We start from the raw sequence: 115343 nt of genomic DNA, 5'->3' as shown, positions 1-115343 counted from the left end.
AAATGATTAAAATGATCGCACTCGATCTCGACAAAACGTTGCTTACCAGTGATAAGAAGATCAGTAAAGTAAATGAAGCCGAACTAAAAAAACTACATCAACAGGGTATTAAAGTGGTTCTTTGTACCGGACGACCGATCAATGCCATTTGGAAGTACATTAAACAACTGGGCCTTGATGATCCTGATGACTACACCATTACCTTTAATGGTGGTTTAGTGGTTCGTAATACCGATAAGCATGAGTTGTTTAAACGTGGAATGAACCGGGATGCGTTCAAACCGTTGTATGAATATGCTAAAAAGAATGGTTTTCCGTTGGATATTCTGGATTTCACTCAGGTTTATCCCATTTCTGATCTCAAACCATCCATTTACCAACAAATGTTGAATGCTGATATGCAATTTGTACCAACGAAGTTTTCTGAAATGCCCGATGAAAGTTATTCGAAGGCGGTCATTGCGGCCGAACCAGACGTGTTGGATCGAGCCATCAAGGATATGCCAGCAACCGTTCGGGACCATTATCATATCGTGCGTTCACAGCCCAAAATCTTAGAGTTTTTGGCTCCTAACGTTGATAAGGCTTATGGACTGGGAGCCCTTCTGAGTCATTATGGTGATGACTTTTCTAACTTGATGGCGTTTGGGGATGCCGAAAATGATGCTGGCATGATCAAGAAGGCGCAAGTTGGAGTTGCCATGGCCAACGCCCAGGAACCAATCAAGAAGATCGCAACGGACGTAACCACGTCGAATGATGACGATGGGGTAGCCGCTTTCTTGCAGAAGTATTTTAAAGTGAAATAGGCATCATATGCAATAAAAATGAGCTAAACGATTGTTTAGCTCATTTTTTAGTCCATTTTACATTGTCGCAAACGCGTTATTCATATTCTTCATAAATTCTTTTAAGTACCGTTTGGAATCAACCGCCACGGCCACTTTAACGTTGGTATTGGGATCGTCTAAGCGATTCTTGTCACCAATTGTGCGGGCGTAGTATGCGTCAGGCTTGGTGGTGACCACCATGTTCATATCAATGAACTTGACGAAACTAGGATCAACTGCCACACCAACGGCTAGTGGATCATGTAAGGAGCACCCACCAAGTTCTGGATACATATCAGCGTAGATATTGATGTAGAAATCAACGATATCAGCCATTTTTTTACCAGCTGTCGTTCCAGAATCACGCCACTGTTGGGTTTCTTTCTTAGTCAAAAGGGTCCGAAGGGTTACATCAAGACCCACCATGTTGATGTTTAAGTTACTAGTAAAGACTTCGTTAGCCGAAATGGCATCCTGATTTATGTTGGCTTCGGCAACCGGAGTGACGTTCCCAGGGACGGTTAAAGCGCCACCCATTAAGGTAACGTTGCCAACTTTTGCCATTGCCTTAGGAGCTTGTTTGATCGCTTTGGCTAGGTTAGTAAGAGGACCAGTGGGGACAATGGTTAAATCGTTGCCATATTTTTGGGCGGATTCGATCATGAAGTCGACTCCGTTTTGGTCTTGAACGGCGCCACTTGGATCGGGAAGGGTAACGTCCCCAATCCCATTTTCACCGTGAATATCAGCACTGACCTGCATGCGCACGTAATCTTCACTTAAGGGATGAGTTTCTCCAATGAAGACTGGAACGCTTGAAGCACCAAGTAAGTCTAAAATCTTTAAAGTATTAACCGCAGCTCGTTCCGCTTCGATATTACCGTATGAAGCAACAACCCCAATTAAATCGATCGCTGGATCGCCAACCGCATAGGTTAAAGCCATTGAGTCATCAATTCCAGTGTCGAGGTCTAGAATCATTTTTCTGGTACTCATTTAAAGTCCTCCTGTCTAACTTCAGTTCCAGTACAACTTTATAATACTTTAAACTTGAGTAAAATGCGACAGAAAATGGATTGATTTTCATTATTTCTATTTAGCATGGTAAACTTTGATTGAAGTTAAATTTAGATAAAGAGTGATAAAAATGGAAAAGATGTACGACATTACAATTATCGGCGGGGGCCCCGTCGGCATGTTTGCGGGCTTTTACGCGGGGTTACGGGATGCCCAAACCCAGATTATTGAAAGTCTTCCTGAACTTGGAGGACAGGTGAAAGCTCTGTACCCCGAAAAGACCATTTTAGATGTTGCGGGTTTTGTTGGGGTCACGGGTGATGAACTCATTACCCGACTTCAGAAACAACTAGATACGATGGATGTTGATCAGAAAGTTGATACCAAGGTTACTGACGTGGTCAAAAAAGATGATTATTTTGAGATTGAGACGAATCATGGGGTCACCAAAAGTAAGGCCGTGATAATTGCGACCGGGAATGGGGCCTTTAAACCACGTGAGTTACGGGCTGATAATGCCAAGGAATTGACCGGGAAACGCCTCTTTTATAGTATCAATGATTTAAATCAGTTTAAGGATCAAGACGTCATGGTTGCTGGGGGCGGTGATTCGGCCGTTGACATGGCACTTATGCTGGAGAAGGTTGCTAGTAAGGTGTACTTACTTCATCGTCGTGACGAATTTCGTGGTCTTGAATACATGGTGGATCGCTTAAAAGAGTCATCAGTTAAGGTCGTTACGCCATATTTAATTAAACGATTGGATGAAGTTGACAATCGACTGAAAGTCACCAGCAAGAAAGTCAAGACGGAAGACGACGAGATGGCGATGATGGTTGATGACCTGGTAGTGAACTACGGCTTCATTTCTAATAATCGACAACTCAAAGAGTGGCAGATTCAACCAGCGTTGGATCATCGTTTAATCGAGGTTAACCAGACGTTTGAGACGAGTGTGCCGCGAGTATTTGCCATCGGGGATCAGATTACTTATCCTGGTAAGCAAGACTTGATCGCAACGGGCTTTGGTGAGGCGCCAACGGCTATTAATGTTTTGATGAAGGAAATTTATCCTGATCGAAGGGGTCCTGTTCACAGTACTTCATTACATCGAAAATAAATTAAGGAACTTGTTGAAATTAACCTTGGTAATGTTGTGAAAACGTTAACATGATGCTATGATGGTGTTGATTGTAATTTCTTAACTGAAGGAGTGAAATCATGACAACCAAGGTAATTCCGTTATTTTTAAAACCTGTCTTACAGGATAAAATGTGGGGTGGCACCGAACTGAGGCGCTATCATTATCAGCTAAATAGTGATCATGTTGGGGAAGCATGGATTGCGTCCACTTATGGTAATGATCTGTCGGTAGTCGAAAACGAACCGTACGACGGACAGACTCTGAAAGAAATTTGGAAGAAACATCCTGAACTATTTGGTGGTCATCCGGCTCACGTCGCTTTTCCGTTACTTGTCAAAATTCTGGATGCCAAGGAAAACTTGTCCATCCAAGTTCATCCGAGTGATCAGAACGCTCAAAAGTATTTTAATGAAAGAAACGGAAAGACCGAGTGTTGGTACATTTTGGATGCCAAACTGGATTCGCAGGTTTACTATGGTCATTCGGCAACAAGTAAGGATGAGATTCGGAATGCGATTAAACATCATGAACTTGATCGGATTTTAGAGACGCAGACCGTCCAACCCGGTGAAATGATTTACGTTCCGGCTGGTACCCTTCATTCGCTTGGAGCGGGGATTGTGGCACTTGAAGTCGAACAGAATTCTGACAATACGTTGCGCTTCTATGATTTTGATCGGGTTAATCAGAAGACTGGCAAAAAACGGCCCCTCCAGATTGACGATGCGATTAAGGTTACCAATACTCCCAACGTTTTACCCGCAAAGGATCAAACCAAACGGGTTCCAGATCCTGACAATCCCGATCGACTACGGTTACTAAAGTCAAAATACTTTAACGTCTATCAGATTGCTGTGGAAAATGACACTAAAATTAAGGACGTAACCACCTATTCCGTTAATGTGGTGGTTGATGGCGATGGAACCCTAGTTGTTAATGGGACAGCATATCCAGTTAAGAAGGGTGATACTTATATTTTACCCGTACAAGTTAAAGATTATGAATTGAAGGGTCACGTGGTAATTGTTCAGGCCATTGCAAATCAGAATTAACAAAAAAGCTTCTATCCATTTAGATAGAAGCTTTTTTAGTATCCAATGACATCTTTGGTTACCGTTGCTATGGTTGATTTGGAAATGTCAGAAACGTTAATCCAGTACAGCAGATTTTGGCGGGGATAAAATAACCCCAGCTGTTTAACCGTTTCAAAATATGATTGATTTTCGGAGTGCATCCCCATGATGTAGTACATCAAGATCTGAAGGGTAAACTTGTTGGTGGGTTTAGCCTTGGAAACTTTGAAGTCCCAGAGACCATTTTTGGTGAGGTAGTCACCGTCACCATTAACCACCGTCTCGGTATAAGCACCCGGAAAATCAAAATCCACCATTATGGGGCCACCCTTGGCAGCGGCGTGTAAAAATTGCGCTCCACGTTTAACCATTTTTTGGATGTGCTCCAAGGTCACTTGGTTTGCTTGGTACTTGGGGCGGGGAACGTAGTAGGCAGGATCCATTCGATAGGCAATGTCGTAGTTAACCAGCTGAATGGCACATTGAATGCTCTGATCATCCAAGCCCTTAATTTGACTTGTTAGTTCCTTAAAACGTTTCATATTACCATTGTAAGGATGGCCGGTCTTTTGGGCTGCCAGGAGATCAACGTTATGTGCACCAATCTCAGGAATGCCGAAGGAACCCACGACGTCTCCAGTAACTTCGAATCGGGTCAGGTAATCGACTACTAGACCCATGAAGCTCGGGGTGATGTTTTCGGAAGCAATCGGTAGAAATTCATCGTCTTTAAATTGCTTAGTGTTCAGGCTTGCGACGGGAATAAATCCTCCCCGTGGTTGTTTATATTGTTTAGCTCTTTGGGTAACTGTATATTGGGTCATTGTAAAGCCTCCATTTCCAGTATTGACCGCATTATAGCACACGTTTAAAGCGTTGATGATCATTAAAAAAACCACATCAGATGATGTGGTTTTGGATTATTCTTTGTTTGAATCAGGATTAGTGATCTGAATCCGATTAGAATCAGTTGAGCCATGATAAATTTCTGGTGCATCAGTATGGTACAACTTCGTGGTGCTTTTATCATGATTCTTAGAGTAAAGACTAGTTGAAGCCTTACCCAGCTTCTTCTCGATATTTTCCTCATGATCTAAACTATTAGCGTAGTTGTACTTCTGAGGATTGACTGGTTTGAAGCCCTTGGGATGGTAAAAACGAAGAAGATTTTGTTCGTTTAAAGTGTCTGACAATGAGAGTTCCTCGTTCACTTTATTTTGGGTTTTCTCAAACTTCTGTTTCAATTTCTTATCAGGGCGGATCACTTTCTGAGTCTTGTTGTCATAGACGGTCCCGTTAACGGAAGTATATTCAGGAGAAACCCAGTCGCGATTTCTGAAGGCCACTACCTGATCATGATGTTTGGAGAAGAGATCAGTTCCAAACTGAATGTACTTTTTGGAACTGATCCCAAGCAAGTGCATGAGGGTAGGGAGAACGTCAATTTCGCCTCCGTAAGTGTGGTCAACGTGGCCATTCTTAATTCCCTGCATGTTAATCATAAATGGCACTCGTTGGAGTTGAGCGTTGTCAAAATCGTTCCAGTTATTTGGATCCTTGCCAAGCAGCGGAGCTAAACTCGTGTTTTCAGAATTGGATAACCCGTAGTGATCTCCATACAGAACGATGACGGAATTCTTAAGGAGGCCGGCCTTATTAAGGTAGGCGTATAATTCCTGAACTGATTGGTCCAGATAGTGAGCCGTTACAAAGTAGTTGTTGACGGCTTGATCATTGGTGTCTGGAGCCTTAAAGTCAGAATCCTTTTGATCCTCATCGTCAAGCTGATAAGGGAAGTGATTAGTAACCGTAATGTACTTAGCGTAGAACGGTTGTTGTAAGTGTTGGAGGTACTTCGTTGAATCTCTAAAGAGTAACTTATCCTTTAATCCATATCCGGTGGACTTATCACCGGAAGTGTCATAGTAGCTCGCATCAAAGAAGTAGTCGTAACCCAAGTTCTTATACGTGTTATTCCGGTTCCAGAAGCTAGCAACGTTTCCATGGAAGACGGCAGACGTGTATCCTTTTTGACCCAGAATGGCAGGAGCACCCTGGAAGGTGTTGTCACTTCCAAGTTGGGCGAAAAGGGATCCCTGTGGCAATCCATAGGTACTGGTTTCGAGCATATTTTCGGCATCTGAAGTCTTTCCTTGTCCTACTTGATGGAAGAAGTTATCAAATGAATAGGTTGACTTACTGTGATACAGCTTGTTAAGGAAAGGAGTTACTTCCTGTCCGTTAATTTTTTTATCAATTGTGAACTGTTGAAAACTTTCTAGATGAATGATGATGACGTTTTTACCCTTAGCCATCCCATACATTTTCTTATTGGGAGCTGCATAATGTTCTTTATTAAACTTGAGAATTCCCGTTAGGTCAGACTTGTTGGCGTTGGCTCGCATGTTGTTAGTCTGTTGGGACTTAATACCGTCATAGACGGTAAATGAATCCAAACCTAGGTACTTAACAATGTAAGTTCGGTCAAACGTTCTGGTAAGCAACTGGGGTCGATCCATGTCGGCCAGGGTGATGTTTCCAACCAGCATCAATGATCCTAAGGAGAAAACCGCGAAACCAACGCTGGCTTTCAGTGGCCGCTTATCGATTTTGATTACCCGGAATAACAAAAGTAAGATGACAGCTATAATGTCAACCCAGTAAAAAACATCATGGGGTGAGGTAAGCGCTAATGAGCTCCCGCTTAATCCCTGGTTGACCTTGGAGTAACCAGTCATGGTGGAAACCGTCATGAAGTCGGTAAATTCTCGGAAATAAATGACGTTGAGGTATAAGAGTACCGTATTTAGGAAATCCAGAAATAAAATGGCTGGATAAAAAAGTTTGGCTGGCTTTAAGTAGAGAGCCAGACCCAACATGAGTACAGCGGTTGCAATGGGATTAATTAGGAGGAGAAACAGTTGAAAACCGCTGTCGACTCCTAGATTAAAATCAGTAAAGTATGCGTATATAGTTTTAGCCCAAAAAAGCACTACTAATAAGATAAAAAATCCAATTCTAGTATTGCATTTGGACAGAATTTTCTTAATCGTTTTCAAGGTATAAAGTCCCCTTTTTAAGTCCAACCTCTATCTTATCAGATTTCTTAAATTTGGGTAGGATCGATAGGAATCTTAGAGAAAAGTTAAAGCTCACAAGTGATATACTTAAGGGGTGAATGAAGGAGGAGACACTATGGCAAAATTTACTTTGTATGTTGTCCGACACGGACAGACATATTTTAATATTTTCAATAAGTTGCAGGGATGGAGTAACTCACCATTGACCACTAAGGGTATTTCTGGCGCAAAAGATACCGCTAAGCGTTTATCTAACATTAAATTTGTGCAAGCCTACTGCAGTGACACCACTCGGGCAGAAGACACCGCTAAAATTATCTTAAATGGTAATTCAGCATCGGATATCAATGAGCCGGTTGTATCTCCTGATTTTCGTGAACAATTTTATGGTTACTTTGAAGGACTGAATATGGATGAGGCTTGGTACGAAGCTGGTGCACCTCACGGGGTTCCCACTTTTAAGGACATCGTTACCAAGTATAATATCAATACCGCCAAGGACTATATGAAAGAGGCTGATCCATTTCATATGGCTGAAAATGCGGAAGACTATTGGAAACGTCTCGACCAAGGTCTTTCAATGATTACTCATGATAAAAAGATTAAAGATGGTGACAATGCTTTGCTGATAAGTCACGGCAACACCCTTCTTAGTCTGGTAGAACGTTTTTCTGACGGTCAATATGACATGACCAAGCGTCCTGCAAACGGAAGTATTACTAAGATGAGCGTTGATGGCGATCAAATCAAGGTCACTGATTACAACAAGTAGTGGAGGCGAGGCGACAAATGCACGATACCGACGACAAGCTAATAAGTTCTTTTAACATGCAAGACTTTATCTTTCGAATTGGTGAAGTTAGTAAGATGACTGGCGTATCACCGCGGCAACTCCGATATTGGGAGAAAAAGGGATACGTTAAGAGTACGCGGGTGGAGAAACTCGCATCGCGAGTGTTTGATTTTTCAAATTTTGTGCTTATTAAATTAATGAAATACTATCTAGATGACGGTTACACCTTAACTACGGCCTACCAAAAGGCAACCCAATTTAAGTCACGGATTGCTTTTTTGTATTCATTTTTTAAACGGGTTGACCATGGATGTCATGAAGTTGACGGAAAACGGATGGCTGACATGGGATATTTCGACGACGCCCATACTAAACGTTTATATGGTTATATTGGCGATAATGGAGACGTTAAATACCGCGTTAAAACAATCGAAGATTAATTAAAAATCACTGGGAGGAATCATGATTCTCAGTGATTTTTTGACGGAATCGCTCATGTACGGTAGCATATTGATTGTCAGTAAAAAAGTAGAGTGCTAGGAAGGGTCATTCAATAATGGCGTTGCTTGAAAAAGTCATTTTGACAATGCTGGGGTTGGTATCAATTTTGATACTCGTCTCCGTTTTGTTTATATTTTAAAATTTAACAACTTAAAGAAAGGAGTTCGCAGATGTGCGGACTCTTTTTTTGGTGATTGTTTTTAAAATTTAAAAGAGATATACTTCAGGACAACCATTATTCATAGGAGATGTCATAAAATGAATAAGAAGTTATTAGAAATTGACATTAAATTTTTACAGATGCACCAAACGGTATTTATTCAGAGGAACACATTTGCCCAAATAGTCGCAAAGTGAAGTTGAGTTCTTATTTCATTTGATTATTTGGGTGAATCATTTCTCCTGAATTAGTGATTGAATTCCCTCAACTTCATTCGGAATGGTTAAGTTGAAATGAGGGAAATTATGAAAAATATCAGGAAAATGTATACGTATGCATTCTTCTCTAATTTGACTTTTGAATTAGTGATTTGGATGCTTTATTTGAAACACATGGGATGGTCTGTTGGTCAGATTGCAATGCTCCAACTAGTAATTAATATCGTACAGGTTGTCTGTGAATTACCATCAGGTATCATTGCCGATTGGTTGGGTTATAAGACGACCTTAATATTAGGTCAGATCATGTGCGTGTTGTATGGTGCGACTTTCTTTGTAGCTCATAATCACTTTTTAGTGTTTGGCGGCTTCACGCTGTTTGGGTTAGGTCTCTCATTGATTTCTGGGACCGATGAGGCGGTTATTTATGAAGCGGATGATGAGCAAAATTACCAGAAATTCTGGGGACGCTACAACGCTATCATGATTTGTACAATTGCTTTTAGTAATTTAGTTGGTGGATATTTAGCGGATATTTCGTGGCCCCTGGTTTTCATGGCTTCAATCATAGCGCATCTTCTTTCAATCATGACGGTGGTATTAATCAAACCAAAGCAGGTTACAGCCGATCCAAATGCGCCTGGTGTCTTGAAACAATTAAAGTCATTCTTATTTAGTAATAGAAATTATCAGAAGCTGATTTTAGTAGTAGCTATTTCGCAAGCTACGGCATCAATCATGTATCAGTATGGTTCCTTGTATCTTTCTCAGATTACAAGTTTTAAAACTAGTGGAATTGCGCTGGTACTAACAATCGTTGAAATAATTGGAGCAGTTTTTTCAGTCAACGTGTTTAAAGTGGTAGCAAAATTTGGTCGACTTAAAGTGATTTTCTCAAGTATGATCATTGGTTTATTGATGTCATTATTTTTAGGAGTTTCGAATTTTATCATTGCGTTAATTGCATTTGTGACCTTTAGTTCTGTTTTTGAAACTTTGGGATACGTCTCTGAATGCGGAGTTACAGGATATCGTAGTGCCCCAATTGAGAGTCACACTGATGTCATTTTGTAATTTGATTACGGCCCTTTTGATGGCACTTGAATCGTTATTCATTAGTGCATTCTCAAAAATTCTTAACATTCAAGTAACCTTTGTGTTATTCGGTTTGACGTCAATGGTATTATCGTTGATTATATTGGGATTTTATTTTAAATCTATTCATGAAGATAACCCTGAAGCATAATAAAAAAAGCCATCAGTTTCAACTGATGGCTTTTACTCTATTCTCATTTTTTAGCTTTATGTTCTGGTAAGTGATGCAACTGAGCAAGTGGCAATGTAACGGATAATTTACCGAGTCCACCCATGACAAGTGGCAAGATCACGTTGAAAATAATAATGGTGATGATGATCGCTAATCCGATGAAGTCAAGTGAATGTAAGAGACTGAAGAAGAGCGACGCCATAATAATGATGGTGGAAAACATCACGTAACTAACGGTTTTCCCAAACGAATGAATGCCATTATGCAGCCATCCCAACATATCAGGATTTTGTTTTCGATATGAAACGGCTAAGAGGGTGAGTTCAAACGTTCCGATGATTCCGAGGGGAACTATCATGGCAATGAAGGCCTCCCAGTTTAATCGACCATCATTGGTAGTGTAGTGCATGATGAGTTGAGTGGCTTGTAAACCAGCTAGTGCACTCATTACATAGGTAATGAGCCACCACAATGGATGAAGGATCGAACGACTAACGATGATTAAACCAACAAAGACGATGGCTAAGATCATGAGGGTTCCCACCATAAAGTCACGGTCGAAGTTAGTTTGCACGTTGGCGTTTTCAATTGGTTGTCCAGTGTAGGCCACCGTTGCGTTTCTTAAGTTGGTATTCTGCAACTGGGTCTTAACCGTGTTTTGCATGTTATGAATGTTGTTTAGATTAGTGTTACCAGTTGGTTCATCATTGAACTCAACTTCTAGTTTCGTAATCTTTTGATTCTCACTGGCAAAGTTATACTTGGTTTGATAAAAGTCAGTGTCATTAATCTGTTGTGGTGAAATGTAGAAGGTGTTACCAGCACTCGACTTTTTCACTCCGGTTATGTAACCAGTTATGGGGGTTAATTTACGCTTACTTTCTTTTAAAGTTCGGTTGACCGAAGCAATTTCACTTCGAACTCGGGCCGCCTGGTTACTATACTGGCGAACCGATTCTTGGGCATCAATTCCTGAGTTTTGGGCATCCGAAATTTGATTACTCAACTTGTTTAGACTCTGACTGGTATTACTCAATTGATCAGAAAGTTGAGAAAGGTTCTTTCGAAGAGCCTTAGACTTCTCAGCCTGCTTGGACGATTGAGCTGTCTCAAGGGGAGAGAAAGTATGGAAATTATTGGTTTCTGCCTGTTGACTAGTGTTATTAATACGGTCAAGTTGTTTAATGAGAGCATTAACCGACTTGGTTTGATTCTTAATGTTTTTCTGTTTCAGAGTTCGATTAGCACCTTTCAGGGTTCGCTGTGATCCTGATAAGGAGTTACTAATGCCCTTCAAAGTTGAAGCGGTCTTACTTAGTTGATCCCTTAGGTAGTACTTGTTAATTTCGGTTCCACCAGGTTGGGTAACGGAGTAAACTCGGGAAACGTTCTTTTGGGACTGAAGCTTCGTGGTTACTTCGTCAATTGGACTGATGGTGTTGTCATTATTAAAGGGTTGATTATTTTTAATGTAAATCGTGACCGGAGTCGGCTTACCCTGATTGAAATGGGCCTGAAGAACCCGACTTCCAGTTTCCGCTTGACTCTTGGCAGTTAAGTTATTGTTTGGAAGATAAGTTACGTTAGAACGGTAAAACGCTACTAGCGGAACCGTTATTGCCGCCGCAATTACTAGACCAACAATTGGTTGCCATAGTGAAATGTGGGTTAAGTTACTCCAGAAGCCCTCATTAACTAATTTTAGGGTCTTTTTCTTGGGCCAGAAGAAGGTTGGTCCCAGTAACTGCATAAACATGGGTGTGATGGTCATTACAGCCAGTAAGGTGATTATGACAACCACCGCCATACTCCCCATGGCTCTCACGGAACTAAAGCCAAGAAGGTAGAGTGACCCAAACGCCAGGGCGGTAATGACCGCTACTGCGGTAAAGGGATAAACAAGACTCCTTGTGGCAACCTTACTCGGGTCGATGTCCTCATCATTTGAGTTTCTAAGGACCAATTCAAATCGGCGGTACAAGAAGAAACTAGCAACGGTTCCAAAGAGAATGACTACTAAAGTGGTTAGTAGTGGAATGTATGGTGAATATGGCAATGCTAGTCTGGTTGCCATCAATGCCGTTGCGCTCAGTGATACCAGGTAGGCAATCATCATCGTGATAAACGACAGAATGGGAGCCAAAATGGATCGAAATGCAATGGCAATAAAGAGTAATGCAAGTGCGAAAGCAGCAATCGTAACAATGTTGGTTACGTTGAGGATGTTTTCGTTGTTGTTCTGATTGATTAGTTGCGGACCAGTGACGTAAGTCTTAAGGCCATCATTAACGTTAAACTGACTGCGAATGGAGTTCGCAAAACTCGAGCTTTTGGCGTTGCTTTCTGGGACTTGAATGTTGACGATCTCAGTGGATTGGTCATCAGAAATGAACTTAGAGGCGCCATTGGGACTGGTGTGAGCCGTTGTAATTCGGCTAATCCCATTATTACCGTTACTTTTCTGAATCTTACCAACCTTTGCGTAGATTTGTTTCTGCTGGGAATTGGTAATCCGACCCTTATCGGCGTGGTAGACAACGTTCATACTTTTCGTACCGTCGAGTCCTCCGCCCCACTGATTTTCCAGTCTTTGTGCTTTGGACATCTGTGTCTTGGAACTCATCTGGGGATTACCAGCCTCCATTACAACCTGATTTAGGTTGGGGAGACTGACAATCGCCGCAAAAATGATCACCAGCCAGATAATTAGAGAAAAAATCCTATTTTCGTGTAACGTCTTTATAAAATGTTTCATTCAACATGTTCCTTTCGCCTTATTTCACTACTCCCTAACTTTATCTTATATTAAATTAGTTCTTAAAGAAATGGTTTGCGCGTAAAAAGAGCAATACGATGATAATAAATATAATCGTAATGATAATTGTGATGATCCACGCTGACGGTTTATCCATAAAGGGCAACTTCACGTTTTCACCATAAAAACCGAAGACGATGTTCGGAACACTTAAAATTAACGAAAAAACGGTTAAAAACTTAATGGTGTTATTTAGATCACTATCAAGGAGGTTGGAATAGGCACTCGCAACCTGTTGAGTGGCCGCGTTGGCCATCTCAGCCATTGAGAGTCCCTGTTGAAGCTCGATGCTGATGTCTTCAACGGCGGCTTTTTGATCTTCGGTTAGATCCATGGTGAAACGACGTTTGAAGTCATTAATCATGTCGTTGTTGGATCCAAGGGACGTCAGAAAGTAGACCAGGTCAGTTTGAAGATTCAAAAGATGGTTGATGGCACTTTTGTTGGCTTTGCCACGCAGGTTACGCTGAATGTTGGTCCTGACACTATTGATTTGATTGATGTAATCGAAGTATTGGACGGATAGTTGGTACAGTGTTTTGTTGATCACGTCAATGGGCTGCATCGCTTCAAACTCTTCTTTGCTGGCTTTTTTTACGATTGATGAGATCAGTTCATTTACAAAATTAGTTTTATCCGCGGTAAACGTGAACAACATGTTGCCGTGAGTAATGATTCCAATCGGTTCGGCGGAAACGTCACCGTTAAAACGAGTTGGTTCGGCGACATCAAAAATGAAGAGAAGGACTCCTTCATCGTCGTAATATTCCACTCGCGGTCTTTCGTGACGGTCAAGGGCGTAATAAAGCATTTCGTTATTTAAATGATATTCTGTTTTTAAGATTTCTTTATCAGCTGGACGACAATCAATGGTTTTAATCCAGTTAATATTGTCGTTGATTTTTTCAATTTTGATCAATGGCAAACCACTCCCAGTATTATGTTTTCAGATAACTTCATACTACACTAAATGGTTAAATTAGTCGATTTTCTAAACAGTTTCTTCTATTATAGTGCGTAATTATAAATAGATTAGAAACTTTTTAAGTAATTATAAATACTTACCCAAAAAATAATTTGCTAAGGTATAATAACCACATAGGGAGATGTTGTCCGTGAAACACAATAAAAAGAAAAATATTTGGATTGCAATCGTCATTGGGATTGTTGTAGTTCTGTTGTTAGTGTTTGCTGCCTTTAAGGTTCGGCACATGCTAATTAATCATTCTTATCAGGTTCGTCAGGAACAGATGAATAATGATACTAAGAAACGGGAAAAAGAGATTGAGACCCAACATAAGGAGTTCATTCAAAAGATTGGTGATCCAGCCGTTAAAATTTACGAGAAAAAACAGCAAGTATTGCCAAGTGTTGTAATTGGACAAGCTATTTTGGAATCCAACTGGGGACAATCGGAGCTTTATAAGAAAGCTAATAATCCCTTCGGAATAAAGGGAACTTATAATGGACAGTCGATTTTTTATGATACGACGGAATACGTCAACAACAAGAAGACCACCGAAGTTGGACAATTTCGAAAATATCCATCAGTTGCCGATGCAATTGAAGATCACAACGAAACTTTGAACACCAAGTTTTTAAAGAAAACCGGAATTACAAGTTTCAGACAAGAGGCTAACTTACTGCAGAAAAATGGTTATGCTACTGACCCAGATTACGCCAATAAGCTAATTGGGGTCATTGTTAATCACAAATTAATGAAATATGATGTTAAGGCAATTAATAATTATTAAATGGAGGAATCTTTGATTGTTTGACCTAATCGCTAAATTATATGGTCCTTTTTTTGATCTACACAACTGGGAGACGGTCATCTCGTCTGGCAACGACTGGCTGATTATTTTCTCATTAGTAGTCATTGAATGTCTTTTATCCGTTGATAATGCGGTCGTCTTAGCGGCTCAAACCCAGGTTCTTCCTACCAAAAAATGGCAGGAAGAATCTTTATTTTACGGAATGTGGGGAGCCTACATCTTTCGATTCTTAATCATTGGGGTCGGAGTGTACCTGATTAAATTTTGGATTATTAAAGTCCTAGGGGCCGCTTATCTATTTTATCTTGCTTTTAGTTTCTTCTATAATATGCATCAAAATCGACATAAGAAGAGTCACACGCATCAGGTAAAACCCAACAAAAAGAACCACACCCGGAGATACTTTTGGTGGGTAGTGGCTCAAATTGAATTTATGGACATTATTTTCTCAATTGACTCGGTCTTGGCATCCTTGGCCATCTCACCCAATCCCGTTATCGTACTGATTGGTGGGATGATTGGAATTTTAGCAATGCGAGGAGTGGCTGAAGTTATTATGATGCTGATGAAAAAGATTCCAGAATTGCAGCCCATGGCCTATTTCCTAATCATTATCATCGCTTTAAAGCTCTTTTTATCAATCCCAATGATTGATATTGAGATCCCAGCAGGGTGGTTTGGAATTTTGGTGATTGTTACAATCGGAGTGACCTTAATAATTCATTTGATTAACGTAAGGAGGGGAAAATACGATGACAGTGGATCTAAATCAGAATAATTTTACCTCGGAAACGGCGGGTCCAATGACCATAGTCGACTTCTGGGCCCCGTGGTGTGGACCGTGCAAGATGGTGGCACCCATCATGAAAGAACTTAAAAAAGAGTATGATGGTAAAATCAAGTTTACGAAGTTAAATGTTGATAATAATCAAGACATCGCAAAAAAATATCGGGTAATGAGTATTCCAACGCTAGTTCTGTTTCGCAACGGAAAGGGAGTTGAAAAGGTTACCGGAGTGTATCCGAAGAGCAAATTGGAGCACTATTTGGACCGTAAATTAGCCGAAAAATGATTGAAATGGACTATTAGTTAACCATTAATTTTAATGAATTTAAGGAAAGTCTTATGCTTTGAATAACTTTTTTTATGGCAGAAGGCTTTTTCTTTTGCTAAAAATGAGTTTGTGAATGAGATATCAATCCTAAAAAACGGGCATTCTTTTGATTTTTGTTACATAAAGATTACAACGTGACAAAATATTCTTTTTTTTTAACATTGCTGTTTTTGGTGTGTAAATATCAATATTTAGAATATGAAATTGTTGTTTGAGTATATTTCAGTTTTAAGAAAACGGAAGTAACAAAAATTTATAGGAGTGATTTATCATTTTATTAAAATCTAGAAACGCAAAGATGCTTTTCGCATCTATTTTCACAGTAGCCGGAGTATTAATGACCGCTAGCTTCAACGCTAACGCTGCCACTAACACTAAACAAGTTACCGTTAAGAGCGGCGACACAGTCTCAAAAATCGCAAAGCAACACAACACTAGCGTCAACAGCATTGTTAAAGTTAACCACCTTAACAACGTTAACATGATTCATGTCGGAGAGAAGTTAACATTACCTACTAACGCAAACAACATGACTTACCAAAGTAACAATACTCAAACACAACAACCAACAGTTCAGGTAAGTAGTAATGCTTCATACACTGCTGCACCAAAGCAAACCGCACAAGCAGCACAACCTGCTCAAACACAACAACAAGCAACTACTACAACCACTACTGCACAGCCTGCTGCTACACCAGCTGCAAGCAACAATAGTGCAAGTAACACTGGCGATGATTCTGGTTTAGCATCAATCGCACAAGTGGAATCTGGTAACTCATACAGTGCCAGAAATGGTCAGTACATTGGTAAATACCAATTATCTTCATCATACTTAAATGGTGACTACTCTCCAGCTAACCAAGAACGGGTAGCTCGTCAATACGCTGTTTCCCGTTACGGTTCAGTTGCTGCAGCTGCTCAATTTAGAGCATCACACAATTACTGGTAAGATTTAGCTTTTAGGTAACAATTACTCAAACGAAAAACAAGATGCAAAAGGACGAAGAATTTTCTTCGTCCTTTTTTGATACAAAATCCCAGTACCGTGTTTAACACGACACTGGGATTAATTTACTTAACTTTGGCGAGGAAATAACGTTTCTTTCCACGACGAATAATTACAAACTGACCATCAAAGTGGTCTTGGGGTTGAATGGTGGTGTCAACGTCGGTCACCTTACTGCCGTTGATGGTAATTGCACCATTATTAACGTCCTCTCGTGCTTGGCGTTTGGACTTATCGGCCCCAACGGCAATGATCAAGTCAATGACGTTAATGGGATCAGAACTAATTTCGGTGGTTGGCACACTGTTGAAGGCTTGACTAACTTCCTCAGTGGATAAATCCTGAACGTTGCCCTGAAATAAAATACGAGAAATGTTTTCAGCCTGTTTAACGGCGTCTTCGCCGTGAACAAATTTCGTAACTTCCCGGGCGAGGGTCTTTTGGGCCTCACGCTTCCATGGTTCATCCTTAACTTTCTGGGCCAATTCATCGATTTGAGCTTGGGGTAAAAAGGTGAAGTACTTCAGGTACTTAATCACGTCAGCATCATTTTGGTTGAGCCAGAACTGGTAGAATTCGTATGGTGAGGTTTTTTTAGGATCAAGCCAAACAGCACCACCGGCGGTTTTTCCAAACTTAGTGCCATCAGATTTGAGCATCAACGGGATGGTTAAACCATAGACCTCGGCGTCCTGTCCCTCAATCCGATGAATCAGGTCAATTCCGGCCGTAATGTTTCCCCATTGGTCACCACCACCGATTTGAAGTTGAACGTCGTGGTCACGGTAGAGGGTTAGAAAGTCTAAGGCCTGCAAGATCTGGTAGGTAAATTCAGTAAATGAAATGCCTTTCTCGAGTCGACTAGCAACGACTTCTTTAGATAGCATGGTGTTAACGTTAAAGAGTTTTCCGTAATCCCGCAAGAAATCTAAGAGTGACATGTTAGACGTCCAATCGTAGTTGTTGACGATGTGAATGTTACTGTCACTTCCAAAAAGATGTTTCATTTGATTCGTCAGTGCTTCAACGTTGTGTTTCACCATTTTTTTGGTCTGAAGGGGACGTTCGGTGTTTCGACCACTGGGATCCCCGATGGAACCAGTTGCACCACCGATCAGGATGTAGGGGTGAAAGCCAGCCCGTGAGAAGCGTTCCATGATCATAAAGGGAATCAGATGGCCAATGTGCATACTGTCACCGGTTGGATCCACTCCACAGTACAAAGCAATTTTCTTCTTGTTAGTTAGTTTTTCGAGTCCGGCTTCGTCAGTGGTTTGGTTAATGGCACCCCGCCACTTTAAGTCTTCGATAATGTTCATAATTTCCTCCTTGTAATTGGACAAATAAAAAGCGTCCGGTAGTGATTTCACTACTGGGACGCTTGTGCGCGGTACCACCCACGTTCAGATACGAGTGTACCTGCACTTATTTGTTGTTATGTTTTAGGTAGTTCATTTTATATCCTGCATGGCTCGCAGCAACCGCCAATTTTCTTTACACCCAGATATAAAACTAATTGAATAAATTTATCGTATCATTAGTTTACTTAATTAACAATGTTGAATTATTCAAGATAAATTTCACGCAACTTTTTGATGTCATTATCAGTTAAACCGATTCCCTGATGAAGGAATTGTTTCATTCCGCCATATAACTTGTTAATTTCATCCATAGCGGCGTTGAAAAAGTCCGGGGAAACACTATAAAGGAAGCGTAAACTCTTTAAGGCTGGTTCAGTGTAGCCCTCTTCCTTGGCTTTTTCTAGCCGGGCATCAATCACTGGTTTGGATACCTGATTGGTCAACAGGTAATCCTCTTCGATCGTTTTTTGATCAACCCCTAAGGCTGAAAGAATGAAAGTGGCTGACATTCCGGTGCGATCTTTTCCAGCCGTACAATGGAAGATGACGGACTGGCCATCTTGGTGATTTTTAAGTAGGATTTGAAATAACTTATAAAAAGATCGACGACAGTGCTCAGTGTTAATCATACTTCGGTAGACGTTTTCCATGTGGTCGCGTCCGTAAGTCGGATGGGATTCAAGGAGGTCTTTCATTTCGGCTGGGGTTTTAGAGTTATCAGTGGCGTCTTCTTTAAAGACGGGGTCGAAGATATATTCAATGTTTTGAGTTTCAACTTGATCAGCTAACATATCAACTTCAGGTTTACTTCGTAAGTCAACATCATAACGAACTCCGTAATTCTCCAGGGTTTTTAAATCACTTTTGCTAAGCAAACCGAGATGGCCCGCCCGAAGTAACTTGTGCCATTTGACACTTTGACCGTTGGCAGCCGGGTATCCACCTAGTTCACGGAAATTTTCACCCGTTGGAATTGTTAAAACTCTTTGATTTTTCATGGAATCCACCTTTCAATTGCAGTGTAATACAATGATTATATCATGAAGACTTTATTTCGTATGATTTTTGCGGTATGATTTTACAAATATTAGAAAATAGCATAAGCTTAGGATATGAAGTTTATTAAGGAGAGAATGAATTATGGCAATGACTGAAAGACAAATGATTCAAGAAATTTTGAATACGGTTGACGTTGGATACGATTTTGAAAACGTTGATGAAGACAACAAACAGTACACTTTACTTATCAAACGGCAGGATAATGACGTTCGGGACTTAAACGAAATCAACGCTGAAATCAAGGAATACTTTAAGGACGCTGACTTCTCTTATGACGAACAAGTTGAACCCAAAGATATTGATGCTGATATCAGAGTTGAAGTAAAGCGTTAATTTGAATAACGAGATCAAGAAAGCAGGTTTTCCTGCTTTCTTTTTTTATAATTTAGAAGTGGTTGGAATGATTGAATCGTGCTAGTATAAATATCAAAATATGATGAAATGAGGATGAAAATGGTGTCCACTAATAAAAATTATGTATTAGCGATTGATCAAGGCTCGACCAGTACCCGGGCAATCATTTATGATCACAGCGGGCGAAAGGTGATCGAAAGTTATAAAGAGGTCCCTCAAATTGTTAATAGTGATGGATGGGTAGAACAAGATCCTAATGAGATCTGGAATTCCGTTCTATCTGCGATTGCCAGTGCCTTAATTGATGCTTCCATTCATCCGGAAAACATTGCATCTGTTGGTATTACTAATCAGCGTGAGACCACGGTAGTGTGGGATAAGGTTACAGGCAAGCCCATTTATAACGCCATTGGGTGGTTATCAAAACAGACCAATGCCATTGCCCAGGGGCTTAAAAATGACGGTTATGAGGACTTAGTCCATCAGAAGACCGGACTAGTGATTGATTCGTACTTTTCGGCCACCAAGTTAAGGTGGATCTTGGATCACGTAGCGGGGTCACAAAAGCGTGCCGAAAACGGGGAGTTGTTATTCGGGACCATTGATACTTGGCTGGTTTGGAAGCTTTCAGGAGGAAAGTACCACATCACTGATTACACCAATGCGAGTCGAACCATGATGTTTAACATCAATGATCTAAAATGGGATGACGAAATTCTGAGTATTTTAAACATCCCAAAGAAGATGCTCCCGACGGTCCACGCTTCTGATGAGGTCTACGGTACTACGGAGAACTATCAGTTTTACGGTGTCAGTGTTCCGATTGCGGGAATTGCAGGTGATCAACAAGCCGCTTTAATTGGTCAGATGGGCTTTTCAAAGGGCATGGTTGAGAACACTTATGGTGACGGAGCTTTTATTATGATGAATACTGGTCATCATCCCCAGTATTCTGACGAAAACCTGCTGACCACCATCGCATATGGTATCAACGGGAAAATCACGTATGCACTTGAAGGATCAATCTTTGTGGCTGGAAGTGCTTTAACGTGGTTACGGGATCAAATGAAAATCATTACCAGTGTCCCCGAATCACGACAGGCGGCTAAGCGTTCAACGGATCACAACGAGGTTTACGTCGTACCAGCCTTTAACGGGCTTGGTGCTCCATACTGGGACCAAAATGTGAGGGGAGCGGTCTTTGGCATTACCCGAGGAACCAATAGTAATGACTTCGTTAAGGCCACCCTTCAATCGATTGCGTACGGAACCAAGGACATCATCAACACGATGGAATCGGACACGAAACTGACAATTCCACAGATTCGGGCTGACGGAGGTGCCAGTCGGAATAGTTATCTCATGCAATTTCAGGCTGACATCTTGAACATTCCGGTTCAACGAGCTAGTGACGAGGAAACCACTGGATTTGGAGCTGCCATCTTAAGTGGATTAGCAACCGGATTTTGGAAAGATTTAGATGAAGTTCAATCCATTTATGAAGAAGGGAAGAGTTTTACCCCTGATATGAAGGAAGCTGAACGGGCTAAATTGTACCAAGGATGGCAAAGGGCGGTCCGTGCCACCCAAGCTTTTAAACCAATTAACTAAGACTTGCTTCGGCAAGTTTTTAAGTTTTTCTTAATGAAAACGTTTTCTTTTTGATTTTACCGTGTTATAATTAATTTCGTAAATAAAGGTTACAAAAAGAATTTTGAAAAGAAGGTATGGGATATGAGTTTTGAAGCAATATTAATTGGATTAATTCCAGTGATCGGTTGGGGTCTATTTCCAACCATTTCATCAAAAATTGGTGGTAAACCAACTAACCAAATCTTTGGTGCCACAGTTGGTACATTGATCTTTGCGATTGTTGTCTTATTATTCACCAAAGCTGGATTCCCAATGGGCTGGAACTTGGTCTACGGAATCTTGTCTGGTATGGGTTGGGGCTTCGGTCAAATCATGGCCTTTAAAGGTTATTCTTTGATCGGATCCTCAAGAGTTATGCCAATTACCACCGCATTCCAGTTGATCGTAACTGCTTTGTGGGGTGCATTTGCTTTAAGTAGTTGGCCTGGGATTGGTCACAAGATCATTGGAATTCTTGCTTTGATCGTGATCATCATTGGTGCTACGCTTACAACTTGGAGCCAAAACAAAGAAAACGTTGATAAGGGTGCTTTGAAGAAAGCCATTATCTTACAGTTAATTGGTGTAATTGGTTACTGGTTGTACTCAGCCGCTCCACAAGTTGATAACTTAACTTGGGCCAAGGGTTTCTTACCACAAACTGCTCCAATGAGCGGGATGCAAGCATTCTTGCCACAAGCTGTCGGAATGGTTTTGATGGCCGTTATCTACGGTTTGATGAACATGAAGAAGGAAAATGTTTTTGCTGAAGCTGTTTCATACAAACAGATTATCGCTGGTTTCTTCTTTGCAGTTGCCGCATTCTCATATTTGATTGCTGCACAACCAACTATGTTAGGTCTTTCCACTGGATTCGTTCTATCACAGGTATCAGTAGTTGTTGCTACCTTGACCGGTGTTTACTTCTTACACCAGAAGAAGACTCCAAAGGAAATGGTTGCTACTTTGATCGGTTTAGCTTTGATCATCGCAGCTGCTGCCGTAACCGTTATGCTATAAATCATTAATCTCAAAATAAAAACACTTCACATAATGTGAAGTGTTTTTTTATTCGTTTATTTAAAGTAATGACTTCGTTTTAAAAGTTCAGCCGATCTTTTATCGATCGGGACAAAGCCCTTATTTTGGAGGTGTCTAAAGAACATCATGTTGTAGACGAAACTCCATGCAAGGGGCATGATTAGAAAAACTTCGTAGGCAGAAGCAGCGATGTTAAGTCCGGTTAAGAAGGTTAACACCATTGCCAAGATGAAGTCAACGCCAATCATACATAGGGTGTTATAGAAATCACCACGAAAAACAGAAGGCCAGATTCCAAAAACTAACGTGGTAAATGAGAAGCCTACTTTTTGGACCTTAACCTCCTGGGTTTCTTTATTCTGAACGACAGCGTAATTAGGTGGAAGGAACATGTTGTTCATCCCGTTATTCCCATTATTATTGTCGTTATCAAATGGATTCATTGACAATTAGACCTTTCTAAGACTTTAAAGTGAATTTGACGACGACCTCGACATGGGGAGTCTGGGGCATCATATCAATTGGTTGTAAGTAGTCGACGTTGTAAGACTTGGTAAGTTGTACCAGATTTTGTGCTAACGTCGATGGATTACATGAAACGTAGACGAATTTAGCCGGTTTACAGGTTAAAATGGCGTCGATTAAGTGTTGATCAAGACCAACTCGTGGAGGATCAACCACGAGAGCTGTTGGTCGCCAGCCCTCCGCCATCCATTGGGGCATGAGATCTTCTGCACTTCCAAAGTAGTACTGGGCGTTATCGATGTGGTTGATTTCCGCATTGTGGTTGGCGTCAGTAATGGCTTCTTGGACGGTATCCATTCCTCTCACTTCGGCTACTTGGTTGGCTAGCGTCAAACCGATGGTACCCACTCCCGAGTAAGCATCAATTAAACGATCGTCTGAATCAAGGTTAAGTGCTTCACCAGCTAAATTGTAGAGCTTAGGTGTCATAATACTGTTGAGTTGGAGGAAGGCCCGTGGTGACAATTCAAATGAGAGACCATTGATTTTCTCGGTGATACTGTCATTTCCCGCCAAATGAACCGTTTTTTCACCCCAGATCAGTGGTGAATCACCCGGATTAATGTTTTGCATGACCGACGTAACCTCAGGAAGCCGATCAGCAATCATCTCCAGTAATTGATGCTTTTTAATTAATTTGGGTGTGTTGGTGATAAAGACCACTTGCACATCGTTGGTGTTGAGGGCCGCTCTAACCACCAGTGTTTTTAAGATGCCTGAGTGGTTCGATTCAACAAACGTTGGAATGTTTAATTCTTGGACCATTTTAACGAGAGCACGCATGACCTTCATGGTTAGCGGGTACTGAACGGAACAGGTTTCCATGTCAACTACTTCATGGGTTCCCTCTTTGTATAACCCGGCGATGACTTTGCCATCTGCCTGAGTTCTGACCTGAAACTGGGCTTTGTTTCGATATTCGTATGGATTATCCATGCCGATGGTATCCCTTACGTCGTAGTGATCGTAAGCACGGGGATGATATCTTCTTAATGATTGTTTAACTAAATCGCGTTTAAATTCCAATTGTTTAGGGTAGGCAAGATCTTCTAATTCAAAGCCACCGACCTCACCAGCGTATGAATCGCGTGGTTGAACTCGAAATGGACTGGTTTTATCGATTTGAATCAGGGTACCCCTTAAATATTTTGGCTTGATTTCGGTCACATCAGCCTGAACTAATTCACCCACTAACGCACCAGGAATAAAGATTAATTTACGATGAAAATAACCAATTCCTTCGCCATTAATTCCGAGACGTTTAATGGTGACTGTAACTCGTTGGTGGAGTTCTACTGAAACATTTGACGATCTCTTTGAACTGTTTCTAACTCTTTTATAACTCATTAGAACTCCTTTTTTTCTTCATAATAACGTCTACGCCATTATAGCAGACTCATATATGATACAAAAGTGTTGTATAATCATACTGTTAATTTATTAAGAGGAAAAGAGAGGTGTCAAAATGGCAATATTAGAAACTAAGAACCTTTGCTACAGTGCTGATGGTCGCGAAATCATCAAGGATATTAACTGGAGCGTTGATGCCGGAGAAATCGTTACAATCACTGGACCCTCAGGAAGTGGAAAGACGACCTTTGTTAGATTATTGGCGGATCTTCTCACCCCAACTTCCGGTGAGGTAATTTTTGAAGGAAAGAACGTCGCGGATCTAGATCCCATTGAATATCGCAGAAAAGTATCGTACGCAGTTCAACAACCAACTTTATTTGGCAACACGGTTAAGGATAATCTGGAGTTCCCGTATCAAATTCGGAATAAACCATTTAACAAGGATCATGCTCTAAGAGCCCTTCAAACCGTGGATTTAGGTGATGGTGATTTGGATCGAACCGTTGACAACTTGTCTGGTGGGGAACGTCAACGAGTGGCACTGATTAGAAACATCATGTTTGTTCCAGAAGTGCTCATTTTAGACGAAGTAACGACTGGACTTGACGAGAAGACCAAAGCAAGTGTGCATAAGATGATTAACTACATCAATCAGAGAGATCACACAACGATTATCATGATCACTCATGACCAGGATGAAATTGATCATGCAACTGAGTTAGTCACAATTGTTGACGGTCGACTGGTGAAGGGAGATAAAGATGCCTAATTTAATTGTTTCAAACCAAGCGCTTGCGTTGACTGGGCTGCTGGTTTTAATTGCATTGTTTGTCGGATGGAAGGAAAAACTAGGCATTGATAAGTCTATTATCATTGCCACCATCCGTTGTGTAGTTCAATTATTCGTGGTTGGATATGTATTGCGATTTGTCTTTCGCATTAACAACCTTTTTCTGACCATCGCTTTGATTTTAATTATTTTGTTCAATGCCGCTTACAATGCTAAGGGACGAAGTAACGGAATGGAGCACGCGCTGCCCATTTCCATCATTGCCCTTGGTAGCAGTACCCTGGTGGTAATTGCCGTACTGGTTTTTGCTGGTGCCATCAAATTCATTCCATCGCAGGTCGTTCCGATTACGGGAATGGTTGCCAGTAATTCAATGGTTGCCCTGGGACTCTGCTATCGCAGCATGAACTCCATGTTTAAAGATCGCAGACAACAAATCATTGAGAAGTTAGCCTTAGGGGCGGACGTTAAGACTTCCTGCTCCGACATTGTCCGAGACAGTATCAAGACTGGGATGCAACCAACCATTGATACGGCGATGACCGTTGGATTAGTTAGTTTACCAGGAATGATGGCTGGTTTAATCTTTGCTGGAGTTGATCCGGTTAAGGCCATTAAGTATCAGATCATGGTAACCTTTATGCTATTAGGAATCACGGCGGTTAGCTCCATCATTGCTTGCTACATGGGTTATCACAGCTTTTATAACAAAAACGATCAGTTGAAAGATATGAATTAACCAAGAAATGAGACTCCCGAGTGGAGTCTTTTTTTATTGTTAATAATAGGATAAATGAACTGAGTGGTTTATAATTCAGTTAGGTTAAAGGTTAAGTTTGAAAAATGAAAAGAGGGATTCTATGAGTAAAATGACAGCAAGTCGAGCACTGGTAAAGGTGCTTGAGAGTTGGGATGTCGATCACTTATATGGCATCACGGCTGGTTCTTTGAATAACTTATTGAATGCACTAGATGAAGAAAAAGACAACATTAAATATGTTCAGGTAAGACATGAAGAAGTGGGAGCCATGGCAGCATCAGCTGACCACAAATACACTGGAAAGATCGGGGTATCGTTTGGTTCAGCTGGACCTGGTGCCACCCATATGTTTAACGGTTTATACGATGCTAAGGAAGATAATACTCCGATGTTGGCACTCGTTGGACAAGTTCCACAACCCATGATGAACACGCGTTTCTTCCAGGAAATGGACGAGCTTCCGATGTTTGCGGACGTTTCCGTTTACAATCGACAGGCTTCCACTGCCAAACAGATTCCCAAGATCATTGATGAAGCCATCAGAACGGCTTATCAAAAGAAGGGTCCAGCGGTAGTGATCTTACCCAACGATCTCCTTGGAACTGAAATTGACTATGAACCAATTAAAACGGCAAACGTTTCAAGCAGCATTAAGACGGTTAATCCAAAGCAGGCTGACGTTGATGAAGCCGTCAAGATGATTAAGAAAGCCAAGCATCCGGTTCTTTGGTACGGAAAAGGTGCTAAGGGAGCTCGAGATGAAATCGTGAAGGCTTCTGATCAGTTCAGCATGCCAGTCTTATCAACCGCTCCAGCAACTGGGATCATGCCCAACGACAATCTTAGCTACATGGGAGCTCGTGGACGGCTTGGATCAAAACCTGGATTTGAAGTCTCACAGGCTGCCGACCTGATTATCATGCTAGGAAACGACTTTCCGTTTGCTCGTTTCATGCCTCAAGACAAACAGATCATTCAGGTTAACAATAACCTGGCGGATTTAGGGCGCCAATATCAGGCTAACCTGACCATTCACGGTGACGCCAAAGAATTTTTGGAGATGCTAATTGATTCAGGGGTAAAGCTTCCTAAGAGTGATTTCTTGAAGGCGGCTCGATTGGATCGCGAAAACTGGTTGAAATGGCTCGATAGCATTGCGACTGATTACGACGAGGGCTTACGAGCTGAGACCGTTTTGAAGGCCGTGGCTGATCATTCCAAGTCAGATGCGGTTTACGGACTTGACGTTGGAAACAACACGATGCATTCTATTCGTCAATTACCACTTAATCAGGAGCAAAAGTTTGCCATGTCACCATGGTTTGGAACCATGGGCTTTGGACTTCCAGCGTCTATCTCCGCCAAATTGTCCTATCCGGATCGTCAGGTTTGGTCGATTTCAGGTGATGGTGGTTTCGCCATGGTCATGCAAGATCTCTTGACCCAGGCCAAGTACAATCTACCAGTTATCAATGTGGTTCTGTCTAATGATCGCTTTGGTTACATTGAACACGAAGACGCCCAATCAGATATTAGTGACTATGGAACGAAACTGTATGAAGCTGATTTTGCTCAAGTAGCTGATGGTCTAGGGGGCCATGGCTTTAAAGTATCAGGCCAAGATGAACTGGACGCTGCCATGGAAGAAGTCGACAGAATGCAGGCGGAAGGGAACACGAAACCAATCGTGATTGATGCCAAGATTAAGGCTTTTGATCCGATTGATACGAGTTTTGTTCCACTTGATCCAGAACAGTTTGACCAGAAGACGATTGATGATTATAAGAAACGTTATAACGTATATGGTCAACCGGCTCTCAGTGAAATTATGAAAAGTTTGAAGTAGAATATGTAATAAAAATAACCGACCTCATTGAGGTCGGTTATTTATTTTGCTTATTTTTTAACATCAGTTTCGTCAATATCTTCGGCAACTGTTGATTCATCATCACCGACATCTAGAGCTTGATGCTTTAGGTGTGGGAAGACGTATTTATCTGCGAGTCCAGTGATTCCACCTTGGAAGAGAAACGCGAAGATCGTTCCAAGTCCCAAGTTAGTAAATTGACGTGTCATTGCAAAAGCAACCACGGCCATTACTGTAGGCGGAATGTATGAAGCCCACATTGCTTTTCCGGCAGCACCATTAAAGTACTTAAACCTTAAGATCTGCATTAAGTCATCGGCTGGATGCAATACCAAGTTAACCCGTTGGTAAATTGAGATGGCAGTTGCGATCAATGCCACTCCAAAGAAGTTCAAGAGGACATAGAAGACAACCATCATCCAACCCTTTGCTTCTGGGAATCCGGCAAAGAATGATACTTTTCCAATGACTGGAAGAGAACCATCCATGAAGAAATCATCGAAGACTTGGATCAGTGCTGAGAACGGAACCATGAAGATTACGTTTCCAATGGCACGTCCCCAGTCCCAGTGGCCAACTAAGAAAGCATTCAAAATGGTAATGGCAACTCCTAAGATTAGAAAGGCCCAGAATAAGTTCCAATGAAAGGCATTTCCAAGGTTAGTTTCAGCTGCCGTCCAATATGCTGAACCTAGAAAAGATGGATGAATTTTAGCAGTTGTTACTAGAGTTAAAACATTTCCAGCAGAATTAATTATTAATGAAAGGATAAAGAACATAATTGAAGCTGTCATGGAAATGGTACGTTTTGCTTTTCTATTAGCGGTTTTTTTCGCCATAGTTTTCCTCCACGATCAGATTTTGGTTCAATTATTTAAGATCACCATTAACTTTAACAATTGACTTGCCTTGAACCTTGTCGGTACCGGCTAATACGCCAGGGACTTGTTCTAAAGTAAGGATGTTGTTTTGGAAAGGCTTAACCTTAACAGAACCATCTGAAAGGAGGGCGATTGAATCTTCGAAACTGTGTGGGTTAATCATGGAACCCTTGATAGTTAATTGCTTCTTGAAGATTTCGTAAGTGTTCATGTTGAAGGTTTGGCCAGGTGCACCAACACCGAACATCATAACTTGAGCACCAGGGTTGGTAGCTTCAACAGCTTGTTCTTGGGTTTCAGGCTTACCAACACATTCGATTACCATGTCGTACTTGTCAGTAATCTTTTCTTTAGTAGTGTTGATAACTTTGTTTAGGTTCAATTCTTTCTTTTCCCAAGCAAGGTTGTCATCATGACGACCAGTCATGTCAATGTTTTGGATACCATAAATTCTAAGAAGTTGAGCGAATAACTTAGCCATGTAACCATCACCAATGATTAAAGCGTGTTGGTAAGGGGTAATGTTTTCGGTGATCTTCATAGTGTGAACGGCACATGAAAGTGGTTCCATTGAGCATGCTGTTTGAAGTGATAATTCATCAGGAATGTGGTAAACAACCTTTTCTGGAGCAGTGAAGTAGTCTTCAAGGCCACCATCTCTAGTTACACCAACGGCTGATAAGTTTTCACATAATTCGTAACGACCAGTGTGACAGTAGAAACATTTGTCACAGTAGATGTTAGGGTCAACAACAACTCGGTCACCCTTCTTGAAGTCTTTAACGTTCTTTCCGACGGCAGAAACAACTCCAGAATTTTCGTGACCTAAAACAATTGGAGGAGTTGCATCAGCTGAACCGGGAAGACCATTGTATAAAGCGTGGTCAGTACCACAAATACCAGCATAGGCAGTTTCAACTAAGACTTCGTCGTCTTTAGGAGTTGGGACATCTCTGTCTTCAATCTCCATGTGTTGCTTAGCTGTCATAACTAAAGCTTTCATTTTTGACATAAGATAACTTCCTTTCAAAAAAGTTGATGGATTAATATCGTTACAATCTGAACATAATGGGTAGAAAAGCAAAATTTTATGAATTCTACTGTCTATGAGGAGATATGTTTACAATTATTAATGTAAACCGTTTCAATGCCGTTTGCAAGGTCATATGCCCTTGCATTTTTATACAATTAGAAATTGAACAAGGTCATAATTCGATAAGTGAAATAAATAACGGCATGATAACGGGAATTAAGCAATTAATTTTATAATGATGAAAAAGATGACAAGGAAAATATTTCACAAAATTATTTTTTTAATTTTATCTTAAGGAAGCTGGCTGTTTCTAATTAAAATGTACTTTTTGATAAAAAAGTTTACAATGGATAATACCAAAAAAGAAGGAGAGAGTGACATATGGCATACTTAGAACTAAAAGACATTCGAAAGTCCTATCATATTGATAACCAAGATTTTCATGTTTTAAACGGAATCAGTCTCAACTTCGATCGCGGAGAGTTTGTTTCAATTCTGGGTGAATCTGGTGGTGGGAAAACCACTTTGATGAACATCATTGCAGGATTAGACAGTGACTATTCGGGCGATGTTTTAATTAACGGCCAATCGTTAAAGAAGGATACCAGTAAACAACTTGACGAGTATCGGCGGAGTACGATTGGATTCATTTTTCAAAATTTCAATTTAGTAAATCACCTTACCATCCAAGAGAACGTCATGGTATCACTTGAAATGACGACTCTGACCCATAAGCAACAGGAAGAGCGGGCGATCGAGCTTTTAAAGAGAGTGGGATTGTACGATCACCGGAACAAGTATCCCAACCAACTATCTGGTGGTCAGATGCAGCGAGTTTCGATTGCTCGAGCACTGGCATCCGATCCGGACATCATCATTGCTGATGAACCAACCGGGGCATTAGATGCTAAGAACACGGATGACATTCTTGAATTAATGAACGAAATTGCTGAGGATGGGAAACTGGTCATTGCGGTTACCCATTCTCAGACCGTGGCCAACTATGGAACCCGGATCGTTCATCTGGCGGACGGAAAGATCGACGAAGATAAGATCTTAAAGCCAGCCTATCCAGTTGAGAAAAGCAAACCAGCCTTTAAATCACGTCCGGCTAAATTGGGTTCGATTTTTCAAATGGCGTTTGAACACTTTAAGTACAATTTTAAGCGGAACCTTTTAATTATCTTTGGAGCTGCCATTGGGATTTTCTCGGTGATCTTCATGCTGGGACTTGGAAATGGTGTGAGGGGATACATTAACCATGAGATTTATTCGGAGGTTAACCCCACTACCATTCAAGTCAGTCGAAAACAGAAGCAGGGTGAGAATCCAAGTCCGCAGAATTCCTTAATGACGAATCAGGACAACCGCCAGTTAAATGACTTAAAGAACGTCAAGAGTTCAACCTTAGGGAAGTTTTTATCCGGTGGGCAGTTTAAAGCGGCTGACAAGACGGCCTCTGTTCAGTACGTCCAAACCTATTATCAGGGAGCCATTTTAAAGAAAAACATTAAAAGCGGAACGATTCCTACTAAAGATAATCAGGTCTTAATTAATAAGAAAACGGCTCAAAGTTTTAATAAAAACAAGCCTTACGACATGACTGGGAAGAAGATCCAGTTGTTTGCGAACGCTCCAGATGACAACGGACAACCTCACGTCTTATCCAAGGAAGTTACTGTGAGCGGGGTTACCAGTGACATTAATCCAATGGCGCTGGTCAGCTCTAATACGATGAAATCCATGTTTAGTAGTGCTTCGATGAAGTATGAGCCAAACTTTGCGGCCGTTAACATCGCCGGTGGGGTTCCAAACGTGCAACCAGTTCAAGATAAGATTAAGTCGTTGAAGGGCCCCAACAAGCAGGCTAAGTACCAGATTACGGGTGCAGGAGCCATCGTTTCAACACTGAATACCTACATTAATGTGGCTGTTTGGGTTCTGGCTGGAATTGCCGCGATCTCGCTTCTTGTATCAGCAATCATGATCATCGTGGTTCTTTACATCAGTGTTGCCGAACGGACTAAGGAGATTGGAATATTGCGAGCTCTTGGTTTTACCAAGGGGAACATCAGAAACCTCTTCTTCTCAGAAGCCCTTATCTTGGGAGTCTTTTCTTCCATCTTGGCGGTCATCATTGCCTATCTGGCTGAATGGGGAGCGGACGCGGTTTCTAGCGGAGCCATTAAGTACGCAATTGTTCAGATCTCACCGATGAATGCCATTGCGGGCGCCGTAGTCTTCATCCTTATTTGTCTCTTGGCTGCTCTGGCACCAGCTGCTAAGGCTGCTAAGCTTGATCCAATTGTTAGCTTGAGTTCCGAATAGGAGCGAACGGTTGAAATTGGAACAAGTTTGAGGCAAACTAAAATTTAAATTAACTAAGAGCTATTCTAGACTAATGTCAGAATAGCTCTTATTAATTAGGTCTAATGCAATGGTTAGGAGGGTGAATTATGAAAATTGGAATTGCTGCAAACGTTAATCGGATGCCCACGCCAAACTATAACCTGGATTACGCTAATTATACGGCGCGGGTTTTCATCGATTTGTTACAAAAACATGGAATTCTTCCTATTATTATCCCGATGGCTAGTTTTGATATGATTCCTGATTATGTGGGATTAATCGATGGGCTGATCATTCCCGGTGGTCAGGATGTTCATCCTAAATTATTTCATGAAGAGACTAACCAAAAAGCGGAAGCCCACTATCTTCCCCATGATCAATGGGAAATGGGGCTAGTGAGAGAAATGATGCGAAAGCAAAAGCCGTTGTTGGGAATTTGCCGAGGACTGCAGTTGATCAACGTGACCCTTGGTGGCACGCTCTACCAGGACATTGCAACTGATTTTCCAGAGTCCGAAATTCAACACGTTTATCACGAGCATCCTAAGGATAATTTTCATGAGATTCGGGTCAGAAGTGATAGTGCATTGGCACATTCGGTTGGAAGTCATCTTGTCGTGAACTCCATTCATCATCAGGCGCTAAAAAAGGTCGCTTCTGATGTTCACGTGACGGCTCGTTCATCCGACGGAGTGGTCGAAGCCGTGGAAAATGATGCGGCTACCATCATGGGAGTGCAGTGGCACCCGGAGTTGTTATGGCAAAAAGACCGGAAGCAGGAACAGCTGTTTCTTGATTTCTTTGACCGGGCGAAGGATTAGTATGTAAGATACTTAAGTAAAAGAGTTCCTCTTGATTTTCTTCAGGAGGAACTCTTTTTTATTGGCCATTTTCGAAATATTCTTCTTCATGATTGGTACTATGACTAAGTTCGACCATCTTACCAGTCTGGTTGTAGACCAACCATTCGGCAAGGTTGACGACGTGATCGCCAATTCGTTCTAAGAGTCGAATCACCATGAGGTAACTCAAGGCCGCTTGAGCAGTCTGGCTGTTCTTTTTTAGTGACTCTGTTACCAGTTTCCTGGTGGAATGGTAGTACTTATCAATCGATTCGTCCTGGTCCGCAATCTTTTTAGCCTCGGCAGCATTGCCCTCAAAGAAAGCTTCAAGAACCTGTTCTAGCATTGTACGGACCTGTTCGGTCATCTCACTGATGACTTTTTCGACCGCCGGGATGCGTTCGTGGCCCTTGGCGTTGATGGTTTCTCTGGCAATCGTGTTGGCATGGTCACCGATGCGTTCAATGTCAGTACTGGCTTTTAAGATACTGATGATCTGGCGGAAATCACTTGCAACTGGTTGCTGTAACGCGATGAGTTGCAGGGATTGTTTTTCTAAGTCCATTTCTTCGTTGTTAATTTTAGGGTCTTCAGCCACAATCTTGCGTGCTAGATCCTTGTCATGGTCAATGAAAGATTTGGTGGCCTGATAGATTTGCTCACTGCTGTCAAATCCCATTTCCATAAAGTGTCCTTTGAGTTTCTTTAGTTCGTCATCAAATAATGCTCCCATGATTGTTCTCCTTATCCAAATTTTCCGTTGAGGTAGTCACTGGTTTCCTGCTTGTCGGGGGTTAGAAACATTTTCTTGGTGTCCCCAACTTCCATCAAATGGCCGTTCAGCATAAAGGCCGTTTTATCAGAGATCCGGGAGGCCTGTGACATGTTATGGGTCACGATGATGATGGTGTACCTATCCTTAATGTTAAGGAGGGTATCTTCGATCATTTGACTAGAGATAGGATCTAGCGCACTCGTTGGCTCATCCAATAAAATGACGTCTGGTTGAATTGCTAGCAGTCGGGCGATACAGATTCGTTGTTGTTGACCACCAGAAAACGAGAGGGCACTTTTATGCAGTTTATCCTTCACTTCATCCCAGATTGCTGCCTGTTTAAGAGATTCCTCAACTCGTTCATCTAGAGTCTTCTTATCCTTAATTCCAGCTAATTTTAGGCCAAAGGTGACGTTGTCGTACACGGAGAACGGGAAGGGATTAGGTTGTTGAAAAACCATGCCGACTTCCTTTCTAAGCTGGACCGTATCTTCCTTTGGACCATAAATGTTGTGACCATTGAGGGTGAAACTACCGGTGATGGTGATGTTAGGGATGAGGTCGTTCATCCGATTAAGGCACCGGAGGTACGTTGATTTTCCACAGCCAGATGGTCCAATCAAGGCGGTAATCTCATTTTCCCTGAAGTTGAGGTTGATTCCGTGAAGTGCTTTTCGTTCCCCGTAGTATAGATTAACGTTTTCAGTTTTAATGATCTCTTTTGCTTCTGTTTTAGTTGTCATTTACTTCTCCTTAACCGAAGTTGCCGGAAATGTAGTCCTCGGTAGCTTTTACCTGCGGTCTGGTAAAGATGTCAGCGGTCTTTTTGTATTCCATCACGTGCCCCAGATGAAAGAAGGCGGTGTAGTCGCTCACACGAGCCGCTTGTTGCATGTTGTGGGTCACAATAATGATCGTGTACTTTTGTTTAAGTTCTAGGAGTGTTTCCTCAATTTTGGCGGTTGAGATGGGATCCAGAGCACTGGCCGGCTCGTCCAAGAGAAGGATGTCTGGTTGCATGGCAATTGAACGTGCAATGCACAGTCGTTGCGCCTGTCCCCCTGATAATTCGAGGGCACTTGTATCCAACTTGTCCTTGACCTCATCCCATAGAGCCGCTGCTCTTAGGCTTTGTTCGACACGTTGATCTAGAACCGTTTGATCCTTTACTCCGTGTTTTTTTAGTGCGAATTGAATGTTTTCCCGGATGGTCTTGGCAAATGGATTAGGGTGCTGAAACACCATCCCAATGTTTTTTCTTAACACGTAGACGTTTAATTTTTTCTGATTGATGTTGACGTCACGATACATAATGGCACCAGTCACGGTAGCCACACCGTCATTCATCCGATTGAGGCACCGGAGAAAGGTGGATTTACCCGATCCAGAGGCCCCGATCAAGGCGGAAATCTTAAAACGCGGAAAAGCTAGTGAGGTGTCAAAGGTGGCTTGCTTTTTACCATAGAAAACGTTGACGTCTTTGGTTTCAAGGGCGATTTCACCTGGTGGCACGATAATTTGATGTTGATCTAAGTTGTAGTCTGGTTGTGTCATGAGTTAGCCTCGTTTCTTTCTAGTTGTTCCGGTCATCTTGCGGTATGCCCAGTTACCGAAAAATCGAGATGACAGGTTAAAGATCAGGATGACGATGATAAGGACCGCTGATGCCCCACTTGAAACGATGTGAGCATCGGGAACAATTCCCTCCGTGTTCAGTTTCCAGATGTGAACCGCTAGTGTTTCGGCAGGACGCATGGGATTTAGAAAGCTGCTGGGGCTGAACGGGTTCCAATCAGTGTAACTTACGATTGGGGCACTTTGCCCTGCAGTGTAGATTAAAGCGGCGGCCTCACCGAAGATTCGCCCAGAACTAAGGATGACACCGGTAATAATTCCGGGGATGGCAAGTGGCAAGACCACGCCGACGATGGTTTTGGACTTTGAGAGTCCCAGAGACAGTCCGGCTTCACGTTGCAGCTTAGGGACTTCTTCAATGGAATCTTCCACACTCCTTGTGAGTAATGGGAGATTAAAGATTGTAAGTGCAATGGCACCCGACAGGATGGAGTAGTCCAATTGAAACTTGATTACTAGGATCAGGTATCCGAAGAGACCAACAACAATCGATGGAAGGGAGCTTAACACTTCGATGGCTGTTTTAATTAAGGTGGTCATCCAATTATCCTTGGCATACTCGGCAAGATAGATGCCAGCTCCCAGACTAATGGGGAGAGAGATGATAATCGTTAGGACCAGGAGGTAGACGGAATTAAAGAGTTGGTCACGAATTCCACCTCCCGCGCTGATTGAACTCGAGGTTGAGGTTAGAAATTTCCACGAAATATCAGGAAGTCCAGTGACCAAAATGTAGCCCAGCAGGAAGATTAAGATTAAAACCACGACGCTAACGAGTGCCCAGATGGTCCCGATGGCCAATTTATTGATTTTTTTGGCATTTATTTTCATTTTTTAAATGCACTCCTCTTTCCAATTAATTTCACGATAACGTTGAAAACCAGTGACATTACCAGTAAAACCAGTGCCAGCGTCCAAAGGGCATTGTTAGGGAGAGTCCCCATGATGGTGTTTCCCATTTGGGTGGTTAACTGACTAGTTAAAGTGGCCGTTGGACTAGTTAGACTAGTTGGCATCAGGACCGCATTTCCGATGACCATCTGAACGGCTAGGGCTTCACCGAAAGCCCGTGCCATTCCGAAAATCATGGCGGTTAAGATCCCAGGGGTAGCAGCCCTTAAAACGACTTTATACATCATTTGCCACCTCGTGGCCCCCAGTGAAAGAGCTGCACTTCGGTAGTCCCGGGGGACGGCCTTGAGTGCGCCAACTGACATTGACGTAATGGTGGGAAGAACCATGACGAACAAAACGATCGTAGCCGGTAGGATTCCCGATCCAGTTCCACCGAACACGGTTCGAACCATTGGGATCAAGACCATGAGGCCAATGAAACCGTAGACAACGGATGGAATTCCCACGAGTAATTCGATGACCGGTTGGAGGATTTTTTGGCCCCGTTTAGGAGCAATTTCCGTCATAAAGAGGGCCATCGCAATCGCAAAGGGAGTGGCCAAGATGGCTGACAGAAGGGTAACCGCAAATGAAGTAACAATCATCGCTAGTGCGCCAACTTCTGGTTTCCCGTTTGGCCCCTTTTGACTTGGGCTCCAGTCGCTCTTGGTGAAGAAGTCTATTACGTTGACGTGGTCGGTGGTAAAGGTGGCCAGTCCCTTAGTGGTAATAAAGAAGAGGATGGCAACCACTAAGATGCCAATAAAGCCAATACATACTAAACTAATTAAATGTCCAATTTGATCCTGATGGGTTTCCTTGGATGGTTTCAGTAATTTTTCTTTAATTTCATTCATATAAAAACCACTTTCTTAATTATTTAATCTTTTGGACGTGACCGTCGGCGTTCTTTTCAAACTTCATGTTTTGCACCTGAATGTATCCGATCTGTTTGACGAGTCGTTTCTGCACCTTATCCGAAAGCATGTAATTGATAAAATCCTTGGTGGTGCCAACTGGTTTGCCCTTGGTATACATGTGTTCGTATGACCAAATCTTCCAGTCATTATTTTCCACGTGTTGATCTGTAGGAGTGACGTGATCAATTGAGATTTTCTGGGTTTTCTGGTTGAGATAGGGGAACGATAGGTAACTAATCGCTCCGGGAGTGGATGAAACAATCTGTTGTACTGTTCCGTTTGAATCCTGCTGTTGAGCGTTAACGGCCTTTTGCCCCTTTAAGACAGACTGTTCGAAGGTTGTTCGCGTTCCGCTTCCTTCGACACGATTGATGACCACAATCTTGACGTTGTTTCCACCAACCTGTTTCCAGTTGGTAACTTTCCCAGTAAAGATTTGTTCTAGTTGCTTCATCGACAAGTCTTTAACGCCCACCTTTTTGTTAGCGACCGGGGCAATTCCGACCACCGTAATCTTATGATCAACTAGTTCCTTGGCGTTCACGCCTGGTTGTTCGGAGGCAAAGACGTCAGAATTTCCAATGTTGACGGCTCCCTGCTGAATTTGACTCAGGCCAGTTCCGGACCCGCCTCCCTGAACGTTAACGTTGACGTGGGGGTGATCGACCTGATATTCGCGACTCGCTTGCTCTACTAAGGGCTGTAAAGCCGTGGATCCCACGGCGGTAATCTTATTACCGTTTTGTGCCTTTGTGGCAGAAGATGAGCCGCAAGCGGTTAGTGCAAGTGCGAGGAACCCGCAGCTTAAGATGAGTGCGGTAATTCCCTTTTTGCCAAATGACATGTCCAAAATCTCCTTTTGAGTGGTCGTATTTTCATTACGAACTAAGTATATAAAGTGAATGTAAATGTTAAGTAAATTTTAGGATTTTTTGTGTAAATGTTTGGTAAAAATAAAAAGTGCCCCAATCATTTTGATTGAGGCACTGCGATTGATATTTAATTTTTAAGATCCACTTCAAAGTTATAACCAAAGCCACGGATCGTTTTGATGAACGTCGGATCCTTAGGATTGGGTTCGATTTTGTCCCTTAAGTGACTAATGTGCATTTCGAGCATTCGCGAAGATTGATCGATGTAGAGGTCGTTCCAGACGCCATTTAGAATTTGTTCCCGGCTTAGAATGTGTTTGGGATGGTTTAAAAAGTACTCAAGTAGTTTGAATTCTTTGGGTGTCAGTCGAAGGGGTGTCCCATTCTTTTTGACCGTCTTATGATCTAGGTCAACTTCAATGTTACCAAAGTAATAGGGTGGACGTTGGGAGTCCTGACGCTCTACAGGCTGATTTAACGTCTGATCCTGGTAGAACCGGGTCCGACACTTCATTCTAAGGAGCACTTCATTAGCATCGTATGGTTGGATGATGTAGTCATCGATGCCAGCCTTAAATAGTTGGGTGACGACTCTGGGATCCTTTTTTTCATCTAAAACAAAAATGGGAAGGGAAGCGGTGACTCGGATTTTTGGAACCAGCTTCATTAACTCGTCAATTGAAACCGTTGCTAGATCCCAGATGATCGCCTGTTCGTGATATTTACGAATTGAGGATAACAAGTTAGAAACGTCGTAAAGGTCATCGACGAAGTATCCATTGTCATTAAAGGTTTGATTAAAACTAAGTGCTAACGATAGTTTCTCGGTCACTAAAATAATGTGATTCATGGCATCCATCCTGGTTCAAAATCACGTGCTGTTCTACTTACTCATTATACAATTTTATTGATGTCAGTCGTACTTTTAGCCTTTGATTTCCTACTTTACGTCTTGATGATGGTTTTCTTTTTCCTGACGTTTTTTGGCCCGGTGAAGACTGATCATAACCGTAATGATTGTAACTAAGATAAAGACCACTACCATCATTATGACTAGCCCAATAAATGTCTTTAAACTCATGATGTCAAATCCCTTCATTAAATAATGATTTTATTTTAACACGACAGAAAAGATTAAGTTTTAAGGAAATCGCAAATTTTTAGTTCAATCTATTGTGATAAAATAACTAAGAAGGAGTTTGATGTATATAATGAATGATACAAATGACGCTAATACCACTAATTACTTAGATATCGTAAAAAGATTAGTCTTTGATGAAAAAATTGAATACTTATTTTGGGGAGCAATGACAACGCTGGTCTACTTTGTGAGTCGGTTTGTTTCGATGAAGATCTTTACCAGCAACTTCATTCCCGTTTTGATTGCGCAGGTTTTGTCAATTGCGTTTGCCTTTGTTGTCAACAAATACTTTGTTTTTAACAGTGGCACCCAGTCCAAAACCATTCAGGCTCAGATTGTGAACTTTGTGGCTGGCCGGTTGTTCGTTTTAGTCCTAGACTTCTTAATGACGTACGTTATGATCGATAAGTTTCCCCAATTTTTTGTTAAAATTCTGTTCCTTGATCATTTCAATTATTCAGCGTGGCTCTTTCAGCTGCCCATCGTGCACGGTTTGATTGGTAGTCCCATTCTTTTAAACAGTTTCATCTGTGTCGTTGGGACTCAGGTCATGGCAATTGTGATCAACTACTTTGTTTCAAAGTATTTTGCCTTTAAATAAAAGAAAAATAGCATCTCACGAAAAGTGGGATGCTATTTCTTTGCAATGTAGTCTAAGAGTTTAAATAAATTAGTATGATTTTGTTTGGAAATTTGATGATGTAAAATATCGGCTTGCGATTGATGGAAAACGGAGTTTGCGAGGTACGGATAATCGTTGATGATCATCTCATGGACGTTACTAGCTTTTGGTTCTAAATGAAATTGAAGTCCGATCAAATTATTCTTAATGAATCCCTGATTAATGAGGTGCTCACTAGAGTACAACAAAGTGGCTCCCTTCGGTATCTCGAACGATTCTTGGTGCCAGTGAAAGACCACTAGTTCACTGGCGAGCTCCTCAATTTGATTCGTTTTTAAATAAACGGGAGCCCAACCAACTTCCTTTACGTGTGAATCAGAAACGGTGGCGCCCAAGACTTTTGCCATTTGTTGAGCCCCAAAACAAATCCCAAGGATTGGTTTATTTTGATCAATCATTTGTGAAATGAGTCGGCGTTCCGCTTTAATCCAGCTTGAGTTGTCATTGGCGCTCATCGGTCCACCTAGGATGATGAGCATGTCAGAGTCGTTTACATCGGGAAGTACACCAAACTGAGCTGGGTAGTAAATGGACATTTGATGTTGATTTTGATGAATCCAATCAGCAATGGCGCCAGGACCTTCATCAGGGGTATGTTGTAAGATATTAACTTTCATAATTCACACTCTTCTTAAATTAGAATAAAAAAAATAATGCCATTGGCATTATTTTAGTAGTTTACATCATTCCGCCTTGCATACCAATCATGGCAGCAATGGCAGCAACGATCATCTTGAATAAGCCCATGACGATGAACGCGATGATAATTCCAAAGGCAATGGTAAATGCCATTTGCATTGATGATTTCCAAGCTGCCTTGTCTCTGCCACCAAGGAACTTGTAGAATAACCAAGCTAAGGCGATTAGAATGATTAGAACAATCACTAATGCAACAATAGAAATAATTAAACTTTCTGTACCCATAATTTTCACCTCTCAAACATAAAAATATATACATTTAGCATGAACTTTTACGCGGTAATGTGCAAATATCTGACTTAATTTTGAAGGAATCACTAAGATTCTTAAAATAAACTTATATTGAAACGTTTTAATACCTATTTGACGGGAACGGTGCTATCTTAAAAGTTGAAACATCATAAAATATCAAAGGAGCTCTTCAAAATGAAAATGAAGAAAACGTTATTTACATTAGCCGCCGTGGCTAGTGTTGGACTAGTACTTACTGGTTGTGGTGAAAGTAAGAGTAATTCAAAGTCATCCTCATCATCTAAGATGTCTAGTAGCAGTAGTGAAAAGACTATGAGCAAAAAAGACATGAAAGAGACCAAAGGTGATAAGTCCATGGACATGAACATGCAAATGAAGCACAAGATGGCACTACCAACTGATCTTACAGCTGCTAAAAATCCGAAGTACAAAGTTGGTTCTGAGGTTAAATTAAATGCCGATCACATGAAAGGAATGAAAGGCGCCAAGGCCAAAGTTACCGGCGCTTATGATTCACCACTTTATGTAATTGACTACAAGCCAACCGATGGTAAGGCAGAAGTTAAGAACCATGAATTCGTTACCAAGAATCAACTCAAGGCTGACAAACCAGGAGCTGCTTTGAAGAAAGGTGAAAAAGTCACCGTTGAAGCCGATCACATGAAAGGTATGAAAGGTGCCAAAGGTAAGATCGTGAAAGTTTGTGACGGTCCTGCTTATGCTGTTACCTTCACTCCAACTAATGGTGGTAAAGAATACGTGAACCATCAATGGGTCAGCCAAACTGAAATGGAAAAAGAATAATTTAATTGAACGTAAAAATACTAGAACACATGTGTCCTAGTATTTTTTTGCCAATTTTTAGATGAAGTTGTAACCAACGGCACCAATCAGCCCCATGATGGCGGCTGCTAAATACCATTTGGTTTTGGTGGTTCTGCCGAACATGCCCCAGCATATTTCATCAATGAAGACGACTAGGACGGTGATCAGTAGAATGTTGAAATGGGCAAACATGATGGCGATCACTAAGGCCAGACCACAAACGATGTCATTAACATTTCGGATTATTTTACGTTGGTTTTTCATTTTTTCTCCATTTAAATAAGTGAAATTTTAATTGTTACTTTAATCATAGTATGAGAGAAACGTTTCGGCAACGTTTGGAGAAAATGAACCATCCTTAACCTTTAAAAAGTAAGGATGATTCTATAAATATTGAGATTTATCCATTGCTTCTTGTAGGGCTTTTGGACAAACATTAATATTTTCCGATACTTTTAGATTATTATTACTAGCGGCTTCAATGATTTGGGCGATCTCCTTGATGGACAGTTTTCCCTTTAAGGCATAAGAAATGTGAACGGCGAATTCGTAAAAGTTATTGGAGTTTTGCATCTCCATTTGAACGGTATTATAAAGTCTTTGATTATCGATGAAAACATCATTTCCAGTACTGTAAATCATGATGATTCCTCCTTAATTATCTTATAATAATAATTATAAATAAATAATGTGAATAATCAACAATTAAATGATGTAAAAGTTAATTGTAGTAGAAGAGACTCTACCTTGATGACGACAAAATCCTATTATGCCATGGATAACTAAGGTTAATTAATTGATTTTTTTATTTATGTAACTGACCAACCTTTTCTTGAATTGATTAGTATGTGATAATGTAAACGTAAGAAAATCTTAATAATTTATTTAATGGAGGAATGAACATGAATGAATGTCCAAATTGTCACTTTCATAATCAGCCGGGGGCTAAGTTCTGTGTTAAGTGTGGAACTAAGCTCTCTGGTAACAGTAGTAACGTACATAATGAATCAAAGAAAAAGCAACAACCACGTAGTCCTCAGTCGGACGCTACTAATGGCTTGAACAACGTTTTTACCTACTTTGTAGCATCGGTCAAACATCCTGTTAAGTATGAAGTTCCAGGTGAAAAGTATCTTGGTTACATCTCCCTAGGTGTTTTTACCGTTTTAACTTGGCTGGTTTCGTTCGTTTTAGCCATGAGAATCAATGGAGGTTTGGCGAATGAATCCATCCCATATTCGGTTCTCCATAAAATGAACGGGGTATTTAATACCAGCTTGATGGGACTGGGATTAATCATCGCACTTCTTGGGTTACTATCTTGGATCTTGGGCTACGTTGGCATTCATTTTGTCATGAACAACGCCATGAGTTTGAGTGAGTACACGAATGAGTACGGTCGTTTTTTGAACGTTGGCATTATTTTATTGCTGGTAGGGATTATCTTTGCCGCTGTGATGCCAGCTGGAATTTTAATGTGGATTGGACTCTACTTGGTGAGCTTGGCCATTACCATTTCAGGATGGGCGTTAACCTATGAGGTGCTGGTCTCAAAGGATTTCGGTCCGATCGATCGTTTTTACGTTTTATTAGTGATTACCGTTGTCGTGGCCATCGTTGCGGTTGTTTGTGTCAGTCTTTTGTGGGGTAGTCTATCTTCTCAACTGTCTAATCTAGGCCAAGAATTAATTGGTAGATTTATGGACTCGTTGAATCAAGACTACTAGGAGGAAAGAAAATGAGTGAAGAAGCTTCTTTTTGTCCCAATTGTGGACATCGGATTAATGCCAATGATGAGTTTTGCCCGAACTGTGGATATAAATTAACTCCCAGTGGATCACAAGCTCATCGCGGAGGTCAGCAGCAAGCTGTCGCTGATAACGTTCCACCGCGTTGGACCAGTAATGGGAATCATCCCCGTGGAAATAAGAAAATGAAACCACTAACAAAAGTGGTGTGGATTGTCGTAGTGGTGCTAGTAGTGGCACTGATCGGTGGTTACTTCTTTGGTAGAAGTTACTATTCCAAGACTAACCAAGTTGATCGGGTCATTTCAGCGATGAAAAATGATCAGGAAAAGCGTTTGGCAGGCATGGCAGAAACAAATGATCCCAACTTCAAAATTAGTGGGGCGGCAATGAAACCTACCACTAACTACTACGCTAGTAACAAGGACCAATTGTCGAAGTTAAGAAGTCAATTTATGCGGGATAATGACAGCCCAGTAACTGATAACTTACAGTTCAAGCAGGATGGGAACGCATGGCTAATTTTTCCTCGCTATAAACTGATGGTAAAACCCGTTTATTCTAACGTTTCTACTAATCTTAACGGGGTCTCGTTAAGTGTGAACGGTAAACAGGTTACTAGCAACATGGGAGCCCAAAAGTCTAAGAAAATTGGACCACTTGCTCCCGGCCTTTATAACATTACGACGTCTGGTAAAGTGAACGGACGTGAACTGCACAACAACGGTCAGTTTGATTGGATTGATGGGGCTAGTTCAGTATCTCTCCCACTTCGTATCATCACCTTCACCGTGAAGGGGCAACCGGGATCAGACGTATTAATTCAAAATAAAAAGGTAGGTACCATCGGTGATAATGGCAACCTGAAACTTTCTAATTATCCTTTCAGTACTAACATGAACGTCCAGGTTCAGATGAAGGGGAAGTCCGGAAAGCTTATTGCTAGTAAGCCATATAGTCTAAAGGAGACCGACGATAACAATACGATCGAACCAAAATTTGATGGAATTGCCACGAAGGACCAGGCAGATCAGGTCTTACATGGCCTGTGGACTGACGCTAGTGGTGCTGATAATGGAGTCGATCTTTCCAAATATTTTGATGGTGGAAATGATAATCCAGCCTGTCAGGATATGTTGAAGATGGTAAAGAGTTATAACGATAACGATAAGATTGATACCTTTGATACGGAAGAGACAACTGACTCCGTGGCTCCCTATGATAGTGGTGAGACTCAGGTCACTTATCACGTTGATTACACCTTCTATAATGATGATAATGGGGTTTCGGTTCATCACCAAACCTTTGAGTACAATGCGATTCTGGTCAAGAAACCGGGAAGTGATAATTCAGATGCTTTACCGTTTGTTATTAAGAGTAATCAATCAACTAAAAAAGTGTCAGACAGTACCGATAATAGTTAATCAAACCTAAAAGAAACGGAGCATTCGCTCCGTTTCTTTTTATTTGGCGTATGTTATGATTTCCCTATATTGATATAAAGGGTGGAAGTACACGTGGATACAAAGCATAAATCACATAAGTTTCTGGCGTTCCTGATAGTTCTTGAAATTATAATTGTTGTTACGATTGGGATCGTTGGAACCAACTATTACTCCAAGAAAGCTAGTGGAGAGCGTTTAATTAGCGCATTACAGGGGCATCAGCAAAAAAGCGTCATGGCAAACATCAAAATTGTGGGTCAAAAGGGAACTCCTGACGAGGAAACCGTTCAACCCGTGATGACTTACTTCGATCAGCATCCTAGTGCCATTAGTAATCTTAAAATGCAGATGAGTGGCGGGGATGGAATCAGTCAAGCCTTTTCTTACGAACAAACGGGGAAAAACTTCTTGGTCTTTCCCCGTTACCAGTTAGTGGTCAAACCAGTTGCACCAAGCGTTAAAACTAATTTGCCACACGCTCAGGTAACGGTCGACGGGAAAAAGGCTGGTCAGACTGACGATCATGGTAAATTAAAGGTTAAAAAATTAATTCCAGGCGTCCACCAGGTTGCTGCTACGGCGGAAGCAAACGGGAAAAAACTTGAAACGAACGGACAGTTTAGTCTACTGGAATCAGATGACACGGCTCACTTGAACTTTAAGGTGGTTTCATTTCGGGTTAAAAGTGTGCCCAGTGCCGTGGTGTACGTTGACAATCATCCCATTGTTAACCTTGATAAAAGTGGGAAAGCCGAGATTAAGAACCTGCCAATTAATGCCAATTCATCAATTTGGGCCACCTTGAGTGTGAATGGCAAGCCCATACAAAGTGAGGTACAGTACCTTACGATGAAAAATGACAACTCCCAAATTACCATTAAGTTTGACAAGTTAGTGGATAAGAAAGCGGCTAGCAACCTGATCAACGCCATCTGGGATCCCATTAACGGGGATGTTTCTGACGATGCCTCGGCTGATAAGGCTCAGTATGACCAAAACTTTATTGATGGGAAAAAGAATCCTGCTTATGGCAAAATGATTGCGATTGCCAAGCAGGATCACACTGATAAGATTAAGGATCGTAAAATTACGGCCAACGTTAAAAAAGTGCAAAGTACCGGTGAGGGTAAAGCGAACGTTGAGTTTGAGGTCCAGACCCAAACGACCGATGATAAGGGGCAACAGACCACTAAAGCCACCAATTATCGGGCTGACGTTAAACAATCTGTTGATGGTCAGCTTCAACTGCAAAATCTGGATGAAGTAAAATAATTAAAAAAGAGCCGACTAGGGCTCTTTTTGATTAACGTTTTTTTGAATAAATTCTGCGATGATCTTGGCCATCATTTTGTAGGTTGATGAGTTGGGATGGAGCCGATGATCATTTAGGCGAGTTTGATAGTTGCTGTTATCAACCAAAGTAGGGGCAACTTTCCGCCAGTTCAAGACGTTAATGTTATTTTGGTGATAGATTTTGATGAGACGATCTAGTAATTGACCAAACGTGTAGTGAGCAAGTCCTTCCACATTATAATTATCGGACCCACCATCGAAGCGATTTAATGGCAGGATCCCTAAAATCATAATGGAGGGATTTTCGGCCTTAATTTGTTTGATGTTCTGGTCGAGCATCCTTCCCACCACTTCCAGAGTTTCATAACGATGGGCAAAGTCATTGGTACCGTAAAAAATCGTGGCCAGCTCGTAGTTCTTGAAGTTGTGGTGATCAACCTGATAAGTTAAGTCTAGCTCGCAGTTACCGGTGATCGTACCAGCGTTCTGACCGGCGTTAGTGATTGATTTAAATGGTAAAAATTGGCCTAAGTAGTATGGCCAGTTATAGACGAGATCCTTTTCCCCATCGAAACCACGGGTTAAAGAATCTCCTAGTAAGATGATGTTGTCTTCGTTAATTGGTTTCATTTTTAATCCTCGATTTTAAATTTTGATACTTTTATTCTACCCCTTAAGTCAATTGACATGGGCGGCTTATTATTGCATGATAGTATACAATTAAATTTTATTGAGTACGGGAGATGAAAACGTGAGTTATAAAAGAGTAATTGTTGTGGATTTGGCATCACTTGGTTTACGCTCGGACAACGAGGCAGAACAACTCAACGCCTCAAGCGACAACATCCTTTCACACGTTTTGAATCAGTCCTCAAAGTCAGATTTACCGACCCTTAGACGTTTAGGACTTTTCAACATTTTTTTCAACGGTGACCATTCTTCAGATGAAGTTAATCCGGTTGGCGCATATGGTTTGGTTCGGACTAATTCGGTAGTAAATAAGCCAGCGTCTGGTTTGCGTGAAATGTTTGATTGTGCCGTTAATTCGCGCGTTTCAAGCGTATTTGAAGAGGTTTACAAAGCCCAAAAGAGTTCGGTCATCATTTCACGGTTTGTGGAATACCTTCAGGTCCAGGACTTCTCTAAGCGAATCCAGGTCCCAAATAATACGGCAACGTTTGTGGAACTGAACCAGCAACTGGAAAAGATGCGAAGTGGTTTCATTTACGCTCAAGTTCCAGAATTGCAGGCGGCTGCCATGGAGGGCGACCTTGACCAATTTTCTTCTGAATTAAAAAAGGTCGACGTCATGTTAGGTGAACTGATGGATTCTCTTGAAGATGATGATTTATTAATTGTGACATCCAGTCGGGTGGGCGATTCGCAGACCCAGGATGGACTATCAACTTACAAGATTTTACCAGTAATGCTATACGATAATCAATCGAATGGAAAACACATTGAGGATATTGATCGTGTCAGTGTGATTGGTGGAACGGTATTAGACGGACTGGGGATTTTAGCTAAGGTTAAACGTCCCTCTAAAAGTTTAATTCCGTATTTAAGGAAAGAGCCGGTTTAGCGGGCTCTTTTTTGTTGGTTTCAAAAGTAAGAATAAGGTTAAGCGTGTGGTAAAATTAAATGATAATCACATAATCGTAACGGAGGGATATTATGCAAAAAATCATTATGGATATGGATCCAGGCATCGATGATGCAGCTGCTCTGTCAGTCGCATTAAATGATCCAGAACTAGACGTTGACCTGGTAACGACCGTTTCTGGAAACGTGACGGTTGATAAAACCACGATCAATGCGCTCAAGATCATTAACTTTTTTCATGATGGTGATGCTGTTCCAGTAGCTGCCGGAGCACAAGACCCACTGGTGAAACCATTTGAAGACGCGGCTCGCATTCACGGAGAGTCGGGAATGCGTGGCTATGAGTTTTCTGATGATTTACCATCACCGTTAAAGAAAACGGCGGTCGCAGCTTTACACGAACACATCATGAATTGTGAGGAGCCGGTGACGCTAGTTGCGACTGGTTCTTACACTAACATAGCCCTACTTCTTTCAGAATATCCCGAAGTTAAATCTAAATTAAGCCGAATTGTGGCAATGGGAGGCGCTCTGGGACGTGGTAATATGACCAGTGCGGCAGAATTTAACGTCTTTACCGATCCCGATGCTGCTAAAATCATGTATCAAAGTGGCGTTCCCATTGTGATGATTGGCTTGGATGTTACGAAAAAGGCTCTCCTAACCAATGAAACCCTAGAAGAGATTCAGAATATGAATCGAGCGGGAAAGATGTTGCATGATATTATTACCAGCGATAGTGATCAAAGCGAGAACGGCGTCGCCATGCATGACGTTAATACCATCTTCTACCTGCTTCATCCCGAAGATCTCACCACTGAACCAATGTGGATTGATATTCAAACTACGGGACCCGCTAATGGGGCGACGGTTGGTGACATTCGGGGCGCTTATCATAATGGTGAAACCAACGCTGATGTGGCCGTTGATATTGATGCTGCCGCTTTTAACCGCTGGTTTAAAACAGAAGTTCAAAATATGAAAAAGTAGTAAAGAGTCGAGAAGGATTGAAGTGCTCTATAAAAGTTAGACACTTGATAATCTCTCGACTTTTTTATTTTTTTGGTAACGAAAACTTTAAAATTTCGTTATAATGAAATAAGAATCTAATTTGTTGAATTAGATGAAACAGAACGTGGAAGCGTTTTGTTCATCGTGGGAGAGTCTAATGAATCCAGAACAATTTAAAGCCGCATTGGAAAAGCATGATCTGCAATTGTCGAGTCAGCAGGAGCAACAGTTTGCCACTTATTACAAGCTACTGGTTGCTTACAACCAAAAGGTAAACTTAACGACCATTGTGGAACAAGATGATGTGTATCTCAAACATTTTTATGATTCACTTACCCCAGCCTTCTACATTCCTGAATTACTTCAGAATAAATCAATCGTGGATGTTGGGGCAGGAGCTGGCTTCCCCTCCATGCCACTTAAGATTATTAATCCTGATTTACAGGTTACCATCGTGGATTCACTCAACAAACGAATTATCTTTTTACAACAATTAATCGACCAACTGGGATTAAAGGACGTGCGGTTGGTTCACGCCCGCGCCGAAGAGTTCGGTGGGAAACGATCGAAGGATCATGAGAAGTTTGATTTCGCAACGGCCCGAGCTCTTGCTCGTCTAAGCGTTCTTTCAGAATTGTGTTTGCCATTGGTTAAGATCGGTGGCAAATTGATTGCGTTAAAAGCGGCTCGAGCTCCCGAAGAATTAAAGGCGGCTCAGCACGCCATTACAACCTTAGGTGGAAAAGTTGAAGACGATTTCGAATTCAAGTTACCGGAAAACAACGAAGTTCGTAACATCATTGTGATTGATAAAGTGAAGGAAACACCAAAGAAATATCCAAGAAAAGCTGGAACCCCTAATAAGGATCCACTTAAGTAATCACGTAACAAGGAGGGAACAACATGGGAACCGTTATATCGCTTGCAAACCAAAAGGGTGGGGTCGGAAAGACTACCACGGCTGTTAACTTGGGTGCTGATCTTGCTACTCAAGGTAAAAAAGTTCTACTGGTTGACGCTGATGCACAGGGAAACGCCACCAGCGGAGTTGGTCTGAGCAAGCAAAAAATTAATAAGGATGTTTATGACGTTTTAGTTAACGAAGAGCCAATTGAAAACGTCATTTTACACTCCTCACATCAAAATCTTGATATCGTTCCTGCCACCATCCAACTATCTGGGGCTGAAATTGAATTAACACCCATGATGGCACGAGAAACCCGACTGAAGTCGGCACTTGATAGTATTTCTGATCAATATGATTATATTCTGATTGACTGTCCACCATCTCTGGGACTAATTACAATTAATGCTTTTACCGCAAGTAATTCAATCCTTATTCCGGTTCAATCGGAATACTATGCTCTGGAGGGATTGAGTCAATTGCTCAATACCATTGGACTAGTCCAAAAACACTTTAACCCCAATCTTAAAATTGAGGGAGTGTTATTGACGATGTTTGATTCCCGTACTAATCTTGGAGCACAAGTTAATAGTGAAGTTCGTAAGTTTTTTAAGGATAAGGTATATACGACCGTTATTCCAAGAAACGTTCGCTTATCGGAAGCACCCAGTCACGGATTACCAATCATTGACTACGATGCTAAATCAAAAGGTGCCAAAGTATACATGGAATTGACAAAGGAAGTGTTAGCTGCCCATGACCAACAAAAATAGCAAGGGCTTAGGACGTGGAATTGAGGCATTGTTTAAGGACAATGACGTTAACAATGATGACGAAGCGGTCGTTGATCTTGACCTAACTAAGATTTCACCTAATCCCTATCAACCACGAAAGAAGTTTGACCAAAAAGCCCTGGATGATTTAACGAAATCGATTGAAGAATCAGGGGTATTTCAGCCAATCATTGTCAGACATGACACTGATAAAAATCGTTACCAGATTATTGCTGGTGAACGTCGTTTTCGGGCTTCAAAAGCTGCCGCTAAGACCAAGATTCCAGCCATTGTTCGTGATGCTACTGAAGAACAAATGATGGAAATTGCTGTCATGGAAAACTTACAGCGAGAAGATCTTAATCCGTTAGAAGAAGCTCAGGCCTATGATACTTTAATGACCAAACTGAATCTAACGCAGGCTCAGGTATCAGAACGATTAGGTAAGAGTCGACCATACATCGCTAACTACTTACGGTTATTGGGACTTCCTCAACCAGTGAAAGAAATGCTTCAACGAAAGCAGTTGTCAATGGGACAGGCGCGAGCTTTGCTTTCGGTAAAAGAGAAGTCTCAGCTGTTGAGTCTAGCTGCAAAGGCTAAGGACGAAACCCTGACGGTTAGACAGTTAGAAAAACTAATTGCCAGGGCTAATAAGTCCAATTCAACGAAAAACAAGCGACCGACAACCAAGCGAACCAAATCACCCTACATTAAAGAGAGTGAGGATCAGCTTCAGGATAAGTTTGGTACGAAAGTATTGATCAACGAAACGAATACTAAAGCTGGTAAGGGTCAGATCCAAATTGATTATATGTCAACTGATGATTTAAACCGGATTTTAGATTTATTGGATATTCATCTCGACTAGGGAGGATATTTTTATGTATGGAATGCATGATATCGTTGAAATGAAGAAGCCTCATCCATGTGGAACCAATCGATGGGAAATCATTCGAATGGGTGCTGACATTAAGGTGCAGTGCACGGGATGTGGCCATATCGTTATGATTAGTCGACGACAATTTGAGAAACGTTTAAAAAAAGTATTAGAGAAGCACGCAGAAAATTAATTAAAAAGAGGTAAACAGGATGTCTTTAACAGCGGGAATCGTTGGGTTGCCGAACGTTGGTAAGTCAACACTTTTTAATGCCATTACAAAGGCTGGAGCCGAAATGGCTAACTATCCTTTTGCAACGATTGATCCAAATGTTGGAATGGTGGAAGTTCCAGACAAACGACTGGATCGGATTCAAGAACTAATTCCAGCCAAGAAAGTGGTACCAACCACCTTTGAATTTACCGACATTGCGGGAATCGTAAAGGGTGCAAGTAAAGGTGAAGGACTTGGAAACAAGTTCCTGGAAAATATTCGTCAGGTTGACGCCATCGTGCACGTGGTACGTGCTTTTGACGATGACAATATTACCTCAGTAACTGGGAAAGTGGATCCAGTTGGTGACATTGAAACTATCAACGTCGAATTGGGAATTGCCGACTTGGATGCCGTTGATAAACGAATTGGCAAGGTTCAACGGGCTGCCAAGGGATCTGATGAAGCCAAAGAAGAACTGGATGTTTTAAATAAAATTAAACCGGTTCTAGAAGATGGCGGCGCAGTTCGTGACATTGATTTTGATGAAGATGAGCAGAAAATCGTGAAGGGATTGTTCCTGTTAACATCGAAACCGGTCTTGTATGTTGCTAACATTAGTGAAGCTTCAATGGCTGATCCTGCCAGCGATAAGTACTTTAAACTGGTTAATGACTATGCTAAAAAACATGGAGCTCAGGCCATTGGTATTGCGGCTGAAACCGAACAAGAAATTGCGGAACTAGGCGACGATGATAAGGCTGATTTTCTTGAAGCGGAAGGCGTAACTGAGCCAGGATTAAACAAATTGATTCGGGTTTCTTACAAATTACTCGGTCTTGAAACGTTCTTTACCGCCGGTGGTAAGGAAACGAAGGCTTGGACCTTTAAGAAGGGAACCAAAGCTCCTCAAGCAGCTGGTATTATCCATTCTGACTTTGAACGTGGATTTATTCGAGCAGAAATCATGTCATTTGATGACCTTGATAAATATGGTAGTGAAAATGCCGTTAAGGATGCTGGAAAACTACGGGTTGAAGGTAAGGACTACGTCATGCAAGACGGTGACATTGCCGAATTTAGATTCAACGTTTAGGAGGAAACTATGAGCGAGGAAGACAATCGAAAACGAAATGCGAAAGCTAAGCAACATCAACATCACTCAAATACTAAGATTGCTGAACGGGAGCAATTTGATCACGTTGGTCTAACCAAGCGAAACGCTGAGTATATGTACAAATTCAAGCAGGAACTGTCTGAGACCAAACTGGAACCAGAAAAACAGGCTACCAAGATTAGTGAAATGGTTGATGAATTAAAGAAAGCCCAGAAGCGCGGGGTGACCGCTAAGAACTTGTACGGCACGGTAACGCAAAAAGTCGAGCTTACGGTTCATCCACCCAAGAAACCACAAAAGTTGACACCCATGACCTATGTCATTGATGCGACGTACAATTTCTTATGGTTCTTGGTTTTGTTCTGTTTCTTATATGCTGCGATGTTCTTCATCAACTCCTCACAGGCATCAAAGGGTGGTGTCATGGGAATTACCGGAATCATTGTTTCATCAATTGTTGCTGGAGCAGGGATGCCACTGATGACCAACCTCTTTGCACCTGGAGTTAAACACAAGTACAACGGGATTATTCGAGCTTTGATGATGGTCCTATTGTTTGCCATTTGGATGCTAGTATTCTTTGGTGGGACTTATATTCCAAGAATAATTAATCCAATTACTGGTCCGATCGTTGATGCAGTGATCGGTGTCATTGGAATTGCGGGAATTCTGTACATGCGTCATCGTTTCCCAATTACCAATGGACTCTTTACTGGAAACCGAAACTAATTAATTAATCGTGGATCAACCGGTCTACGATTTTTTTGATGTAAAAGTTTAAATGTTTATAATGTTAAAACAATTTGGGTTAATCTCTATTTTCAATCTGATAAACTAAAGAAAAATAGTGAATTAGAGGTAATTAAAATGAAAATTTTAGTTGTTGATGATGACAAAGAAATCGCACAATTATTAGAAATTTATATTAAAAATGAAGGTTATGAACCAGTTTCAGCTTATAACGGGAATGATGCCCTTTCACTGCTACGAACCGAACCTGACATTGGACTTGTCATTTTGGATATTATGATGCCCGGAATGAGTGGAATTGATGTGATTAAGGAGATTCGAAAAGATTCTCAGATTCCAATTATCGTTTTATCTGCCAAAACGGCTGACATGGATAAGATTCAAGGACTGGTATCGGGAGCTGATGATTACGTTACCAAACCATTTAACCCCCTTGAAATCATGGCCCGAGTTCGTTCGTTACTTCGTCGGAGTCAGAACGATGTTACTAAAGCCAAGCCCGACATTTTGAACGTGGGACCACTTACCATTAACAAGGATTCTCATGAGGTGAAGACAGATGATGGCAAGGAAATTCAGCTAACCGCATTAGAATTTGGAATCCTGTATCTTCTTGCTAGTCATCCTAATCGAGTCTTTTCGGCTGATGAAATTTTTGAACGGGTTTGGAAACAGGAAAGTATTATTTCCGCTAAAACCGTTATGGTTCACGTAAGTCACTTACGCGATAAGATTGAAGAGGCAACTGGTGGTGAAAAAGTCATCCAGACCGTGTGGGGCGTTGGCTATAAAGTAGAAGCATAAAGAGGAACCTGTGGTTTGAAATTAACAACAAAGGAAAAAACTGAATTATTTGGTGAGGGAGTAGTTACTTTAATCTTATTACTCCTTTTAAACCTGGCCATTACCGTTATCATTACCCAATCAATTGAAAGTAACCCGGGACTTCGAGATGGGATCTTTATCATCAAACAATCGGTTACGTTTGGTCCGATGCACTTCCATTTGTTAAGTTGGGAGAACCTCTTCATCGTGGCGATGGGCGTCATCGATGTCATCATTATTTACTGGCGGCTGATCCGTCGTTATCATCAGATGCAACTACGTCATATCATTTCGGAGCTGCACTACATCGCTAACGGACATTTTGATCATCGAATTCCGTTTGAGTTGAAGGGTGATACTGAACGGGTTATCCAAAGCATTAATGCCTTGGTTGATAGTGTAATTGAATCCATGAATGACGAACGAAAGGTGGAGGTCTCAAAGGACAAGTTAGTGACCAGTGTCAGCCACGATCTTCGAACTCCTTTAACATCGATTTTGGGATACCTTGGCCTTATCGAAGATGGTCAGTGTAAAAACCAGGATGAAATCTTAAAATACTCTCACATTGCATATTTGAAGGCGCAACAAATGAAGCAGTTGGTTGATCGCTTGTTTGAGTATGCTAAAGCAGGGGATAAATCGAAACCATCACAAGAAATTGATAATATCGACGTAAACGCTCTGTTAGAACAATTGCAGGCATCGTTTAAGCTGGACGCTTCTAAACATGGGATGTCAATTGAGATGAAACCCTTAAAAAAGAACGTTTGGATTAAAGCCAACGCGGAATTCCTGGGTCGTGTCTTTAATAATCTGATCTCTAATGCGTTTAAGTACGGAAAGGGTGGTAAGAACATTTATTTATCCGCTAAACCTGAGGGTAAAAATGGCGTTGAAATTGTGGTCGCAAATGATGGGGAACAGATTCCCAAACGGTCTCTAGAACACATCTTTGACCGCTTCTATCGGGTTGAAGAATCACGAAATACCAAGACTGGTGGAACCGGGTTAGGTCTTGCCATCGTCCGTGAAATCGTGACGAACCAGGGCGGATACATTAACGTTTCGTCAACCAAAAAACTTACCGCATTTAAGATTTATCTTCCGTTAGATGTTAATCATCCGTTACAGAAAAATAAACGTATGACAGGAGAGGCAAATGAAAAACAAGAAAAGTAATGCGAATACCCACCAGCTGATTGTTTCATTTTTAATTATGGTCGTTGCGCTTATTGCGATGGTGCCAGAAACCCTTGCTCAAGCTAATTCAGATGGGATCGACAGTAAGTCAGCAATTGCGGTCGATGCCAAGTCGGGTCAAATTATTTATCAAAAAAATGCCACCAAGAATTTGCCGGCGGCATCGATGAGTAAGTTACTCACCGCGTACATAGTCCAGAAGCGAGTTCACGATCATCAACTAAAATGGAATGATCAAGTCACCATCTCACCAGAAGTAGCTAAGTTAAGTACCAAGAAGGGATTTACCAACGTTAAACTAGATGCTCATAAGAAGTATACGGTGAAGTCCCTCTATTCATCCGCTTTAATTGGATCAGCTAATGCCAGTGCCATGGCTCTTGGTGATAAAGTTGCTGGCAACAGTCAGAATTTTGCAAAAACGATGCGTTCTACCGCTAAGGAACTGGGAATTAGAGACGCTCAATTTTATAATGCGTGTGGTCTGACGAATGAGCAAGTGGCTCCCATGAATTTACCAAAGGTTCAAGGAGACGCCGAAAACGAAATGTTGGCACGAGACACTGCCATTATTTCCCAGAAAATTATTGCCAAAGATCCTGCAATTTTGAAAACGACGAGGCAAGCAAGTTACACGTTCAGTGATGTCTCTGGGAAGCAAAAAGAAGTGGTTAAGACTTCTGACGAAATGTTAAAGGGCCAGCGGTACTATGATCCGGCTTTAAATGTGGATGGTCTCAAGACGGGAACGTCCCAAAAAGCGGGCGAGAACTTTGCGGGAACCCTAGATAATCATCATGGTCATCGGATCATCACCGTCATCATGGGCGCAAAGCCCAACCAACGGTTTGTGGTTACCAAAGAGCTGATGGAGCATGTCATAAAGAATTACCGTCCCATGAAATACGATAATGATCAGTTTAAATTAAGGGTAAGGAACGGAAAACAAAAAGAAGTTAAGGTTAAAATGACAAAATCCATCACACTTTGGGGTAAAATTGCTCAACCAGCTCAGTTTACCAATAAGATTAAGCTTGATCCCAAGGTTTCAAAAAATAATGAAATTACGGCTCCGGTGCTGAAAAATCAAAAAATCGGAACGAATCAAGTTGGATTAAAAAATCAGAAAGTTGAGTTCTTAAATCAGAGTGGTGGTAAGGCACCAATCGTTACCGGACAAAGCGTTGATAAGGTTAATTTCTTTGTGAGATTGTATCGTGATGTAGTTAGCTTTTTCTAATAATTACCGTTAGAATCAAATTATGGTTTGTTATTTCACCATTTTTTCTTATAATAAACATTGTACGCAAAAAGTTGATTAATTTTTTTAAATATTTTATTCGAGAAATCAAGTGGAGGATTTCAATTGACAAAATTAGTACCGAATCCTAACGAACCTGCTTGGAAAGAGAATTTAAAGGTTTCATTTCCTTTAGATTTGAGCTATATTCCCATTGGATTAGCTTGTGGGATTCTATTGCATGCGGCTGGGTTTAACACTTTTAACACGATCTTGGTTTCACTACTGGTATTTTCTGGTGGAGCTCAATTTTTGATCGCATCTATGTTAACCATTAATTCGCCACTTTTAACGATCGTTTTGATGCTATTTTTCCTTGAACTACGATACGCTTTGCTAGGCTCGAGTCTTTCAAAGTATCTTCATGGACAGAATACGCTTTTTACGTTCTTCTTTGCCTGTTCGCTAAATGATGAGAATTACGCCGTGAACTATCTGAAGTTTTCAACGGATAAGAAGTGGACACCCAAGGACGCTCTTCAAGTTGAACATTTTACGCTGTTTTTCTGGACCATTAGTAATCTGGTAGGGAGTTTGATTGGTTCAGCTTTAACCATCGATTTAACCGTGGTGCATTTTGCATTAACCGCACTTTTCTTATACATGATTGTGATGCAACTAAAGGATTTGCTAAAAGTGTTCATCGCATTTCTTGCTGCTGGCCTTGCGATCTTCTTCCTGGTGTTAACCAAATCAACGCTAGGATTGGTAGCGGCGACCTTAGTAGCTTCATTTGTCGGTTTCATACTTGATAAGTACTTTCGGAGTCGAAGACATAAGACACACAAAAAGAGTATTTTTCTTAAGACGTTTAAAAACCCTGCGGGAACACCAAAGGAATAAGTTGGGAGAATTGTTATGAAATGGGATGCGATGCAGCACTTTCTGTTAATATTGTTGTGTTTCGGAGTTGCTTTAGCTCCAAGGTTTATACCACTAGCATTTTTTAGGAAACGTAAAATTCCAAAATGGTTTACCGAATGGATGGAGTTTGTCCCGATCTGTTTGTTCACTTCATTGGTCGTAAAGGATATTTTCATTAATCAATCCTATGCCTTTTCAATCAGTGGTCAGGGACCAGAGCTAATTGCTGCCGTGTTAGTGATTGGAATTGCTTACTGGACACGATCCATGTTAGTTTCGGTGATGGCTGGATTAGCAGCCGTGTTTCTACTAACTTTTGTCCTTTAACTTAATCAATAAAAAAGACGTAACTTCAAAAATTGAAGTTACGTCTTTTAATATCTGTAAAGTTATTTATACATATAATCTCGAGTCATTGGTAGTGAAGCACCAGCAGGTCCCTTGGAAATTAAGTATTGCATAACGTCGATGTTTCCAACCTTAAATGATGCGGCACATGCTTGTAAGTAAAGGTCCCACATCCGACAGAAACGTTCGTCAAACATGTTTTCAATTTCTTTTCTGTGAGCATTGAAATTCTTGTCCCATGTTTCCGTAGTTTTTTGATAGTGTCGTCTTAGTGATTCAAGATCGTAAATTTGCATCCCGTTATCAATAATGTGATCCAAGTTTTCGGTCAAACCGGGAATGTAGCCACCTGGGAAGATCCATTTGTTCAACCAACCGTTGATGGCACCACCCTGTTGTCTAGTGATTCCGTGGATCAAAGCGTTTCCGTTTTGGGCGAGGTGATCAGAAACCACCTTGAAGTATTCGTCGAGGTTTTCCTTTCCAACGTGTTCAAACATTCCAACTGAGGTAATGTAGTCCCATTTCTCAGATTTTGGAAGTTCACGGTAATCTTGTAATCGAACTTCAGCGACATCTTCTAAGCCATACTTCTTGATTTGTTCGTTGACGTAGTCACATTGTTCCTGACTAAGGGTAACACCAGTTACCTTTAGGTCGTATTCTTTGGCAGCGATCAGCATGAGGGTTCCCCAACCACAACCAATGTCTAGTAGGGTACCACCAGGCTGTGGATTCAACTTTTTGATGATGTGATGAACCTTATTCATTTGGGCGTCGTAAAGACTGTCTTCGGGACTTTCCCAGTAACCACAAGAGTAAGTCATGGTTTTATCAAGCCAAATCTTGTAGAATTCGTTTCCGATGTCATAATGCTTTTGGACATCTTTTTTACTTGCAGCTTCGGAATGAGATGATTTTGGCAACCATTTGATAAACTTCTTGTTATGAAGAAAACTGCTGGTATCAAGGTAAGCAGCCGCAACCAAGTCTTCCAATGAGATTCCTTCAATGGTGATGACACCGTCCATGTAAGCTTCACCTAAAGCAATCGAAGCATTGTTAGTAATGTCCTTGATTGGAATAGCTTTGTGGATGGTAATGTGAGCTTTGGGTTCACCCTTACCATAAGTCTTAGTTGAACCGTCCCAGTAAGTTACCTTTAGTGGAATATTAAAACTGTGTTTGATAAATTCACTATAAAACGTCTTTTCAAGCATATAAAAACCTCTCTTTAATTCAATAGTTATAAGGACATTATAACCTTTTTTTGTGAAACTCGTAAAATAGACTGACACAAATTTCACCAAATTACAATCGATGGTATAATAAAAACATTCCATCTTATGGTTGAAATGGAGGAATAATCGTGAAAAAGAAGTGGCTTTGGATCATCGTGATAGTGATCATCGTCATGTTAGGTGGCTCCATTTTCTTATTTCATGAATATACAAGTGTAAGTAACATTAACGATCAAATTCCTCATCACATAACAGGAAGGCACAGGTTAATCATGTGGTGCCTTCATCTAATAATCGTTCGAAAAATAATGGTAAAACATCTAATCTAGGGACTCCAGACGTACCAAAGAAGGCTACTGGGTTAAGAGTTACCATTTCATCTTGAGGTAAAATCATAACTTTGGAAAAGAGGATCAATTAAATTAAAAATGGATAATATTACAAACTGGTGGCAGAAATTTTTAAATAACACGAAACTAAGACGAGCAACGGTCTTATTGCTGATTATCTTGGTACTGTACCTATGTCGTTCAATGATGACGACCATTCTTTTGACCTTTATTTTTACCTTACTAATCACTAAGCTGGTGCTCTGGATTCGCGCTCGAATTAAGATCCCAATTCCTATTTTGGTGATTGTAATCTACTTGTTGATCATTGGTGCCATTATCCTGGTGAGTGTCCTTTACCTACCTAAAGTTGCCGAGCAGGGGGTGGAAACGACCAAGACCCTGATAACGTTCTATGAAAGCCCCCATTCGATCAAGAATCCACAGGTGAGGGCCTCGGTGCTCTGGTTATTAAAGAATTTTAACGTTCCTAATCAGATTAAGGGCAGTATGAACTTGATCTTTAGTTACATTACTAGTATTGGAACAACTGGAATTGCCATGTTCATGTCACTTCTTCTCAGTTTCTTCTTTACCCTCGAACTGAAGCAGGTCAAACGGTTTTCGAAAAAATTTCTAACCAGCACCTTTGGTTGGTTCTTCTCAGACATTTTGTATTTCGCTAAAACGTTCGTGAAGACGTTCGGGGTGGTAATTGAAGCGCAGTTCTTTATCGCGATCTGTAATACCACCATTACGACGATCTGCCTGTGGATTATGCAGATTCCACAACTTTTGATTCTGGCGGTCATGATCTTCTTTCTTAGTTTGATTCCTGTTGCTGGAGTGATCATTTCGCTAATTCCGCTGACGCTGGTTGGTTACACGGTCGGTGGCTTTAGATACGTAATCTATATTTTCATCATCATCATGTTGGTTCACCTACTTGAAGCCTATGTCCTAAACCCTAAGTTTATGTCGGCTAAGACTGAATTACCGATTTTCTTCACCTTTGTGGTCTTACTGGTTGGTGAACACATCTTTGGAACATGGGGCCTGATTGTTTCGGTTCCTATCTTTACCTTCCTGTTGGATGTTCTGGGAGTTCAGAACGTTGATGATGTTGGTAAGAACAAAAAGCCGGGATGGATCAGTAAGTTAATGAAAAAATGCTTCAAATGATGTAAAATAAACTTGGATTAAAACAAAAGAGGGGTATTACAATGGCTAAATTAGTATTTGTTAGACACGGTCAAAGCGAATGGAACTTATCAAATCAATTCACTGGTTGGGTTGACGTTGACTTAAGTGAAGAGGGAGTTAAGCAAGCTAAGAATGCTGGTAAGTTGATTGCCGAAGCAGGAATTCAGTTTGATCAGGCTTACACTTCAGTTTTAAAGCGTGCAATTAAGACTTTGGATTACGTATTGGACGAAAGTGACCAATTATGGATCCCAGTTACAAAATCTTGGCGTTTAAACGAACGTCATTATGGTGCACTTCAAGGTCAAAACAAGGCCGAAGCCGCTGAAAAGTTTGGTAAAGAACAAGTTCACATCTGGCGTCGTTCATACGATGTTTTGCCTCCACTTTTGGACGCAAATGATGCGGGCTCAGCTGCTAAAGACCGTCGTTATGCTGACTTGGATCCTAAAGCAATTCCTGGTGGTGAAAACCTCAAGGTTACTTTGGAACGGGTTATTCCATTCTGGCAAGACCACATTGCTCCAAAACTCTTAGACAATAAGAACGTTATTGTTGCTGCTCACGGTAATTCTCTTCGTGCTTTAACGAAGTACATCGAAGGAATTTCTGATGAAGACATCATGAATGTTGAAATTGCTACTGGTCAACCAATTGTTTACGACATTGACTCAGATTTAAATGTTTTAGACAAGGTTAAGTTAGGCGAAGACAAATAATTTAACGTTAATTAGTAAGCAAAAACACTTCCCGTTAGTTAGGAAGTGTTTTTTTTGTGTCCATTAATTTAATTTTAGTGTCACCATCAATAATTTGGATCACCACTGATTTACTTGGGTCATCTGATAGTGCTCCCATATTGATGCAATAATTACCATCTCGAGTTTTAACGTATTTAACTCGATCAAGAATGAGTTTCTTAAAAACTTGACTGATTTTCTCATGACGTTCGGCTTTTTTAACTGCGGTTACTAAGGTAAAACCTGATTCTAGATATGATTTAATTAGTAGCACGGTAATAAGAGTATGAATACTATACCGTTTATTTTGATTTTTCTGGACGGGAAGCGACGAGATGTAACCCCGTTGTTCCCAATAGCGAATCTTACTCTGTGGAATGCCCGAACACTTCGAAATATCACCAATTCCAACCGAAATGTTATTCTTTTCGATGATTTTGCCAAGCCGACCATTAAGATCGGCTACGTCATGATCATTCTCATTTTCCAAATGCGCACCTACTTTCTTTATTTTGTCAAACTCGATGCATCCGTTAAATGATACACTATTCATTATATGTAAAATAATGTATGTGTCAATTAAGTTGACACATACATTAGATAGTTGTATAGTTAACAGTATCGCAATTTACGCGAGTTAAACTAATTAAGTTTTGAAAGGGGTACATTTATAATGCATAATTTTCCAGCTGTTGATGCAAATGGAAAAAAGTATAATCGGACGATGTTTGTCATTATTCTTTTAGTTGGAACCTTCTGTACGGTTCTGAATCAGACCATTTTATCAACGGCTTTTCCAACGTTGATGCATGCGTTTAATGTTAATACCTCAACCGTTCAGTGGTTAACGACTGGATTCATGATGGTTAACGGAATTTTGATTCCAGTTAGTGCCTGGTTGAGTGGACGTTTTAACACTAAATGGTTATATTTATCGGCAATGATCATTTTTGAAATCGGAACGGTCACGGCGTGGGTGGCACCTACGTTTAGCGTTCTGTTTATTGCACGTTTGGTCCAAGCGGTCGGAGTGGGAATTGCTATGCCACTGCTTCAGACCATCATGCTTTCGATTTTCCCACCTGAAAAACGTGGATTCGCCTTAGGACTAGCCGGCATTGTTGTTGGTTTAGCACCTGCCATTGGCCCTACGTTATCTGGATGGGTCATCGACATTTCATCTTGGCGGTCTTTATTCGGAATTATTGCACCAATTGTGGCAGTAGTAATCGTTTTGGGTCTCTTCTTCGTTAAGCCAGTCCTACCAACCAAGAAGAGTAAACTAGACTACTTTTCATTAGTCCTTTCTACCATTGGTTTTGGTAGTTTGCTCTATGGATTCTCATCAGTCGGAAACGACGGTTGGGGTAGTCCAGTTGTAATCTGGTCGCTGATTATTGGTGTCATCTTCATTATTCTATTTGGTTGGCGTCAACTAGTTATGAAGCATCCCTTCCTTAATCTCGATGTCTTTAAAGCCCGTGAATTTCGACTAGGAACCTTAATCAGTTCCGTTGTCTTCATGGCCATGGTCGGAGTTGAAATGGTTTTGCCACTTTATCTTCAGATTGTAAGGGGAATGAGTGCTTTCCATTCTGGTCTAACCCTGTTGCCTGGAGCGATTTTAACTGGATTAATGAGTCCAGTTACAGGACAACTCTTTGACCGGTTTGGTGCCAGAAGACTTGCCATGGGTGGTCTATTCCTTTTGACGGTTGGAACTTTCCCATTCATCTTTCTAACTAAAGATACGCCAACATTGTACGTAACGATTCTTTACGCTACAAGAATGTTTGGGGTTTCAATGTCAATGATGCCAGTGACGACGTCTGGAATGAACGCTTTACCAATCAAACGGATGGGTGATGGAACTGCCGCTAATAACACGGTTCGACAGGTTTCTGGTTCAATCGCTACGGCGGTCATGATTTCAATCTTATCCAACGTTACTAGCAATCATATGCCAGCTAAGCATTTGCTTAAGATTAATCCGTTGGCTTACCAATCCGGTGCAATTAACGCTACTTTGAAGGGATACATGGCAGCCTTTGGAATTGCTTTCGTAATTTCTGCTATTGCCTTTTTGAGCACCTTCCTTTTAAAGAAGGGTAAATACGTGGTTCCTGCTGACAAGAATGATGATGAAGGAGGCAATGACTAATGATATTTATTTTATTTATTATCTTTTTAGTTGGCTTCTTCTTAAGTTGGAATTTGATTACTAATAAAAAGTGGTCCAATATCATCGGCATCTCATTTGGGTTACTGATTATCATTAGTATTGGACTAATGATCGGTAACTATCACAATCACTTGGGGATGAAGAAGAAAACCACCACGCAAACGACTTCATTTACCTCGGTTAATGACCAAGCTAACATGTTGTTATACAAAAAGATTGGTCAGACAAATAATAAAGTCGTTATTTATAAGAAGAACAAGCAACAAAAGAAGCCAACCGTAACCCCGGCGGTTGACACTACTAATGAAATTAAACAGGGTGGCACTTCTAATCAACTAGTCACTAAGAAGCAAGACTGGGTTTATAAGAATTCGTTTTATAAGGTCTTCTTTATGTTTGCACAAAAGGAATCCTTCATTAAACGAATCAATACTTTCCACGTAAAGTCTGGATACATGGTCTTCACACCTGAACAGGCGAAAGCATTTGGGCAAGCTATGAAACAGCAGGCGGCTCAGATGAAGAAGTCACAACAAAATCCACAGGCTCAGCAACAGACAGCTGCTTCTGGAAAACAGTTCGTGACTGCTAAAATGCAGCAAGCCATGGCAGAAAATCCAAAGATGTCACAGGCTGATCAAGCTAAGTTGCAGAAGAAAGCAATGAGTGACTTTAAGGCTCAGATGCAGGCTAAAGTTCAAAAACAAATGGAACAAAAAGCCATGGATCAAGCTTTAAGAGTTAAATAAAACAAAAACGATGCTCAAATTTTTGAGCATCGTTTTTTTATTGTTGATCTTGAATTTTTTCTAGTTCTCGATACTGATTCGTCATCCACTGCATATAATTTTGGCCTCTTGGTGCGGTTTCAGAGACGTTTAGAATTGGGACGTTGTACTTTTTAGCATATTTAACCATCTGAGTAACCACAGGACTGTCAGACTGAGTGTTGTTAACGAAGAAGGCGATCTTATGATTGCGCATATCGCTTTGAAGCTCGGCAATATCATTGACAGAGGGATCGACACCCTTTTCAATTGCATTAGAAAAGCCGTAATCCTTGAGCTTGTACCCAAGGGCATCAAGCGAGTAGTCAAAGACTGGTTCACTCGTAGCAACTGATTGACCGTGTGAATTTTTGGCGAGTTTTTTGATTAACTGCTGAGTCTTTCCCCACTCATTCTTGTATTCCTGAGCATTCTTTTTAAAGTAGTCACGGTGGTCAGGATCAATCTTACTATAGATGGTGACTAAACGATCAACGAGGTGATCCATGGTTTCAGGATCATACCAGATGTGTTCGTTATCACCATCTTTTTTGTGCATTAATGCCCCAACGTTAATGTCCTGTTGATGATCGTTACCAGCGTTGTGGATCAGTTCTTTCATCCAATCATCATATCCAATTCCGTTGGCAATGACCACGTTTGCTCTAGCAACTTCTTTCGCGTTATTAGTTGTTGGTTCAAAATCGTGGGGGTCAACGTCAGAGTTAATGATTGAAGTATTATGACCATACTTGCCAACCACCTTTTGAGCGGCATCACCGTAGAAATTAACGGAACTAACGACCTGAATTTTTTTCGAGCCATTGGACGTGGATTGATGACATCCCACTAGTGGAATCATGAATAGTGCAAGGCAGGCTACTAATAGGGCAATCTTAAAGTGTCTTTTCATTTTATCTTCCTTTTCTAATCTTTGTCGAATTCTATCCTAGTGTAACATTTTTGGTGTGGTAAAATGAAAATGCCATTCTAGCTCAGTAGGTAGAGCATTTCCATGGTAAGGAAAAGGTGCCGGGTTCGACTCCCGGGAATGGCTTTCCGGTTCGTTTGATCAAGTTAATTAATTGAAAAATCTCACTACTGTGTAGTGAGATTTTTTTATTCAGCCGTTGAATTTTTACTAACTTTAATTAAATTATTACTGATGGCCCGCTTAGGAATTAACGGGGAAACCTCACCATTACACAGCAGGGTCAACGAGTGCATGGCCCGTGTCAGGATTGTGTAAAGGACTCCAAGTGAATGTTCATTAGGATAGTTTCGTTTGGATGTATCCCATGCAACGACAGAGTCAAACTCGAGTCCCTTTGCAAGATAGACCGGGAGAACCACGACTGGAGAAGTCATGTCACGATCACTATCTTTTAAGAGGGTGGCATCGAACCTGGCGTTCACTTTCTGGTAGACCCGCTTGGCAGACGCAGCATCCTTGGTGATGACAGCCACGGTTTCGTGCTTTTGAAGTTGTTGCTTGATGACGCTGAGGAGGGTTTGTTCCAATTCCTCTGAACCATCTTTGACGATCAATTCCGGCTTATCACCGTTACGATTAAAAGCTTCAATGTCATTGCCATCGGGCAGCAGGGATTTAGCGAACGAGGTAATTGGGTAAGTAGAACGATACGATCGATTTAATTGAATCAAACGGGAACGTTTACTTGGAATCGCATCATTCAATTTATCTAGTAATGTTTGAGCAGATTCCACATCCTTAAAAATGGCCTGTTCACTATCGCCAATTAGATTGAACTTAGCGCGCGGAAAGATGAGTTTGAGATACATAATTTGGGCAATGGAATAGTCTTGGATCTCATCGACAAAGAGGTACTTAATGTTGACGTTTTTATTTTCACCACTGAAACGATCCCGGAGGTACAGTAACGGAGCGGTGTCATCTAAACCAATCTGGTGAAATTCAATGTGACTTAAAAAGTCATTCTTACTTTGCTTCCACTGGTCCGAATCAACCTGGTTCGGTAGCTTAACATGGTCAAGAAAATCAGCGTATTGAACGTAGGGATCTAAAAATTCGTCGTTATAGATGGCATCGTAGACCGTGCTTAGACGATTTTTAACTAATTGGGTAGCAATATAATCCCGTTCGTCATCGAGTTCCTCAAAGTCGTTTAGGTGCTTTGCGCCGAGTAGATTGTGATACTGTTCATCACTCATGGTGTCGATGATGTCTGCAACCCATTTCTTTTTGGTCTCGTTGTGAATCCGACTCTTGAGGCGCTTAATCAGCTTATTTTTGGTTTGAAGCAGTTTTTCACTGCTGGTCATCCCCTGTGGAAGGGCAGCGTAAACTTCTCGAATCTCATCCTTTGAAAAGTAGACCTCGCCATTAAAGTGAATGTCATCAAACTTAATGCGATCAGGAGTTAACCGTTTAACGTAGTCCTCAATTTGATCAATGTAATTCTGACTGTTTTTGAATTCGCGGAGAGCGGGATCAAAATCTTGATCGTTATCTTCATACCGCTGAAATAAGGTTTGAACCTTCATGCCCTCCAGGCGGTGAGCAAAGAATTCGGCCAGCGTAACCTGACGCATGTTCCGTTCTCCTAGACTTGGCAACACATCTTTAATGTAGTTACTAAATAAAAGATTGGGCGAAAACAGTAGAATCTGGTCGGCATTGAGTGAATCCCGACTGTGATACAGCAGAAAAGCAATGCGCTGCAAGAGAGCCGATGTCTTTCCTGAACCGGCGACTCCTTGAACCACTAATAGGTTACTGTTGGTATCTCTGATGATGTCATTTTGTTCGTGTTGAATGGTAGCCACGATGTTCTGCATCTTTTCGTTGTTTTCATCACTTAAGGCACTCTGAAGCAGTTCATCGCCGACCGTTTCGTTAGTATCAAACATGTTGATAATCTTGCCGTTCTTAATCTGAAACTGACGTTTCTTTAGCAGATCGGTATTTTGCTTGCCATTGGGAGTATCGTAAGCGACTTTGCCAAGGGTCCCATTATAGTAGACACTCGAAATGGGAGCTCGCCAATCATAGATTAAGAACTCGCCATCTTTGTCAATGAAAGAAGCTTTCCCAATGTAGAGGTGGTCCACGTCAGAAAAGCCTTCATCTTGAATGTCGATGCGCCCAAAGTAGGGTGACTGTCGTAGGTCGCGATAAGTTGCTAATTGGCTTTCAACGATGGCTTGATCCTCGACCACTTTATTGGTAAGACTACGTTGCTGTTGAAGATCCGCACTGGTTTCAATCCGATCGTCTGCTTCTAAGTAGTTGGCAGAGGTGTTGGTCCCATAGTCCTTTTGAACTCGTTGAGTTTCTGCCTTGGCTTTTTGGTATTCAGTTTGGGTGTCCTGGATTTTTTCGTCTAGTTGTTGCGAAACCCAGGTAACACGCTCTTGCTCTTTGTTTCTTTCATCCTTATTCAAGTGCATACTCCTCCCTTTAATTCGTGAATAATTCTAATTTGAAAAGCCGGGACTGTCAATTTTTTCGTGCTTTGACAACCCTCCTTAAATCGCATAAAATAATGTTGATATAGATTTGAATTAATAAGTAGTAGAGTCAAATGACAGAGAGGCTATTTTTATTGAGATTAGCCAGACGATACGAAATGGTTTAATGGTTAACTACCTTATAGTTTGAGTGGCAGAAAATTTCTGCAATTTAGGTGGTACCACGTGCAGGCGTCCTATTGATTATTCAATAGGGCGTTTTTTCTTAAAGAAGGGGAAATTATAATGGCAGAAAAAGAAATTGTTTTGACCGGTGATCGTCCGACCGGCAAGCTTCACATTGGACACTACGTTGGTTCATTAATGAGTCGACTTGAGCTCCAAAATTCAGGCAATTATGATCCATTTATCATGATCGCCGATATGCAGGCGTTGACTGATAATGCTCGTGATCCAGAGAAGATTCAAAATAGTCTGTTACAAGTAGCCTTAGATTACCTGGCAGTTGGGCTTGATCCAGCTAAATCAACCATCTTCGTGCAGTCTCAGATTCCAGCTTTAAACGAATTAACCATGATTTACTTGAACCTGGTCACGATTTCACGTTTAAAACGTAATCCGACCGTTAAGACCGAGATTAAACAGAAAAACTTCGGTGAAAGTGTTCCAGCTGGCTTCTTCATCTATCCGGTCAGTCAAGCGGCTGACATTACCGCCTTTAAAGCAACCGTGGTGCCAGTTGGAGAGGACCAGGAACCAATGATCGAACAGACGCGCGAGATCGTGAGAAGTTTCAATAACGCTTACCACAAGGATGTGTTGGTTGAGCCAGAAGGCTTTTTCCCACCAAAGGGTCGGGGTCGAATTCCAGGATTAGATGGAAATGCTAAGATGAGCAAATCGTTGAACAATGCGATCTATCTGGCTGATGATGCCGACACCATTAAAAAGAAAGTAATGTCCATGTACACGGATCCAGATCATATTCACGTCCAGGATCCCGGTAAAGTGGAGGGTAACACCGTCTTCACCTACCTTGATATTTTCGCTAAAGATCAACAAAAAGTTAACGAACTGAAAGAGCAATATCAACATGGTGGTCTTGGAGATGTTAAAATTAAGTTGTATTTAAACGAAGTTTTACAAGATGAACTCAAACCAATCAGAGAGCGCCGAGAAAAATTGGCAAAAGATCCCCAATATGTCTATCAGGTCTTAAAGGATGGCAGCGACGCAGCTAACATTGTTGCAGAAAACACTCTTGAAGAAGTTCGTGATGCGATGGGAATTAACTACTTTAAGTAGCATAAATTTTCAAAGCATAAAATACGAATAAATACTTGAGGAGGAGAATCGAATGGAGAACTTTGTCATCATTGATATCGGTTCGAACTCAGTTAGAATGGCAATTTATTGCATTGATCCAGATGGAAGTTACCATGAGATAAAACGCGTGAAGAACGATACCAGATTATCTGAGGGAATCGGACAAAATAATATTTTACAGATAACGGCAATGAATCGTACTATTTCAGCGCTTCGATCCTTTAAGTCAGAGTATTCAAAGTATAAAAATGTGGTGGTGCGAGCCATCGCTACGGCGGCGGTGCGGCAAGCTCAAAACCAAAAAGATTTTTTAAAAAATGTCTATAAGCAGCTCCACATTAAAGTGCGCGTGTTAACCGGGAAAGAAGAGGCCTACTACGATTACCTCGGAATTTCAGATCGATTAGCGGTAAAGGATTATCTTTTGATGGATGTGGGTGGAGCCAGTGTGGAGATCATCCACGTACGAAATCAAAAGTGTATTCATTGTGTGAGTGTTCCCATCGGAGCCGTTAAGATTTCGGAACAATTTCATCTCATTGATCATATAACCGCCGCTAATTTATTTGAAGCGGAGTCATACATTGCGGAAGTCTACAGTCGGATTCCGTGGATTAAAAAGCCCCTTCATTATCCCATCGTGTTGATCGGTGGAGCAGCTCGCGCCATTGCGCGCATCAACCGGCGTTATCAACATCTTAGTCATGTTGACCACATTCAGAATTTTCAGTTAACCAGAAAGCAGGTCAATGTCACGGTTGAGACGTTTTTGAACCGTAATTTGGCAGAACGACAGAAAATCAATGGTCTTGAAAACGACCGAGCCGATGTGATCATCGGTGGTTCGTTGTGTCTGACGGTGATGATGAACTTTATTGACTCCAAGCGGGTTATTTTTTCCAATGGCGGAGTTCGTGAGGGACTCATTAACGAATACATTGAGAATAATCCTCATTTTAGGAAATAGGTGTCATTTTGAACGATTTTAAGGGTTTTTACAAAAAATCATATCATGAACGGTTAAAGCAGGTTGCCCAGTTTGCTGACCTAGATGGATCTCAGCTTGAAGTGATTCGTCATCATTTTGACGATACCAGTAGTCACCTTATTGAGAATTATTTGGCCGACTACGGATTGCCAGAGGGAATTGCCACTAATTTTGTGATCAATGGAGTGGAACACCTGATTCCCATGGTAATTGAAGAACCATCAGTTATTGCCGCTGCAAGCAACGGTGCTAACATGTTACGGGCTGGTGGTGGCATTCACGCCAAGGCCCAGAGTCGCGTTTTAACTGGTGAAGTGGTTTTAAGGGTGGATCGTCCCGCTCAGTTTGAGCGGTGGGTTCAAGAAAATCGGTTGAAACTTATGGAAGTTGCTAGAAAGGCTCATCCCACAGTTGAGAAATATGGAGGGGTTCGTGATCTTAGTGTGACTGAGATTGACGAGCATTACCTAGCCATTGAACTATTTGTTGACGTGGGGGATGCAATGGGGGCCAACATCATTAATTCGATGTTGGAGGCCCTCTCGACCTATCTTGAACTTAATACGGATCAGTCTTCCTTAATGAGTATTCTTTCAAACTATGGTGATCGGAACCTGGTTCAAGCCAGCGGAACCGTACCATTTTCCGCGTTGAGACGTGGTGAATTAGATGGTCAAACGGTGGCTAAAAAGATTGCAGAGGCAGCGATGATTGCCCAAAAGTATCCGAAGCGAGCCGCTACTCATAATAAAGGAATTATGAATGGAATTGATGCTGTGTTGCTTGCAACCGGAAATGACTGGCGAGCCGTTGAAAGTGCAGTACACGCTTATGCAGCTCGTAAGGGTCAGTACCAAGGCCTTAGTCAGTGGGAAGTTACAGATAAGGGTCTCACTGGGACGATTACCATCCCAGTTCCATCAGGGATCATTGGCGGAGCGACCCATCTCTTTGCCATGAGTCGAATTAATTATCAGATTTTAAACGTTAATTCAGCACTTCAGTTTATGGAAGTGATCGCGGCGGTCGGACTGGCACAAAATCTGGCAGCCTTAAAGGCGCTTGTGACCGACGGGATTCAGCGTGGTCACATGAACCTTCAGATGAAGTCCCTTGCTATGTCTGCGGGGGCAACCAGTTACCAGCTTGATACCGTGGTTAACGAATTAAAAAAATTACCGAAAAATCAAAGAAATTTAGAAAATACGCAACGAATTTTAGAAGGGAAGTTTGGATCAAATGGCCGAAAATAACAATAATGTCCAACTAAGTAAAACGACCCAGGGCTTAATTAACGATGTTAGTCACTTTTTCCCGGGCGACGTTGAGGTCCAGTTCATTGGCAACTTAAAGTCTGGTTACGTGCGTCATGATCAAGCTCAGGTGGTTCAAGATGGTGATCGACTTTACGTCCAGATTAACGACCTGACCGAGCCTGATTTCACTGCCACTCATGAGTTGCTTCATCTCTTGATGACACTGCGTGGCTTTCCTCAGATTTACTTTCCCCTTACTAGTGGGGATAAGCAACTTGATGAACAGTTAATGTACATGGGAACCGAGTTGTACGATGACGTTTGTCATTTTGTGGTTTATTCTGAGCAACGAAAACACGGTTTAGTTGATGAGAGAATCGAAAAGGAATATGTTAAGGGTGTCAGACAGACGATCACCCCTGAGTCAGGGAAGGTTGACGATGAAATGCCACTGCGTCTCGTCACGATTTTAGATGCAATGATTTTTCTTGGTGACCATTTCGATCAGTTTGCTGACGTGTTTCAAAGGAGCTTTCCGATTTCTTTGAAGGCGGCTAAGGAATTATACGCCATGTTAACCGGAAAGCCAGTTGACTCTCCGTTTGCCCTTCGACGTGATGTTGTAAAATTATATCGTGATTTTGATAAGCAGATGAAGGAGTGGGGACTTCCACCCCTTCAACTAAATGACTTTGTAATGATGACAGCCGTCTTTTCAAAACGGCAACTAGGCCTTCAAGTAAAACAGGTCTTTAACCTTTATCATTCAGAACTAAAAGAAACTAAGACTGGGAAAAGAGCCTACGTTGGTTTCACCAAGTCAGATGATCAAAATTCATTCGTGACAAGTGGACCAGCGGGTAAACAGGCTAGTGAAGATTATTTTAAAGAACTGTATTCTAAGACAGTGAAAGAATTGTATCAAGATTTAAGAATTCCATATTTATTGAGATAGGGTGACAATATGAATCAAGATAATATTCAAGAAAAGTTTAATAATGCTAAGAACATCGTATTTTTAACGGGTGCTGGGATTTCAACTCCATCTGGCATTCCTGATTATCGTTCAAAGGGCGGCTTGTATACGAATGACAAGAGCAATAAACCAGCCGAATATTACTTGAGTCATGACTGCTTGGTAAATGAACCAGAAGTATTCTACGAATATGTAAAAAAGAATATGTACTATCCAGATGCTAAACCAAACGTCATTCACGAAAAGCAGGCTGAATTAACCCGGCAAAATCGTGCTAGTATCATCACGCAAAACGTTGATAATTTGTACGAAAAAGCGGACGCTAAGAATTTGAATGAATTTCACGGTAACTTGTACGACATCTACTGTCAAAAGTGTGGCAAACACGTTGATTATCATGAATACATGAAGAGTATGTATCACAAGAATTGTGGTGGAATCCTGAGACCCAACATCGTTTTGTATGGTGAAGGAATCAACACCCAGACGGTTGAAAACAGCGTGCGACTGATGAGTCAGAGTGATCTGATTGTGATCGTAGGAACATCGATGCGAGTTTATCCGTTTGCGGGACTATTGGATTATCGAAATCCCAATGCTGATGTCATTGCGATTAATCAGGAAGCTCTTCACTTTGATTTTCCATTTACCATGGTTCAAGAAGATGCCGTTGACTTCTTTGATAAACTGAAAGTATAGGTGGTAACGTGATTTTAATTGGACTGACAACCTGGTCCGATCATCCATCGTTAATTCATGGGAAGAATCGTAAGGTTACTTTATCTGAATATGCCCAACATTTTCCCGTTGTGGAAGTTGATAATCCGTTTTACGGAATTCCCAAAATTAAGACGGTGGAGAATTGGCAAAAACAGGTTCCAAATAATTTTCAATTTATACTGAAAGCAAACTATTTAATGACAAAACATCATTTGCCTCAATTCGGTGAGGACAATGAACAGGTTCGAAGAGAGACCTTTATGCGATATGGCGAAATGGTGGATCCACTGGTTAACAGCAAGCAGTTGGCGTCCGTTTTATTTCAATTTCCGCCATATTTTCGCTTAAATAACGATAACATTCGCTACCTGAGATTAATTCGCGAGTGGATGGGAAGTTTACCCATCTCGATTGAATTTCGGAATCCGAGTTGGTATGGCGATGAAATCTCGCACGATGTTCATGACTATTTAAAGAGCCTGAAAATGAGTGAAGTGGTAGTTGACGAACCACACAATCTGTCAGATGGAGTGCCATTTGAGCCCTTTGTGACGGATAAAAACTTCGTTATGATGAGACTGCATGGACAGAACCAGAAGGGCTGGTTTGAAAAGAGCTCTCAGTGGCGCAAAAAACGAACTCTGTACCGTTATAACGAAGATGAACTGAAGCACTTTGCGGAAGTCGCAAATGATCTGCAGAAGCAAGCTAAAGTGGTCTGCGTTATTTTTAACAATAATTCTGGCCATGATGCGGCTGATAATGCCTTACAATTAAAAAAGATTTTAGGATTGAATTTTGGTGGATTGGCTCCCATGCAACTCGATCTGTTTTAAAAAGTAAAAGTAGTATAATATTAATACGATTGAATTTGTACGATATGAAGTAAAGGAGAGAATTGGGATGGCTGAAAAACCAACATATTACATTACAACACCAATTTATTATCCATCAGGAAGATTACACATTGGAAACGCGTACACGACGGTTGCCTGTGATGCATTGGCTCGTTTTAAGCGTGAATCTGGTTATGATGTTTTTTACCTGACTGGAACCGATGAACATGGTCTTAAGATTGAACAAAAGGCGGAAAAATTGGGGGTTGATCCCAAGAGTTACGTTGATAAAATGGCCACCCAAATTTCTGACCTCTGGGCTAACCTCGATATTTCAAATGACGCTTTTATTAGAACGACCGATGACAAGCACGTGAAAGCCGTTCAGAAGATTTTTCAAACGTTATTAGACCAAGGAGATATTTACCTCGGTCAGTATTCTGGCTGGTATTCTGTTTCCGATGAGGAGTACTTTACTGAGTCCCAATTAGCGGAAGTTTACCACGATGCTGACGGGAAGGTAATCGGCGGAAAGGCTCCTTCTGGCCATGAAGTTCAGCTGGTTAACGAAGAGTGTTATTTCTTCAAAATGAGTAAATATTCAGACTGGCTGATGAACTACTACAAGGAACATCCTGATTTTATTGAACCTCATTCACGAATGAATGAAATGGTGAATAATTTCTTAAAGCCAGGTCTAGATGATTTGGCGGTTTCTCGGACCACCTTTAATTGGGGAGTTCCGGTGAAATCTGACCCTAAACACGTGGTTTACGTCTGGATTGATGCTTTATCAAACTATATCACTGCCCTTGGATACGACAGCGATGATGATAAGTTGTTCAAGAAGTTCTGGCCTGCTGACCTTCAAATGGTCGGAAAAGAAATCGTGCGTTTTCACACCATTTACTGGCCGATTATTTTGCATGCCCTTGGCCTACCACTTCCAAAGAAAATTTACGGACACGGTTGGTTAACCATGAAGGACGGTAAGATGTCCAAATCAAAGGGGAACGTCATTTATCCAGAGACGTTAATTGATCGTTATGGACTAGATGCCACAAGATACTACCTCATTCGAGCAATTCCCTTCGCAAGTGATGGAATTTTTACTCCAGAGGATTTTGTTGATCGGATCAACTACGATTTAGCTAATGACCTTGGAAACTTGTTGAACCGGACGATTGCCATGGTTAACAAGTATGAGGGTGGCATCACTCCTGCTTACCATGAGTCAGACGATCAACCAAGTGTTGATTTACAAAAGGTGGCCCAAACGACCGTTACCGAATTTAAGCGGTTAATGAATGACACCCATTTATCAGATGCATTGGCTGAAATCTGGAAGCTTGTTTCCCAGACTAATAAGTATATTGATCAAACTGAACCATGGACACTGGCTAAAAATACGGATAACCCGGATGATCAGGCTAAACTAGCAAACGTGATGAGCCACTTGGTAGCAAGTCTACGTTTGATTGCTATCTTGGTCAGTCCAATCATGCCGAACGCAGCTAATGAGATGGATCGTCAGCTTGGCCTTGATCAAATGGCCGATTTCGACATCAAGAATGCTGATTTGGCTGGTTTACCCGCAAAACAAAAGGTCATCGAAAATGGTGAACCCATTTTTCCTCGATTAGATCGGGACGTTGAAGTGCAATTCATCAAGGACCAAATGACAAAATCCGATAAAACAAAGGGACGTTCAGCAATGAAGCGTGCCGACGAAAAGAAAGCCGCCTTTGATCCCCAAAAGACCATTTTAAAGTCAGCAAAGAAAACGTTAGATTTCAATGACTTTGAAAAGGTTGAGTTGAAGGTAGCTGAGGTTAAAAACGTTGCTAAGGTTGAAAATGCGGACAAGTTGCTTAAATTTCAACTCGATGCTGGTGACGATGGTGATCGTCAGATTGTTTCTGGAATTGCCAAATGGTATCCAGATTTCAAGCAACTAATCGGCAAAAAAGTGATCATTGTGGCTAACCTTAAGCCTAAAAAGCTCCGTGGACAATTGAGCCAGGGAATGATTTTGTCAGTTGAACAAAATGACGGTTCAATTAAGGTCGCAACTGTTGATCAAACCTTAGATAATGGCAGTACTTTAGAGTAGATAGAAGAGTTTCACTAGTCGATGATTAGTGAAACTTTTTCGCTTATGAAAGGATATCCAATGAAAATATTTGATTCTCACACCCATTTAAACGATCGACCATTTGAAAATGATATTGATGGATACGTCAATCACGCCCAAAAACTTGGAGTAGTGAGGATGGCTAACGTAGGTTCGAACGCCGAATTAAATGAACGGTCACTTCAACTCGCTCAAAGATACGATAATCTTTATTCGATCGTGGGTTGGCATCCGGAAGATGCGCTGAATTACGATCAAGACCAGGAGCAACTGTTGGAAAAGCAACTCGAAAATCCGAAGGTGGTTGCTGTTGGTGAGATTGGGATGGATTATTTTCAGGATACGACCCCCAAAGACGTGCAGGAGCGAGTCTTTCGTAGACAGATTGAGATTGCTAAAAACATGCATCTACCGATCTCGGTTCATAATCGGGATGCTTTTGAGGATGTCTACCGCATTTTAAAGGATGAACACATCTCAGAGGTTGGTGGCATCATCCACAGTTTTAACGGCGATAGTGAGTGGATGAAGAAGTTCATTGATCTGGGGATGGTCGTTTCTTACAGTGGAGTTGTAAGTTTTAAAAAGACCAAGGAAGTCCATGAAGCAGCTCGGTTAACGCCCATGGATAAGATCTTGGTTGAAACGGATGCTCCGTACCTTACCCCAGAACCATTTCGAGGACGTCAAAATGAGCCGGCCTATTCTTTGTATACGTTAGAGGCAGTAGCGCGGTTTAAAGACGTTGACCCGGATGTGGTTGCTAGGGCAACGTATGCGAACACAAATCGAATATTTGGATTGGAAAATTAATATGAAAAGAATTAAAGAAGTAATTGTGGTTGAGGGAAAAGATGATACCAAACAGATTCAACGAGCGGTGGATGCTGACACCATTGAGACGCGTGGTTCAGCAATTTCCGATGAGACCCTCGACTTAATTGATCGTTTGGCTCAAACCCGTGGGGTGATTGTTTTTACTGATCCCGACTTTTCTGGTGAAAAAATTCGTAAGATCATTTCTGATGAGATCCCAGAAGCTAAGCATGCTTTCTTAAAGAAGGCTGATGCGGTTCCTGATACGTCTCAGGGTTCACTTGGCGTAGAACACGCTAGTTCTCAGGCCATTCAGGATGCCCTTTCATCCGTTTACACTGAGAGTGACGAAAATCCCGAAGTAATTAGTAAACAGGATTTAATTGCAGCTGGCCTGGTAGGAACTAAGGAAGCCAAGGAACGTCGCCTTGAAATGGGAGAAATTCTCCATCTTGGTTACGTGAATGCCAAACAAATGCAGCGAAGGCTTCGCATGTTTGGCATCACTAAAAAGCAGTTCAATGATGCGTTAAAACAAATTGATGATGAGGAGGGCTATAAATGAGTAAAATTCCCGCAATTGGAAGTCCAGCACGAACCCAAGCCATTTTAAATCGCTACCGATTAAACGCTAAAAAAAGCCTTGGTCAGAATTTCTTAAATGATTTAGGGGTTTTAAAAGAGATTGTGCAAGTTGCCGATATTTCGACGGATGATGATGTGATTGAGATTGGTCCTGGAATTGGGGCCTTAACGGAACAAATCGCCCAGTCGGCTCATGAAGTAATGGCATTTGAAATTGACGAGAATTTACTGCCAATTCTGGATGAGACTCTTAGTCCGTACGATAATATTAAGGTGATTAACCAAGACTTTTTGCAGGCTAATTTGCCTAAGTTGATCAAAGAAAATTTTGACGGACAGCACCGTCTAAAGGTGGTGGCAAACCTACCTTACTACGTTACTAAACCCATTCTTATGGATATTTTGAAGGGAAACGTGAACTTCGATGCGACGGTTTTGATGATGCAAAAAGAGGTAGCGGAACGGATTAGTGCCAAGCCTGGGAATCGTGACTACGGTGCCCTGACGGTCATCACTCAGTACCTTGAGAACGTGGAAATTGCGATTAACGTGTCGGCGCAATCGTTTATTCCGTCCCCAAAAGTGGATTCTTCAGTAGTCAAACTTACTCCAAAGCAAAAACGAAATGTGGTTGCCTACGATGAAAAAGCCTTCTTTGGATTTGCGCACGGTTGTTTTATGCACCGTCGCAAGACTTTATGGAATAATCTTCAGGGGATTTTTGGAAAACAACCAGCAGTTAAAGCGCAAATTAAAGCTGATTTGAAGAAGTTGAACATCAATCAATCGGACCGACCTGAGCAGTTATCAGTGGATCAATTTGTTGAAATGGCAAATCAGTTTCATGCCAGTGGATTACTGTCATAGTGGTATTTACGTCCATTAGCTTTACATTATATTGATTTTAATGTATAATAGTAGTACGTGAGGTGATTGATGATGCCAACTAGTCTATCTAAGATTAAATTATTTCTAGATAATCACATTGGACAGGAAATCCATGTAACTGCACAAGCTGGAAGAAAACGAACAAATGAGTACGATGGTGTCTTGTCTGAGACATTTCCCGCTGTATTTTTAATTACGCTTGATTCCGACGAGAAGTTAGGACAAGTATCATACAGTTATACCGATATTTTAACCAAGAACATCGAGATTAACTTTGTTTAAATTGACCGAGAGGTCTTTTTTTTTACTTTATATTTCCATCATTAATGAGTAAGATGGTACAAGTAAAGGACTCAGAATAATAGGAGTTTAATAATGGATGACTTAATTTTAAAAGTAGAGAATTTAACCGTTGATTTTGCTGAAAAGCACGTTTTAAATGACCTAAGTTTTGACGTGCAACGGGGCGATTTCTTAAGTATTGTGGGACAAAATGGGGTTGGTAAAACAACCCTTGTTCGGGTAATTTTAGGTCAATTGAAGCCAACCAGTGGGAAGGTTCAATTTCTTCCGAATCGTTCCCAGGTTAAGATCGGTTACGTTCCCCAGTTTCGAAACATTGATACTGAGTATCCACTTTCGGTTAAAGATTTTGTGGCACTCGCTTTTAGCGGCTTTAAATTACCGTGGCTTTCAAAAAAAGAACACCAAAGATTAAATGAGGTGTTAAAAGAAACTAATTTGAATGCCATTTCAAAGGAACCACTGGGACGAACTTCTGGAGGAGAAAAGCAGCGGGCTTACCTGGCACAGGCATTAGTGGTTCAGCCGGATTTGTTAATCTTAGATGAATCAACTGCTAGTCTTGATCCAGAGGCGAAGGAAAGTCTGTTAAACGTCGTTTCCCACCTCAACTCTAAACATGGATTAACCGTAATTTTTGTTACCCATGACATTCCGCTGGCCAAGAAATTTGCTAACAAATACTTATTCTTGCGACCAAGTAATTATGAATTTGGACCAATTAGTAACCTAAATGTTGAGGAATTCTGGAAGGGGCAAGCTGATGTTTAGTTTTGAATTTATGCGGAACGCCTTTTTGGCAAGTACCATCATTGCCGTTGTATGTGGAGTCATTGGGGTCTTTGTGGTTTCTCGAAACATGCCATTTTTAACTCACACTTTGTCCGAAATTGGATTTGCGGGAGCTTCATTTGGAATGTTTATTGGAATCAGTCCTCTAAATGGAATGCTACTTTTTACCACCATTAGTTCCGTTTTGGTTGGAAAAATGAGTTCTGGATCGGTTGCAGAAAGGCGAGAAGATACCATTAGTGCGGTTTCAGCACTGTTTATTGGACTTGGGGTCCTCTTTCTGGCGCTGTCGAATAGTAGTGCCAGTTATGCGACAAATATTCTGTTCGGAAGTATCGTCGGTATTAGTGCCTCCGAAGTTCATCAGATGATTTGGTTATCAGTCATCGTCCTGATTGTGACTTTATTTATTTATCGTGATTTAAAGTTTGACTCGTTTGACGCCGTTGGGGCACGGGCTCAGAAGATTCCAAGTGGAATTTTGTCATTAATTTTCTTGGTGATGTTGGCTTTGAGTGTTTCGGTAGCTGCTCAAATCGTGGGAGCACTGTTAATCTTTATTCTCTTGACTCTTCCCGCCGCTAGTGCCAAATACTTCGTTCATTCGGTTAGTAAAATGATTGGGCTAGCGATCGTCTTTGGTTTGGTTGGAGTCTGGGTTGGATTGACCCTGGGATATTACACCAACTGGCCGGTTAGTTTCTTCATCGCCGTTATTGAAGTCGTTATTTACTTTAGTTCATTAATCTATAATCACTTTGTAGAGGGTTAACTGGTCAAGTTAACCTCTCTTTTTTTGGCTTTTTTTCGATAAAGTGAAGTAAAACACGAACATTTATGCTAAAATTTCCTTGTGTGCCAATTTATGACGAGGTGAAAGCATGAAATTTAAAAGAAGTGAACGATTAGTAGACATGACGAACTATCTATTAAACCGTCCTCATACATTAGTACCATTAACTTTTTTCGCTAAGCGATATAATTCCGCTAAGTCTTCCATCAGTGAAGATCTCGGAATCGTGAAGCAAGCATTTCAACAACGTGGAATTGGTTTGGTTGAAACTGTTCCTGGCGCTTCCGGTGGTGCTAAATTTACACCGTACATTTTAAAAGAAGCCGCTGATCAGTTTATTGGTGAAGTTTCTGACACCTTAAATGACAACGATCGCTACCTTCCAGGTGGCTATGTTTACATGTCAGACATTTTAGGACAACCAGAGAAGTTGAAGACGATTGGGAGAATCATTGCTACCCAATACCTGTTTCAAAAAGTTGACGCGGTACTAACGGTTGCTACGAGAGGAATTCCCGTCGCCGAAGCTTCTGCCACGTATTTAAATGTGCCACTAGTAATTGCCAGACATGATTCTCAAATTACGGAGGGATCAACCGTCAGTGTTAACTATGTTTCAGCATCCAGTCAAGAAGTCAAAAGAATGACCATCTCAAAACGGAGCCTTCAACCGGGTTCAAACGTTTTGATCGTTGATGACTTTTTGCGTGGAGGTGGCACTATTTCTGGGTTGACCTCCTTGATTGATGAATTTGACTGTCATCTCGTGGGTAGTACGGTCTTCGTTGAAACCGACGATCCTGGTCACAGAAGGGTCACTGACTTTACCTCTTTATTGAAGATGGATATTAAAGATGACCAGATTGAGATTAAACCCGGCAATTATGCCCAAAAGATTTTTGGGAGTACCAATTAAAATTAATTACAAGGGGAACAAAAATGAGCTCAAAAAATACAATTATTCTAGCCGCGGGTAAGGGTACCCGCATGAAATCCAAATTATACAAGGTTCTCCACCGAATCTGTGGAAAGTCCATGGTTGACCATGTGTTAACGCAGGTTTCTCAACTCGATATGGATAACATCATTACGATTGTTGGCTATGGTGCTGAGGACGTTGAAAATGAACTTGGTAATCGTTGTGAGTACGTTGTTCAGGATCAACAGCTGGGAACGGGAGACGCTGTTGCTCGTGCCGAGGGACTTTTAAAGGACTCGGATGGCGAGACCCTCGTTATTAGTGGTGATACTCCGCTATTTACGGCTGCTACTTTGAAACAATTGTTTGAATATCACGAACAAAAGAAAGCCACAGCGACGATTTTGACGTCTCAAGCTCCGGATCCCACTGGTTATGGAAGAATTGTGCGCAACAACTTGGGAATTGTTGAAAAGATCGTGGAACAAAAAGATGCCACTTCTGAAGAACAGGGCATTCATGAGATTAACACGGGCGTTTACGTCTTTGATAATCAAGCCTTGTTTGAGGCACTCCACAAGATTAACAACGATAACGCCCAGGGTGAGTACTACTTAACCGATGCCATTGAAGTTTTAAAGAATGAAGGACGGACGATTGCGGCTTACAAAATGGCTAACTTCAATGAATCAATGGGAGTTAACGACCGGGTAGCTCAAGCTCGAGCAACCCACATTATGCAGGATCGTATCAACCGCTACCACATGAAAAACGGGGTTACCATTGTTAACCCCGATGCTACTTACATTGATAGTGACATCAAGATCGGTCAAGACACCATTATTGAACCAGGCGTTCAGCTGCAGAATGGAACCGAGATTGGCAGTAATTGTGTCATTGGTGCCCATTCCAAGATTTCAGGAAGTAAGATTCATGACAATGTTCATGTCTTTTCTTCGGTAATTGAGGACGCTGAGATGATGCCGGGTTCAGACATTGGACCGAACAGTCATCTTCGCCCAGGTGCTGAGATTGGTAAAAATGTCCATATTGGGAATTTCTGTGAAGTTAAGAGTGCCACCATTGGTGAGGGAACCAAGATGGGCCATTTGACCTACGTTGGCAATGCTAAGCTTGGCAAGCACATTAACATTGGATGTGGGGTAATCTTTGCCAACTACGATGGTGCTCATAAACACACTTCCACGGTAGGTGACGATTCGTTCATTGGAAGCAATTCAAACCTCATTGCGCCCGTCCACATTGCTGACCATACCTTTATTGCCGCTGGTTCTACCATTACTGATGATATGAACCAATACGACATGGGAATTGCTAGAGAACGCCAGACTAACAAGCCGGGCTACTATAAAAAACTTCCCTTTAAAGGTGCCAATTAATTTGAGCTAAATAGTGAAATTATTTTATTAAAATAATATAATGGAAACTGATTAGGTAGGTAAGAAAATGTGGGGGTTATAATGGCTGAAAAGTATGCTGATCCAAAATTGAAAATTTTCTCTTTAAATTCAAATCGTCCGCTTGCGGAAAAGATTGCTAAACGAGTAGGAGTTCCACTAGGGAAAGCTTCCGTTAGTCGTTTTAGTGATGGTGAAATCCAAATTAACATTGAGGAAAGCATTCGTGGCGATAACGTTTATATTATCCAATCAACTTCTGATCCCGTTAACGATAACTTAATGGAATTATTAATTATGATCGATGCTCTAAGACGAGCAAGTGCTAAGACCATTAACGTTGTTATTCCGTACTATGGTTATGCTAGACAAGATCGTAAGGCACGAAGTCGTGAGCCAATTACCGCTAAGTTAGTGGCTGACATGCTTGAAAAAGACGGTATTACCCGCCTGGTTGCACTTGACTTGCACGCGGCTCAGATTCAAGGGTTCTTCGATGTTCCCGTTGATCACTTGATGGGTGCTCCTTTACTTGCGGACTACTTCATTAAGAATGGTCTTGCAAAAGATGCAGTTGTGGTATCACCTGATCATGGTGGTGTGAGTCGAGCTCGTGCCATGGCTGAGTTCTTGAAGGCACCCATTGCAATTATCGATAAGCGTCGTCCTAAAGCTAATGTTGCTCAGATTATGAACATCATTGGTGACGTAAAGGGTAAACGTTGTATCATGATTGACGATATGATTGATACCGCTGGAACCATTACAAAGGGGGCACAAGCACTCATGGATGCCGGTGCTTCTGAAGTATACGCATGTTGTACTCATCCCGTCCTCTCAGGGCCTGCGACCGAAAGAATTGAGGCTTCACCAATCAAGAAGCTAGTTGTTACTGATTCAATTCAGTTACCAGACTACAAGAAAATTGATAAGATTAAGCAGATTTCGGTGGCACCGCTGATCGGGGATGCAATTACCAGAATTAATGAAAACCGTCCCGTTAGTCCATTGTTTAGTCATCGATTTGACTATGGTAAGGATGACGAGAAAAAATAGCAATAAAAAAAATAATCTTAGCTTTTGAAGTTTCTCATAAGCTAAGATTATTTTTTATGCTCTAACTATTGGTTAACGTACTTATTAATGGCATACGCTACTCCGTCTTCTGAATTAGGCTTGGTAACAAATTGGGCGTTCTTTTTAATCTCCTCAATTCCGTTTCCCATTGAGACCCCGAGGCCAGCAAACTTAATCATGGAAAGGTCGTTTCCTTGATCACCGATTGCCATGACATTATCAGGCTTTAAACCGAGTTGTTCTGAGAGGGCCTTCAGTGCGTTTCCCTTACTTGAATTAGAATTCATAAATTCAAGGAAGACGGGAGAACTTTGGACAACACTCATGCGCTCATAGATAGACTTAGGAAGATTTCCTTTCGCTTTAGTAATTTTATCAGGATAATCCACGTACATTAGCTTGTAGATGTTAACGTCACGAGTGATTTCGCCCGGTGTTCGATACTTAATTGGCATTGACACTAAATGACTTTCTTCAACGGAAAAGGGACTGATATCACGGTTGGTGGTCGTGATAGAATCAACCGTTTCAATTTGGAAATGAACACCCATTTCTCTGGACATCATTTCAATTTCCAAGAAATCATCGTATTTAACCGTTTCTTTACTTAAAACTTTTCCGTCAACCGTTTCAACGAGGGCTCCATTGTAGGTAATGGCATATTCGTCGTTTCCATCGATTCCTAACTTGTTCAGGTAGGGTTTCACACCTGTAATGGGACGACCAGTACACAGGGCCACTTTAATGCCCTTCTGACGGGCTTCAGTAATTGCTTTAATCGTAGCTGGGGCTAACTGATTTTTTTCGTTTAAGAGGGTGCCATCAATGTCGATAGCAATTAATTTAATGTCCATGTTAGTTCTCCTTTGGAATTATAAGGTTATCATTATCAATGTATTTTTGAAATTCATCGTACAGAGGTTGAAAAAGTTCAACATTCTTGGTTGGTTTAAGCATTTCTCTGGGAAAGAAAAAGCGCTTATCCCCAATGAGTTTTCCTGTAATGGCTTTTACTAAGTCACTAGCCTGGGACAGCTCCACGAGGTTGCCGTCATTTTCCATCAGTTCAATCTGAGCGTTCTGATGTTTACTTTTCGGATCGTAGACGTCGTATGGTTGATCAAAACTGTTGTCAGTTGCTGTGTAATACTTAGGATTAAAGCCAGCTTTTTCGATGATTTCCTGTAGTTTAGGAATTAAGAACTCCGTTTGATCGTCATACTTCGCCGATTTGAAGGGGTGACGATTCAAAAAGCGTTTAGCTAGATCGGATAAGATAGGATCTTCTGAACGGCGCCACATGATGAAATAAGTGTTCAAGACCCCGTCGTCAATCTGGAGGTAATCATCAAGCGAATAATGATTTTCAAAGATTGGCATGAGGAGGCTAGGCTTAAAATTACTGTTAGGTTTTAGAGCTAATTCTTTGGCACGCATCAATAGATGACTTAAAATGACTTCCATCGAACGGGATACGGGATGAAAGTAGACCTGTTGATACATTTGAAAACGACAAACAATGTAGTATTCAATGGCATGCAGACCACTCGCTCTAAAGCAGATTCCACCCGAATAGGGTCGCATGACCTGAAGGATACGATCCAGATCAAACTTACCGTACTGCGCTCCGGTGTAGTACGAATCACTCAGTAAGTAATCCATGCGATCTGCGTCAACCTGACTTGAAATCATTTGAACCACTTGGGGATTGTCGTACGTTTTATTAATGACACTAGCAACCCGTTCCGGAAAATCGGGACCAACCTGACTTAGAACGTGGTTAATTTCAGTTTCTTTAGACGTGATGATCTGCTGGGTGATTTGTTCATGATTAGTGTGAAAGATGTGTTCAAACGTGTGTGAGTAAGCTCCGTGGCCTACATCATGCAGCAAGGCGGCACATAAGGCCACGATTCGTTCTGAATCATCCCACAGTCCGTCGCCAGCTTCTTTAGTCGGATAATTTCTTTGAAAATTATCGCAAATTCGGCGGGTAATCTCATAGACTCCTAAAGAATGACTAAAGCGGGTGTGCTCTGCCCCATGAAAGGTCAATGAAGTTGTTCCTAATTGTTTGATTCGTCTTAAACGTTGAAACTCAGGTGTATTGATTAGATCTAAGATGACCTGATGCTCAACGTAAATGTGACCCAGAACTGGATCACGAAAGACTTTGTCATATTTTAATGGCTGACTGTAATACCTCAATAAAAGACCTCCATTCATTACTAGTTTTTCTCCATTATAGCGGAAATAAAAATAAACGTCATGACAAACTCAAAGTTAGTGCATTTACATCGTTAACGGCGTAACATTGAACTGGTGAGGTGGTATTTTGACAGAAAACGAAAAAACCAAAAAAGTGCAAGTTGAGATTTCAACCGAGATCAATCAGGATGGCAACGTCGAACGTCATCACTTTGAAGAAAATGGTCAGCTAGTTACGATTAATGGCAACCGTTATTTGCGTTACGTGGAACACGTAAATGGTCAGCCCGACGTTCCAGTGACATACCGGATCGGCAAAGATTCGATTCGGTTGACTCGTGCTGGTGAGAATCACCTTGAACTTCATTTTAAACCCAATGAAACCATTGAAGACTTGTATCGGACCCCATATGGAAATCTCAAAATTGGAGCCCACACCACGAGCATTAAACAATCTAAAGACGCGCAAACGGGGCTTGAAATAATCGAGATTAATTATGAATTGTATACCAATGGACAAAAGGTTGGTGACTACCGAGTCAAATTGCAATTTAAATGTTAAACTAGTATTATTAGTCTGTTAGGAATCTAGAAAGGCGTGGTCGAATTGGAACTTAAAGAATTAGACAAGCAAGACAAAAGCGAATTATCAATGGTTGAAGTGGCTCATGCAATTTTAGCTGACGCCGGTAAAACCATGTCATTCGTTGATTTAACCAACGAAGTACAAAAATACTTGGGAGATAGTAACCAAGTAATTCGTGATCGTTTACCTCAATTCTATACAGATCTTAATGTCGATGGGAGCTTTATTTCCCTTGGCAATAACGTCTGGGGTCTTCGAACTTGGTACCCATATGAATCAATTAATGAAGCAACCATCAACGAGGGCGAAGAAGATAATAACAATACTCCAAAGAAGCATCGTAAAGTTAACGCCTTTATGGCTGATGCTGCTGACGACGATGATGTAATTGATTATGACAACGATGATCCAGAAGATCAGGATGATTTTGAAGACAGTTCTGATGATGACAAAGACAAATATCACAAGGATCTGGATGAAGGAAATCCTGATACTGACGATGACGCCATCGATGATGATGACGGTGTTGAAGGCGATCTTTCGGAAGTGGATCCAGACGATCATGATGATAAAGATAACGATGATGACGACAAGAATTAGACTTGACTAATTTTGTAAAATCCCTTAGTATTCTATTTGGGCACTTTACAGACATGTGAAGTATTTCGAATAAGTAATGGCTCCCTATTCAGTGAATGGGGAGCTTTTTTTATGTTATAACCAAAATTTTATGGAGGAGTTTGAGCATGACTAAGTATATTTTTGTAACCGGTGGAGTAGTTTCTTCCTTAGGAAAGGGAATTGTTTCTGCTTCAATCGGAAGATTACTGAAAAATCGTGGCTTTAATGTCACCATTCAAAAATTTGATCCATATATTAATATTGACCCGGGAACAATGAATCCCTATCAACACGGGGAAGTCTTTGTTACCGATGATGGTGCTGAAACCGATCTTGATTTGGGTCATTACGAACGTTTTATTGATAATAATTTAAACAAGTATTCTAATTTTACAACCGGTAAGATCTATGAAGAAGTCCTAAGAAAGGAACGTCATGGTGACTACCTCGGTCGGACCGTGCAGGTAATTCCTCACATTACCGGTATGATCAAACAGAAAATTATGAGTGCCGCTAAGAGTACGGATGCCGACATTGTCATTTCTGAAATTGGGGGAACGGTTGGTGACATTGAATCACTTCCATTCCTTGAGGCCATTCGTCAGATGAAACATGAAGTTGGGGACGACAACACCTTTTACATTCACGTAACCCTGGTTCCATATCTGCATGCTGCCAAAGAAATGAAGACAAAACCAACCCAACACAGTGTTAAAGAGTTACGAAGCATTGGAATTCAACCCGATATGTTGGTTCTTCGGGCAGAAAAACCAGTTAGTGATGAGATGAAGAAAAAGATCGCGATGTTCTGTGACGTTCCGGTTAAGGACATCATTGAATCAATTGACGCTCCAAACTTGTACCAGATTCCCCTTAGTTTTCAGAAACAGGATATGGATGATGAAATTCTAAAACACTTTAATGTGAAGGCTCCTGAGGCTGACATGAAAGACTGGAAGAAGATGGAGAAACACATCCGCAACTTGAAGGGTGAGGTCAACATTGCCATTGTTGGAAAATACGTTGATCTAAATGATGCTTATCTTTCAGTGAACGAAGCTTTGAAGCATGCTGGATACGCTGCTGATGATAAGGTTAATATTCACATGATTGACGCTGGTACGATTGATAAAGACAATGTGGCAAAGAAGTTGAAGGGAATGGATGGTATCTTGGTTCCCGGAGGCTTTGGTAATCGTGGGGTTGAAGGAATGATTCAAGCCGTTCGATACGCCAGAGAGAAGGATGTTCCTTACCTAGGCGTTTGTCTTGGGATGCAGATTGCTACCATCGAATACGCTAGAGATGTAGTGGGTTACAAGGATGCGAACTCGACTGAATTTGACCCACAGACCAAACACAACGTGATTGATCTTATGGCCGATCAAAATGACGTCACTGACGCTGGTGGTACTCAACGATTAGGTGCTTACCCAACCAAGTTAAAACCGGGTACCAAGGCTGCTAGTGCTTACGATAACAAGAAGGAAATTTCGGAACGACACCGTCATCGTTATGAGTTCAATAATAAGTTTCGCAAAGACCTTGAGGATGCTGGTTTAGTTGTTTCTGGGACCTCACCAGATGATCATTTGGTAGAAGTGGTCGAAGTTCCTCACAAGAAATTCTTCGTGGCTGCTCAGTATCATCCAGAATTCCTGTCACGTCCGGATCGTCCGGAAGGCTTATTCAAGGCATTCGTGGCTGCTTCCGACAAAGAACACAAGCATAACCACAAAAAATAATTGGTCTTTCTAATAATCTTAAGAAAATAATTTCTCATTTTGTATTGTGTTTTGGTGCAAATTTTCCTATGATTATTACTGAAAGATATGATATAAGTGAGGATTACCAAATTATGACGATATTAAAAATATCAGGAGGACATCCTCTATATGGTGACGTCACCGTTGGTGGAGCAAAAAACAGCACGGTTGCTTTAATTCCGGCTGCCATTTTAGCGGATAGTCCAGTGGAACTTGATATGGTTCCTGATATCCTGGATGTGCATAATCTCATGCTAATTCTCCAGTCAATGAACGTAACATCCGATTTTTCGGATGGTGTCTTAAATATTGATCCAACTAACATACTCGAGGGTGAACTCCCCGGTAAAGCAATTAAAAGTTTACGCGCCTCATACTACTTTATGGGGGCACTTCTTGGAAAGTTTCATCGCGCTACGATCAGTTTTCCAGGGGGAGACAACATTGGGCCACGGCCAATTGACCAACACATTCGGGCTTTTAAAGCCCTAGGAGCTGAAGTTAGTGAGAGTGATGATTCGGTTGACATTAATGCGACCGAGCATGGACTCCATGGAGCTTCAATCTTCTTTGACATGGTTTCCGTGGGAGCAACCATTAATACTATTTTGGCTGCCGTCAAGGCTGATGGTGTCACCACGATTAGTAATGCTGCTAAAGAGCCTGAGATTATTGATATTGCATCATTTTTGAATAGTATGGGAGCTAAGATTCGTGGTGCTGGAACGGATGTGATCCGAATCCAGGGAGTTAACCATTTGCAAGCGAAGGCCACTCACACGATTATTCCAGATCGGATTGAAGCTGGGACCTATTTGACGTTAGCGGCAGCCATTGGTAAGGGCATCAACGTAAAGAACGTGATTCCCGAACATCTGCAGGCTTATACTGCTAAGCTGATTGAGGCTGGGGTTCAGTTAGAGATCGGAGAAGACAGCATTTATGTTCCGAAGACTGGAAAATTAAATGGGATTGAAGTTAAAACGGCTCCGTTTCCTGGATTTGCAACGGACCTGCAACAACCAATTACTCCGATGCTGTTTAAGGCGGATGATGATAGTGTGATTCATGACACCATCTATCCCGAACGACAAAATCACATTGCTCAGCTGCAAAAGATGGGTGCTAATATTCGGGTTAATCCCACTGATAATTCAATTATCATCAGTAAGAGTGACAATCTTCACGGAACGACGGTTCAAGCCGGAGAAATTCGAGCAGGTGCCTCCCTAGTCATCGCTGGACTGATGGCGCAGGGACAGACCACGATTGAGAATGCTGATAATATTCTTCGTGGCTATGACAATATTACGAATAAATTAACTAACCTACATGCCAACGTTCAAATGATCGATCAAGATGACTAGTTTAGGTACCATTGCGTGTGTCAAAAAATAATGTTAAGCTATTCTAGTTGATATAATTCGATAATCAATCTCTGAACGTTGTTTAGGGCAAAAGGAGCGAGATATTATGAAAAAAGGAATTCATCCAGATTTTCACCAAGTTGTATTTCAAGATTCAAGTACTGGATTTAAGTTCATTACTGGTTCAACTGCAACCTCTGATGAAACCATCAAAATGGACGATGGCAACACTTATCCACTAATTCGTGTTGAAATTTCATCTGATTCACACCCATTCTACACTGGTAGACAAAAGTTCAACCAAGCAGATGGTGCGGTCGATCGTTTCAACAAGAAATATGGTCTTGCCAACAAATAATAATAAACAAAAAAGAGTCAACTTTAGGTTGGCTCTTTTTTTGTGATTAAATTTAATTAACGGATCTTTGTTCATTTCTGGTTTCATTGAGTACCAGTAGAAAATTGATGAATACTAGGAGTGCCGTTGAAATGAAGACACTTGAGTAATCAAATAACGAAGAAACAATTGAACCGATGATGGGTCCAATACAGTTTCCGGCCGCCTGCATGGATTGATTCCAGCTGAAGATTCGACCAGTAACGTTGGATGGAGTGTTCTTAGCCAGAATGGTTTGAACGGCTGGTAGCATACATGCATTCGAAATTCCGATTAGAAACCGCAATCCCATTAGTTCCCAAACGTTTGTGACGAACGCCATTGGGATGTAAACTAGCATGGCGAAGATGAAGCCACCTAACATGATCTTGGAGGTCCCAATCCGGTCGCCTAATGCACCTAGTTTAGGTGCCGCAAACAGTGTGGCTATCCCTGGAACCGCGGCAACAATTCCACTGTAAAAGGTAACTTGGGGACTGTTGTGCATAATTTCTTTGACATAGAGGGATAGAATTGGCGAGATGGAAAAGTTTGAGGCCTGAATGATAAGGGTGGTTAAAAACATTCCGAAGATTAACTTAACGTTAGAAAGTTCAGAAATGACCTGCTTGGTTGAGAGGTTATCCTCTTTGGCAACAGGGGTGAAGTGTTCTTTTACGAAGAATAAAGTGACAAAGAACACGGAAATAAGTAGCCCACCGGTAATAAAGAAAGTTAGTCGATATGAGAACACGGACGCTAAGATTCCGCCAATGAACGGACCAAATAGTGTTCCGGAAACGTTCCCAGTCGTCAAGATCCCAAGGGCCTTGCCGCTTTCTTGCTTTGGAACCTGGGTAGCCAGAAGGGCATTGGCATTACTCATGTAACCAGAAAAAATTCCCTGAATGAAACGTAGAGCAATTAATTGCCAAACGGCTGTCACAAATCCCATTAAGATCAAACAAACTGCCATTCCAAGGGAGGCCCGCAAAAGCATGACTTTTCTTCCGTATCGATCAGCAAGTGATCCCCAAATTGGGGATACCACAGCAGTAACGATGAAAGAGGCCGAAAAGGCCAGTCCACTATAGATACTTAACTGACTAGAACTATAGTGACCTAGAGTGGCGATGAATAAGGACAGAAAGGGCATGACTTCACTGAAACCCAGTCCGTTCATAAACATCCCAAACCACAGAGCTACTAAGTTTTTGTGCCAGATCTCTGGTGGGACCGGATCAGATATTTGATTTTTATTCTGAGTCAAATGATGCGCTTCCTTCCCGTTTGCTGTTATGATGGTCTTGCATGTACTTTAGCCACAGTGGCAAAGCTTGATCCAGCATTTGGTGGGTATCCTCAAATCGATGCGTATACCAAGGATCAACGATGTTGACCCCTTTTTTGCCGGGGACAATGTCCATGCATAAATGAAGTTTATCCCATTGGTCTTGAGGGATCATTTCCTTAAGATCACTGATATTATAATCATCCATGGTAATAATATAGTCAGCATTTTGGATGTCAGTTGCAGTGATCGGATGTGATCGCTTGCCACGATAATCTAAATGATGGGCGTCCATGGTTTTTTGAGCACCAGGATGAGGACGGCTGCCTGCTTCATCATTTTCAGTGGCAGCTGAGCTCACCGAATAGTTGTCGGAAAGCCCTTCATTTGTAAGCATTTTTTTAAACATTGCTTCTGCCATGGGAGATCGACAAATATTCCCTAGGCAGACAAATAAAACATTTGTTTTTTTCATAATCCACTCTCCCAAAATTAAATCATTACTACCATATTAACAGTAATCGGATTTTATATGTATAAAAAAGAACGGAAATTATAACGTAGGAAAGGATCACGAGTTGGAAATGGTTGTTAAAAGTCTCGTTTACAATGAAGGGAGTATGAAAGTATTGGAGTAGAAGAATATGTTAACTAATACAGTGTATTTCCAAGTTAATCCAGTTAAGAATTTTGCTTGCAGCTGGGGCATTCTTCCCTCGGATTTTTTAAATGGAATTAAAAATGAACCACAAAACATTATTTTATTGAATGATGACTACCAAAACGCAAATGATTTTAATATGTCGACTAAGTTTGACCTAATTGCTGGGGAAAATGAGATTAGAGAATACATGATTGATAATCGAACCAGTACGAAAAAGTGGGTTGATTTTAAAAGTAAAGAGGATCTGGATTCTTTAAGTGAAGACGAGATTGCTGATTTGTTGTATTTGAGTCACATGGGGATGCCCATGACGGGAATCAGCCCGTTTTCAGCTAAGATTAATAATCAATTTGTTTTCTTGAGTGATTCAACTGGTTTTACCAAGGTTTATCTCCGTCGCTTCAATGAAATTAATCAAATTTTAGCCGTTTGTCTGAAACGTCACTTAAAGGAACAATGGAACAAGAGACGAGTGTTTGTGAAGTCAATCCCCTTTAAAGACGTGGATCTTCAGACACTAACGAAGTTATTAAAATTAGGTATTACCGGGGTGATCATTCCTTGTGATATGGTAGAAATAGAAAAGCCGAAACTGGAAATTCCCTTAATGAGGCATCGAAAACAATCGCCACGGGTGATCTGGAACTCTGAGGCCCAGCTACGTGCCGGAACTGAGAAAGTGGGTCAGATCACGTATGATATTTCCACTCAGACGTGGGAATTGCGCAAGGATGTTGATGATGAGGGAGAATTAAACGATTTGGTTTAAGCGAACCGAATCGCTTTTTTGCTGGACTTTTTCTGATATACTTTAAATGCATTTAGATCGAATTAATAGGAGTTTTGTTATGAAAATGAACCTTTTAGAGATTGCCAAAGCCGTCAACGGCGACTTGAATTCAAAAAAATATGAAAATGTGGATGTGACGGGCGTTTCGTTTGATAGTCGGAAGCTAAAGCCAAACAACCTGTTTGTGCCACTTACGGGGAAACATGATGGCCATGACTTCATTGCAAGTGCCATTGAAAACGGCGCTAGTGCAACCTTTTGGAATAAGAGTAGAAGTGAGGACGCGCCAAAGGGATTCCCAGTTATCTTAGTTGATGACACTTTGAAAGCTCTTCAAGACTTGAGTAGTCATTACTTAAATAAGATTAATCCGAAGGTGGTTGCCATTACGGGAAGTAATGGTAAAACTACCACTAAGGATATGATTGCTTCCATTCTTGCCACCCAGTTTAATGTATGCAAAACGCATGCGAACTTTAATAATGAGATTGGGGTTCCCATCACCATTCTTTCCATGGAATCGAACACTGAATACTTGGTGGTTGAAATGGGGATGGATAGACCGGGTCAGCTCGACTTCTTGAGTAAACTGGTGAAGCCTGATATCGCTGTCATTACGATGATTGGAGAGGCCCACATTGAGTTCTTTGGTACCCGTGATAAGATTGCGGACGCTAAGATGGAAATCACCCATGGTTTAAGACCTGACGGGGTGTTTGTCTATGATGGGGATGAACCATTATTAAATGAACGCGCTAAAGCACTCGATGTTGAAAAATTAACCTTTGGAAGAAAAGATACTAATGATATTTATCCAAAGGACGTGTTTGATGGTGATCACGAGACCACGTTTAAGACCAACAAACTTGGCAACATGAAGTTCACCATTCCGTTAATTGGTGATTACAATGTTAATAATGCCCTAGCTGCGATTGAAGTCGGTGAGTTAGCTGAGATTTTACCAGCCAACATGCGTGGAGCGTTAGATCATACGAATTTTACTAACAATCGAACGGAATGGGTTAAAGGTGCAAACGGTGAGATGATTTTGAGCGACGTTTATAATTCGAACCCATCCGCTTTAAAGGCGGTGCTAAAGGCCTTTCAGGATACTCATCTGGATGGAAAACGAGTTGCCGTTTTGGGTGACATGCTCGAATTAGGCGATCATGCTCAAGAAATGCATGAGGGAATTTCAGATGCCATTAATCCCCAATTGATTCAGCAAGTTTATCTGGTTGGACCGCTGATGAAGTCATTATATAAAATGTTACAAAAAAAATATCCAAATCAAAATAACCTCCATTATTACGCAACCGATCAACTGGATCAACTAGCTAAAGACTTAGACCCCCAGTTATCTACTGGTGATGAGGTCTTGCTCAAAGGGAGTCACGGGATTCACTTAGAACAAGTTTTAAAAGCATTAGAATAGTTTTGCTTAGCGGTTTTGATTTGTGAAATTTGGTTAAATGGTGTAATATATTTTAGACACGTAATCGCTGAAGTATTTAGAAATAAGTGTGGATCAGATAACTTGCGCACTACGGGAAACGGATTTTTCTCAAGCAAATTATTGAATCCACAGTTGTTGTTTCAATAGGAGGAACACATTTGAAGTTTAAAGATTTAGGACTATCAGATAGTCTACTAAAAGCCATTGAGAAATCAGGCTTTGATGAACCCACTCCAATCCAAGCCCAAACAATTCCATTATTGCTTAAGGGTCAGGATGTGATTGGACAGGCTCAAACTGGAACCGGGAAAACGGCTGCGTTTGCCCTTCCAATTCTACAAGAGATCGATCTGAACAATCCAGACGTTCAGGCCCTTGTCATTTCACCAACTAGAGAACTAGCAATTCAGACCCAAAAAGAGATGCAACGACTCGGTGGGGTTGAAGGAGCTCGAGTTCAGGTTGTTTATGGTGGTTCTGACATCCGTCAACAGATTAGAGATTTGAAGAAGAAACCACAGATTGTGGTAGGAACTCCAGGACGGATTCTTGATCACATTAATCGTCGTACTTTAAAGCTTGGTCACGTTAAGTACCTTGTTTTGGATGAAGCGGATGAAATGCTTAACATGGGTTTCTTAGATGATATCGAGAGTATCATCAAGAACATTCCAAGTGATCGACAAACTTTGCTTTTCTCAGCAACGATGCCAGCTCCCATTAAGCGAGTTGGGGTTCAGTTCATGAGGGATCCAAAGCAGATTACCGTTAAGTCTAAGGAATTAACCACTGATTTAGTTGATCAATACTACGTTAAAGTAAAGGACAATGAGAAGTTTGATACGATGACACGTTTGTTTGACGTTCAAACTCCCAAAGTTACCATCGTTTTTTGTCGAACTAAGCGTCGAGTTGATGAAGTTTCCAAGGGACTAATTGCACGAGGATATCGTGCTGCCGGCCTTCATGGTGATTTAACTCAGAAGCGTCGTACTCAAATTATGAATGAGTTCAAGAACGACAAAATTAATTACTTAGTTGCAACCGATGTTGCTGCTAGAGGAATTGATGTTTCAGGAGTAACTTACGTTTATAACTTTGATATTCCTCAGGATCCTGAGAGTTATGTCCATCGAATTGGACGAACTGGTCGTGCCGGTCATCATGGTACTTCCGTTACTTTTGTAACCCCCAACGAAATGAGTTACCTTCGTGGGATTGAAAAGTTGACCAAGGTGAGAATGTTACCTTTGAAGCCACCTTCAGAGGATGAAGCACTTGCTGGACAGTTAAAGTTTGCAGAAAATGATATTGAGAAACTGGTTCAAAAGACTGATACAGCCAAGTTTGAACGAGTTGCTAAAAAGTTACTTGAAAAGTATGACAGTGTTGATTTAGTATCGGCATTGTTAAATGACATGACAAGAGATCAAGTTAAGGTTCATATTACTGCTGAAAAACCACTCAAGAATCATGGTGGATTCGGCGGACACCGTGGTGGTGGTTATCACGGAAAACGTAATGATCGCAACAGTCACAAACGATTTGGTAATCGTCGTGGTGGACATGACTCTAGACGTCATGATTCACGAGGACGTAACGGTGGAAATCACGGTAAATCAAAGGGTTTCGTCATTAAGAATAAGTAGAAAAAAGAGAACCACGAGTGGTTCTCTTTTTGTTTAGAAAATTAATTTGTTAAGTGCTATAATAATCATCAAAGAATAATTAGATAGTACTTTATTCAAGGAAGTATACGTTATGGCAGTGGGAAAAAACCGAAATGCACAACTAGTGATTGACGAAGATGCTATTTTTCATAATATTAGTGAAGAGCGGAAACGCTTAGACTCGAAATCGGATTTATTTATGGTCGTTAAAGCCAATGCTTACGGTCATGGAGCGGTTCAGGTTGCCGGAATTGCTAAGGCAGCTGGAGCAACTGGCTTTTGTGTTGCAATCTTGGACGAGGCCATTCAGCTCAGAGAAGCGGGCTTTGTTTCAGAGCCGATTCTCGTTTTAGGGCTTTCTGATCTGAGCAACGTCCCATTAATCTCGAAGTACAACGTTTCAGTCACGGTTAGTTCAGTCGATTGGATCAAGCAGGCAGCTGAATTAGCCCAAAAGTTGGGACTTAAAAACAAGATTAGGGTTCATTTAGCTCTAGATACGGGAATGGGACGAATCGGACTACAAACCGTTTCTGAAGTTAAAGATGCAATAGTTGAGTTGAAGCGAACTAGCGAGTATATTGATTTTGAGGGAGTTTTTACTCATTTTTCCACTGCAGATAGCACTGATGATGATTACTTTCAGTATCAGTTAGACAATTTTAATGAATTGATGACTGCAATTCCTGAGAAACCGCGCTATGTTCATGTGGCTAACTCGGCCACTAGTATGTGGCACAAGGCAGCGGGGGGAAACATGGTCCGTTTTGGAGTGGCTGGCTATGGTTTAAATCCGTCTGGGGTTGCGATTGCGTCGCCATTTAAGTTGGAACCTGCCATGAGCTTCACGAGCGAATTAATTTACGTGAAGGAGGTTCAGAGCGGTCGTTCAATTGGATACGGGGCAACTTATACATCCGATTCAAGGGAGTGGATTGGAACGGTTCCTGTTGGCTATGCGGACGGTGTTCGCCGCTCGATGCAGGGATTTTCAGTTCTTGTGGATGGTCAGTATTGTCCCATCGTTGGTAGAGTATGTATGGATCAACTAATGGTTAGGTTACCTTACAAGATGCCGATCGGAACTAAGGTTACTTTGGTTGGAACCGATCACGATCATACCATTACTTTACAGGACGTTGCTGACTATTGTCATACCATTCATTATGAGATTGCATGTGAGTATTCTAGCCGTTTACCACGTGTTTATCGGTCAAGTGATCATCTGAAGTAAATATTTGTAAGAGGGAGTATCTCCATGATATACAAATACGTGATTAATCCTATCTGGATCCAGAAAAATGAAGAATATTCCACCAAACGGGGACTTTCTTTTGACAACCACAAGATTGCCATGAGTTGTGACTCATTTGATAAAGACCCTCTAATTAATTCTTTGATTTATGGCTACTCAGTCATGGCCAACTTAAATTCGCTAATCGTCGATGAGTATTCTCCGTGCGAAGATGAAGTATCTAAGCGGTTATTCGATGACTATGAGAACGAAAAGTCACGACTGTAAGTTTATTTATGCGGAAGGAATAGTCTATGGAAAACGTTGAGATTAAACGTGGCGATATTTTCTATGCAGACTTATCTCCAGTCGTTGGTTCTGAACAAGGTGGGATGCGCCCTGTGTTGGTAGTGCAAAATAACGTGGGAAATCACTATAGTCCCACTGTGATTGTGGCTGCTATTACAGCTCGAATTACAAAGCCCAAGATGCCTACGCACGTGGGCATTACACCTCAGAACGCCGGAATTGAGAAGAGTTCGGTGATTCTGTTAGAACAAATTAGGACAATTGATAAGCAGCGTCTTAAAGATCATGTCACCCATTTAAGTAAAGATATCATGAGAAAAGTTGATGCTGGTCTCAGCCTAAGTCTGGGACTCAGCCGGAGCACACACGAAGTCTGATGATACATAATATAAAAAGGAACGTGGAATAATTCCACGTTCCTTTTTATATCTAATTTTCTTCAATGGGGGTTTCTTTGGACTCCTGTTTTAAATCTTCTACTTCGGGAACCTTGAAGCCCTTGCGCTCAAGGGCGGCAATGATCCGATTCAAACGTTCCTTGGTAACTTTAGAAGGAAGGGTAAACATGGTCCGATAAATTGTTTTGCCAGTTCGATCTACTGAATCCAGACTTATAACACTGGAAATGGCAGTGTACCTAGTAATAATGTGGGCCATCTCTTCTAGATCACCCCGTTCACCAGGTGAAATTACAGAGATTACGTAGCTTCCAAACTTTACGTTCCAAGACTGAGATAAACTTTCCATCAGTTTGGTGTGGGTTAAGATTCCGTAGAAATCATTGAACTCGTCTAAAATGGCAATGTACGGGAGATCTTTGATCGTAAAGAAGACCTTAAAAAAGGCGGAATTCAGGTTAACGAACTTGGTTTCGTTCCGAATTAGCGTCATCACCGAGTCGGACATTTTGCCGCCGTCAGCTTCATGTTTGTAGATGTGCATTCGATAAATATTTCCCTTAAATGCCTTGTGAGTGGCATCTAAGACGGGGATACAACGAAAATGGTTCTTTTCCATTAATTTCAATGCAGTGTCAAGATCAGTGTTTTCGTCCACAGTGATCAAGTCGCTCTTAGGTTTAACTAAAGATTGCAAAATCATGGCTAAGGCTCCTCACGTAAGTAATATTTAATTAATACTAACACAAAATAACTGAGAGCATAAAAAAACAGACATAAATGTCTGCTTTTTAAAATTAAATTTTAAAGATCGATTGTCTTCATACCCTTATCAATTGTTTCTTTAAGTGTCTTAGCAGAAGCGCTCATCTTATCTTTTTCGTCATCACTTAGTGGAACTTCAAGAACCTTAGCAACTCCGGAAGCATTGACGATGGCTGGGGTACCGATATAAATGTCGGATAAACCGTATTGTCCATCAACTGGAGCACCAATTGGAAGGACGGTGTTTTCATCTCTTAAGATGGCTTTTGAGATTCTCATCAAAGCAGTTCCAACTCCGTAGAAAGTAGCACCCTTCTTGTTGATGATTTCGTAAGCCTTGTTTCTGGTTTCGTCTTCCATCTTCAACAGGTCGTCTTTGGTAACACCATTTTTCTTAGCGAATTCAACCAATGGAACATTTCCGATTGAAGCTTCGTCGATGTCAGCAAATTCAGAGTCACCATGTTCACCCATTACGTAAGCATTGATGCTTTGAGGGTTAACGTTTAGTTTCTTACCAACAGCAACTTGGAAACGTGAGGTATCAAGTGAAGTACCTGAACCAAAGACCTTGTTTCTAGGGAAACCAGAAATCTTTTGGGTTGCATAAGTCAAAATGTCAACTGGGTTGGCAGCAACTAAGAAAATTCCATCAAAACCAGAATCAACTACTGGTTTAACGATGGTAGTCAAGATTTTTAAGTTCTTGTTAACAAGGTCAAGTCTAGTTTCACCAGGCTTTTGTGGTGCACCAGCAGTGATAACCACTAAGTCAGCGTCTTTACAGTCGCTGTAGTCACCAGAGTAGATCTTCTTTGGAGAAGTGAAGGGTTGGGCATCTTCAAGATCCAATGCGTCTCCTTCAGTTCGGTTCTTGTCAATATCAACAACTACAAATTCTTCGGCGATACCTTGTTGCATCATTGCGAATGCATATGATGAACCAACGGCACCATCACCGACTAAAACAACTTTTTCATGTTTTTCAGCCATAATATTTCTCCCTCTTGAAATTAGTTTGTTCACAAACTAATTATATCATGAACGAATTTAATTATACAGAACCTTATGTTAAGTGGTGGCGTATCAAATCAAATCGTTAATTTATTATGATACAATAAACATGATTAAGCCGAGTGAATATTCATTTCGGCCATTTTGCGTTAATTAGAAGTAAATGGGAGACATTAATGATGAAAATAATTGTGGGACTAGGCAATGTCGGTTCTGAATTCGATGGAACCAGACATAATACCGGATTTATGGTAGTTGATCAGTTTGCGGATCAAAACGGCATTGAGATTAACAAGCAAAAGTTAGATGCCATGTACGGAACCGGAATTGTAAATGGCGAAAAAGTCATGGTCGTTAAACCAACCACCATGATGAATGACTCTGGAAGGGCCGTTCATCCCTTGATGCAGTTTTACAAGTTGGATTTAGACGACCTAGTGATTGTGTACGATGACATGGATCTCCCAGTTGGTCGCATTCGCTTACGAAATCATGGTTCTGCTGGTGGACATAACGGAATTAAAAGTATGATTGCTCACCTGGGAACCGACCAGTTTAACCGAATTAAAGTGGGAACCAGCCATCCCAAACGCGAGAGTGTCGTTAATTATGTATTAGGTAAATTTAGTTTAGAACAGCGTGCTCCGTTTGGTGAAGCCAAGGATCATGCGGTGAAAGCACTGAACGAGTGGGTTTCTGGAACCGACTTTAGTAAATTAGAAAATCAGTTTAATTAATCCGTATTAATAAATAGAGAGGGGATGAGTTTTTGAAGCTAGATGAGACACTTAAGGAAATGCCACAATATGAGAAGATTAGTTCCAAGCTTGATCCAGATACCAAGCAGCTAATTACTGGAACTAGTGGTTCCGCTCGGACTCTACTCTTAAAGCAATTAATTAATGATAAGCAAAAACCAACGATTTACGTTACCGATACGATGAATCATGCGGATCAAATGACCGAGTCTTTTAATGATGTCATGGATTCAGACCAAGTCTTTGAGTTTCCTGCTGAAGAGTTAGTGGCAGCGGAGATTGCGACGAGTTCACCCCAATATCGAGCTCAGCGAGTTCGGGCATTAAATGCGCTTGAATCTGGAAAACCGGTCGTAGTAATTGTTTCAACGGCGGGGTTAAAACGTTATTTACCTGAGCCAGTTAGTTTTAATCAAGCCCAATTACATGCTCAGGTGGGTGACGATTTGGATCTTGAAAAGATCCAGCAAGAGTTAGTCCAGATGGGTTACGAAAGAAAAAACATGGTAGCCGCTCCTGGTGAGTTCGCTAATCGGGGATCCATTTTGGATATTTATCCGTTAAACTCGGATTATCCCGTTCGAATTGACTTCTTCGACACTGAAGTTGATTCAATGCGGTATTTTGATGCTGCAACGCAACGAAGTGTTAAAAACATCAACGAGATTAACGTGTTGCCGGCTTCCGATTTCTTGCCAAGTGAGGCGGACCGAAAGCATGGAATTAAGGAACTTCAAAAACGATTAGATCAGGCCATTAAGGATAATGGCAGTGATATCCTGGTTGATAACATTCAGCAGGTAATTGATGGACTAAAGGGAAAATCGATTGATCAAAAGTGGAGCGAGTATAGTCAGTTTATTTTTGAAAAAGAAACGTCAATTTTGGACTACCTGCCTGAAAATGGAATGGTCGTCTACGATGACTACAGTCGGGTTCGGGATGCTAATAAGCAACTTGAAAACGATGAAAAAAACTGGCGTGAGTCGATTGCAGACAATCATGAGTTGTTTTCCGATCAGAAGTTGTCATTAGACTTTAGGACGATTACTAGAAATGATCACCATGCCACACTCTTATTTTCTTTGTTTCAAAAGGGCTTAGGAAGGATGAAGCTTTCCGACATCATCGACATTAAAGTTCATCCCATGCAGCGTTTCTTTGGGCAAATGCCGATGTTTAAAGCTGAAATGCAGCGTTATCAAACCGAAAAACGGACCGTAGTAATTGCGGTTGGTGATGAAAAACGGGTTGAAAAAGTTTCTTCAACTTTAAACGATTTTGGAGTCGATGCCATTGAATCGACCACTGATAATATCATTAAGGGGAAAACCCAGATTGTGTCCGCTAATCTCAAGGATGGATTCGACCTTCCGGCTGCTAACCTGGCAGTTGTGTCAGAATCAGACATGTTTAAACGGGTTAACGAACAAAAAAAGAAGAAACGAGTAAGACGACAGACTTTTTCAAACGCAGAACGAATCAAGAGTTATACCGACTTGAAACCCGGGGACTACATTGTGCACGTGAACCACGGAATTGGTCGTTATGATGGTATGAAAACCATGGAAGTTGATGGTCGGCATCAGGACTACATGACCTTAACTTACCAAAAGGGTGCCAAAATTTACGTGCCGGTTGACCAATTAAATCTGGTTCAAAAATACGTTTCATCAGAAGATAAGCACCCTAAAATTAATAAACTTGGTGGTACCGAATGGGCAAAAACCAAACGTTCGGTTGCTTCAAAAGTAGAGGATATCGCCGATGATTTGGTGGATTTGTATGCCAAACGTGAGGCTGAATCCGGTTATGCTTTTCCGGTTGATGATCAATACCAGACTGAATTTGAACAGGCCTTTCCTTACACTGAAACCCCAGATCAAATTCGGAGCACGGATGAAATTAAAAAAGACATGGAAAGTCCACATCCAATGGATCGTTTATTAGTCGGAGACGTTGGCTATGGAAAGACCGAGGTTGCCCTAAGAGCTGCCTTTAAGGCGGTTGAAGCTGGAAAGCAGGTCGCTTTTCTAGTACCAACAACGGTCTTAGCTCAACAACATTATGAGACAATGATGGAACGTTTTGATGGTTTCCCGGTTAAAGTTGGAGTGTTGTCTCGATTTGATACCCCCAAGCAAACTCGTCAGACCATTCAAGATTTAAGGGATGGCAAGATTGACATTGTGGTTGGAACCCATCGTTTGCTTTCAAAAGACGTGAAGTTCAATGATCTAGGACTTCTCATTGTGGATGAAGAGCAACGCTTTGGGGTTAAGCACAAAGAAAAAATTAAGGAATTGAGGTCGAACGTTGATGTATTAACGTTGACGGCAACCCCGATTCCGCGAACGTTGAACATGTCGATGATGGGAGTCCGTGATCTTTCGGTCATTGAGACGCCGCCAGCTAATCGTTATCCAATTCAAACTTACGTGATGGAACAAAATGAAGGTTCCATCGTGGACGGAATCAGGCGTGAAATGCAACGGGGCGGTCAAGTCTTTTATCTGCATAACCGGGTCAAAGATATTGATCAAACGGTTGATAAACTGCAGACGTTACTACCGGATGCAAGAATTGCTTCCATTAATGGTCAGATGTCTGAAAATGAGATGGAAGGAATTCTGTACGATTTCGTAAACGGCGATTATGATGTATTGGTTACGACCACCATTATCGAAACGGGTGTTGATATTCCAAACGCTAACACTTTGTTCGTTGAAGACGCTGATCGCATGGGACTATCCCAACTTTATCAGATTCGGGGCCGGATTGGTCGTAGTAATCGAGTTGGGCAAGCCTACTTTATGTATCAGCCTAACAAGGTTTTGACTGAGGTTTCGGAGAATCGTTTGGAAGCCATTAAGGATTTCACCGAGTTGGGTTCTGGATTTAAGATGGCCATGCGGGATCTTTCCATTCGGGGAGCCGGCAACGTGCTTGGCAAACAGCAGCATGGTTTCATCAATTCGGTTGGTTATGATATGTACACTAAGATGTTATCTGATGCGGTTTCTAAGAAAAAGGGACAGCATCGGGTGGTTGAAAAATCGGATTCGAAGGTTGAACTTGGCATTGAAGCCTACCTGCCGTCAACCTACATTGAAGATCAACAACAGAAAATTGAATTGTATAAGCGGATTCGCCAGATGGACAGCGAAGATCAGTTCACGGAACTTCAAAGTGACTTAATTGATCGTTTTGGTGAGTATCCGGTTGAAGTTGCTAATTTACTTGAAATCGACCGAATCAAAATGTTGGCTGATTATGATTTGATTGAAAAAATTCGAAAGGATCAAAGCAATTTGATGGTAACCGTCAGTAAAACGGGAACCCAAAAGTTCACTAGTAAGGATATCCTAAAGGCCATTGCTGATACTGACTTTCGATCAGCCGTTAAGGTTGTGGACGGACGCTATCAGATTAAATTAGTGGTTCAACCAACGATGAAAGACAAAGATTGGTTAAGCCAGTTATATAAGTTTGTTAGTGGCTTAAGTAAAATCAGATTGGAACAAGAAGAGCATGAATCAAAAGACAAATAAGAAAATTATTAGCGGGACCTTGATTCTTTCCATTGCTGCCATTATTTCAAAGGTGCTGAGTGCGGTTTACCGCATCCCACTGGAAAACTTTGTTGGAAACGTTGGTTTCTACATTTATCAGCAGGTTTATCCGATCTATGGCATTGGAGTAGCATTTGCGTTGACTGGTCTGCCGGCTTTCATTTCGAAGCTGATTGTGGAACGAGACACGGAAGAAGCAAAGCAGACTTTGTTCTTTCAAATCATGGTAATTTTGACGATCATTGCAGTGGTGATCTTTGCCGGTCTCCAACTGTTTTCTTCTGAAATTGCCACTTTAATGGGAGATCTTGAACTAAAACCTGTGATTCAAGCAGTCAGCTGGATGTTCTTATTAATGCCACTGTTAGCTGACATTCGGGGATATTATCAGTCTTCGATGCAGATGATTCCGACGGCTACTTCTCAGGTAGTGGAGCAGGTAGTCCGGGTTGCCATGATTATCGTGGTTGCTTACCTAGCAGCTGCTCAACATTGGAACTTATATCACATGGGAACTTTAGCCATGCTATCAGCACCGGTAGCTGCCGTGTTTGCGGCCGTAATTTTGCTTGGTCAATCTCACCATCTTTTTCGGCATTTTCATTTGGCTGATTTAAAATTTAACTATGTGACTTTAACCAAGCAAATTGTCCTAGAGGGTGGTGTCTTAAGCATCCTAGCGGCTTTGATGGTTTTAATGCAGCTGGTGGATTCGTTTACAGTGAAAAACGGGCTAGTTGCTAGCGGATTAAGTAATCTCGTTGCCCAAACCCAGAAGGGGATCTATGATCGCGCACAACCCATTGTTCAGTTAGGATTGGTAATTGGAACGGCGATTTCGTCCACGATTCTTCCCCAGATGGCCTACTATTACCATACTGGAAAAGAAAAGTCCTTTAAGACCTTGGTAAAACATAGTATGCGGATTACACTGGTGGTAACGATGGCAGTTACCTTTGGATTAATTAGTATCATGCCTCAACTGAACCACCTTTTGTTCGGGAGTTATGATTTGGATCTGACCCTTGCCATTTATTGCCTCAGTATCCTGTTTGCAACGATGGTAACCGCATTTAATTCGGTTTTACAAAGTATCAATAACTTTAAGAGTACGGCAGTAGCGATTTTTGCTGGATTATTATGTAAGCTCGCTTTAACTAGAATATTTGTTGTTCACTTTGGAATTATGGGAGCCTCTTTATCAACCATCATTGCTTTAGCAGTGGTTCTTTTGGTTAACTGGTATACCAGTCCCAAGCAAGTTCATGAACATATCTTTAGGGTAGACTTTCTGATAAAAGTAGCGGCCATCAGTATAGTAATGATGATTGTGGTTGGATTACTAGGATGGTTACTTAATTATTATTTGGGTAATGGAAGTAGACTAATGGATATCGTTAAATTGATGGTGGTCATCCCAGCGGGAGCCATTGTGTTCCTAGGAATGTGCTTAAAGGGGAAAGTCCTCAGTGCTTCCGAATTAGAAATGATTCCGATTCTAAATCGATTTGTAGGAGATAAGATTAAATGAGAATTGATAAATTTTTGAAAATTGCACGAATTATAAAACGGCGTCCGATCGCTAAGAAAATTGCTGATCAGGGACGGGTCTTTGTAAATGGAGAACCAGCAAAATCTTCAAGTAAAGTTTCTGTTGGTGATCAGATTTTAATTAAATTTGGGAATAAGAATTTAACGGTAGAAGTTTTGCAATTGTTAGATACTACTAAAAAAGCTGATTCTGATACCATGTATAAAACAATCAGCGAAACATATGATCGTGATTATAAAGCAGAAAACGATGAATTAGAATAATTATTGTTAAATTAATATTATATTCTGGATTGGCTTGTGTTATTATGATCATATAAACTTGTGGAGGCATTTCTGATGAACAGAAATAATAATGTAGAGTATTTGAATTCTGCTTCAAGGAAAAATAAGGAAAATCAACAAAAGAATCGTCCTAAAGTTAATAAACGAACTAAACGTCTCATGGCGATCGTAGCGGTTTTTGCCGTGGTTATTATTGCACTTGGATGGCAAATTGTTGATGGAATGAATCAAATCCACGAAGTAAACGCCCAAATTACTGAAAAGCAACAGGATTATCGGGTGGAAAAACAAAAGGAAAAAGGGCTTAATGAACAGATTAAGCTGTTAAATAACAAGAATTATCTTCAGGAATTGATGCGAGCCAAATATTATTACACAAAACCGGGCGAAACAGTTTACAGTTTCCCACAGAATAGTAATATTGGTAATGAATAGAGGGTTACGATTGTGTAATCTTCTTTTATTTTACTTTGAAGTATTATGTTATAATTAACTCAACATTTATTAGGAGGAATGGCTTTTTTATGGCAATTAAGGTTGGAGAGAAAGTCACTGGAAAAGTTTCTGGAATTACTAATTTTGGAGCTTTTATTGATCTAGGCGATCACAAGACTGGATTGGTTCATATCAGTGAAGTTTCTGATGGTTACGTGAAGGATATTCATGATATTTTGTCTGTTGGCGATGAAGTGACCGTTAAGGTTTTGAGCATTGGGGATGACGGTAAGATCGGCTTATCAATCCGCAAGGCTTCCGATCATCCAGGCGAAGGATCACATTCACATCATGGTGAACATAATCATGATGAGCATTCACACCATGGACACGCAAATAATGGGAATCATGGACATCGTGGTGGCCACGACAATCGGAATGGCCATAAGGGTAAGAATGAAAGCTTTGATGACTTACTTTCAGATTTCATGAAAGAAAGTGAAAGTCGGATGTCCGTAATCAAAAAAAACACAGAAGGTAAACGCGGTGGCCGTGGTGGCCGTCGTAGTTAATGAACGAATAACTGAGCAATCTGCTCGGCTTTTTTGTTTTGGAGGTTAATTTGAATTTACAACGTCAAATTAATTCATTAATTAATAAGGAACACTGGTGGAATGAAGCTCAACCAGTTGTGGTTGGCGTGTCAACGGGGGTTGATTCCATGGTGTTATTGAACTTGTTGGAGCATTTACCTAAGCTGATAAGGCCTCGAATCATCGTTGCCCACGTTAATCATCATTTAAGAGAGCAAAGTACCATTGAAGAGCGGTTTATAACTGAATATTGTAGGAGCCATCACCTTGAGTTAATGGTTGGAAATTGGGACCATAATGACATTCATAGTGGAATCGAAGCCAAAGCACGTCAGTTTCGGTATCATTTTTTTACTAAGGTAATGGATGAAAAGGGTGCCACAATTCTTTTAACCGCTCACCAGGCCAATGACCAGGCTGAGACTGTCCTTATGAAACTGATTCGAAGTGGAAATTTAATGGAGTGCCAGGGAATTCAACCAAGTCGGCCGTTTCATAATGGTAAGATTATTCGACCAATGTTATCTTTCTCAAAAAATAATATTCGGGCTTATGCTCGTAGTCATGGGTTAGTTTGGTACGAAGATGAGACTAATTTTGGAGAAGAGGTTTTGCGAAACCGAATTCGGAACCAAATTTTACCGAACCTAATGAAAGAAAATCCTCAGGTAATATCCCATCTTGCTAATTTTGCTAAAAACTTACAGTCTGAGATTGCTGGGGCGGAAGAATTAGCCTCAACATTTTTGCAGCATCAAGATCTCAAGGTAAATAATGACCGAGTTATTGCTCGATCCGATTTAATTAAAACAGACCAACTACCAATTTTACTGCGAACGTTACTAAAGAAACTGACAACTTCAGTTACTCTTTCTGACAACCAAATTACAGAAATCATGACTTTAGTTAAAGATTTTGAAAAACCTCAAGGAAAATTGCAAATTTCAAATGCTTATTTTTTTGAAAAAAGTTATAATAGTATCATGTTTTTTAAGCAATCTCCTAACAATTACGATGAAGACCGTGATAAAAGTTCGTTTGTGGTAAAATTAAACACGTGGAACTACGATAATAATGGATTTAACTTTGGAATTTTTGATAAGAATCATGTTCCAAAGGGGAAATTCGATCGTGTTAGTTACTTCGATTTAGCGACTGCGCGATTTCCTTTATCTATAAGAAGTGGTCAACCGACTGATACCATTGAACTTAAAAATGGTGGACATCAAAGTTTAAGAAGATTGTTAATTAATCAAAAGGTTCCAAGTGAAAAACGGCGTCATGTCAAGGTGTTGGTAGATAGTAAGGAACAGGTTTTAGCAATCATTGGTTACAAAGAGAGTCGAAAGTCGTCGCCAGGTGCGACAAACGGGTATGAACTTTTAGTTACGCGAAAGGATGTAACAAATGAATGACGATATTGAGAGGGTTCTGTATAGTCAAGAAGACATTGCCGCTGCTGTAAAAAGATTGGGAAAACAGTTAAGTAATGATTATCGGGACAAAAAGCCACTAGTGGTTTGCGTACTTACTGGTGCTGTTTTATTTATGAGCGATATTATTCGTCAGATGGACATATACTTAGATATTGATTTTGTAGACGTTTCAAGTTATAAGGGTGGAACTGCCTCAACCGGAAAGGTAGAGCTCATCCGTGATCTTGACAGTGATGTTAGTGGTCGTGACATTATTTTTGTTGAAGATATTATTGATACGGGAAGAACCCTTCAATTTCTCGAAGATTTAGTTTCAGATCGAGGAGCTAACTCAATTAAAGTTTGTACCATTTTTGATAAACCCGAGGGACGGGTCGTTTCTGCTAAGGCAGATTACGTTGGATTTAATGTTCCAAATGAATTTATTGTGGGTTATGGACTTGATTACAAGGGTTTTTATCGTAATTTGCCATACATTGGAATTTTAAAACCTTCAATTTATTCGGCCTAAACGGTCGTTCATTTAAAGTAAAAGTGATAACATTCTATTTGTTATCTTTTCGAGAAATAAGATTGGGAGGCACAAATGAAAAATAATAAAAATGGGCTTTTTAAGAGTAGTCTATTTTATATCATCATCTTTGTGGTTGTCATGGGTGTTATTATGTTGGTCACTGGTGGTGGCGGATCACAAAGCACTCAAACTCAGGGAATTCGTTCAAGTCAATTTACTAATGATTTGCAGACGAATAAAGTCAAGAATTTCTCTGTTCAACCTTCTGGCGGTGTATATAAAATAACTGGTCAGTACAAGAAACCCCAAAATGTTAAGCAGAAGAATAATGGAATTCCGCTTAACTTTAGTAATGGAAAACTTACCAAGTCTAGTAACAATAACTACACTAAGGTAAATGGATTCACTACTAGTGTTTTAAAGAACGATTCATCCGTTAGTCAGATTACCAAGTTGGCTAACAAGAACAAGGTACCGATGAGTACCAAAGAAACACAATCGAATAGTTTTTGGTTGAACCTAGCCATCTCAGTTCTACCATTATTAATCTTCATCTATTTGTTCTACATTATGATGAAACAAGCTGGTGGAGCTGGCGGTGGTGCCGGTGGTGTCATGAAAGTCGGCAAGAGTCAGGCTAAGCCAGTCAAGAGTAGTGTTAAGTTTAGTGATGTTGCTGGTGAAGATGAAGAGAAACAAGAACTGGTTGAAGTTGTTGAATTCTTGAAGGATCCGAAGAAATTTACTAAACTTGGTGCCGTCATTCCCAAAGGTGTTTTACTTGAGGGACCTCCTGGTACCGGTAAGACCTTGCTAGCTAAAGCGGTTGCTGGTGAAGCAAATGTTCCATTCTATTCATTATCTGGATCAGATTTCGTTGAAATGTTTGTGGGTGTTGGTGCTAGCCGGGTTAGAGATTTATTTGCCCAAGCCAAGAAAAATGCACCAGCAATCATCTTTATTGATGAAATTGATGCCGTTGGACGAAAACGTGGATCCGGAATGGGCGGCGGTCACGATGAACGTGAACAAACCCTTAATCAACTATTAGTTGAAATGGATGGTTTTACAGGGAATGAAGGTGTCGTTGTCATTGCCGCAACTAACCGTTCTGATGTTCTTGATCCAGCTTTGACTCGTCCAGGTCGATTTGACCGTAAAATCTTAGTTGGTCAACCAGATGTTCGTGGTCGAGAGGCTATTTTAAAGGTTCATGCCAAAGGCAAGCCACTTGCTCCCGATGTTGATCTTCATGAAATTGCTAAACAAACTCCTGGATTTGTGGGAGCTGACTTAGCTAACTTACTAAATGAAGCCGCATTACTGGCAGCAAGAAATGGTGATAATCAAATTAATGCAGCCGATATGGATGAAGCTGAAGATCGAGTTATTGCCGGTCCTGCTAAGCGGAATAAGGTTATCAATGAACACGAACGTCAAATTGTGGCTAACCATGAAGCTGGTCATACCATTGTTGGATTAGTACTAAATGATGCTCGAGTTGTTCATAAAGTTACGATTGTTCCAAGAGGTCGTGCAGGTGGATATGCCATCATGCTACCAAAGGAAGATCAGCAATTAATTTCGAAGAAAAATGCTCAAGAACAACTTGCTGGATTAATGGGTGGTAGAACGGCTGAAGAAGTTGTCTTCCATTCAGAATCATCTGGAGCTTCCAATGACTTTGAACAAGCTACTAATCTTGCACGTGCCATGGTTACTCAGTACGGGATGAGTGATAAGATTGGAACCGTTGAACTTGAGAGTCCTAACCAAGATCCATATGCTGCACCTAAGTACTCACAGGAAACTGCAACCAAGATTGATGATGAAGTGAAATACTTTATTGATGAGGCTCACAGTGAAGCCAAGAAGATCATTGAGGGTCATCGTGAGCAGCATAAGGCCATTGCGGATGCACTTCTCAAGTACGAGACATTGGATGAAAAGGAAATCTTGAGTTTGTATAAGACTGGTAAGATGCCTGAACATTCAGAAAATAGTGACGAGTATCCAAGCGAAAATGAGACTTTCGAACAAGCTAAGAAAGCCATTGATGCAAAGGAACACGAACACGAAAAGAAACTTGAAAAGGAAATTGATCATTCTGAAGAGAAACACGATGAAAATCATGACAATTCAGATCACCCAAATTCTGATAATCAAGATCAATAAACAAAAAGAACGTTGGGATTATAACCCACGTTCTTTTTTAATATAAGGAGTGAATAAAATGAGTGATAAAAATGATGTATTAGTTAAAGCACTTACAAAGGACGGAATGTTTCGGGTTTACGGGTTAAATGCCACGGGAATCGTTAGTTACGTTCAAAAAATTCATGACACCTGGAGCACTTCAACCGCGGCATTAGGACGAACCATTGCGGCCACCTTGATGCTCTCGGCTTCTGTTTTGAAGGGAAAGGAAAGTATGACCGTTCGACTAAATGGCCAAGGTCCAGTTGGTGGAATGGTGATTGATGCGGATGCCAAGGGTCATATTAAGGGTTACATTCAAAACCCACACGTTAATCTTCCTTTAACTCAAGATGGCAAGATTGATGTTGCCAAGGGTGTTGGTAAGAATGGATTTCTAGAGGTTGTTAAAAACCAAGGAACCAGTGAGCCATATACTAGTGATGTTCCTCTTGCAAGTGGCAAAATTGGTGATGACTTTACCTTTTATCTCGCCAAGTCGGAACAAATCCCATCTGCTGTGGGTGTTTCCGTTGATATTGATGGAAAAAATAACGTTCAAAGTGCCGGCGGATACTTGATTCAAGTGATGCCTGGGGTTTCGGATGAGGCCATTGATAAATTAGAAAAGACCTTAAAAACGGCTCCTAGCATTTCATCGATGCTGGAAAAAGATCCCAATCCAGATCATATTTTAGATGAGTTGTTTGGTAAGGACCAGCTGGATATTGTTGATCATCTGCCCGTTGAATTTGTATGCAATTGTTCTAAGGAACGATTTGCCAAGGACATTGCTGGAATTGGGAAAAAGGATTTGCAACAATTAATTGATGAGGATCACGGAGCTCAGGTGGTATGTAATTTCTGTGGTAAAAAGTATGATTTTTCAGAAGATGAGCTTGTGGAAATGTTAAATAATAAAGATAAATGACACTACGGAGCGAGCTAGAGAGCGGTTCGCTCTTTTTTGTTTTAATATGGTATTATATAAAATGTTTGGAAACAATTTAGATGAGGTGAAAAAATGGAGTGGAAAATTGGTAATGTAACGATCCCAAATCAATTGGTTGTAGCTCCAATGGCTGGGGTTACTAACTCAGCTTTTAGAATTATTTGTAAAAAGTTCGGTGCCGGATTAGTGGTCTGCGAAATGATTTCTGATCGTGGAATTATGTACAATAACAAAAAAACGTTAAGCATGGTAAATGTTGATCCTAATGAGCACCCAATGAGTATTCAAATTTTTGGTGGAACTAAGGAGACCCTGGTGGAAGCGGCAAAGTTTATTGATCAAAAAACGGCTGCCGATATCATTGATATCAACATGGGGTGCCCGGTAAATAAGGTTGTAAAAACCGACGCGGGGGCCAAATGGTTACTTGATCCGGATAAAGTCTATGAAATGGTTTCGTACGTAACGGACGCGGTTCAAAAACCAGTGACCGTTAAAATGCGGACTGGTTGGGATGAAGATCATGTTTATGCCGTTCAAAATGCGTTAGCAGCTGAGGCTGCTGGAGCTTCTGCGGTTGCCATGCATGGACGTACTAGAAAGCAGATGTACACAGGTCACGCTAATTGGGAAATCCTAAAAGAAGTTGCTGATGCTTTGACCATTCCATTCATTGGAAATGGTGACGTTACGACCCCACAACAGGCAAAACAAATGATTGATGAAGTTGGTTGTGATGCGGTCATGATGGGGAGAGCTGTGGAAGGTAATCCATGGATTTTGAAGCAAACTGAGCGTTATTTGGAAACGGGTGAATTAATTCCCGAACCTAGTGTGGAAGAAAAGATTAATACTGCTAAAGAGCATTTGCATGGATTGGTTAAGATCAAAGGTGATTACGTTGGTCCGAGACAATTTAGGGGACAAGCTGTGTATTATTTAAAGGGAATTTCCCACTCCGCAAGAACGAAAGTTAAATTAAATAATGCGGAGTCTGAAGAAGAAATGGATCAGATCTTTGATGATTTTCTTGAAAAAGATGCAAAACGAAATGCGCGGAAAAATGCATAATATCGATGATTAATTATGTTATTATGAATGTAAGTTACTAGTTTGGGGGATTTGAATTGGCACAAGAGAAGAAAATGAACGACCAATTAAAAGTTCGTAGAGAGAAAATGCAAGAACTGAGGGATGAAGGAATTGATCCCTTTGGTCATGCCTTTAAGCCAACGTACTTGGCAAGGGATTTAGATAAAGAATTTAACCAGTATGATAAGGAAGAATTGGAGCAAAAAGACGTTAAAGCAACCATTGCTGGACGTATGGTGGCTAAACGTGGGAAAGGTAAGGTTGGCTTCGCTGACATTTTGGATCGTTCTGGTAAGATCCAGGTATACGTTCGTAAAGATGTTGTGGGTGAAGATCAATACCATATTTTTAAGCGAGCCGACATTGGAGACTTTCTTGGTTTCACTGGTGAAGTGATTAAGACAGACATGGGCCAATTAACGATTCGAGCAACCTCGATTACCTTTTTATCAAAGGCATTACGTCCACTTCCTGATAAATACCATGGGTTACAGAATAAAGAACAAAAATATCGTCAACGTTACCTTGATTTGATTTCTAATCGAGATAGTTTTGAACGTTTTCAAAAGCGTAGCAAAATTATTAAGGCGGTTAGAAACTTCTTAGACAACAAAATGGACTTTACTGAAGTTGAAACACCAGTTTTGCACACTTCAGCCGGTGGAGCTTCAGCTCGTCCGTTTGTTACTCACCATAATGCCTTAAATATTGATTTATACTTACGAATTGCACTCGAGCTTCATTTAAAACGTTTGATCGTTGGTGGCATGGGCCGTGTTTATGAAATTGGCCGTGTCTTTCGAAATGAAGGAATGGATAAGGAACACAATCCTGAATTCACAGAACTTGAGACTTATGCCGCATATTTTGATTTCCATGATGTAATGGATGAGACCGAGGGAATCTTTAGAGCAGCTGCAAAAGCCGTTAGTGATGATGGTAAGGTAACTTATCAAGGTGAAGAAGTTGACTTAAACCAAGAATTTGATCGAATTCATATGGTTGATGCCGTTAAGAAGTATACTGGTGTTGATTTCTGGCCTAAGATGTCAGACGAAGACGCTAAGAAATTGGCTGACGAGCATGGGGTTCACTATGAATCATATTGGAAAGTTGGTCATATCATTAATGCTTTCTTCGAACAGTTTGTTCAACCAAAATTAAAGAAACCAACCTTCGTTTATGGTCATCCGATTGAAATTTCTCCATTGGCAAAGAAAAATGCTGATGACCCAAGATTTACTGATCGTTTTGAATTATATATTTTGGGTAATGAGTACGCTAATGCTTTCTCAGAATTAAATGATCCAATTGATCAGCGTCAACGTTTCGAAGCACAGGCTAAGGAACGCGAAGAGGGTAATGATGAGGCTCAAGGAATTGATGAAGACTTTATTGAAGCTCTTGAGTATGGAATGCCACCAACAGGTGGACTAGGAATTGGGATTGATCGTTTGGTAATGCTCTTAACTGATGCACCATCAATTCGAGATGTTTTGTTATTCCCAACTATGAGACCAGAAGATAATACTGATAATCCGCAAAATGAGGATAAAAAGAAATAACTATAATATATAGTAGAATAAAAGAGCAATTGCGCTTCAAGTGCAATTGCTCTTTTTGTTTCATGGCCTTTGATTGAATAATGGCTATTTAGAGGGCTTGATGAAAGAAGTTAGTTGTGAAGTAGCTAAAAATAAAAAAGTTTGACCTTTTTTGACCAAAAGTGTTGACAAAGTATTTAAGCGCATGTATAGTAGTAAATGCTCAGTGAGAGAGATAAAGTGATTTGCTAATAATTAATAGTCACTGATTATGAACTGAATTAATTATTTTAATTGTATTTCTTGTGTTTGAGCTGAGAATATTGTATTATATTAATTGCTGTTTGAGTTTTGTAATTAAATGTTGAATTAAATAAATTTAAATTAATTGAGTTTATCTGTTGACATTCATCAATCAATGTAGTATAGTTATGTGTGTTACGTTGGTGATAACTAAACGGCAACAAGCAAGAGTAGATCTTTGAAAACTGAACAAGATTTTGATTACAAGTGTAAGGTAGTTTTAAGTGTACAAGCTTAAAATT

General features: G+C 41.0%; 113 protein-coding genes and 1 tRNA gene. 80 read left to right on the top strand and 34 right to left on the bottom strand.

What is annotated here, in order from left to right:
* The first annotated feature begins 2 nt into the window (after positions 1-2).
* Positions 3-809 (top strand): Cof-type HAD-IIB family hydrolase, encoded by an 807-nt coding sequence (locus AC6UD2_RS06100; protein ID WP_500698380.1) that lies wholly within the window; start codon positions 3-5, stop codon positions 807-809.
* A 57-nt stretch (positions 810-866) separates the two neighbouring features.
* Here the strand turns inward: AC6UD2_RS06100 and AC6UD2_RS06095 are convergent, their stop codons facing one another.
* Positions 867-1826, bottom strand: coding sequence for a nucleoside hydrolase (locus AC6UD2_RS06095; protein WP_500698331.1), 960 nt, complete (start codon positions 1824-1826; stop codon positions 867-869).
* Positions 1827-1977: 151 nt separating this feature from the next.
* On the opposite strand from AC6UD2_RS06095, the gene AC6UD2_RS06090 reads away from it, so the two are divergent.
* Positions 1978-2967 carry an NAD(P)/FAD-dependent oxidoreductase gene (locus AC6UD2_RS06090; RefSeq protein WP_500698330.1) on the top strand — a complete coding sequence of 330 codons (990 nt, stop codon included), beginning with the start codon at positions 1978-1980 and terminating at the stop codon, positions 2965-2967.
* 101 nt (positions 2968-3068) lie between these two features.
* Complete coding sequence (locus tag AC6UD2_RS06085) at positions 3069-4043, top strand: type I phosphomannose isomerase catalytic subunit (RefSeq protein WP_500698329.1); 975 nt, start codon at positions 3069-3071, stop codon at positions 4041-4043.
* Positions 4044-4078: 35 nt separating this feature from the next.
* On the opposite strand, the gene AC6UD2_RS06080 is transcribed toward AC6UD2_RS06085, so the two are convergent.
* A complete protein-coding gene (locus tag AC6UD2_RS06080) occupies positions 4079-4888 on the bottom strand; it encodes a hypothetical protein (protein WP_500698328.1) in 810 nt (269 codons plus the stop codon).
* Between the two features lie 96 nt (positions 4889-4984).
* Positions 4985-7123, bottom strand: coding sequence for an LTA synthase family protein (locus tag AC6UD2_RS06075; RefSeq protein ID WP_500698327.1), 2139 nt, complete (start codon positions 7121-7123; stop codon positions 4985-4987).
* A 136-nt stretch (positions 7124-7259) separates the two neighbouring features.
* Between AC6UD2_RS06075 and AC6UD2_RS06070 the strand changes: the two genes are divergently transcribed.
* The 3 genes from AC6UD2_RS06070 (at position 7260) to AC6UD2_RS06060 (ending at position 9890) form a co-directional block, all read left to right on the top strand.
* Positions 7260-7916: a histidine phosphatase family protein gene (locus tag AC6UD2_RS06070; protein WP_010022960.1), complete on the top strand. Its 657-nt coding sequence runs from the start codon at positions 7260-7262 to the stop codon at positions 7914-7916.
* 17 nt (positions 7917-7933) lie between these two features.
* Positions 7934-8377, top strand: coding sequence for a MerR family transcriptional regulator (locus AC6UD2_RS06065; protein ID WP_259739961.1), 444 nt, complete (start codon positions 7934-7936; stop codon positions 8375-8377).
* A gap of 526 nt (positions 8378-8903) precedes the next feature.
* A complete protein-coding gene (locus AC6UD2_RS06060; RefSeq protein ID WP_500698326.1) occupies positions 8904-9890 on the top strand; it encodes an MFS transporter in 987 nt (328 codons plus the stop codon).
* Between the two features lie 215 nt (positions 9891-10105).
* On the opposite strand, the gene AC6UD2_RS06055 is transcribed toward AC6UD2_RS06060, so the two are convergent.
* The gene (locus AC6UD2_RS06055) at positions 10106-12838 is read right to left on the bottom strand and encodes an MMPL family transporter (protein WP_500698324.1); all 2733 of its coding nucleotides are present in this window, start codon (positions 12836-12838) and stop codon (positions 10106-10108) included.
* Positions 12839-12893: 55 nt separating this feature from the next.
* A complete protein-coding gene (locus AC6UD2_RS06050) occupies positions 12894-13817 on the bottom strand; it encodes a magnesium transporter CorA family protein (protein ID WP_039145079.1) in 924 nt (307 codons plus the stop codon).
* Positions 13818-14004: 187 nt separating this feature from the next.
* Between AC6UD2_RS06050 and AC6UD2_RS06045 the strand changes: the two genes are divergently transcribed.
* The 4 genes from AC6UD2_RS06045 to apf all read left to right on the top strand — a co-directional run bounded on the left by AC6UD2_RS06045 (position 14005) and on the right by apf (position 16737).
* Positions 14005-14652: a glycoside hydrolase family 73 protein gene (locus AC6UD2_RS06045; RefSeq protein ID WP_500698323.1), complete on the top strand. Its 648-nt coding sequence runs from the start codon at positions 14005-14007 to the stop codon at positions 14650-14652.
* Positions 14653-14668: 16 nt separating this feature from the next.
* Positions 14669-15451 (top strand): TerC family protein, encoded by a 783-nt coding sequence (locus AC6UD2_RS06040; protein WP_039145075.1) that lies wholly within the window; start codon positions 14669-14671, stop codon positions 15449-15451.
* Positions 15426-15746, top strand: a complete 321-nt coding sequence (trxA, locus tag AC6UD2_RS06035) for a thioredoxin (RefSeq protein ID WP_500698322.1) — start codon at positions 15426-15428, stop codon at positions 15744-15746. The genes AC6UD2_RS06040 and trxA overlap by 26 nt, the downstream gene beginning before the upstream one ends.
* Before the next feature lie 340 nt (positions 15747-16086).
* Positions 16087-16737: an aggregation-promoting factor gene (gene apf / locus AC6UD2_RS06030; protein ID WP_500698321.1), complete on the top strand. Its 651-nt coding sequence runs from the start codon at positions 16087-16089 to the stop codon at positions 16735-16737.
* 122 nt (positions 16738-16859) lie between these two features.
* On the opposite strand, the gene tyrS is transcribed toward apf, so the two are convergent.
* On the bottom strand, positions 16860-18113 hold the full coding sequence (tyrS, locus tag AC6UD2_RS06025) for a tyrosine--tRNA ligase (RefSeq protein WP_500698320.1): 1254 nt from the start codon (positions 18111-18113) through the stop codon (positions 16860-16862).
* A gap of 245 nt (positions 18114-18358) precedes the next feature.
* On the bottom strand, positions 18359-19153 hold the full coding sequence (locus AC6UD2_RS06020; RefSeq protein WP_039145065.1) for a tyrosine-protein phosphatase: 795 nt from the start codon (positions 19151-19153) through the stop codon (positions 18359-18361).
* Between the two features lie 142 nt (positions 19154-19295).
* Here AC6UD2_RS06020 and AC6UD2_RS06015 point away from each other — a divergent pair, with 142 nt between their 5' ends.
* The 3 genes from AC6UD2_RS06015 to rbsU all read left to right on the top strand — a co-directional run bounded on the left by AC6UD2_RS06015 (position 19296) and on the right by rbsU (position 22220).
* The gene (locus tag AC6UD2_RS06015) at positions 19296-19547 is read left to right on the top strand and encodes a hypothetical protein (RefSeq protein ID WP_010022943.1); all 252 of its coding nucleotides are present in this window, start codon (positions 19296-19298) and stop codon (positions 19545-19547) included.
* Positions 19548-19667: 120 nt separating this feature from the next.
* The gene (glpK, locus tag AC6UD2_RS06010) at positions 19668-21179 is read left to right on the top strand and encodes a glycerol kinase GlpK (RefSeq protein ID WP_500698319.1); all 1512 of its coding nucleotides are present in this window, start codon (positions 19668-19670) and stop codon (positions 21177-21179) included.
* Positions 21180-21302: 123 nt separating this feature from the next.
* Positions 21303-22220, top strand: a complete 918-nt coding sequence (rbsU, locus tag AC6UD2_RS06005) for a ribose/proton symporter RbsU (protein WP_259739960.1) — start codon at positions 21303-21305, stop codon at positions 22218-22220.
* 56 nt (positions 22221-22276) lie between these two features.
* On the opposite strand, the gene AC6UD2_RS06000 is transcribed toward rbsU, so the two are convergent.
* Together AC6UD2_RS06000 and rlmD are read right to left on the bottom strand one after the other, a co-directional pair.
* Entirely contained in the window at positions 22277-22684 is a 408-nt protein-coding gene (locus tag AC6UD2_RS06000) for a hypothetical protein (protein WP_010022939.1), read from the bottom strand.
* Positions 22685-22700: 16 nt separating this feature from the next.
* Positions 22701-24113, bottom strand: coding sequence for a 23S rRNA (uracil(1939)-C(5))-methyltransferase RlmD (rlmD, locus tag AC6UD2_RS05995; protein ID WP_500698318.1), 1413 nt, complete (start codon positions 24111-24113; stop codon positions 22701-22703).
* A gap of 118 nt (positions 24114-24231) precedes the next feature.
* On the opposite strand from rlmD, the gene AC6UD2_RS05990 reads away from it, so the two are divergent.
* From AC6UD2_RS05990 to spxB, 3 genes are all read left to right on the top strand, one after another.
* Complete coding sequence (locus AC6UD2_RS05990; protein WP_500698317.1) at positions 24232-24888, top strand: ABC transporter ATP-binding protein; 657 nt, start codon at positions 24232-24234, stop codon at positions 24886-24888.
* Positions 24881-25648 (top strand): ABC transporter permease, encoded by a 768-nt coding sequence (locus tag AC6UD2_RS05985; protein ID WP_039145059.1) that lies wholly within the window; start codon positions 24881-24883, stop codon positions 25646-25648. The genes AC6UD2_RS05990 and AC6UD2_RS05985 overlap by 8 nt, the downstream gene beginning before the upstream one ends.
* A gap of 121 nt (positions 25649-25769) precedes the next feature.
* Positions 25770-27515 (top strand): pyruvate oxidase, encoded by a 1746-nt coding sequence (spxB, locus tag AC6UD2_RS05980; RefSeq protein WP_500698316.1) that lies wholly within the window; start codon positions 25770-25772, stop codon positions 27513-27515.
* A gap of 50 nt (positions 27516-27565) precedes the next feature.
* Here the strand turns inward: spxB and AC6UD2_RS05975 are convergent, their stop codons facing one another.
* Together AC6UD2_RS05975 and AC6UD2_RS05970 are read right to left on the bottom strand one after the other, a co-directional pair.
* The gene (locus AC6UD2_RS05975; RefSeq protein WP_010022932.1) at positions 27566-28375 is read right to left on the bottom strand and encodes a DUF6198 family protein; all 810 of its coding nucleotides are present in this window, start codon (positions 28373-28375) and stop codon (positions 27566-27568) included.
* A 31-nt stretch (positions 28376-28406) separates the two neighbouring features.
* Complete coding sequence (locus tag AC6UD2_RS05970) at positions 28407-29420, bottom strand: zinc-dependent alcohol dehydrogenase family protein (protein ID WP_029327205.1); 1014 nt, start codon at positions 29418-29420, stop codon at positions 28407-28409.
* Positions 29421-29831: 411 nt separating this feature from the next.
* On the opposite strand from AC6UD2_RS05970, the gene AC6UD2_RS05965 reads away from it, so the two are divergent.
* Complete coding sequence (locus AC6UD2_RS05965; RefSeq protein ID WP_500698315.1) at positions 29832-31778, top strand: ABC transporter ATP-binding protein/permease; 1947 nt, start codon at positions 29832-29834, stop codon at positions 31776-31778.
* A gap of 128 nt (positions 31779-31906) precedes the next feature.
* Positions 31907-32620, top strand: coding sequence for a gamma-glutamyl-gamma-aminobutyrate hydrolase family protein (locus AC6UD2_RS05960; protein ID WP_039145052.1), 714 nt, complete (start codon positions 31907-31909; stop codon positions 32618-32620).
* Between the two features lie 58 nt (positions 32621-32678).
* Here AC6UD2_RS05960 and phoU read toward each other — a convergent pair whose 3' ends face one another.
* The 8 genes from phoU to AC6UD2_RS05920 form a co-directional block, all read right to left on the bottom strand.
* The gene (phoU, locus tag AC6UD2_RS05955; RefSeq protein ID WP_010022924.1) at positions 32679-33374 is read right to left on the bottom strand and encodes a phosphate signaling complex protein PhoU; all 696 of its coding nucleotides are present in this window, start codon (positions 33372-33374) and stop codon (positions 32679-32681) included.
* Between the two features lie 11 nt (positions 33375-33385).
* Positions 33386-34159, bottom strand: a complete 774-nt coding sequence (gene pstB / locus AC6UD2_RS05950) for a phosphate ABC transporter ATP-binding protein PstB (RefSeq protein ID WP_500698314.1) — start codon at positions 34157-34159, stop codon at positions 33386-33388.
* Positions 34160-34169: 10 nt separating this feature from the next.
* Positions 34170-34970: a phosphate ABC transporter ATP-binding protein PstB gene (gene pstB, locus AC6UD2_RS05945; protein ID WP_010022921.1), complete on the bottom strand. Its 801-nt coding sequence runs from the start codon at positions 34968-34970 to the stop codon at positions 34170-34172.
* A 3-nt stretch (positions 34971-34973) separates the two neighbouring features.
* Positions 34974-35876 carry a phosphate ABC transporter permease PstA gene (gene pstA, locus AC6UD2_RS05940; protein ID WP_500698379.1) on the bottom strand — a complete coding sequence of 301 codons (903 nt, stop codon included), beginning with the start codon at positions 35874-35876 and terminating at the stop codon, positions 34974-34976.
* Between the two features lie 2 nt (positions 35877-35878).
* Entirely contained in the window at positions 35879-36802 is a 924-nt protein-coding gene (pstC, locus tag AC6UD2_RS05935; RefSeq protein WP_500698313.1) for a phosphate ABC transporter permease subunit PstC, read from the bottom strand.
* 19 nt (positions 36803-36821) lie between these two features.
* Positions 36822-37709, bottom strand: a complete 888-nt coding sequence (locus AC6UD2_RS05930; protein WP_500698312.1) for a phosphate ABC transporter substrate-binding protein PstS family protein — start codon at positions 37707-37709, stop codon at positions 36822-36824.
* A 155-nt stretch (positions 37710-37864) separates the two neighbouring features.
* The gene (locus tag AC6UD2_RS05925; protein ID WP_500698311.1) at positions 37865-38587 is read right to left on the bottom strand and encodes a winged helix-turn-helix domain-containing protein; all 723 of its coding nucleotides are present in this window, start codon (positions 38585-38587) and stop codon (positions 37865-37867) included.
* A gap of 90 nt (positions 38588-38677) precedes the next feature.
* Positions 38678-38836, bottom strand: a complete 159-nt coding sequence (locus AC6UD2_RS05920; protein WP_500698310.1) for a hypothetical protein — start codon at positions 38834-38836, stop codon at positions 38678-38680.
* Positions 38837-38948: 112 nt separating this feature from the next.
* Between AC6UD2_RS05920 and AC6UD2_RS05915 the strand changes: the two genes are divergently transcribed.
* A complete protein-coding gene (locus AC6UD2_RS05915; protein WP_500698309.1) occupies positions 38949-39479 on the top strand; it encodes a GtrA family protein in 531 nt (176 codons plus the stop codon).
* Between the two features lie 32 nt (positions 39480-39511).
* Here the strand turns inward: AC6UD2_RS05915 and AC6UD2_RS05910 are convergent, their stop codons facing one another.
* Positions 39512-40177, bottom strand: coding sequence for a type 1 glutamine amidotransferase (locus AC6UD2_RS05910; RefSeq protein ID WP_500698308.1), 666 nt, complete (start codon positions 40175-40177; stop codon positions 39512-39514).
* 61 nt (positions 40178-40238) lie between these two features.
* Entirely contained in the window at positions 40239-40484 is a 246-nt protein-coding gene (locus tag AC6UD2_RS05905) for an FtsX-like permease family protein (RefSeq protein WP_039145041.1), read from the bottom strand.
* Between the two features lie 201 nt (positions 40485-40685).
* Between AC6UD2_RS05905 and AC6UD2_RS05900 the strand changes: the two genes are divergently transcribed.
* Positions 40686-41315 carry a YdhK family protein gene (locus AC6UD2_RS05900; protein WP_052236637.1) on the top strand — a complete coding sequence of 210 codons (630 nt, stop codon included), beginning with the start codon at positions 40686-40688 and terminating at the stop codon, positions 41313-41315.
* Between the two features lie 57 nt (positions 41316-41372).
* Here AC6UD2_RS05900 and AC6UD2_RS05895 read toward each other — a convergent pair whose 3' ends face one another.
* Both AC6UD2_RS05895 and AC6UD2_RS05890 read right to left on the bottom strand, forming a co-directional pair.
* Complete coding sequence (locus AC6UD2_RS05895; protein WP_500698307.1) at positions 41373-41600, bottom strand: hypothetical protein; 228 nt, start codon at positions 41598-41600, stop codon at positions 41373-41375.
* A gap of 120 nt (positions 41601-41720) precedes the next feature.
* The gene (locus tag AC6UD2_RS05890; RefSeq protein WP_039145038.1) at positions 41721-41978 is read right to left on the bottom strand and encodes a hypothetical protein; all 258 of its coding nucleotides are present in this window, start codon (positions 41976-41978) and stop codon (positions 41721-41723) included.
* Between the two features lie 260 nt (positions 41979-42238).
* Between AC6UD2_RS05890 and AC6UD2_RS05885 the strand changes: the two genes are divergently transcribed.
* The 3 genes from AC6UD2_RS05885 to AC6UD2_RS05875 all read left to right on the top strand — a co-directional run bounded on the left by AC6UD2_RS05885 (position 42239) and on the right by AC6UD2_RS05875 (position 45801).
* On the top strand, positions 42239-43063 hold the full coding sequence (locus tag AC6UD2_RS05885) for a DUF6574 domain-containing protein (RefSeq protein WP_500698306.1): 825 nt from the start codon (positions 42239-42241) through the stop codon (positions 43061-43063).
* An 11-nt stretch (positions 43064-43074) separates the two neighbouring features.
* Positions 43075-44508, top strand: a complete 1434-nt coding sequence (locus AC6UD2_RS05880) for a zinc ribbon domain-containing protein (RefSeq protein WP_500698305.1) — start codon at positions 43075-43077, stop codon at positions 44506-44508.
* Between the two features lie 93 nt (positions 44509-44601).
* Positions 44602-45801 (top strand): zinc ribbon domain-containing protein, encoded by a 1200-nt coding sequence (locus tag AC6UD2_RS05875; protein WP_500698304.1) that lies wholly within the window; start codon positions 44602-44604, stop codon positions 45799-45801.
* Positions 45802-45816: 15 nt separating this feature from the next.
* Here the strand turns inward: AC6UD2_RS05875 and AC6UD2_RS05870 are convergent, their stop codons facing one another.
* Positions 45817-46452 (bottom strand): SGNH/GDSL hydrolase family protein, encoded by a 636-nt coding sequence (locus AC6UD2_RS05870; RefSeq protein ID WP_500698303.1) that lies wholly within the window; start codon positions 46450-46452, stop codon positions 45817-45819.
* 121 nt (positions 46453-46573) lie between these two features.
* Here AC6UD2_RS05870 and AC6UD2_RS05865 point away from each other — a divergent pair, with 121 nt between their 5' ends.
* From AC6UD2_RS05865 to AC6UD2_RS05805, 13 genes are all read left to right on the top strand, one after another.
* Positions 46574-47404, top strand: a complete 831-nt coding sequence (locus AC6UD2_RS05865; RefSeq protein WP_500698302.1) for a phosphopentomutase — start codon at positions 46574-46576, stop codon at positions 47402-47404.
* Positions 47405-47493: 89 nt separating this feature from the next.
* Positions 47494-48414 (top strand): ribonucleoside hydrolase RihC, encoded by a 921-nt coding sequence (gene rihC, locus AC6UD2_RS05860; RefSeq protein WP_500698378.1) that lies wholly within the window; start codon positions 47494-47496, stop codon positions 48412-48414.
* A gap of 178 nt (positions 48415-48592) precedes the next feature.
* Positions 48593-49315 carry a 16S rRNA (guanine(527)-N(7))-methyltransferase RsmG gene (gene rsmG, locus AC6UD2_RS05855; protein ID WP_500698301.1) on the top strand — a complete coding sequence of 241 codons (723 nt, stop codon included), beginning with the start codon at positions 48593-48595 and terminating at the stop codon, positions 49313-49315.
* Positions 49316-49338: 23 nt separating this feature from the next.
* Positions 49339-50112, top strand: coding sequence for a ParA family protein (locus AC6UD2_RS05850; RefSeq protein ID WP_500698300.1), 774 nt, complete (start codon positions 49339-49341; stop codon positions 50110-50112).
* On the top strand, positions 50096-50983 hold the full coding sequence (locus AC6UD2_RS05845) for a ParB/RepB/Spo0J family partition protein (RefSeq protein WP_500698299.1): 888 nt from the start codon (positions 50096-50098) through the stop codon (positions 50981-50983). Before AC6UD2_RS05850 ends, AC6UD2_RS05845 begins: the two co-directional genes overlap by 17 nt.
* 13 nt (positions 50984-50996) lie before the next feature.
* On the top strand, positions 50997-51185 hold the full coding sequence (locus AC6UD2_RS05840) for a DUF951 domain-containing protein (protein ID WP_010022893.1): 189 nt from the start codon (positions 50997-50999) through the stop codon (positions 51183-51185).
* A gap of 19 nt (positions 51186-51204) precedes the next feature.
* Entirely contained in the window at positions 51205-52302 is a 1098-nt protein-coding gene (ychF, locus tag AC6UD2_RS05835; protein ID WP_500698298.1) for a redox-regulated ATPase YchF, read from the top strand.
* Positions 52303-52311: 9 nt separating this feature from the next.
* Complete coding sequence (locus tag AC6UD2_RS05830) at positions 52312-53052, top strand: DUF1129 family protein (RefSeq protein ID WP_039145022.1); 741 nt, start codon at positions 52312-52314, stop codon at positions 53050-53052.
* Between the two features lie 138 nt (positions 53053-53190).
* Positions 53191-53877, top strand: coding sequence for a response regulator transcription factor CroR (gene croR, locus AC6UD2_RS05825; RefSeq protein WP_039145020.1), 687 nt, complete (start codon positions 53191-53193; stop codon positions 53875-53877).
* A gap of 15 nt (positions 53878-53892) precedes the next feature.
* On the top strand, positions 53893-55080 hold the full coding sequence (locus tag AC6UD2_RS05820; protein WP_500698297.1) for a sensor histidine kinase: 1188 nt from the start codon (positions 53893-53895) through the stop codon (positions 55078-55080).
* Positions 55061-56341, top strand: a complete 1281-nt coding sequence (locus tag AC6UD2_RS05815) for a D-alanyl-D-alanine carboxypeptidase family protein (RefSeq protein ID WP_500698296.1) — start codon at positions 55061-55063, stop codon at positions 56339-56341. The genes AC6UD2_RS05820 and AC6UD2_RS05815 overlap by 20 nt, the downstream gene beginning before the upstream one ends.
* A gap of 126 nt (positions 56342-56467) precedes the next feature.
* Complete coding sequence (locus AC6UD2_RS05810) at positions 56468-57244, top strand: AzlC family ABC transporter permease (RefSeq protein WP_039145017.1); 777 nt, start codon at positions 56468-56470, stop codon at positions 57242-57244.
* A 15-nt stretch (positions 57245-57259) separates the two neighbouring features.
* Positions 57260-57592, top strand: a complete 333-nt coding sequence (locus AC6UD2_RS05805) for an AzlD domain-containing protein (protein WP_039145015.1) — start codon at positions 57260-57262, stop codon at positions 57590-57592.
* Between the two features lie 62 nt (positions 57593-57654).
* Here AC6UD2_RS05805 and AC6UD2_RS05800 read toward each other — a convergent pair whose 3' ends face one another.
* Positions 57655-58833 (bottom strand): class I SAM-dependent methyltransferase, encoded by a 1179-nt coding sequence (locus tag AC6UD2_RS05800; protein ID WP_500698295.1) that lies wholly within the window; start codon positions 58831-58833, stop codon positions 57655-57657.
* Between the two features lie 449 nt (positions 58834-59282).
* Between AC6UD2_RS05800 and AC6UD2_RS05795 the strand changes: the two genes are divergently transcribed.
* Positions 59283-60365, top strand: coding sequence for an AI-2E family transporter (locus AC6UD2_RS05795; RefSeq protein WP_500698294.1), 1083 nt, complete (start codon positions 59283-59285; stop codon positions 60363-60365).
* Between the two features lie 41 nt (positions 60366-60406).
* Positions 60407-61105, top strand: coding sequence for a 2,3-diphosphoglycerate-dependent phosphoglycerate mutase (locus AC6UD2_RS05790; RefSeq protein WP_039145009.1), 699 nt, complete (start codon positions 60407-60409; stop codon positions 61103-61105).
* A gap of 34 nt (positions 61106-61139) precedes the next feature.
* Here AC6UD2_RS05790 and AC6UD2_RS05785 read toward each other — a convergent pair whose 3' ends face one another.
* Positions 61140-61616 carry a MerR family transcriptional regulator gene (locus AC6UD2_RS05785; RefSeq protein WP_039145007.1) on the bottom strand — a complete coding sequence of 159 codons (477 nt, stop codon included), beginning with the start codon at positions 61614-61616 and terminating at the stop codon, positions 61140-61142.
* 183 nt (positions 61617-61799) lie between these two features.
* Here AC6UD2_RS05785 and AC6UD2_RS05780 point away from each other — a divergent pair, with 183 nt between their 5' ends.
* Positions 61800-63287, top strand: a complete 1488-nt coding sequence (locus AC6UD2_RS05780) for an MDR family MFS transporter (RefSeq protein WP_500698293.1) — start codon at positions 61800-61802, stop codon at positions 63285-63287.
* Positions 63287-64057: a DUF4811 domain-containing protein gene (locus AC6UD2_RS05775; protein WP_500698292.1), complete on the top strand. Its 771-nt coding sequence runs from the start codon at positions 63287-63289 to the stop codon at positions 64055-64057. Before AC6UD2_RS05780 ends, AC6UD2_RS05775 begins: the two co-directional genes overlap by 1 nt.
* A 37-nt stretch (positions 64058-64094) precedes the next feature.
* Here AC6UD2_RS05775 and AC6UD2_RS05770 read toward each other — a convergent pair whose 3' ends face one another.
* A complete protein-coding gene (locus tag AC6UD2_RS05770; protein WP_500698291.1) occupies positions 64095-64988 on the bottom strand; it encodes a metal ABC transporter solute-binding protein, Zn/Mn family in 894 nt (297 codons plus the stop codon).
* A 71-nt stretch (positions 64989-65059) separates the two neighbouring features.
* On the opposite strand from AC6UD2_RS05770, the gene AC6UD2_RS05765 reads away from it, so the two are divergent.
* Positions 65060-65132 (top strand) — tRNA-Thr (locus AC6UD2_RS05765).
* 62 nt (positions 65133-65194) lie between these two features.
* On the opposite strand, the gene helD is transcribed toward AC6UD2_RS05765, so the two are convergent.
* The gene (gene helD, locus AC6UD2_RS05760; RefSeq protein WP_500698290.1) at positions 65195-67507 is read right to left on the bottom strand and encodes an RNA polymerase recycling motor HelD; all 2313 of its coding nucleotides are present in this window, start codon (positions 67505-67507) and stop codon (positions 65195-65197) included.
* 306 nt (positions 67508-67813) lie between these two features.
* On the opposite strand from helD, the gene trpS reads away from it, so the two are divergent.
* From trpS to AC6UD2_RS05680, 16 genes are all read left to right on the top strand, one after another.
* Positions 67814-68833, top strand: a complete 1020-nt coding sequence (trpS, locus tag AC6UD2_RS05755; RefSeq protein ID WP_500698289.1) for a tryptophan--tRNA ligase — start codon at positions 67814-67816, stop codon at positions 68831-68833.
* Positions 68834-68885: 52 nt separating this feature from the next.
* Complete coding sequence (locus AC6UD2_RS05750) at positions 68886-69821, top strand: Ppx/GppA phosphatase family protein (protein WP_039144997.1); 936 nt, start codon at positions 68886-68888, stop codon at positions 69819-69821.
* Between the two features lie 8 nt (positions 69822-69829).
* Complete coding sequence (locus tag AC6UD2_RS05745; protein WP_500698288.1) at positions 69830-71095, top strand: hydroxymethylglutaryl-CoA reductase, degradative; 1266 nt, start codon at positions 69830-69832, stop codon at positions 71093-71095.
* A complete protein-coding gene (locus AC6UD2_RS05740; protein WP_500698287.1) occupies positions 71082-72053 on the top strand; it encodes an IpaB/EvcA family protein in 972 nt (323 codons plus the stop codon). The genes AC6UD2_RS05745 and AC6UD2_RS05740 overlap by 14 nt, the downstream gene beginning before the upstream one ends.
* A 9-nt stretch (positions 72054-72062) precedes the next feature.
* Positions 72063-72773 (top strand): NAD-dependent protein deacylase, encoded by a 711-nt coding sequence (locus AC6UD2_RS05735; protein ID WP_010022865.1) that lies wholly within the window; start codon positions 72063-72065, stop codon positions 72771-72773.
* Positions 72774-72781: 8 nt separating this feature from the next.
* The gene (locus AC6UD2_RS05730; protein WP_500698286.1) at positions 72782-73630 is read left to right on the top strand and encodes a DUF72 domain-containing protein; all 849 of its coding nucleotides are present in this window, start codon (positions 72782-72784) and stop codon (positions 73628-73630) included.
* Between the two features lie 67 nt (positions 73631-73697).
* Positions 73698-75743 carry a methionine--tRNA ligase gene (gene metG, locus AC6UD2_RS05725; RefSeq protein ID WP_500698285.1) on the top strand — a complete coding sequence of 682 codons (2046 nt, stop codon included), beginning with the start codon at positions 73698-73700 and terminating at the stop codon, positions 75741-75743.
* Positions 75744-75803: 60 nt separating this feature from the next.
* Positions 75804-76577 carry a TatD family hydrolase gene (locus AC6UD2_RS05720; RefSeq protein WP_039145193.1) on the top strand — a complete coding sequence of 258 codons (774 nt, stop codon included), beginning with the start codon at positions 75804-75806 and terminating at the stop codon, positions 76575-76577.
* Position 76578: 1 nt separating this feature from the next.
* On the top strand, positions 76579-77145 hold the full coding sequence (gene rnmV / locus AC6UD2_RS05715) for a ribonuclease M5 (protein ID WP_500698284.1): 567 nt from the start codon (positions 76579-76581) through the stop codon (positions 77143-77145).
* A complete protein-coding gene (rsmA, locus tag AC6UD2_RS05710) occupies positions 77142-78032 on the top strand; it encodes a 16S rRNA (adenine(1518)-N(6)/adenine(1519)-N(6))-dimethyltransferase RsmA (RefSeq protein WP_500698283.1) in 891 nt (296 codons plus the stop codon). Before rnmV ends, rsmA begins: the two co-directional genes overlap by 4 nt.
* Before the next feature lie 72 nt (positions 78033-78104).
* Positions 78105-78335 (top strand): Veg family protein, encoded by a 231-nt coding sequence (locus AC6UD2_RS05705; protein WP_010022858.1) that lies wholly within the window; start codon positions 78105-78107, stop codon positions 78333-78335.
* Between the two features lie 93 nt (positions 78336-78428).
* A complete protein-coding gene (locus AC6UD2_RS05700; protein ID WP_500698282.1) occupies positions 78429-79127 on the top strand; it encodes a metal ABC transporter ATP-binding protein in 699 nt (232 codons plus the stop codon).
* Positions 79120-79920, top strand: a complete 801-nt coding sequence (locus tag AC6UD2_RS05695; RefSeq protein ID WP_010022856.1) for a metal ABC transporter permease — start codon at positions 79120-79122, stop codon at positions 79918-79920. The genes AC6UD2_RS05700 and AC6UD2_RS05695 overlap by 8 nt, the downstream gene beginning before the upstream one ends.
* Positions 79921-80029: 109 nt before the next feature.
* On the top strand, positions 80030-80857 hold the full coding sequence (gene purR / locus AC6UD2_RS05690; RefSeq protein WP_010022855.1) for a pur operon repressor: 828 nt from the start codon (positions 80030-80032) through the stop codon (positions 80855-80857).
* 23 nt (positions 80858-80880) lie between these two features.
* Positions 80881-82260, top strand: coding sequence for a bifunctional UDP-N-acetylglucosamine diphosphorylase/glucosamine-1-phosphate N-acetyltransferase GlmU (gene glmU, locus AC6UD2_RS05685; RefSeq protein WP_500698281.1), 1380 nt, complete (start codon positions 80881-80883; stop codon positions 82258-82260).
* An 81-nt stretch (positions 82261-82341) separates the two neighbouring features.
* A complete protein-coding gene (locus AC6UD2_RS05680) occupies positions 82342-83334 on the top strand; it encodes a ribose-phosphate diphosphokinase (RefSeq protein WP_010022854.1) in 993 nt (330 codons plus the stop codon).
* Positions 83335-83399: 65 nt separating this feature from the next.
* On the opposite strand, the gene yidA is transcribed toward AC6UD2_RS05680, so the two are convergent.
* Together yidA and AC6UD2_RS05670 are read right to left on the bottom strand one after the other, a co-directional pair.
* A complete protein-coding gene (yidA, locus tag AC6UD2_RS05675; protein WP_500698280.1) occupies positions 83400-84209 on the bottom strand; it encodes a sugar-phosphatase in 810 nt (269 codons plus the stop codon).
* 1 nt (position 84210) lies between these two features.
* Positions 84211-85563, bottom strand: a complete 1353-nt coding sequence (locus tag AC6UD2_RS05670) for an HD domain-containing protein (RefSeq protein ID WP_039144976.1) — start codon at positions 85561-85563, stop codon at positions 84211-84213.
* Positions 85564-85690: 127 nt separating this feature from the next.
* Between AC6UD2_RS05670 and AC6UD2_RS05665 the strand changes: the two genes are divergently transcribed.
* The 5 genes from AC6UD2_RS05665 to AC6UD2_RS05645 all read left to right on the top strand — a co-directional run bounded on the left by AC6UD2_RS05665 (position 85691) and on the right by AC6UD2_RS05645 (position 90261).
* On the top strand, positions 85691-86125 hold the full coding sequence (locus AC6UD2_RS05665) for a YwiB family protein (protein ID WP_500698279.1): 435 nt from the start codon (positions 85691-85693) through the stop codon (positions 86123-86125).
* A 45-nt stretch (positions 86126-86170) separates the two neighbouring features.
* Complete coding sequence (gene rpoE, locus AC6UD2_RS05660; protein WP_500698278.1) at positions 86171-86749, top strand: DNA-directed RNA polymerase subunit delta; 579 nt, start codon at positions 86171-86173, stop codon at positions 86747-86749.
* A gap of 146 nt (positions 86750-86895) precedes the next feature.
* Positions 86896-88515: a CTP synthase gene (gene pyrG / locus AC6UD2_RS05655; protein ID WP_010022849.1), complete on the top strand. Its 1620-nt coding sequence runs from the start codon at positions 86896-86898 to the stop codon at positions 88513-88515.
* A 113-nt stretch (positions 88516-88628) separates the two neighbouring features.
* Positions 88629-89903 (top strand): UDP-N-acetylglucosamine 1-carboxyvinyltransferase, encoded by a 1275-nt coding sequence (gene murA, locus AC6UD2_RS05650; protein WP_010022847.1) that lies wholly within the window; start codon positions 88629-88631, stop codon positions 89901-89903.
* A 106-nt stretch (positions 89904-90009) separates the two neighbouring features.
* Entirely contained in the window at positions 90010-90261 is a 252-nt protein-coding gene (locus AC6UD2_RS05645; protein ID WP_010022846.1) for a type B 50S ribosomal protein L31, read from the top strand.
* Between the two features lie 52 nt (positions 90262-90313).
* Here AC6UD2_RS05645 and AC6UD2_RS05640 read toward each other — a convergent pair whose 3' ends face one another.
* Positions 90314-91549 carry a multidrug efflux MFS transporter gene (locus AC6UD2_RS05640; RefSeq protein WP_500698277.1) on the bottom strand — a complete coding sequence of 412 codons (1236 nt, stop codon included), beginning with the start codon at positions 91547-91549 and terminating at the stop codon, positions 90314-90316.
* Positions 91536-92045: a low molecular weight protein-tyrosine-phosphatase gene (locus tag AC6UD2_RS05635; RefSeq protein ID WP_500698276.1), complete on the bottom strand. Its 510-nt coding sequence runs from the start codon at positions 92043-92045 to the stop codon at positions 91536-91538. Before AC6UD2_RS05635 ends, AC6UD2_RS05640 begins: the two co-directional genes overlap by 14 nt.
* A 169-nt stretch (positions 92046-92214) precedes the next feature.
* Between AC6UD2_RS05635 and AC6UD2_RS05630 the strand changes: the two genes are divergently transcribed.
* The 6 genes from AC6UD2_RS05630 (at position 92215) to AC6UD2_RS05605 (ending at position 98070) form a co-directional block, all read left to right on the top strand.
* Positions 92215-93003 carry a hypothetical protein gene (locus tag AC6UD2_RS05630; protein ID WP_500698275.1) on the top strand — a complete coding sequence of 263 codons (789 nt, stop codon included), beginning with the start codon at positions 92215-92217 and terminating at the stop codon, positions 93001-93003.
* Positions 93004-93082: 79 nt separating this feature from the next.
* Positions 93083-94459 (top strand): UDP-N-acetylmuramoyl-tripeptide--D-alanyl-D-alanine ligase, encoded by a 1377-nt coding sequence (locus tag AC6UD2_RS05625; RefSeq protein ID WP_500698274.1) that lies wholly within the window; start codon positions 93083-93085, stop codon positions 94457-94459.
* A gap of 179 nt (positions 94460-94638) precedes the next feature.
* Complete coding sequence (gene cshA / locus AC6UD2_RS05620; protein WP_039144966.1) at positions 94639-96129, top strand: degradosome RNA helicase CshA; 1491 nt, start codon at positions 94639-94641, stop codon at positions 96127-96129.
* A 112-nt stretch (positions 96130-96241) separates the two neighbouring features.
* Complete coding sequence (alr, locus tag AC6UD2_RS05615; protein WP_500698273.1) at positions 96242-97384, top strand: alanine racemase; 1143 nt, start codon at positions 96242-96244, stop codon at positions 97382-97384.
* 24 nt (positions 97385-97408) lie between these two features.
* Positions 97409-97672 (top strand): hypothetical protein, encoded by a 264-nt coding sequence (locus AC6UD2_RS05610; protein WP_039144963.1) that lies wholly within the window; start codon positions 97409-97411, stop codon positions 97670-97672.
* Between the two features lie 26 nt (positions 97673-97698).
* Positions 97699-98070, top strand: coding sequence for a type II toxin-antitoxin system PemK/MazF family toxin (locus tag AC6UD2_RS05605; protein ID WP_039144961.1), 372 nt, complete (start codon positions 97699-97701; stop codon positions 98068-98070).
* 52 nt (positions 98071-98122) lie between these two features.
* On the opposite strand, the gene cbpA is transcribed toward AC6UD2_RS05605, so the two are convergent.
* Positions 98123-98794, bottom strand: coding sequence for a cyclic di-AMP binding protein CbpA (gene cbpA, locus AC6UD2_RS05600; protein WP_010022834.1), 672 nt, complete (start codon positions 98792-98794; stop codon positions 98123-98125).
* 101 nt (positions 98795-98895) lie between these two features.
* Complete coding sequence (locus AC6UD2_RS05595; RefSeq protein WP_010022833.1) at positions 98896-99849, bottom strand: L-lactate dehydrogenase; 954 nt, start codon at positions 99847-99849, stop codon at positions 98896-98898.
* Between the two features lie 200 nt (positions 99850-100049).
* Between AC6UD2_RS05595 and pth the strand changes: the two genes are divergently transcribed.
* The 12 genes from pth (at position 100050) to lysS (ending at position 114819) form a co-directional block, all read left to right on the top strand.
* Complete coding sequence (pth, locus tag AC6UD2_RS05590) at positions 100050-100607, top strand: aminoacyl-tRNA hydrolase (protein WP_500698377.1); 558 nt, start codon at positions 100050-100052, stop codon at positions 100605-100607.
* Between the two features lie 32 nt (positions 100608-100639).
* The gene (mfd, locus tag AC6UD2_RS05585) at positions 100640-104179 is read left to right on the top strand and encodes a transcription-repair coupling factor (RefSeq protein ID WP_500698272.1); all 3540 of its coding nucleotides are present in this window, start codon (positions 100640-100642) and stop codon (positions 104177-104179) included.
* The gene (locus AC6UD2_RS05580) at positions 104160-105731 is read left to right on the top strand and encodes a putative polysaccharide biosynthesis protein (RefSeq protein WP_500698271.1); all 1572 of its coding nucleotides are present in this window, start codon (positions 104160-104162) and stop codon (positions 105729-105731) included. The genes mfd and AC6UD2_RS05580 overlap by 20 nt, the downstream gene beginning before the upstream one ends.
* Positions 105728-106015: an RNA-binding S4 domain-containing protein gene (locus AC6UD2_RS05575; RefSeq protein ID WP_039144956.1), complete on the top strand. Its 288-nt coding sequence runs from the start codon at positions 105728-105730 to the stop codon at positions 106013-106015. The genes AC6UD2_RS05580 and AC6UD2_RS05575 overlap by 4 nt, the downstream gene beginning before the upstream one ends.
* Positions 106016-106090: 75 nt before the next feature.
* Positions 106091-106471 carry an FtsB family cell division protein gene (locus AC6UD2_RS05570; protein WP_500698270.1) on the top strand — a complete coding sequence of 127 codons (381 nt, stop codon included), beginning with the start codon at positions 106091-106093 and terminating at the stop codon, positions 106469-106471.
* A gap of 89 nt (positions 106472-106560) precedes the next feature.
* Entirely contained in the window at positions 106561-107043 is a 483-nt protein-coding gene (locus AC6UD2_RS05565; protein ID WP_010022826.1) for a S1 domain-containing RNA-binding protein, read from the top strand.
* 50 nt (positions 107044-107093) lie between these two features.
* Positions 107094-108479, top strand: a complete 1386-nt coding sequence (gene tilS / locus AC6UD2_RS05560) for a tRNA lysidine(34) synthetase TilS (RefSeq protein ID WP_500698269.1) — start codon at positions 107094-107096, stop codon at positions 108477-108479.
* Complete coding sequence (gene hpt / locus AC6UD2_RS05555) at positions 108472-109011, top strand: hypoxanthine phosphoribosyltransferase (protein ID WP_500698268.1); 540 nt, start codon at positions 108472-108474, stop codon at positions 109009-109011. Before tilS ends, hpt begins: the two co-directional genes overlap by 8 nt.
* Positions 109012-109086: 75 nt before the next feature.
* Complete coding sequence (gene ftsH, locus AC6UD2_RS05550) at positions 109087-111189, top strand: ATP-dependent zinc metalloprotease FtsH (RefSeq protein WP_500698267.1); 2103 nt, start codon at positions 109087-109089, stop codon at positions 111187-111189.
* A gap of 58 nt (positions 111190-111247) precedes the next feature.
* Positions 111248-112141 (top strand): Hsp33 family molecular chaperone HslO, encoded by an 894-nt coding sequence (gene hslO, locus AC6UD2_RS05545; RefSeq protein WP_500698266.1) that lies wholly within the window; start codon positions 111248-111250, stop codon positions 112139-112141.
* A gap of 93 nt (positions 112142-112234) precedes the next feature.
* Positions 112235-113233 carry a tRNA dihydrouridine synthase DusB gene (gene dusB, locus AC6UD2_RS05540; protein ID WP_500698265.1) on the top strand — a complete coding sequence of 333 codons (999 nt, stop codon included), beginning with the start codon at positions 112235-112237 and terminating at the stop codon, positions 113231-113233.
* A gap of 56 nt (positions 113234-113289) precedes the next feature.
* Positions 113290-114819, top strand: coding sequence for a lysine--tRNA ligase (gene lysS / locus AC6UD2_RS05535; protein WP_010022815.1), 1530 nt, complete (start codon positions 113290-113292; stop codon positions 114817-114819).
* Positions 114820-115343: the final 524 nt, after the last annotated feature.

The sequence above is a fragment of the Fructilactobacillus sp. X2R5C2 genome (assembly GCF_059901375.1).
This window is presented reverse-complemented; position numbering and strand designations above follow the sequence as displayed.

Bases quoted from the DNA above. Each gene is read 5' to 3' on its own strand.
- AC6UD2_RS05800 (WP_500698295.1), bottom strand. From the start codon at position 58,833: ATGCTTGAAAAGACGTTTTATAGTGAATTTATCAAACACAGTTTTAAT.
- AC6UD2_RS05570 (WP_500698270.1), top strand. From the start codon at position 106,091: ATGAACAGAAATAATAATGTAGAGTATTTGAATTCTGCTTCAAGGAAA.
- AC6UD2_RS05635 (WP_500698276.1), bottom strand. From the start codon at position 92,045: ATGAAAAAAACAAATGTTTTATTTGTCTGCCTAGGGAATATTTGTCGA.
- rlmD (WP_500698318.1), bottom strand. From the start codon at position 24,113: ATGAGTTATAAAAGAGTTAGAAACAGTTCAAAGAGATCGTCAAATGTT.
- AC6UD2_RS05910 (WP_500698308.1), bottom strand. From the start codon at position 40,177: ATGAAAGTTAATATCTTACAACATACCCCTGATGAAGGTCCTGGCGCC.
- pstB (WP_500698314.1), bottom strand. From the start codon at position 34,159: ATGACAACTAAAACAGAAGCAAAAGAGATCATTAAAACTGAAAACGTT.
- AC6UD2_RS05815 (WP_500698296.1), top strand. From the start codon at position 55,061: ATGAAAAACAAGAAAAGTAATGCGAATACCCACCAGCTGATTGTTTCA.
- AC6UD2_RS05900 (WP_052236637.1), top strand. From the start codon at position 40,686: ATGAAAATGAAGAAAACGTTATTTACATTAGCCGCCGTGGCTAGTGTT.
- AC6UD2_RS06000 (WP_010022939.1), bottom strand. From the start codon at position 22,684: ATGAATCCATTTGATAACGACAATAATAATGGGAATAACGGGATGAAC.
- ftsH (WP_500698267.1), top strand. From the start codon at position 109,087: ATGAAAAATAATAAAAATGGGCTTTTTAAGAGTAGTCTATTTTATATC.
- AC6UD2_RS06045 (WP_500698323.1), top strand. From the start codon at position 14,005: ATGTTGTCCGTGAAACACAATAAAAAGAAAAATATTTGGATTGCAATC.
- metG (WP_500698285.1), top strand. From the start codon at position 73,698: ATGGCTGAAAAACCAACATATTACATTACAACACCAATTTATTATCCA.
- AC6UD2_RS05805 (WP_039145015.1), top strand. From the start codon at position 57,260: ATGAAATGGGATGCGATGCAGCACTTTCTGTTAATATTGTTGTGTTTC.
- AC6UD2_RS05850 (WP_500698300.1), top strand. From the start codon at position 49,339: ATGGGAACCGTTATATCGCTTGCAAACCAAAAGGGTGGGGTCGGAAAG.
- croR (WP_039145020.1), top strand. From the start codon at position 53,191: ATGAAAATTTTAGTTGTTGATGATGACAAAGAAATCGCACAATTATTA.
- pstC (WP_500698313.1), bottom strand. From the start codon at position 36,802: ATGAATGAAATTAAAGAAAAATTACTGAAACCATCCAAGGAAACCCAT.
- AC6UD2_RS06060 (WP_500698326.1), top strand. From the start codon at position 8,904: ATGAAAAATATCAGGAAAATGTATACGTATGCATTCTTCTCTAATTTG.
- hpt (WP_500698268.1), top strand. From the start codon at position 108,472: ATGAATGACGATATTGAGAGGGTTCTGTATAGTCAAGAAGACATTGCC.
- purR (WP_010022855.1), top strand. From the start codon at position 80,030: ATGAAATTTAAAAGAAGTGAACGATTAGTAGACATGACGAACTATCTA.
- rnmV (WP_500698284.1), top strand. From the start codon at position 76,579: ATGAAAAGAATTAAAGAAGTAATTGTGGTTGAGGGAAAAGATGATACC.
- AC6UD2_RS05920 (WP_500698310.1), bottom strand. From the start codon at position 38,836: ATGAAGGGATTTGACATCATGAGTTTAAAGACATTTATTGGGCTAGTC.
- phoU (WP_010022924.1), bottom strand. From the start codon at position 33,374: ATGGGAGCATTATTTGATGACGAACTAAAGAAACTCAAAGGACACTTT.
- alr (WP_500698273.1), top strand. From the start codon at position 96,242: ATGGCAGTGGGAAAAAACCGAAATGCACAACTAGTGATTGACGAAGAT.
- AC6UD2_RS05565 (WP_010022826.1), top strand. From the start codon at position 106,561: ATGGCAATTAAGGTTGGAGAGAAAGTCACTGGAAAAGTTTCTGGAATT.
- trxA (WP_500698322.1), top strand. From the start codon at position 15,426: ATGACAGTGGATCTAAATCAGAATAATTTTACCTCGGAAACGGCGGGT.
- AC6UD2_RS05790 (WP_039145009.1), top strand. From the start codon at position 60,407: ATGGCTAAATTAGTATTTGTTAGACACGGTCAAAGCGAATGGAACTTA.
- AC6UD2_RS05960 (WP_039145052.1), top strand. From the start codon at position 31,907: ATGAAAATTGGAATTGCTGCAAACGTTAATCGGATGCCCACGCCAAAC.
- glmU (WP_500698281.1), top strand. From the start codon at position 80,881: ATGAGCTCAAAAAATACAATTATTCTAGCCGCGGGTAAGGGTACCCGC.
- AC6UD2_RS05890 (WP_039145038.1), bottom strand. From the start codon at position 41,978: ATGATTTACAGTACTGGAAATGATGTTTTCATCGATAATCAAAGACTT.
- AC6UD2_RS05595 (WP_010022833.1), bottom strand. From the start codon at position 99,849: ATGGCTGAAAAACATGAAAAAGTTGTTTTAGTCGGTGATGGTGCCGTT.
- apf (WP_500698321.1), top strand. From the start codon at position 16,087: ATGCTTTTCGCATCTATTTTCACAGTAGCCGGAGTATTAATGACCGCT.
- AC6UD2_RS05695 (WP_010022856.1), top strand. From the start codon at position 79,120: ATGTTTAGTTTTGAATTTATGCGGAACGCCTTTTTGGCAAGTACCATC.
- AC6UD2_RS06095 (WP_500698331.1), bottom strand. From the start codon at position 1,826: ATGAGTACCAGAAAAATGATTCTAGACCTCGACACTGGAATTGATGAC.
- AC6UD2_RS05630 (WP_500698275.1), top strand. From the start codon at position 92,215: ATGTTAACTAATACAGTGTATTTCCAAGTTAATCCAGTTAAGAATTTT.
- AC6UD2_RS06020 (WP_039145065.1), bottom strand. From the start codon at position 19,153: ATGAAAAATCAAAGAGTTTTAACAATTCCAACGGGTGAAAATTTCCGT.
- AC6UD2_RS05970 (WP_029327205.1), bottom strand. From the start codon at position 29,420: ATGAAAGCTTTAGTTATGACAGCTAAGCAACACATGGAGATTGAAGAC.
- spxB (WP_500698316.1), top strand. From the start codon at position 25,770: ATGAGTAAAATGACAGCAAGTCGAGCACTGGTAAAGGTGCTTGAGAGT.
- AC6UD2_RS05925 (WP_500698311.1), bottom strand. From the start codon at position 38,587: ATGAATCACATTATTTTAGTGACCGAGAAACTATCGTTAGCACTTAGT.
- AC6UD2_RS06065 (WP_259739961.1), top strand. From the start codon at position 7,934: ATGCACGATACCGACGACAAGCTAATAAGTTCTTTTAACATGCAAGAC.
- pstB (WP_010022921.1), bottom strand. From the start codon at position 34,970: ATGACACAACCAGACTACAACTTAGATCAACATCAAATTATCGTGCCA.
- AC6UD2_RS06085 (WP_500698329.1), top strand. From the start codon at position 3,069: ATGACAACCAAGGTAATTCCGTTATTTTTAAAACCTGTCTTACAGGAT.
- hslO (WP_500698266.1), top strand. From the start codon at position 111,248: ATGAGTGATAAAAATGATGTATTAGTTAAAGCACTTACAAAGGACGGA.
- rbsU (WP_259739960.1), top strand. From the start codon at position 21,303: ATGAGTTTTGAAGCAATATTAATTGGATTAATTCCAGTGATCGGTTGG.
- AC6UD2_RS05735 (WP_010022865.1), top strand. From the start codon at position 72,063: ATGAATCAAGATAATATTCAAGAAAAGTTTAATAATGCTAAGAACATC.
- AC6UD2_RS05895 (WP_500698307.1), bottom strand. From the start codon at position 41,600: ATGAAAAACCAACGTAAAATAATCCGAAATGTTAATGACATCGTTTGT.
- yidA (WP_500698280.1), bottom strand. From the start codon at position 84,209: ATGGACATTAAATTAATTGCTATCGACATTGATGGCACCCTCTTAAAC.
- AC6UD2_RS05885 (WP_500698306.1), top strand. From the start codon at position 42,239: ATGAATGAATGTCCAAATTGTCACTTTCATAATCAGCCGGGGGCTAAG.
- AC6UD2_RS06090 (WP_500698330.1), top strand. From the start codon at position 1,978: ATGGAAAAGATGTACGACATTACAATTATCGGCGGGGGCCCCGTCGGC.
- AC6UD2_RS05870 (WP_500698303.1), bottom strand. From the start codon at position 46,452: ATGAAACCAATTAACGAAGACAACATCATCTTACTAGGAGATTCTTTA.
- AC6UD2_RS05575 (WP_039144956.1), top strand. From the start codon at position 105,728: ATGAGAATTGATAAATTTTTGAAAATTGCACGAATTATAAAACGGCGT.
- AC6UD2_RS06070 (WP_010022960.1), top strand. From the start codon at position 7,260: ATGGCAAAATTTACTTTGTATGTTGTCCGACACGGACAGACATATTTT.
- murA (WP_010022847.1), top strand. From the start codon at position 88,629: ATGACGATATTAAAAATATCAGGAGGACATCCTCTATATGGTGACGTC.
- AC6UD2_RS05580 (WP_500698271.1), top strand. From the start codon at position 104,160: ATGAATCAAAAGACAAATAAGAAAATTATTAGCGGGACCTTGATTCTT.
- pyrG (WP_010022849.1), top strand. From the start codon at position 86,896: ATGACTAAGTATATTTTTGTAACCGGTGGAGTAGTTTCTTCCTTAGGA.
- AC6UD2_RS05625 (WP_500698274.1), top strand. From the start codon at position 93,083: ATGAAAATGAACCTTTTAGAGATTGCCAAAGCCGTCAACGGCGACTTG.
- AC6UD2_RS06055 (WP_500698324.1), bottom strand. From the start codon at position 12,838: ATGAAACATTTTATAAAGACGTTACACGAAAATAGGATTTTTTCTCTA.
- rsmG (WP_500698301.1), top strand. From the start codon at position 48,593: ATGAATCCAGAACAATTTAAAGCCGCATTGGAAAAGCATGATCTGCAA.
- AC6UD2_RS05610 (WP_039144963.1), top strand. From the start codon at position 97,409: ATGATATACAAATACGTGATTAATCCTATCTGGATCCAGAAAAATGAA.
- AC6UD2_RS05680 (WP_010022854.1), top strand. From the start codon at position 82,342: ATGGCTGAAAAGTATGCTGATCCAAAATTGAAAATTTTCTCTTTAAAT.
- AC6UD2_RS06015 (WP_010022943.1), top strand. From the start codon at position 19,296: ATGGCAATGACTGAAAGACAAATGATTCAAGAAATTTTGAATACGGTT.
- AC6UD2_RS05780 (WP_500698293.1), top strand. From the start codon at position 61,800: ATGCATAATTTTCCAGCTGTTGATGCAAATGGAAAAAAGTATAATCGG.
- AC6UD2_RS06080 (WP_500698328.1), bottom strand. From the start codon at position 4,888: ATGACCCAATATACAGTTACCCAAAGAGCTAAACAATATAAACAACCA.
- AC6UD2_RS05645 (WP_010022846.1), top strand. From the start codon at position 90,010: ATGAAAAAAGGAATTCATCCAGATTTTCACCAAGTTGTATTTCAAGAT.
- AC6UD2_RS05700 (WP_500698282.1), top strand. From the start codon at position 78,429: ATGGATGACTTAATTTTAAAAGTAGAGAATTTAACCGTTGATTTTGCT.
- glpK (WP_500698319.1), top strand. From the start codon at position 19,668: ATGGTGTCCACTAATAAAAATTATGTATTAGCGATTGATCAAGGCTCG.
- AC6UD2_RS05915 (WP_500698309.1), top strand. From the start codon at position 38,949: ATGAATGATACAAATGACGCTAATACCACTAATTACTTAGATATCGTA.
- ychF (WP_500698298.1), top strand. From the start codon at position 51,205: ATGTCTTTAACAGCGGGAATCGTTGGGTTGCCGAACGTTGGTAAGTCA.
- dusB (WP_500698265.1), top strand. From the start codon at position 112,235: ATGGAGTGGAAAATTGGTAATGTAACGATCCCAAATCAATTGGTTGTA.
- AC6UD2_RS05720 (WP_039145193.1), top strand. From the start codon at position 75,804: ATGAAAATATTTGATTCTCACACCCATTTAAACGATCGACCATTTGAA.
- rsmA (WP_500698283.1), top strand. From the start codon at position 77,142: ATGAGTAAAATTCCCGCAATTGGAAGTCCAGCACGAACCCAAGCCATT.
- AC6UD2_RS05740 (WP_500698287.1), top strand. From the start codon at position 71,082: ATGGCCGAAAATAACAATAATGTCCAACTAAGTAAAACGACCCAGGGC.
- AC6UD2_RS05965 (WP_500698315.1), top strand. From the start codon at position 29,832: ATGGCATACTTAGAACTAAAAGACATTCGAAAGTCCTATCATATTGAT.
- AC6UD2_RS05905 (WP_039145041.1), bottom strand. From the start codon at position 40,484: ATGGGTACAGAAAGTTTAATTATTTCTATTGTTGCATTAGTGATTGTT.
- AC6UD2_RS05795 (WP_500698294.1), top strand. From the start codon at position 59,283: ATGGATAATATTACAAACTGGTGGCAGAAATTTTTAAATAACACGAAA.
- cbpA (WP_010022834.1), bottom strand. From the start codon at position 98,794: ATGATTTTGCAATCTTTAGTTAAACCTAAGAGCGACTTGATCACTGTG.
- AC6UD2_RS05775 (WP_500698292.1), top strand. From the start codon at position 63,287: ATGATATTTATTTTATTTATTATCTTTTTAGTTGGCTTCTTCTTAAGT.
- helD (WP_500698290.1), bottom strand. From the start codon at position 67,507: ATGCACTTGAATAAGGATGAAAGAAACAAAGAGCAAGAGCGTGTTACC.
- AC6UD2_RS05605 (WP_039144961.1), top strand. From the start codon at position 97,699: ATGGAAAACGTTGAGATTAAACGTGGCGATATTTTCTATGCAGACTTA.
- AC6UD2_RS05840 (WP_010022893.1), top strand. From the start codon at position 50,997: ATGTATGGAATGCATGATATCGTTGAAATGAAGAAGCCTCATCCATGT.
- AC6UD2_RS06100 (WP_500698380.1), top strand. From the start codon at position 3: ATGATTAAAATGATCGCACTCGATCTCGACAAAACGTTGCTTACCAGT.
- tyrS (WP_500698320.1), bottom strand. From the start codon at position 18,113: ATGAACATTATCGAAGACTTAAAGTGGCGGGGTGCCATTAACCAAACC.
- AC6UD2_RS05990 (WP_500698317.1), top strand. From the start codon at position 24,232: ATGGCAATATTAGAAACTAAGAACCTTTGCTACAGTGCTGATGGTCGC.
- trpS (WP_500698289.1), top strand. From the start codon at position 67,814: ATGGCAGAAAAAGAAATTGTTTTGACCGGTGATCGTCCGACCGGCAAG.
- AC6UD2_RS05830 (WP_039145022.1), top strand. From the start codon at position 52,312: ATGAGCGAGGAAGACAATCGAAAACGAAATGCGAAAGCTAAGCAACAT.
- AC6UD2_RS05770 (WP_500698291.1), bottom strand. From the start codon at position 64,988: ATGAAAAGACACTTTAAGATTGCCCTATTAGTAGCCTGCCTTGCACTA.
- AC6UD2_RS05975 (WP_010022932.1), bottom strand. From the start codon at position 28,375: ATGGCGAAAAAAACCGCTAATAGAAAAGCAAAACGTACCATTTCCATG.
- AC6UD2_RS05750 (WP_039144997.1), top strand. From the start codon at position 68,886: ATGGAGAACTTTGTCATCATTGATATCGGTTCGAACTCAGTTAGAATG.
- AC6UD2_RS05930 (WP_500698312.1), bottom strand. From the start codon at position 37,709: ATGTCATTTGGCAAAAAGGGAATTACCGCACTCATCTTAAGCTGCGGG.
- pth (WP_500698377.1), top strand. From the start codon at position 100,050: ATGAAAATAATTGTGGGACTAGGCAATGTCGGTTCTGAATTCGATGGA.
- AC6UD2_RS05880 (WP_500698305.1), top strand. From the start codon at position 43,075: ATGAGTGAAGAAGCTTCTTTTTGTCCCAATTGTGGACATCGGATTAAT.
- AC6UD2_RS05705 (WP_010022858.1), top strand. From the start codon at position 78,105: ATGCCAACTAGTCTATCTAAGATTAAATTATTTCTAGATAATCACATT.
- AC6UD2_RS05845 (WP_500698299.1), top strand. From the start codon at position 50,096: ATGACCAACAAAAATAGCAAGGGCTTAGGACGTGGAATTGAGGCATTG.
- AC6UD2_RS05985 (WP_039145059.1), top strand. From the start codon at position 24,881: ATGCCTAATTTAATTGTTTCAAACCAAGCGCTTGCGTTGACTGGGCTG.